Origin of the sequence: Enterobacter cloacae complex sp. Mu1197, from assembly GCF_040059225.1 — a bacterium.
GTDB lineage: Bacteria > Pseudomonadota > Gammaproteobacteria > Enterobacterales > Enterobacteriaceae > Enterobacter > Enterobacter quasiroggenkampii.
Genome location: NZ_CP157375.1, coordinates 3,894,825 through 4,009,783 on the forward strand (window position 1 = coordinate 3,894,825; position 114,959 = coordinate 4,009,783).

The window sequence follows — 114,959 nt, forward strand, 5'->3', positions numbered from 1 at the left end:
TTTGCGCTGTACACCGGGCTGCCGGAATCGGTGATTCGCCCGCAGATCGACGAGGCGCTGGCCCAGGGATATCTCACGGAATGTGATGATTGCTGGCAGATCACCGAGCACGGCAAACTGTTCCTCAATTCCCTTCTTGAGCTGTTCCTCGCCGAAGATTCCTGAAGGCTGATTCAGGATTTTGCATCCCGTTCTGCCGGCTGAGGGAAAGGCTGGCAGAGTGTGGGGATGGATATTACGCGTTCATATGCAAAACAGCTCAGACGCGAGCTGACAACGGAAGAAAGGCGGCTTTGGTATCTACTGCGCAGCCGCCGTTTCGAAAATTATAAATTTCGCCGACAGCATCCGGTAGGAAACTACATACTGGATTTCGCCTGCTGCGAAGCACGTCTGGCAGTTGAGCTGGATGGCGGACAGCATGATGAAAATCAGGAATACGATCGTCAAAGGACGTTGTGGTTAAACCAAAAGGCCTGGCACGTTATTCGATTCTGGAACAACGAACTTTGGAATAATGAAGAGGCTGTGTTGGAAAACATCCTTGAGACACTGCAAATGCTGCAACCCTCACCCCGGCCCTCTCCCTGAAAGGGAGAGGGAGCAAATCATCCCCTCGCCCCTTTGGGGAGAGGGTTAGGGTGAGGGGCCCAGCGCGCAGAGATCTTACTTCAGCGTCCCCACCAGCGCCTTCCGGCTGTCTTCCAGCGACACCACGCGTTTACACACGTCTTTGCCGAACTGCTGGAAATCATCTTCCTGGTTTTTCCACTCGTTCTGAATGGAGGTTTGCAGGCCGCCCAGACTGCCCAGCACGCCCTGCAGCGGGTTACCGCCGCCTTTCAGCACCGCTTTGGCCCCCATCTCGTTGATGCTGTCCTGCAGGATGCCGCCCATCGCCTGGCTCACCAGTTGCTGCCCGTCGGCACGGACCTGATCAATCGCCTTGTAGTGGAACGTCAGGCCGTCGGAGCGCGTCTCGATAATCCGGTTCATCTGTTCTTTAAGCTGCTTGTCCAGCTTCGTCAGGCGGGTGCGCATGTTACTGCTCTCCCCCACCTCTTTGGTGATGATCTTATCCAGCGCCACGCGGCTCTTTTCGACGCGCGTCAGGGCACCTTCATTAATCCACGGCAGCGCGGTACGCAATTCGGACTGGTAGTCTTTCGCCTGCTCGCGCTGTGCGGCAGTCAGGTTGTACTGCTTGCCGTTATAGGTGACGTTCCCTTCTGGCGTAATCACCAGATTGCCGTTCTCGCCTTTGACCTGCACGGTTTGCGGGCTTAACACCACGTCATCACGCGGGGTGACGCTACATTGATAATCCGCATGGGCGGTGAATCCGGTTGCCATCAAAGCAACAGCCAGCAACGTTTTGCGCATCTTAAACACTCCCTCAGACAAAACGGGCCAGCTAATGCTGGCCCCTTACTGCTTAATTAGTCCCACCAAACGTCGAAAAGTTCGCTGACGCGGACATCTTCGAGCTTGTGGTCTTCAAGCCATTTACGGACCAGAGCCTGATGTTCTTCGGTGCATTTACCCACTTCCTGGGTGCAGATCAGACCTTCCCAGGCCAGATAGCCGCTACCGTCGAAGGCCAGTTTGTTTGGCTCGATCACCTCGTTGATGAACGCATCCACGTCCTGATCGATCTGCTCAACGCTGGTGCCTTCCGGGAAACGCCACGCAACGGAGAAGCCCACTTCCTGGAATTCTTCGATGTGCATCTTTTTACGCAGACGACGGCTACGATTCTTTGCCATTATTTCACCCTCTCGAACATTAAGTCCCATACACCGTGACCAAGACGATGGCCACGCTGTTCAAATTTCGTTACCGGACGCGATTCTGGACGCGGTACATAGTCGTTGCTCGCAGACTGGTTTTTGTAACCGTCCAGCGACGACATCACCTCCAGCATATGTTCCGCATACGGTTCCCAGTCGGTCGCCATATGGAAGACACCGCCCAGCTTCAGCTTGCTTTTAACCAGCTCGGCAAACGGCGCCTGAACGATACGGCGTTTATTATGACGCGCTTTGTGCCACGGGTCAGGGAAAAAGAGCTGAACCATGGTTAAAGAATTGTCAGGAATCATTTTGTGCAGCACTTCCACCGCGTCGTGACACATCACGCGCAGGTTCTCAACGCCCTCTTCATGGGCCGTTGCCAGACACGCACCGACGCCCGGGGAGTGGACTTCGATACCGAGGAAGTTCTGCTCCGGGCGCGCTTTCGCCATGGTCACCAGCGAGGCGCCCATACCGAAGCCAATTTCCAGCGTGATCGGCGCGTCGCGGCCAAACAGCTCGGCAAAATCCAGAGGCTGCTCGCTGAACTCAACGCCCATCACCGGCCAGTAGTTGTCCAGCGCGTGTTGCTGACCTTTTGTCAGGCGGCCCTGACGACGGACAAAGCTGCGAATACGGCGCAGCGGGCGACCGTTTTCATCAAATTCCGGTGAAATGACGTCGTTTTTCATAAAAGAGTTGTCTGCTTGTGAGAATGTTCGGGAAACGGGCATTATCCAAAGTTAAGGCTTCTATGCAAGCATGGGAAAGATCCGGTTTACAGCAGATTGACGCTGTGCTGCAATCTGCGTCCCTGATTATGCGAATCGATGACCATGCAAGCCTCTCAATTTTCAGCCCAGGTGCTGGACTGGTACGACAAATACGGGCGTAAAACCCTGCCCTGGCAAATTGAAAAAACGCCTTACAAAGTATGGCTCTCCGAGGTGATGTTGCAACAAACGCAGGTCGCCACGGTAATCCCTTACTTCGAGCGTTTTATGGCACGCTTCCCGACAGTGACCGATCTGGCCAACGCCCCGCTGGACGAAGTGCTGCACCTGTGGACCGGTCTTGGCTATTACGCCCGCGCGCGTAACCTTCACAAAGCCGCTCAGCAGGTTGCGACGCGCCACAACGGGAAATTCCCGGAAACCTTCCACGAGGTGGCCGATCTCCCCGGCGTGGGACGCTCAACCGCAGGCGCTATTCTCTCCCTGTCTTTAGGCAAGCATTTCCCGATCCTCGACGGCAACGTAAAGCGCGTGCTGGCACGCTGCTACGCCGTCGAAGGCTGGCCGGGGAAGAAGGACGTTGAAAAACGCCTGTGGGAAATAAGTGAAGCGGTCACTCCGGCGAAAGGGGTAGAGCGTTTCAACCAGGCGATGATGGATCTCGGCGCCATGGTCTGCACGCGCTCAAAACCCAAATGCGAACTCTGCCCGGTGAGTAACCTCTGCGTGGCGTATGCCAACCATTCCTGGGCGCAGTATCCGGGCAAGAAACCCAAACAGACGCTGCCGGAGCGCACCGGCTACATGCTGCTGATGCAGCACGGTGACGAGGTCTTCCTGGCCCAGCGTCCGCCGAGCGGTCTGTGGGGTGGTCTATACTGCTTCCCACAGTTTGAAGATGAAGACTTGCTGCGTGAATGGCTTAAACAGCGTGGGATTGCTGCCGATAACCTGACGCAGCTGACCGCGTTTCGCCACACCTTCAGCCATTTTCACCTGGATATTGTGCCGATGTGGCTTCCCGTGTCCTCCTTCGCCTCGTGCATGGATGAAGGCACCGCTCTCTGGTATAACTTAGCGCAACCGCCATCAGTCGGGCTGGCGGCTCCCGTGGAGCGCCTGTTACAGCAATTACGTGCTGGTGCAATGGTTTAGCATCAGTCAAAAAAGAGGAATGAGTATGGCCAGAACGATTTTTTGTACTTTCCTGCAGCGTGACGCTGAAGGCCAGGATTTCCAGCTTTATCCGGGCGAGCTGGGTAAACGCATCTACAATGAAATCTCCAAAGAAGCCTGGGGACAGTGGCAGAAAAAGCAGACCATGCTGATCAACGAGAAGAAACTCAGCATGATGAACCCGGAACACCGCAAGCTGCTGGAGCAGGAGATGGTGAGCTTCCTGTTCGAAGGTAAAGACGTGCACATCGAAGGCTATACGCCACCGGAAAAATAATATCGAGCGGCTGTTGCCGGGTGACGCTACGCTTACCCGGCCTACAAAACCGTAGGCCCGTGCAAGCATAGCGCCGCCGGGCAACAGCAACGACCAGGCAAACACAACACGCACTCCCGGAATGATGAAAAAACTTTTAGCGCTAGCCCTTGTTGCGCCGTTGCTGGTCTCGTGTTCGTCAAAAAAAGGCGATGATTACAACGAGGCCTGGATCAAGGACACCAACGGTTTTGACATTTTGATGGGGCAGTTTGCCCATAACATCGAGAATATATGGGGATTTAACGAAGTTCTTATTGCCGGACCTAAGGACTACGTTAAGTACACCGACGCCTATCTGACCCGTAGCCACATCAACTTTGATGAGGGGACGATCACGATTGAGACCATCGCAGGCACGGACCCTGCGGCACGACTCCGTCAGGCGATTATCAAAACCCTGCTGATGGGTGACGATCCAGGCTCTATCGATCTTTACTCCGATGCCGACGATATCACCATCTCGAAAGAGCCGTTCCTGTACGGTCAGGTTGTCGATCAGACCGGTCAGCCGATCCGTTGGGAAGGTCGCGCCACGAAATTTGCCGACTACCTGCTGCAGACGCGCCTGAAGAGCCGCTCTAACGGTCTGAAGATTATCTACAGCGTCACCATCAACCTCGTCCCGAACCACCTCGACAAGCGTGCGCATAAGTATCTGGGCATGGTGCGTCAGGCCTCGCGTAAGTACGGCGTGGATGAGTCGCTGATCCTGGCGATTATGCAGACCGAATCCTCGTTTAACCCGTATGCGGTAAGCCGTTCCGACGCCCTGGGGCTGATGCAGGTGGTGCAGCACAGCGCCGGTAAAGACGTCTTCCGCGCGCAGGGGAAATCCGGCACGCCGAGCCGCAGCTATCTGTTCGACCCGCAGAGCAACATTGATACCGGTACCGCCTATCTGGCGATGCTGAACAATGTGTACCTCGGCGGTATCGATAACCCAACGTCGCGTCGCTATGCGGTGATCACCGCCTATAACGGCGGCGCGGGCAGCGTGCTGCGCGTCTTCTCGAATGACAAAGTGCAGGCCGCGAACATCATCAACAGCATGGCGCCGGGGGATGTTTATTCCACCCTCACCACCCGCCACCCGTCTGCGGAATCCCGCCGGTACCTGTATAAGGTGAATACGGCGCAGAAAAACTATCGTCGTCGGTGATCGACACACCTTCTCCTGCAAGGAGAAGGTGTTCTGCTTCCCCCCACCCATACGAAAATGTTATTTGCATCACAATCCAAACTGCAAATTAATGTGGATTGCATTTTTTTGCGGGAGGTAACAAAACATATCGTTGCCAACTGATAGAATTGCATCAAATAACAACCCTGAATGTTCCTATAACAACATATCTCCCGCTCACTTGTGAGGAAAGTAACATGAACCTTAAGCTGCAGCTTAAAATATTGTCGTTTCTGCAGTTCTGCCTGTGGGGTAGCTGGCTGACTACACTCGGCTCCTATATGTTTGTGACGCTCAAGTTCGATGGTGCGTCAATCGGTGCCGTATACAGCTCGCTCGGTATTGCGGCGGTCTTCATGCCGACGCTGCTGGGGATCGTGGCGGATAAATGGCTAAGCGCCAAATGGCTGTACATGCTTTGCCATCTGGTGGGCGCGGGGACGCTGTTTATGGCAGCCCAGGTGACCACGCCGGGGGCAATGTTCATGGTGATCCTGCTTAACTCGCTGGCCTATATGCCAACGCTTGGGCTGATCAACACCATCTCCTACTACCGCCTGAAGTCTGCGGATATGGATATCGTGACCGATTTCCCGCCAATCCGTATCTGGGGCACCATCGGCTTTATCATGGCGATGTGGGGCGTGAGCTTCGCGGGCTTCGAACTGAGCCATATGCAGCTCTATATCGGTGCGGCGCTCTCCGTGCTGCTGGCGATCTTCACCCTGACGCTGCCAACCATTCCGGTGTCTAACCAGCAGAAAAACCAGAGCTGGAGCACCATGCTCGGCCTGGATGCCTTCGCATTGTTCAAAAACAAACGCATGGCGATCTTCTTTATCTTCTCCATGCTGCTGGGCGCGGAGCTGCAGATCACCAACATGTTCGGCAACACCTTCCTGCACAGCTTCGATAACAACCCGCTGTTCTCCGGCAGCTTTATCGTTGAACATGCGTCGGTGATGATGTCCATCTCTCAGATCTCTGAGACGCTGTTCATCCTGACCATCCCGTTCTTCCTGAGCCGCTACGGCATCAAGAACGTCATGCTGATCAGTATCGCGGCGTGGATGTTGCGCTTCGGTCTGTTCGCCTACGGCGACCCAAGCCCGTTCGGCACCGTGCTGCTGGTGCTGTCGATGATTGTTTACGGCTGCGCCTTCGACTTCTTCAACATCTCCGGTTCGGTGTTTGTGGAAAAAGAAGTGAAGCCTGAAATCCGCGCCAGCGCGCAGGGTATGTTCCTGATGATGACCAACGGCTTCGGCTGTATTCTGGGCGGCGTGGTGAGCGGTAAAGTGGTTGAGATGTACACCACCAACGGCATCACCAACTGGCAGCCGGTGTGGCTGATCTTCGCGGCGTACTCGCTGGTGCTGTTCTTCGCGTTCATCGCGCTGTTCAAGTACAAGCACGTACGTGAACCGCACGGTGCGCAGCCGATCGCGCATTGATTGTTGTGCCCGGTGGCGCTAGCGCTTACCGGGCCTACAAAACCAGACCGTAGGCCGGGTAAGGCGAAGCCGCCACCCGGCTATTTTATTCCAGACAGCACCCACCCCACCGACAGCAAATCCGCACTGCCGCCCGGGCTCAGATTGCGTTCAATCAATGCGTTATCCATTTTAAGCAACGCCTCGCGGTCCCAGCCGTTAGCCAGCAGTTCCCGCGCGTAGCCCTGAACGTAGCGCAGCCCTTCCATGCCGCCGCGAGATACCAGATTGCTGTCCTGATTGACGGCCATCAGGCGTAACAGCAGGCCGTGAAGTGAATGTCCATTCCACTGCGCCAGCGCCTTACGCACCGTCGCAAAGCCGCTCTCCGCCTCACCGCGCGCGCCGGTTAAGCCGTACTGATGGAACTGTCGCTCGCCCGCCGTCGCCTGTCCGCTGCGTGCGGCCAGCTCCCGCGACACCAGCCCGCGGCAGATGTTACTCACCTCACAACAGAGGCTGTCTGCGGAGATATTTTTCACACGCCCGGCGGCGAAGCACAGTAAACCCAGGGAAAAAATCCCGCCCTTGTGCGTGTTCACCCCGTTCGTCGCGGCATACATGGCCTGCTCGCAGGCCAGCCCCATAGGGCGGAGAAGCCGTAGCTGTTCGCCAGCGGGTTTATCCGCATGCGCGCTGCCCAGCTCGGCAAAGCGCGAAAACCACGGCGTAATTGCCACGATGCTGCGGACAAACAGCGCGTGGTCCATATCGCGATGGGAACCGTTGTTGAGCCTGTCCACCAGCCCCGGCTTGGGCGTCAGCTCCAGCTCCTGCCACAGCGCCGCTTCAGCAAGCGCGGGCACGTCAGCCGGGCGCGGTTTAGTCGCGAGCAAACCAGTCATCGATCGTCTTCTCCACGCGGGAAACCACCTGCTCAACGGGGTGGTTACGCGAACGGGAACAGGCGTGGGCGGGCGCGTCGCAGATCAGGCAGCGCCTGAGATTCGCCCCCAGCGACTGACGCCCGACGTGGCCGTGCTGAGGGCAAATCACGTCCAGATCCCACAGCCTGCCGAGCGGGTGCGTCTGCTCCAGCTCCGCACAGTGCGCTTTGATTTCCACCGCCGGATGGGCCACGCACCAGAGGGCTTCAGGTCCGGTCGGGAGCCACAGCACCTGACGGTCCAGCACCTGCCAGCGGTTTTCCCACAGCAGCTGGTCGCACATCTGCAGCGCCACGCCCATGGTATTGCGATAGCGCAGGCTGTCCTTGATTTCCCCTGGCGTGACCAGCGTGAGGGATATCACCGGTTGTTGATAGTGCTCAAGCATGTCAGCCTGGCGCGCTGCGCGGCGCTCTTTCGCCGCCAGCAGTTCGTCAAGGCTGACACCCGTGCGGGCGGGTGTCGCTAAAGTCATACTTCCTCCTTCACCTGTCGCACGGTGTCGATCACGCTGCCGTCGCGGTAGCGGATCACCCCGACGATTTTGTCGGTAAATTCAATCGGTTTCGGGACGCCGGTCAGGGAGATCGCTCGCTCGCACAGCGCGTTGATATCCACAACCTTCAGCCCGGCTTCCATGAGTCGTTCGCGGATCTCCGGGCGCGCCGGGTTGACCGCGATGCCGTGATCGGTGACCAGCACGTCGATGCTCTCCCCCGGCGTAAGGCGCGTGGTAACGCGCTTCACCACCGTCGGAATGCGGCTGCGCAGCAGAGGGGCAACGACGATGGTCAGGTTCGCCGCGGCGGCCACGTCGCAGTGCCCGCCGGACGCGCCGCGCATCACGCCGTCGGAGCCGGTGATAACGTTGACGTTGAACTCGACGTCGATTTCCAGGGCGCTGAGGATCACCACGTCGAGCTGGTCGCAGCTTGCCGCCTTGCTGCCTGGGTTGGCGTAGACGTTAGTGGAGATCTCCACGTGATTCGGGTTGCGCGCCAGCGAGGCCGCCGCCTGACCGTCAAAGCACTGGGTATCGAGCAGCTTTTCGATGAGCCCCTTCTCGTGCAGATCCACCAGGCTGCCGGTGATGCCGCCGAGCGCAAAGCGCGCCTTCACGCCGCTGCGCTCCATCTTCTCTTCCATAAAGCGGGTGCAGGCCGTGGCCGCCGCGCCGGAGCCGGTCTGCATCGAGAAGCCCGGCTTGAAGTAGCCGGAATGCTCGATCACGTCCGCCGCATAGCGGGCGATCATCAGCTCGCGCGGGTTGCTGGTGACGCGCGCCGCGCCGACGCTGATTTTCGCCGGGTCGCCCACGCTCTCAACCTGCACGATATAGTCCACCTGGTCCTGCACCAGGCTGGCGGGCATATTCGGGAACGGCACCAGTTCTTCAGTCAGCAGCACCACCTTGCGGGCAAAGTGCGCGTCCACCATGGCGTAGCCCAGGGAGCCGCAGCACGATTTGCCGTGCGTGCCGTTGGCGTTGCCAAACTCATCGCTGCACGGCACACCGAGAAACGCCACGTCGATATTCAGCTCGCCGTCCTGGAGCAGCTTCACGCGCCCGCCGTGGGAGTGAATTTGCACCGGCTCGTCCATCAGCCCGTGGGAGATGGCGTCCGCCAGCCTGCCGCGCATGCCCGAGGTGTAAATCCGGGTGATGACGCCGCTTTCGATATGCTCGATCAGCGCGTCGTTGCAGGTCATCAGCGAGCTGGAGGCCAGCGTCAGGTTTTTGAAGCCCATCCGCGCCAGCAGCGCCACGACGGTGTTGATCACCCGGTCGCCTTCGCGAAACGCATGGTGGAAGGAGATGGTCATCCCGTCCTGCAGGCTGCAGCGCTTAACCGCCTCTTCAACAGAGGCGCAGAGCTTGCGGCTGTGCTTCGCATCGCTGTCCGCCAGCCACGGCGTGGTGCTGTGGGCGGTATCAAAGGGTTTTAAGTCCCGCAGATGGGGAAAATTCACATGAAGAAGTTCTGTCTGATTCATTGTCTTATCCTTACCGACGCACGCCGGAAGCCGCCGCGCGCTCCAGCACCACCTGCGCGTGGTTAATAATCGGTGCATCCACCATTTTGCCGTTAAGCGACACCACGCCCAGGCCGTTACGCTCGCCCTCTTCTGCCGCCTCAATCACCCTTCTGGCGTGATCCACCTCTTCCTGCGTCGGGGCGTAGGCGTTGTGCAGCAGGTCAATCTGGCGCGGGTTAATCAGCGATTTGCCGTTGAAGCCCATCTTGCGGATCAGATCGACCTCGCGCAGGAACCCGGCCTCGTCGTTAACGTCTGACCACACCACGTCGAAGGCGTCGATACCCGCCGCGCGGGCGGCGTGCAGCACGGCGCAGCGGGCGTAGAACAGCTCGGTGCCGTCGCCGCGCTCGGTCTGCATGTCCATCACATAGTCAAAGGCGGCCAGCGCAATGCCGATGAGGCGCGGAGAGCTGCGGGCAATCGCCACGGCGTTGATGACGCCAATGGCCGATTCAATCGCCGCCATCACGCGGGTGGAGCCGATCTCGCGGCCGCACGCCTGCTCGATGCGCTCGAGGTGGCCCTCCAGCTCGTAGATATCGTCCGGGGTATCGGTTTTCGGCAGACGAATCACATCCACGCCTGCCCGCACGGCGGCTTCCAGATCCAGCAGGCCAAACGGCGTGCTCAGCGGGTTAATGCGCACCACGGTTTCGATATCCTGATACATCGGGTGCTGCAGCGCGTGGAACACCAGCATGCGCGCGGTATCCTTCTCGCGTAGGGCAACGGCGTCCTCAAGGTCAAACATGATGGAGTCGGGACGGTAGATAAAGGCGGTGGAGAGCATGGCGGCGTTGGCGCCCGGCAGGAACAGCATGCTGCGGCGGAGTTTGCTCATTTCAGCGCCCCCCAGTTGATGGTCTGTTCATCGGCGGCACGCATCAGCGCGCTTTGCAGACGGGCGCGAATCACACAGTCCAGCGCCCCTTTGTCTTCAATAATGATTAATCCCTGGTGCACGTTCATGGCGCGCAATGTGTCGTTGACCACCTGGCGAATCTGCTCGCCAAACTGCTTAATCACTTCGCTGTGGATGACGATCTCCAGCTCGCCGTGAGCGGGAGCGATTTTCACCATCAGGTCGCTGGACTCCTGCGTTCCGGCCAGCGCCTCCCTTACAATTTTCATGATAAATTCCTGGTAGTTAAGCGACTTCCGCACTCGCACGATAGTGTGCTTCGAGATGCGCGAAGGTGGAGTCCGGGACAATCTCCCGGATCCGGGAAAACTGCTGTGTCTTCAGTAAGCGGCGCACTTCGGACGCTGAAATGGCGTTGCCGGTGGCCTTGATGCGCGGCATTTCCACCACCTCGATATGCGAGGCCAGCAGGTCGTGCAGCGTCTGGTTGTACTGGCGGGTGATATCGCAGAACGGCTCCGAGCCGATGAAGCGGTGCGTAATGTCGAGCGCCGGGGCGATAAAGTCCCGGAAGATCAGCACGTCAATCTCGCTCCACGCCTGCTGCACTTTGCCGGTCTCCTTCAGGAAGTAGGCCGGAAACGTGGCGCGAGAGATGATGTACTGCGAGCCTTCATGCACCACCACGTTCGGCAGATGCGCCACGCCCGCGCGTACCATCTCGAGCCGCGCGCTGAACGGGAAGAACGAGGCGTCTTCGCGCACCACGAACAGGTGCAGGGCGTCGCACTGTGCACTGAACCCCTAAACCTGGACACCATGCTTTCATTGTTGTTCTGTCAGAGTCCGGTATTCAACCGGACTCATCCCGCCCGTTTTTAAACTGATTCGTTCGGTATTGTAATAGCGAATATACCTGCCAATATCGCTTTCAAGCTCTTTCACTGAACTGTACTTTTTCCTGTAATACATCTCTACTTTCAGGTGACTGAAGAAGTTTTCCATCACTGCATTATCCAGACAGTTGCCCTTACGCGACATACTTTGTGTTATGCCTGCATCAGCCAGCATTCTGCGCCAGACAGGCGTTCTGTAAGCCCAGCCCTGATCACTGTGCAACATCGCACCTTCTTTGTTTCTGCATGCATTAAGCGCTTTTTTTAGCATCCTGCAGACCAGAGGTTGCGACTGACTGGTTGATGTTTGCCAGGCCACAATTTCATTATTGAACAGATCCTGAAGGGCCGAAAGGAACAGTTTTTGACCACCGGCACGGAACTCCGTCACGTCTGTGCACCACTTTATCCCACTGCGTTCGGCTCTGAAGTTGCGGGCAAGAAGATTATCGGAAGCCGGGCCACCACCGGCCATACAGGAACGGTATTTTCTTCGGCGCAACTGGCATGTCAGATCATACTTTTTCATCAATATACGAACCGTTTTATGGTTCAGCGTGAAGGCCTCATTACGCAGTGCCGCCGTCATTCTTCGGTAACCATAGCATTGGGCGTTTCTCTGACTGATCGTGAACATAGCACTGACAGCAGCCGCATACCGAACCGGCTCACCTGCGGGTCTGGATATCTGGTAATAATACGTGCTGCGCGCCAGCCCTGCGGCACAGAGCAGGTAAACAAGTCGGTGGTCTGCAAGCAGACTCTGTATCACTCGCGCTTTTTCTGCTGTTCCCTGAGAGTCTTTTCTTCCCTCAGGGCTTTGAGCTTTTTTAGATATGCGTTTTCCGCCCGCAGATATTCCAGCTCTCTCAGAAGTTCTGAGGGAGTCATCTCACTGAGCGGTCTGGAGTCAGGTATAAACTTTTTCTGTGACATAGCGGGCCCGGATTTGGCTGTATTAAGCGCCTGTGCGCCGCCTTTCCGGTAACGTCTTGTCCAGTCGAGAATGAGCGACTCATTTGGAATGGCAAAGCGCGCTGAAGCTTCCGCATAGCTGCACCCGTGTTCAGCAACATAACGGATTACGCGGAGCCTGAAAGCTGAAGTATAGGTCCGTGCAGGACGGTCCTCCAGCCCGGCCTTCCCCTGACGCCTGTAAGACCGTATCCAGCGGGTAAGAGGTGTTCGGCCAACACTGAACAGACGGGCTGTTTCTTTAATGCTCGACTGGCCAGTCATGTAATGCTGAACAGCCTCAAGACGGATGTGGAAGGGATATCTCATAAGGACCTCCAGATTCTATGATCTGGTGTCCTGGATATGGGGTTCAGTGCACTGCGCCGCCGCCTGCTCCACCAGATGGCGGTGGCCGAGGGTGAACGGATTGGCGTTCATCACGATGGCGCCAATCTTCTCCCCGCACTTGCGGTTCGCGCGCAGAGAACGGCAGTAGCGCGCGATCCCCTGCGGGGTGTTCTCCATCAGCACGGCGTTGTTCCCGCTCTGGGCAATCGGCCAGAAGCCGCTGCGGGCAAAACGCTCCCGGTTGCACGGACGGGTGCAGAGGAAGAGGTGAAAATGGCCGCGCTCCAGCGCCGCATGTTCCACCTCTGCCAGCAGCCGCGCGCTGAGGTTCTCGCCGCGAAGCTGCTCGTTAACCGCCACGCACTTGATGACGTTGGCGGCAAGCCCTGCGCAACCCACCAGCTGCGAGCCGGACCAGGCTTCGACGAACAGCGTGATGTCGTTGTCCAGGCCAAGGCCGCTGTCTGCCAGCAGATAACGGATCTGACTTAAGCGTTCCGGATGTTTCGCCACCAGCGTGTGGCGAAAATCGATGGGTTGCGAGTGCATGCTGCCGCCTTACTTAATGTGCTGCCGCAAGCCCGACGGCTGGCGCTTCCACAATCACGTTGCTCAGATGACCGATATGCTCGATCTCCACCTCAATGCGATCGCCCTCTTTCATAAACAGCGGCGGGTTACGCTTTTTACCCACCCCGCCTGGGGATCCAGTGATGATCACATCGCCAGGACTTAAGCGGGTGAAGGTGCTGATGTACTCGATCAGCTCCGCAACCTTGTGGATCATGCTGCTGGTGTTGTCTTCCTGCACCATGCGGCCGTTCAGCCAGGTGCGAATCGCCAGTTGGTGCGGATCGGGGATCTCATCCGCCGTCGCCATCCACGGACCAAACGCGCCGGTCTGACGCCAGTTTTTACCGGCGGTGAACCAGGTGTGCTGCCAGTCGCGGGCGGAGCCGTCCATGTAGCAGCTGTAGCCCGCCACGTGGCGCAGGGCGTCGTCGCGGCTGATGTTCTCCCCGCCTTTACCGATGATCACCGCCAGCTCGCCTTCGTAGTCGAATTCGCTGGAGTGGCGCGGCTTCAGCACCGGCTCGTTGTGGCCGGTCTGTGAATCCGGGAAGCGGACAAACAGCGTCGGGGCCGGGTTGTGCTGGTCAAACTCCTTGCGCTTGTCGGCGTAGTTCATGCCCACGCAGAGGATTTTTTCCGGCTGCTCAATCACCGGTAAGAATGTGATGGCGCTCATCGGCACGTCCACGGCATCGTTCAGGTAGCGGGTGGCCTGCGCCAGCCCGTTGCCCTGCAGCAGCGCCTTGAGGTCGCTGTAGCGGTCGCCCAGACGGCGGCCTAAATCAATCACGCCGTCGGCCTGCACGATGCCGTAGCTGCGTTTTCCCTGGTATAAAAAGCTTGCGAGTTTCATTGTTCTTTCCTGAAAACTTAAACGAGGAAGTTGCCCAGAATCAGCAGTGAGATGGAGACGTTAATCGCCCCGCCGATACGGGTAGCAATCTGGGCGAACGGCATCAGGCTCATGCGGTTGCCTGCGGTCAGGATCGCCACGTCGCCGGTACCGCCCTGGCCGCTCTGGCAGCAGGAGACGATGGCGACATCAATCGGGTGCATGCCAATCTTTTTGCCAACGAAGAACCCTGTCGCCACCAGCGCGGAGACGGTGCTGATAATCACCAGCAGGTTGGTCAGCGTGAAGGCGGCCACCAGTTCATGCCATGGGGTGATGGCCACGCCAACGGCAAAGAGAATCGGGTAGGTCACAGAGGTCTGGAAGAATTTGTACACCACCTGAGAGCCTTCCAGCAGGCGCGGAGAGGCGCCGTTGCAGAGCTTCACCAGCACCGCCATAAACAGCATGCCGACCGGCGCAGGCAGGCCAATCAGCTTGTGGCCGAGCATGCCCAGCATGTAGAGCAGCACCGCCAGCAGCGCGCCGGAGGCGATCGTGGTCACGTCCGCTTTGCCGGAGAATGCAGGCTGAGAGACGGTGGCATCGGCATTGGCGCGGTTAGGCATCAGCTGGCCTTCACCGGTCAGATGCGGGTAGCGTTTACCAAGCTGGTTCAGGCAGCCGGAGATGATGATCGCCGTCAGACCGCCGAGCATGACCATCGGCAGCACGCGACCGAGCGCCACGCCCTGGTCCATATGCAGCAGGGTGGCATAGCCGATGGAAAGCGGGATCGCCCCTTCCCCAACGCCGCCCGCCATGATTGGCAGGATGATAAAGAAGAAGATCTGGAATGGCTCAAGACCCAGCGCCAGGCCGACGCCCATCCCCACCAGCATGCCGACGATTTCGCCGCACAGCATCGGGAAGAAGATGCGCAGGAAGCCCTGAATCAGCACCGTGCGGTTCATGCTCATGATGCTGCCGACAATAATGCAGCAGATGTAGAGGTAGAGAATGTTGGTGGATTTGTAGAACTTAGTGGTGGACTCGACCACCACGTCCGGCAGCAGGCCGTAATAGACCAGCGCGGAAGGGATAAAGGTGGCGCAAATCGCCGCCGCACCGAGCTTGCCGACAATCGGCAGGCGTTTGCCAAACTCGCCGCAGGCAAAGCCGAAGAAGGCCAGCGTCGCCACCATCACCACGATATCGCTCGGCAGTTTTCCGCCCAGGCAATCAATCGCGATCAGTGCCCCCGCCAGAACGAACAGCGGCAGAGGAATAATCCCGATTTTCCAGGTATCCATAATATGCCACCAGCGCTCTTTGAGCGAAGGTCGCTGAATTTCAATCGGGTCGTGGGTAACAGAGAAAGAATCGTCAGTTGTGCTCATAATAAGCCCCTTGGTTATTTTGTGCGTTCAGCTTAGAGTCACAAAGGCTTACTTTATGTGAGGAATGGCATATTAAAAGCGAAGTTTTAATGGCAGCTATGGTTTTAATGGTTTCTTTTATTTAATGTGATTTATGCCTTATTTATGGTCGTGGTTTTTATGGTTTCTTTTCTGAATTGAACAAACAAATAACATTTATTCATGCAGCCAGATGCCACCCGTCTTTGGGATAACGCTTTTACAGCGCCCGCTGTGCAAGGGATCACAAGTTTTCGGCAAAGCGGGCGCCCGCGTGAAAAAAGATGATATATTGGCGTTCTTTGTCGCTACCTTGCGTGAGAGTTATGAAAGTCTCTTTCCAGATAAAGCTGTTTATTTCGCTGGTTGCCTTTTTCTCAGTGCTTTTTGCGTTACTGGGCGGATATTATTATGCCGATGTCGGGAAACAGCTTTATCAGGAAATGAGCACGCGCGCCAAAATACAGGCTGAAGAGATTGCACTTATTCCAACATTGCGACATGAAGTTGAACAAAAGAATATCATCGCCATCCATGATTTTATGCAGAAGATTTCTGCGCACAGTGACGCCAGCTTTATTGTGATTGGCGATAATAAGGGCCAGCATCTTTTTCACTCCGTCTTCGCCGACAGAGTGGGCACCACGCTGGTAGGCGGTGACAACGACGCCGTATTGCAGGGTAAAAGCACCACCACCATCCGCAAAGGCGGGTTGGGTATTTCGCTGCGCAGTAAGGCCCCCATCTTCAACGCTGCCGGACAGGTGGTCGGCATTGTTTCGGTCGGCTATCTCACCAGCTACCTGGACACCATTACCGTCAGTAAAGTGGTCAATATCCTGATTGCCGCCGTGCTGCTGCTGATTGCTCTCTTTATCTTCTCCTGGTTCTTTACCCGCAGTATTAAGAAGCAGATCTTCTCCCTCGAGCCGCGCGAAATCGGCCTGCTGGTGCGCCAGCAGAAGGCACTGATGGAGTCTATTTATGAAGGGGTGATTGCCATTGACGATCAAAGGCGGATTGAGGTGATCAACCAGGCGGCGCGCAAGCTGCTGAGGCTGAGCCAGCCGGCCCGCGAGCTGCGCGGGCAGCTGATAAATCAGGTGATCGATCCGGTCCCGTTCTTCGACACGCAGACGATGCTGGCGAAAGATACCCATGACGAGATTTGCCGTTTTAACGATCTGACGGTGATTGCCAGCCGGGTCCACATCATGCTTGAGGGGTCGCTACAGGGCTGGGTGATCACCTTCCGCGATCGCAACGAGATCGACTCGCTGAGCGCCCAGCTTAGCCAGGTCAAACGCTATGTCGATAACCTCCGCATAATGCGTCATGAGCAGCTAAACCGGATGACCACCCTCTCCGGCCTGCTGCACATGGGCCGCTATGAGGAGGCGATTGGCTACATTCAGGCGCAGTCTGAACACGCCCAGGAGCTGCTGGACTTTATCTCTTCGCGCTTTAGCTCCCCGACCCTGTGCGGCCTGCTGCTGGGCAAAGCCGCCCGCGCGCGGGAGAAAGGCGTCGAACTGAGTTTCGACCCGGCCTGTCGGCTGGACAGGCCGTTCCTGCCGCTGGGGGAGCAAGAGTTGATTTCGATTATTGGCAACCTGCTGGATAACGCCATCGAAGCGACACAGCGATCGCCGCTTCCCCACGCGCCGGTGGAGGTGCTGATAAAGCTCAGCGAACAGGAGCTGATCATTGAAGTGGCCGACCAGGGCGTGGGCATCAAGCCGGAGATCCGTGACCGGATCTTTGAGCGCGGCATCACCACCAAAACTCGCGGCGATCATGGGATTGGTCTGTATCTGATCGAAAGCTATGTCACACAGGCTGGCGGCGCGATAGAAGTTGCCGATAATACGCCGCGCGGCGCCATTTTCTCCCTGTTTATCCCGGCCACGGGAACCGCCCGGCAACTGGAAGACACCGACTATGCAACATGAACTTATCGACGTACTGATTGTTGAAGACGAGAACGAACTGGCGCAACTGCATGCGGAGCTGATAGGCAAACATCCGCGTCTGAGGCTGGTGGGCATTGCCTCGTCGCTGGCTGCGGCCCAGGCAGAGCTTGCAAACAAACAGCCGCAGCTGGTGCTGCTGGATAATTATCTGCCGGACGGCAAAGGGATCTCGCTGATCAATAACCCCATGCTGGCCCGCGCCAACTGCTCGGTCATTTTTATTACTGCCGCCAGCGATATGGACACCTGCAGCCAGGCGATCCGCAACGGCGCGTTCGACTACATCCTCAAGCCCGTCTCCTGGAAGCGGCTCAGCCAGTCGCTGGAGCGCTTCGTGCAGTTTGCCGAACAACAGCGGGTCTGGAAGATTGTCGACCAGCAGAACGTGGATTCGCTGTATCAGCTTCAGGCGAAAAACTACCGCCAGGACAACGGCAGCAAGGGCATTGAGGAAAATACGCTGGCGCGGGTGCAGTCGCTGTTTAACGACAAGGCAATGCACTGCTTTACCGTGGATGAGGTGGTGAGCGAGACGGGATTGAGTAAAACCACCACCCGTCGCTATCTGGAGCACTGCGTGGAGACGGGCTTTCTCAGCGTGGAGATGCTGTACGGCAAGATTGGGCATCCGAGGAGGATGTACCGGCGCGCAGAAGCCTGAAGCTGTATTGTAGGCCCGGTAAGCTTGCGCCACCGGACAAATCGCCGGGTGGCGCTAACGCTTACCCGGCCTACGTTCGGGCAAGAGTCTACATCAACACATACCCATACAGCCGCTTAATCCCGTCGGCATCCTTCTCGCTGTAAACGCCCTGCAGTTCAGGCGAGAAGCCCGGCAGCAGGTTGATGCCCTCCTCCAGCGCCAGGAAGTAACGCTGCACCGCCCCGCCCCAGACTTCACCCGGGACCACGCACAGCACGCCTGGCGGATAGGGCAGCGCTCCTTCGGCCGCAATTCGCCCTTCGGCATCCCGTATGCGAACCAGCTCCACGTCTCCGCGAATATACGCCTGATTGGCATCCTGCGGGTTCATCACCACCTCCGGCAGGCTCTCCTTGCGGAACATCGCCTTCTGCAGATCCTTGACGTCAAAGCTGACGTAGAGATCGTGCATCTCCTGGCACAGCTGGCGGAGGGTATAATCCCGGTAGCGCACCGGGTATTTCTGGAAGATCGTCGGCAGCACGTCCGCCAGCGGCGTATCGTCTTCAATATGCTGTTCAAACTGCCCCAGCATCGCCACCAGCTGCGCCAGCTTCTCGCTGCTTTCGGCAGGCGTCAGCAGGAACAGAATCGAGTTAAGGTCGCATTTCTCCGGCACGATGCCGTTTTCACGCAGGTAGTGCGCCAGAATCGTTGCCGGGATCCCGAAATCAGTGTACTCCCCCGTCTCGGCATCGATGCCCGGCGTGGTCAGCAGCAGCTTGCACGGGTCAACAAAGTACTGCTCGCTCGCATAGCCCTCAAACCCGTGCCAGTTGGCCCCCGGTTCGAAGCTGAAGAAGCGCAGCTCGCTGGCAATGGCATGCGTCGGATGATCCTGCCACGGCCGCCCCGCCACCACCGGTGGGATAAACGGTTTGATCATATGGCAGTTGGCAATGATCGCCTTGCGCGCCTCAATGCCCAGCTCGACGCACTCCGCCCACAGCCTGCGTCCGCTCTCCCCTTCATGTATTTTCGCGTTGACATCCAGTGCCGCAAATAGCGGGTAAAACGGGCTGGTGGAGGCATGCAGCATAAAGGCGTTGTTCAGCCGCTTGTGCGGGCAGAAACGCGCCTGACCACGAATGTGGTTATCCTTTTTATGGATCTGCGAGGTTTGCGAGAATCCGGCCTGTTGTTTGTGCACCGACTGGGTCACGAAAATCCCCGGATCGTTCTCGTTCAGCTCCAGCAAAAGCGGGGATGTTTCCGCCATCATCGGAATAAACTGCTCGTAGCCCACCCAGGCGGAGTCAAAGAGGATGTAGTCACAGAGATGGCCGATCTTGTCGATCACCTGACGGGCGTTGTAGATCGTCCCGTCGTAGGTGCCAAGCTGAATGATCGCCAGGCGGAACGGACGCGGCTCGTCGGCCTTCTCCGGCGCCGTCTCGCGGATCAGATCCCGCAGATACGCGTCGTCAAAGCAGTGGTCGTCAATCCCGCCAATAAAGCCAAACGGGTTACGTGCGGCCTCAAGGTAAACCGGCGTGGCACCCGCCTGGATCAGCGCCCCGTGGTGGTTAGATTTATGGTTGTTGCGGTCGAACAGCACCAGATCGCCGCGGGTGAGCAGCGCGTTGGTCACCACCTTGTTGGCCGCCGACGTCCCGTTCAGCACGAAGTAGGTTTTATCTGCGTTGAACACTTTCGCCGCGAATTTTTGCGCATGCTTGGCGGACCCTTCGTGGATCAACAGATCCCCCAACTTCACGTCGGCATTGCACATGTCGGCGCGAAATACGTTCTCACCGAAGAAATCATAGAACTGTCGCCCTGCCGGGTGTTTTTTGAAAAAGGCGCCGTGCTGGTGTCCTGGACAGGCGAAAGTGCTGTTACCCATCTCCACATACTGACTCAGGGTGTCGAAAAACGGTGGCAGCAGGTTCTCTTCGTAACGGCTGGCAGCGCTCTCCAGCTCCAGAAACTCCTGAGCTTTACCCGAGATGACCGCGGTGGCGCCGTCAGGCACCTCCGTTGGTTCCTGAGAGAAAATAAACACCGGTAGCTGAAAGCCCGTGCGTTTCAGCAATGCAAGGATGCCACTGCGACTCTCTGTCGTCGTCATGACGACGGCTGCCACATCGGTGAAATCCGTGCTGTCCAGCGTCACCTTTTCGCGGTGCGTAGACACAGTTGAGAGCAGCTCGCGGCTGACGGCGATTTTCATGGTTTTCATAAGCGCAATTACCCTCACCGAACGGTGAGACAGGGAGGAGAAAATTCGCGCAATAATGTCACCTTTTATTTTGAGGTGCAAGAAGGAATCAGTATGCACGAAACCACCCAAAGCTAAGGCCCGCGCAGCGCTGACGTGCCATAATAATGCAATATCAATGATTAAATAACAGGAGTTAACTTTGGTTATCGGGCCATTTATCAACGCAGGAGCCGTATTGCTGGGCGGCGTACTCGGCGCAGTGCTAAGCCAGCGGCTGCCGGAGCGTATTCGCACCTCCATGCCCTCAATATTCGGCCTGGCATCGTTAGGGATCGGTATTCTGTTGGTGGTCAAATGCGCCAACCTGCCGGTGATGGTGTTGGCCACCCTGCTCGGCGCGCTGATTGGCGAATTTTGCTATCTGGAAAAAGGCATTAACAGCGCGGTGAGCAAAGCCAAAAACCTGATAGCCCGACCGGGCAAGGCGAAACACGGCACGCACGAGACGTTTATTCAGAACTATGTCGCCATCATTATTCTGTTTTGCGCCAGCGGCACCGGGATTTTCGGTTCGATGCAGGAAGGGATGACGGGCGACCCGAGCATTTTGATTGCAAAAGCGTTTCTTGATTTCTTCACCGCCACTATTTTTGCCACCACGCTCGGCATTGCCGTGGCGGCGATTTGCGTCCCGATGCTGCTGATCCAGCTGGCACTGGCTACCTGCGCCACGTTAATTCTCCCGCTCACTACTCCGGCGATGATGGCAGACTTTACCGCCGTCGGCGGCCTGCTGCTGCTGGCTACCGGGCTGCGCATCTGTGGGATCAAGATGTTTGCCGTGGTGAACATGCTGCCCGCACTGCTGCTCGCCATGCCGCTCTCCGCGCTCTGGACGCACTTTTTCGCTTAAGGATGCGGCGAAATGGTGAGAGATTGCGCAGTCCGTATCGAAAACAACATTTTTCGTTGACGCCACCGGGCAGATCGGGTTTAATGCGCCCCGTTGCCCGGATAGCTCAGTCGGTAGAGCAGGGGATTGAAAATCCCCGTGTCCTTGGTTCGATTCCGAGTCCGGGCACCACTATTTAAAGAACCCGCCCTCGTGGCGGGTTTTTGCTTTCTGAGTCAACAACTTGTTGGTTTATCAGTAGTTACCCCTCTTATCTTTCCTCCGGCCCCGCTTCCCGGTGGTACAAAATGGGCATTATGATAAAGCCTACCAAAGACCGAAACGGCACCTACTATACAGTGGACACATGCCGGATTGCCCAGGGCCTCCGAAAACATCCAGTCGTGCTGCACATCCGGCCTGATTGATGGTGAAATTCCCGACAAAAACGGCTGGCTTTCCGCTGGTGTTGCCCTTTCCCTACTACAGCGGCCACTCAAGCGAGAACGGGCTTCTCATTGATGCCATTGAGCAAAAATCTGGCCTGATACTTTCGGTGATGCCCGGTGAAAGCCGTCTAGTAGGCCGAGGTGTGTAGCTGCAAAAAGCGACTTCTGCTTCAGACCCCGTAACCACATTGCTACTATATTGTGCATGCGTTGGCACGCATGGCAGTCAGAGGGAGCCGTTTATCAGTCTAAACAGACGCCGGTAAAGCAATTGAGAGGAATTACAATGGATGCAGCATTGCTTAACATGATGCAATCAGGTGGAAGAAATAAAGCCTGGGCGGAAACGATGGTGAATATGGAAGCCAGGAAACTGGTAAATACAGCCAACACTCTGTCGGCTTTTCATCTCAGCGATGGTCTGACTCGAATGAAGTTCATTCAGGAAATTCGGGACCTCATAGAACAACAGTTTACGCTAGCTCGTCAGGCTAAATCAGATAAAGAATGCATGGACTGCGTTAAAATACTTCGAGAAGAAAACTATAACCTCCTGGAACAAGCTCGTTTATTACGAACGAAGGCAGCGAAGCTTTACGCGAAAGTCGAGTTCATCCGAGAGAATAACAAAATTGTTGGGTATGTTATCTCGGCAGTTAGTGTTGTCCTGGCCGGTGCTGAAATAGCCGCAGGATTTACACTGATTGGCACGATGACCCCTCTCGGAGTTCTTGCTGGTGCGATTCTGGTTACTGACGGGGCAAACAGCATCAGTAAAGAAGTGGCTCGCTACGCAACGAACAACACTACCAGTGAAGGGCTGGTCGCGAATGCCGCGATGTCTACAGCTGAGTTTATGGGCTTTAGTCGTGAGAATGGTTTAGGTGTCTACAAATCAATCTCACTGGCCGCTAATGCGTATACCATTTTTGGCTTGTTACGGCGACCTGGTACCTGGCGACTGTTTCGTTATCTACCCACAGACTATTACCGAAAGGTGAGCACATTGAGCCGCCCGCAGCTTACAATGAAAATAGCGGGTTACGGCGTGAAAGCTAAGATTATTTTTGATCTGTTGTCCGTCAGCGACCCGTCTCAGAATTAGTCAGCATTTTACGGTAACGCCAGGATTTGTAGCCAAGTTTTGCTGGCGTTATATACCAGATAAAAGGTAGTACAATCAATAACGTGAGCGCAAGTGTCAGACTTGTATCCCTGGATGCAAGTAAAAGAGTTAAAGCCAGTATGATAAAGGCAATAATAGTTATCCACTTCATTGCCTTAAAACGATTGGCCAGATCATGAGTTACGCTATCAAACGAACCACCGTAATTCTCGATATTGTTTTTTAGCTTTTGAAGATCTCGTTTACTAAAACCTGATTTTAAAAGTGCTTCTTCGCTTGTCATTCAACTAACCGTCCCATAACTCACTGAAACATGTGACGAAGTTTAACTTAATTTGACGGATAAATCGCTACCTGTCGATATTTGTCAAATTTATATTTATATCAAATAGTTGAAGATATCTTACAGTGGCGGTGACCAGACTCTTCAATCGTGTCCATGACAACGTCCTTGTGTCGTTTTGAGCCAGAGTAAATCCAAACCCAAGGCCAGGAAGTTGTCCTCATCCAGCGTTCTCAAACCTCAGAATACCGCCCGCAATTATGCTTTTGTTCTCTCCCCAACCTAGGGATCGTTCCCACCTGTGCCCAGCAGTTTGTTTTTGAAGATAAACAAACACGCCTCGTTGAAATTCTCCGCCCCCAGCCGTTCTGAGAGCGCCGTTCGTGTGCGGTAGAGACTTTTCACCGACGTATTCAGCTCGCCTGCAATCTCCTCCATTGACATCCCTGCCCTCAGCAACCGCAACATGATCGTTTCATGCGTGCTCAGCCGTAAATTCAGCAGCCACTTCGTGGTCAGGCGCCGGCCCTTCATATTGAGCACCAGGTTAAACAGCGAGGCCATATCCGGCGCCGTCAGCGACGTATTCATAAACAGCTTCATACTGAGCAGATTCTCCTCGCGGTGGCGCATATCAAGCATAACGCAGCAGATCGTTTTTCTCGTTCTGGCCGGATGGCGTATCAGGTAATCATATAAACGGAGCGGACAACGACTATCAATCAATACAGAATATTCATCTGCACCGTTATCAAATATGTTTCTGTCAATCGAATCGAGCAGGATAATATCCGGAAAAAATATCCGCATGCCCCTGACAAGGTAGCGATCCTGAGTCACTAACACTATTGAAGTTGCCACTAACCATCCCTTTTAGATTAAAGCAAGAACGATCCTGCGAAAAGAAGACCGCCTTCGTTTTATAGCGCCGTTATATTAACGATAAATGTATTCTGGCTTTGGACATCCCTCAATACACACATTGATGAGTAAGACTTCCTGTAGACTATCATTCAATGGCTGCCATTAATTATAAATAAAAAACAATCGCAGAAAAGTCACTTCTCTAAACATTAAGAATTTTTGTCATGAAACTTCCCAAACATGCACCAGAAAGTACTTTAATTGAGGCATATAAGCGTCATTAAAAATATATACAAAACTGTCACAACAAAAATAAAACCATTATATTTCAATGTATTACAATTAAGCATTCAATTCAAAATAAACACAAAAAACGGCTCATTACAGAATTATCTCAAAACTACGCAGCCGCTTTTCAGCATATTTATCCGGCAACATATCAGGTGTACATTACCTCCTATCCAGTCTACTGAGATGAGGATCCATAATTACCTTTAAGTAAGTACCCCGTAACATCACTGCATTCAGATTTAATGTTCTCATTTATGGCCTTTTACGCTGAGCTTAAAGGCGGCCGTGTTATGCAATGGATTCATGAAAAACAAATGGCAAATAGATATGGAAAGATCACTTAGCTTCAGTACATTATTCTTTTATCGCACCCCAACATTATTGTTTCTGTTATTACTCTTTCCTGTTCTGGTTCAGGCTACGGAATCCGTTTATGAGCAACAGATTCAACAGGCGCGTAACGGTAATTACACGTCGTTTCTCGATTATCTTCAGCGTTATCAGCAGCAGCATGCCCTGACGCCTGAACACGTTGCGGACTGGTTACAGGTGGCGGCCTGGGCAGGCCATGATGACGAGGTTATTCAGGTCTGGCAGCGCTACAGCATTTATATGCCGCTGCCCGCCCGCGGCGTTGCGGCTGTCGCACAGGCCAGGCGAAATCAAAAAGCGTGGCAGCCCGCTCTGACGCTCTGGAAAGAAGCGCGCAGCCTTGCGCCGGATAACGACGATTATCGTATCGGCTATATCAAAACCCTGGCCGATGCCCGTAAAGATACGATTGCCCTGCAGGAAGCCCGACAGCTGGTGGCGGAGGATCCCTCGCAGGCGCATCTCCAGACACTGGCGTACGTCTGGCAACGCCAGGGAAAAAGCTGGGATCGGCTTTTAGCCGACACGCGCGCACTGGATATCGCGCCAGAAAATCACGCGCTTCTTCGCGAGCTGATCGACGCGCTAACGGATAACCGGGTCAATACCCCCGCGCTCCTGCTTTCACAAAAGGTGGCGCTGTCCCCCGCGGAACGTCGTCGCCTTGAGCTGAATGCCGCAGCCGAAAGCGTGCGCCTTGCAGATGTGCCAGGCAGAACAGAAAAAGAGCGCCTGCAGCTTGCGCAATCTGCGCTGAATCGTTACGACGCGCTGCTGTCTCGCTGGCAAGGCGAGCCGCAGGCGGCGGAAGACATCGTCCTTGCGCGTATCGACCGGCTCGGCGCGCTCTACGCTCATGCCGATTATCCGCGGGTCATCAGCGAATACCAGGATCTGACGGCAGCCCGGCATCCGGTGCCGGGCTGGGCAATCGGCTGGGTGATCTCCGCATATCTGCAGGAGAAAAACGCTGCCGCCGCCTTCGCGCTTCTGCAACGCTATCCGCAATACACATCTGACCCGCAGGACGAAGAGCACGCGCTTTTCTACGCCTGGCTGGATACGGGACAGTATCCGTCTGCCCGCCGGTATGCAGAGCGCCAGACCCGCAACGTTCCCTGGACCCGTTACGATTTCGGCTCCCCTACCCCTCAGCCGAACGATCGATGGCTTACCGGTCAGTCGCTCCGTTTTAACTATTTGCTGGCGACGAATGCCCTGCCGGAAGCCGAAAAGCTGGCGCGACGTCTGGCAACAACCGCGCCGGGCAATCAGGGATTGCAGATTGACTACGCCACGCTGCTTCAGGCGCGGGGTCTGCCGCGCGCGGCGGAGCAAACGCTGAAAATGGCGGAGGCGCTGGAGCCCTCGAATCTGGAGCTTGAGCAGCAGCAGGCTTACGTCGCCATGGATCTGCAGGAGTGGCGGCAGATGGATTTACTGGCCGACGACGTCGTCGCCCGCGCGCCCAACGATCGCAGCGCCAGGCGTCTGGACAGGCTCCGCACCGTCCACCATATGTCCGAGCTGCGCCTCAACGCGAGCAAGGGTTTGCACTCCGATAACCCCGTCAGCGGGACGCACGACCTCAACTGGGACGCCACGCTCTATGGCCCGCCCGTAGCGGATAACTGGCGGCTGTTTGCCGGCACCCGCTATGCAGAGGGTAATTTCGATGAAGGCAAAGGCTCCAGCCGTCACCTGTTGGGCGGTATCGAATGGCGGCCACGCGATCTCCAGCTCGAAGCCGAGCTCTCAAGCAACCGCTATCAAGGGGCGAACAAGCCGGGCGCTCGCCTCTCAACAACGTACTTTGTCACCGATAACTGGCAGGTCATCGGCAGCCTTGAGCGCCTGTCGCGCACCACGCCCCTGCGGGCATTACGCAACGGGATCAGCGCCAACCGGGGGGAAGGCGGGGTGCGCTGGTATCAAAACGAGCGTCGTGAGTACCAGTTCAACGCCGCCCTCAGCCGCTTCTCGGACCATAACCGCCGACAGGAATACACCCTCACGGGCAAGGAGCGTCTCTGGCAGACCCCGTCCCTGACGCTGGATCTCGAACCGGGGATCGCCGCCAGCAAAAACAGCCTGCGGGACACCCTCTATTACAACCCGGCGCGGGATCTCTCCGTGACGGCCGCCCTGGCCGTTGACCATGAGATGGTCCGCCATTACGACACCCTCTGGAGCCAGCAGTTCGTGGCGGGAGGCGGCCGCTACTGGCAGAAAAATCAGTCCGCTGGCGCCATCGCTCTGCTGGGTTACGGACAACGCGTTCAGTGGAACAACGTCATGGATACCGGCGTGATGCTGAACTGGGACAAGCGCCCTTACGACGGCAAACGCGAGAGCAACCTCTCCGTCACGTTTGATGCGACTTTACGCTTTTAAGGATGATGATGATGAACACACGTTTTTCCGCGAGCCTGATATTCATCGGCTGGCTCTGCCTCAGCGCGAGCGTCTGCGCACAGGCATTTTCGTTTATTGCGCCCAAAGATCGGCCGCAACTGGAGGCGAGTAAACCCTGGCCGCAGAACCAGTTCCTGGTGCTGGCCTACCACGACGTCGAAGACGATGCCGCCGATCAGCGCTACCTCTCCGTACGAACCAGCGCGCTAAACGAGCAGATAAGCTGGCTGCTGCACAACGGGTATCACGTCATCAGCGTGCAGGACATTCTCGATGCCCATGACGGAAAAAAAACGCTGCCGCCCAAAGCCGTTCTGCTCAGCTTTGACGACGGCTACAGCAGCTTTTACACCCGCGTCTGGCCACTGCTTCAGGCGTGGAACGTTCCTGCGCTGTGGGCGCCGGTGGGCAGCTGGGTGGATACGCCGGAAAATCAAAAAGTTAACTTCGGCGGTCTGATGACGCCCCGCGATCGCTTCGCGACGTGGGACATGGTGCGCGAGCTCAGCCGGTCTCCGCTGATTGAGATCGGATCGCACACCTGGGCCTCGCATTACGGCATCCCGGCTAACCCGCAGGGCAGCCGCGAACCGGCCATCGCCAACCGCTTTTATGATAAAGCGACGGGCCGCTATGAAACCGATCGGCAGTTCAACCAGCGGATCGGCGATGACGTTCGCAAAGTGACTAACAAAATTACGCAGGTAACGGGCAAGGCGCCGCGCGCCTGGGTCTGGCCCTATGGTGCCGCCAACGGCACGTCGCTCGCCATCGCCAGACAGCAGGGTTATCAGCTGGCCTTTACCCTTGAGGACGGGCTGGGGAACGTTCAGGAGCTGGGCAATATCCCTCGTCTGCTGATCGCCGGCAATCCCTCGCTCAAGGCGTTTGCCAGTACGGTCAGCCAGGTTCAGGAGCGCGAACCCGTGCGCGTCATGCACGTCGATCTCGACTACGTTTACGATCCCGATCCGGCCCAGCAAACCCAAAATATCAACAGGCTGATCCAGCGGGTCTACGACATGAAAATCAGCCATGTTTTCCTGCAGGCGTTTGCCGACCCGCAGGGCGACGGCAGGATCAAGGCGCTCTATTTTCCCAACCGCCAGCTGCCGGTCCGGGCCGATCTTTTTAATTTTGTCTCCTGGCAGCTGCAGACTCGCGCGGGCGTGAAAGTCTTCGCGTGGATGCCGGTGCTCTCGTTCGATCTCGATCCTGCCCTGCCGCGCGTGCAGCGTCGTGATCGTCAGACCGGCCGGTTAAGCGATGCCACCGAGCCCTATATCCGGCTTTCTCCGTGGAACCCGCAGGTGCGCCAGCAGGTGACGGACATCTATGAAGATCTGGCCCGCTATGCCAGCTTCAACGGGATCTTATTCCATGACGATGCGGTGCTGACCGACGTGGACGATGGCGGGCAGGACGCCGCTCAGAGCACCACGCGTCAGAAAAGCCAGCTGCTGATTGGGTTTACCCACGCCCTGAGCCTGGCGGTGAAGCACATCCGCGGCCCGCAGATAAAAACCGCCCGCAATATGTTCGCCTTACCCATTCTGCAGCCCGAAAGCGAAGCGTGGTTCGCGCAGAATCTTGACGATTTTCTGGCGGAGTATGACTGGACGGTGCCGATGGCCATGCCGCTGATGGAGTCCGTCCCGGCAGACGAGAGCGATGCCTGGCTGGCGCGTCTGGTGAAAATGGTCGCCACGCGTCCCGGCGCGCTCGATAAAACCATTTTTGAACTGCAGGCCAGGGACTGGGATCGGAAACCGCAGCGCGCCGTTTCCGACAGCCAGCTGGCACAGTGGATGCGCGTGCTCCAGCTGAACGGCGTCAAAAACTACGGTTACTACCCCGATGATTTCATCAACAACCAACCTGATATCTCACGCATCAGGCCTGTATTTTCTTCGTACTGGTACCCTGACAATGACTGATCGCATTATCGCCTTTTCCATTTTATGTCTGGTATTCGGGTTGCCGTTAGGCGTGGCCGCCCTCTTTACCGGCGAGCTGATTCTGGATTTTGTGTTCTTCTGGCCGCTGTTCATGTCCGTGCTCTGGATAACCGGCGGGCTCTATTTCTGGTTTCAGCTTGAACGCCACTGGTCGTGGGAGAAAGAGACGCCCGCCCCGACGCTCGCCGGTGAGCCGCTCATCTCCATTCTGATCCCTTGCTTCAACGAGGAACGAAATGCCCGGGAGACGATTAGCGCTGCGCTGGATCAGCGGTATGAAAATATCGAGGTTATCGCCATCAACGACGGCTCGTCTGACAACACCGCGCAGGTGCTGCAGGCGCTGGCGCAGGAGCAGCCGCGCCTGCGGGTGATTAACCTCGCGGAAAACCAGGGAAAAGCGCTGGCGCTCAAAGCCGGAGCAGCGGCGGCCCGGGGCGATCTGCTGGTCTGCATTGACGGCGACGCCCTGCTCGACCGCGATACGGCAGCGTATCTGGTGGCGCCGCTGATTCAGTATCCCCACGTCGGGGCGGTCACCGGGAATCCGCGTATTCGCACGCGCTCCACGCTGATCGGCCGCATTCAGGTAGGCGAGTTCTCATCGATTATCGGGCTCATCAAGCGGACGCAGCGGATCTATGGCCGGGTCTTTACCGTCTCGGGCGTCATCGCCGCCTTTCGCCGACAGGCGCTGGCAGATGTCGGGTACTGGAGCCCGGACATGATCACCGAAGACATCGACATCAGCTGGAAGCTGCAGCTGCGCCACTGGGATATTTTTTTCGAGCCGCGGGCGCTGTGCTGGATCCTGATGCCGGAGACGCTCAAGGGCCTGTGGAAACAGCGTCTGCGCTGGGCCCAGGGCGGCGCGGAGGTGTTTCTGGTCAACCTTCGCAGGATTGTGCGCTGGGAGCATCACCGCATGTGGCCCCTGTTTCTTGAGTATGCCCTGTCAACGCTGTGGGCCTTCGCCTACGCGATGACGGTGCTGTTATTTATTCTCAGCCATATCGCTCCTGTTCCTGCCAGGCTGACCGTGGGGAGCCTTTTTCCACCAGAGTTTACCGGGCTACTGCTGGGCGTGATGTGCCTCCTGCAGTTCCTCGTCAGTTTGTACATCGAGCGGCGCTATGAACGGAAGGTGGCCAGCTCGCTTTTCTGGGTGATCTGGTTTCCGATGGTGTACTGGATGATCGGCCTGTTCACCACCCTTGTCGCATTTCCAAAAGTCATGCTTAAACGCCAGCGCGCCCGCGCGCGCTGGATCAGTCCGGACCGGGGAAAAGGACGCATTTAATGAACGAAAATACCTTAATTCTGACCGAACATCGGCTGTTGCCACGTCTTTTCGATGCCGCGTTAACGCTGGTGGCGTGGGGAGGCTTTCTGTTTTTCCTGTATGCCCGGCTCTGGATGCAGCTCACCGAGGAGAGCGACCACCGCTGGGGCGTCATTATTGCGTCTTTTAATACGGTGTTGCTCTACCTGCTGTTTGCTGCGCTCAACGGCTGGCTGCTGATTTTGTGGTATCAGTACAATCGCCGTCGGGCCCACGTGAGGCGGCGTCAGCCGGGCTATTTTCACCAGGAGGAGCTGGCCCGCAGCTTTAATGTCTCACCGCAGATCATCTCCGAGATGAGCCAGTACAACCTTCTGACGGTCTATCATGACCAGATTGGCCGCATCATCGATCTGAAGATCAACGGGCAGGAAGAGGAAGAACAGTAACAAAAAGCCCCCGCAGGATGCCCTGCGGGGGCTTTTTTATTGCGGGTAAGAACTACTTATCTTTAACCACGATCAGCGGCTCAATATCGCTCTCTTTCTTCACCACCAGCGAGTCATCGCCGCGCAGACAGGTCCCACCGTAGTTCCCGCCCACGGTAAAGGTACAGACCTGAATGTACTTGCCGTCGACGTTTGGCAGGCACCACAGCTGCTGGTAGATGTTTTTACGGTCGACAAACTTGCCGCTGGATTTATCCAGCAGTTCGTCCTGGGCGCTAATCAGGTCGATATTACTGCCGCAGCGTCCGGCAATCGGCTTGACGGCATATCCGGTCTGCTTCAGCAGATCGTTGACCTCAAAATCGGTGTCGAGCAGGTAACGGTGATTCGGGAACAGTTGCCACAGCACCGGAAGAATCGCCTTGTTGCCGGGAATGACGGTCCACAGCGGTTCAAAGACCAGCACCTCCGGGCGCAGCAGGACGTCAATCAGGCGCACTTCGCCTTCAGGATGCCCGGTCCGGATCGGCACGGCGGCGTATTCGGTTTCGCTGACCTCGCGGATCTGCTCTATCGCCGTCTCCCACGCCCAGGTTTTCCACACGCAGTTGACGTGGCGACCTTCGTCGTCAATCAGTTGTCCGGCGGCATCCCAGCTGAGCGCCCCCAGCCCGTGGAGGATTTTGGTCTCGAACCCGGCCTGCATCAGCGAACGCTGAATAAAGAGCGCGTGATAGTCCTCTTCGACATCGTTGTCCTGCATGATGTGGACGAAAGGCCGGGCGTGGCTGTGCTTCCAGGCGCCGGTCAGTTCTTCCAGCAGGCCTTCTGCCGGGTTATGCCCGTTGCCGCGATAGCCATTTTTCACCCACTCCTCAAGGATAAGTCCGCCCTCGGTATGGCAGGAGGCGGAGTCGGCGTTGTACTCGTAGACCTTGATGCCGCGCTCATCCATACAGAAATCCATACGACCGGTGATCATATGGTGACGACGCCACTGCCAGGAGAGGCGCAGGCGCGGCCAGAGGATTTTCGGGATGTCGAAAAGCGCCAGCAGGCTGTCGTCTTTCAGCACCTTGTCCGTGGCGTGCAGGTACATCAGGTGCAGTTCGTTGGTGGCCTTGATCAGCTCCTGCTCGGCGCTTTCGGTAATGGTGAAGTACTGGCAGGGATCTTTGTTGATCACGTGACCGTTGGCGCGAATATACGCCTGCTGCAGCACGTCATTTTCGTTGAGCCACTTGCCGTCGAACTGACGTTTGTTTTTCAGCCGCGCGCCGCTGATTTTCAGCAGTTCACCGTCGATTTCCGGCTGGGGAATGCTGTGTTCCGTATCGTCGGTCTGGATCATCCAGCCGAGAATTTCCGTGTCGCTGAAGGTGTCGTGGAGGGTGTAACACCCGTTCTCCACGCTCAGGCGCAGCTCGCGCGTCCACTGCTGCCCGAGCGGCAGCGGAGAGTGAATGACGTTCTGCTCGGCAATTCGCACCTTATCGTCCAGAAGCTGGGTGATCACCGCCACGTGGCCGGTCTCGTGAAACTCGCCGCCCTTTTGCCAGATCAGCAGCGCTCCGGCGCGCGGCGCGCGTTTTGAACCGTTGGCAAAAGCCTGAAGGGGCAGAATGTTATCGTTCACCACCTGACGCAAAAAGCGCAGGGAGAAGATCTCCCACGCCATGCCGACGTCGGTAAACACAAAGCCATAGTTGAGGAACAGGAAACGGCGGGCAAACTCAACGCACTGCCACTTGTGGCCCATGTATTCGTTGCCGATGTAGCTGCGAAAATCCGCGTCTTCCGGATAGTTTCGCGGGTCCAGACTGCCGTAATTTGAAGAGTAAATCGCCACGCCACCGGGCGCATAGCCTAACAATGTCCCGAATGGCGCATCACTGCTTAACGTTCCTTTACGCATGTATCCAACCTAAAACAGGCAGGCGGCAATTTTTATAGGTTGTCGTCGTCTGCACGTTGTAATTAACCTGACAGAGGAGCGTTTATCATACACCTGCGTGGTAAATAATTCGCCTTACCCGGCCGACAAAACACAAAACCCTGTAGGTCGGGTAAGCGAAGCGCCACCCGACACGTTTAAGGCTCACATCTTAAACAACCAGCACGCCGCAATATGCCCTGGCGCGATCTCCTGCATCGCTGGCTCCTGTGTCTGGCAAACCGGCATGCTATGCGGGCAGCGGTTGCAGAACTTACAGCCCGGCAGCGCGGACGTAGGGCCGGGCATTTCGCCGCGCAGGGTGGCGTCTTCGAGGTTGCGAATGCGCGGGTCGGGCTGGGGAACCGCCGCCAGCAGCGCGCGGGTATAAGGGTGCGCCGGACGCTGATACAGCTCATTCGCCGGGGCCACCTCCACCAGCTTACCGAGGTACATCACCCCAATGCGGCTGGAGATATGACGCACCATCGAGAGATCGTGGGCGATGAACAGATAGGTCAGTCCCAGCTCCTGCTGCAGATCCTGCAGAATATTCACCACCTGCGCCTGCACCGAGACGTCCAGCGCCGAGAGCGGCTCATCGCACAGCACAAATTCAGGACGCACGGACAACGCGCGGGCAATACTGATGCGCTGGCGCTGCCCGCCGCTGAACTCATGCGGGAACCGCTCAAGGTGCTCCTGCTTCAGCCCGACTTTGTAGAGCAGCGTTTCCGTCCGTTCGCGCTGTTCTTCACGGCTGTAGCCGTGGATCTGCATCGGCTCGGCCACCAGCTGTCGTACCGTCATGCCGGGGTTAAGCGAGGAGTAAGGGTCCTGAAAAATTGCCTGCATCCGTTTACGCAGCGGCTTGAGCTCTTTTTCGCGGGCGTGGGCAATCGCCTGTCCGGCAAAGTGGATTTCGCCCGCAGTGATATCGAAGAGGCGCAGGATGGCGCGCCCGAGGGTGGATTTCCCGCAGCCGGATTCGCCCACCAGGCCAAACGTCTCGCCGGGCTGGATATCAAAGCTCACGCCATCAACCGCCTTCACGGCCGCGCCTTTACGCAGCAAACCGCCGTTAAGCGGATAGTGTTTGCGCAGATCGCGCACGCTCACTAATGGCACCTGTTGTTCACTCATGCCTGAATCTCCTTATCGGCCCATAGCCAGCAGGCGGCGCGATGGCCCTCTCCCAAGGCGTAAAAAGCGGGCTGCCGTTCACACTGGGGCATGCGTTTCGGGCAGCGTTCGGCGAAGGGACAGCCCGGCGGCGGGTTAAGCAGGCCAGGCGGCGCGCCTTCAATGGGCGATAAACGTTGATTAACCTCATCCGGGCGCGGCAGCGAGGCCAGCAGCCCCTGGGTGTAAGGATGCGCAGGGCGATAAAAAATGTCTTCCACGCTCCCCTCTTCCATTACCAGCCCGCCGTACATCACCACCATGCGGCTACAGACCTGCGCCACCACGCCGAGATCGTGGGTGATCAGCAGAATAGCGGTTTGGGTCTGCTGTTGCAGGCTTTTCAGCAGACGCAGGATCTGCGCCTGAATGGTGACGTCCAGCGCGGTGGTCGGCTCATCGGCAATAAGCAGCTTAGGGTTGCAGGAGAGCGCAATGGCGATCATCACCCGCTGGCGCATCCCGCCGCTAAACTCGTGGGGATACTGGTCGTATCGGCGCCCGGCCTCGGCAATCCCCACCTGTTCCAGCATGGCGATCGCCGCCGCTTTGGCCGCTTTTTTGGTGAGCCCTTTATTGCGCATCAGGATCTCCGCCATCTGTTTGCCGATGGTCAGCACCGGGTTCAGGGCGGTCATCGGATCCTGGAAAATCATCGCGATCTCGTTGCCGCGAATGGCGCGCATCTGCGCAGGGGTTTTCTGCGCCAGATCGTCATTCTGGAAGCGAATGCTGCCGCCGGTTATCCGTCCATTGTTCCCCAGAAGCTGAATGATCGACTTACAGGTGACGCTTTTCCCGCAGCCCGACTCGCCAACAATGCCGACAAGTTCGCCCGGCTGCACCTGAAAGCTCACGCCGCGCACCGCGTGAACCTCGCCCTCGCGGGTGCGGAAGGTGGTTTGCAGGTTCTCAAGCGCTAACAGGTTACTCATCGCGATTCGCTCCTGGCTCAAAGGCGGTGCGGAACACATCGCCCAGCACGTTAAAGCTGAACACCGTCAGCAGGATCAGAATACCGGGGAACATCGCCAGCCACGACGCTTCGCCAATATAAGACTGGGCGTTGTTGAGCATGCTTCCCCACGACGCCGCCGGTGCCTGCACGCCGAGCCCAAGGAAGCTGAGCGTCGACTCCATCAGAATGGCCGAGGCGATATTGAGCGTGGCGGCCACGATAATGGTCGGCAGCACGCCGGGAATAATGTGGCGCGCGATAATGCGCAGCGGGTTTTCCCCCGACGCGCGGGCATAAAGCACATACTCGCGCTCTTTCACCGATAAGGTTTCTGCGCGCACCAGCCGCGACATGTTCATCCACGTCAGCAGGCTGATGATCAGAATGATGTTATCCACGCCCGGCTTGAGGTAAGCATTCACCACCAGCAGCAGGAAGAAGGCCGGAATGGCCATCAGGATATCCACGGCGCGCATCATCAGGTTATCCAGCCAGCCGCCAAAATAGCCGCTTACCGTTCCCACCACCGTACCGATAAGCGTGGAAAAGAGCATGGCGAGAAAACCGACCATCAGGGAGATCTGGCCGCCATATAGCGCACGGGTGAAGTAGTCGCGTCCATACTCGTCGGTGCCGAACCAGTGTGCGGCATCCGGCGGTAACGTGCGTGCGCCGAGCGCCAGCCGATCCGGATCGTACGGACTTAACCCCGCACAGAGCGCAGCGACAACGAAAATAAAAAGCACAAACAGGGAGAACTGCGCCGGACGATTGCGGCGCAGCTGGTGACGAACCTGCTGCCAGCGTCTGCTCATCCGGGTTACCTCAGCGTACGAATGCGGGGATCGGCGAAGCGATAAAGCAGATCGGCGATCAGGTTACCGACGATCAGCATCATCGACGAGAGCATGATGATCGCCATGATCAGCGGGTAGTCCAGCGAGGCGATCGACTGGATCCCAAGCAGCCCCATCCCCGGCCACGAGAAGACGCTTTCCGTCACATAGGCCCCCACGATTAGCTCACCAAACGACAGGCCGAACAGGGTGATCACCGGCAGCAGCACGTTTTTCAGCACGTGGCGGAACAGAATGCTGGAACGCGTGGCGCCGTAAGCCAGCTGGGTCTGCACGTAGTCGGCCGAGAGCTGCGAGATGGTGTTGGAGCGGATGTAGCGCACATAACTGGAGAGGTTGTAGAACGTGAGGGCAATACACGGCAGCACGCCGTGACGCAGCACGTCCAGCGCATTATCTTCCATGCCGATGGTGCGCATCCCCATGCTGGGGAACCAGTTAAGCTGCACGGCAAAGACCGTAATGAGCAAGATGCCGAACCAGAAAATCGGCACCGAGATGCCGATATAGGCAAACAGATTAAGCACGTGATCCAGCCAGCGGTGCTTAAATGCCCCCGCCAGCAGGCCGAGCGGGATGGCCAGCACGATCGCCAGCAGCAGCGACGCGCCCATCAGCCCCAGCGTGGCCGGAATGCGCTCGCCGATCATCTCCAGCACCGGGCGGTGGTAGATCAGCGAATAGCCGAGATCGCCCTGCAGGACGTTTTTCAGCCACAGGACGTACTGCGTGACCAGGGGCTTATCCAGCCCCAGGCTCTGGCGGATACGTTCGATATCTTCCGGAGCCATACGCGGCGTAATGTACGCCGCCACCGGATCGCCAGGCGCGAGCTTGACCAGCAAAAACGCCACCAGCGAAATAAAGAACAGCATCGGCAGCAGCTGCAGCAGCCGACGCGTGAGAAGTGTGTTCACGACATGCCCTTACCAAGGCCCCGACCCGACGGCCGGGGCAATCGCTTATTTCTGATAGATTTTTGACAGATCCTGGAACAGATAGACCGGTTTCGGCTCCGCTTCCTCGGTACCGCCAAAACGCTTGTCCACCGCGACGGTCGCATTGGTATAGGCGATCGGGTAGTACGTCATGTCGTTCGCCACCGTTTGCTGAATTTGCTTGTAGATATCAGCCCGTTTCGCGGCGTCAGTTTCCACGGCGCCTTTATCCCACAGGGCATCAAACTGCGGATTTTTGTAGTGCGCGTAGTTATACGCTTCGTTGCTCATGAACAGCGATTTGTAGCCGTCCGGCTCGGAGCCCATGATGTAGCCGCCCAGGTTGAGCTCCCACGCGGTGTTGTTCATATCGAGGCTGCGCTGGGACATGGCGTTGGAATCCAGCGGCATCAGCTCTACGCTCACCCCAATGCCCTTCAGCGCCTGCTGAATATAGAGCGCCATGCTCTCCTGGGTTTTGTTGGTGTTCACATACGCCAGGCGCAGCTTGAGGTTGTCCGGCGCGCCGGAGCTCTTGAGCAGGTCTTTGGCTTTTTGCAGGTCAAACTTGTACTGCTCGACGTCATCCGTCTTGTAAAGCGTATCGGGCGTCAGGAAGGACGTTGCCGGTTTAGCATAGTCCAGCGAGGTAAACGCGGTCTGGGTCAGCTCGTCTTTGTTGATGGCGTAAGCAATGGCCTGACGCAACTCTTTGCTCTTCATCACCGGCACGTTCTGGTTGAACGTCATATAGGCCAGGCGGCCTTCCGGATAGACCACGAAGTCAAACTTACCGGTATTTTTCAGACGGTTCACATCCTGCGGATCAACCATCTTGAGGTTGATTTCACCGTTTTGCAGCGCCAGGTTGGCGGCGTTGCTGTCTTTGGCGAAACGGTAGGTGACCGAATCAAGCTTCGCTTTGCCGTTCCAGTAATCATCAAAACGAGTCAGGGCGTAATATTGTCCGGCGCGGTACTCTTTAAATTTGAACGGCCCGGAGCCGACCGGTGCATCGTTTTTGCTGCTCTTTTCCAGGTCGCCTTCACCAGCGAACACGTGCTGCGGGATCGGGTAGATCTGTACCAGCGTGCCGGTAAAGGCCGCGCTGACCTGCGGTAAGGTGAACTTAACGGTGCGGTCGTCAACCTTGCTTACCTGTACCGGCTTGCCGCCGTAGGTGAACATGCTGCGGAAGAAGCTGTGCTGTTTGGCATCCAGCAGCTTATTGAACGTAAAGACCACGTCGTCCGCCGTCAGCGGCTGTCCGTCCTGCCATTTCAGGTTGGGTTTTAACGTCAGGGTGTAGCTCAGGTTATCGGCGGAGGGCGTCAGGCTTTCCGCCAGGCCCCACTCGATCTTACCGTTGTTGAAGCTATAGAGCGGGGCATAGAGCGCCTGCATGATGGTTAACGTGGTACGGTCGCTGGCATAGAGCGGATTCATGGCTAACGGATCGCCGGAGGTCATCCCGATAATCAGCGAACCGCCCGCTTTTGGCGCGTCGCTTTTTGCCGCAGGGGGCGTATTGGTCTCTTTATTTTTCGCATCATCACAGCCCGCCAGGCCTAACGCGATCGAAACGACCACTGCCGATAACAGAAGCTTGCGCATCTCACTAACTCCTTGCCTTATAAAGTGTTTATGACTGCATCTTTTATTTATGTTGAAGCATCATATGCAGCTTTATCCATTAACGCATTAGTTATGAAAATGCGATTTTCGATTAAGCTTATGCCGGATTTGATATATATAAGCAGCAGAAGGAATAGCGGTTAATTGCTTGCGCTCACAACGTTAAACGGTTCACAAATCTCCTGCTACACTGCCTCAACACATCACAAAAAAGGCAGGCCAACATGTCAGACAACACCTATCAGCCACCCAAAGTGTGGGAATGGAAAAAGAACAACGGCGGCGCGTTCGCCAACATCAACCGCCCCATTTCCGGCGCGACCCATGAGAAAGATCTTCCTGTCGGTTCGCACCCGCTGCAGCTTTACTCGCTCGGCACACCGAACGGCCAGAAAGTGACGATCATGCTCGAAGAGCTGCTGGCGCTGGGCGTAACGGGCGCGGAGTACGACGCGTGGTTGATCCGCATCGGCGAGGGCGATCAGTTCTCCAGCGGCTTCGTTGAGGTGAACCCGAACTCGAAAATACCGGCGCTGCGTGACCACTCCACGAACCCGCCAACGCGCGTCTTTGAATCCGGCAATATTCTGCTCTATCTGGCAGAGAAATTCGGCCACTTCCTGCCGAAAGATCCGGCGGGACGCACCGAGACGCTGAACTGGCTGTTCTGGCTGCAGGGCGCGGCGCCGTTCCTCGGCGGCGGTTTTGGTCACTTCTACAACTATGCCCCGGTGAAAATCGAGTACGCGATTGACCGCTTCACCATGGAAGCCAAACGCCTGTTCGACGTGCTGGATAAACAGCTGGCGCGCGGTCGCTACGTGGCGGGTGAGGAGTACACCATCGCGGATATCGCCATCTGGCCATGGTTCGGCTGCGTGGCGCTGGGCAGCGTGTACAACGCCGCCGAGTTCCTCGATGCAGAGAAGTACACCAACGTGCAGCGCTGGGCGAAAGACGTGGCGAATCGCCATGCCGTTAAGCGCGGACGCATCGTTAACCGCACCAGCGGCGAGCTGAACGAGCAGCTCCACGAACGCCACGCGGCGAGCGACTTCGAGACCAATACGGAAGATAAGCGTCAGGGTTAATGCGCTGACAAATTGCCCGGTGGCGCTACGCTTACCGGGCCTACGATTCAGGTTTTGTAGGCCGGGTAAGCGCAGCGCCACCCGGCATTTCAGCCTCCATTTTTGGACCTTTTAGTCCATCAGGGACACGCCCCGCGCTCGATATACTAGCGATTTCCTCCTTATGGATTTCCGCTATGAAGTTCGAAGCTTTCCCTGGCGTCAGACAATTTATTTTCTGGGTCAGCAACAATGAATCCGTCATCGTACAGGGCATCATTAACCTGATTGGTGCCGTGTTTATCCTCTGCACGGGCGTTTTTATCGCGCGGATCACCAGCGCCGGGTTTAAACGTCTGCTGCTCAGCCGCAACGTCGACAAAACTATTACCCAGTTCTGTAGCGCGCTGCTGCGCTACACGATGGTGGCCTTTGCGGCCATCGCCGCACTTGGACGCATCGGGGTGGAAACATCCTCCATCATCGCCGTGATCGGTGCGGCAGGTTTGGCCATCGGTCTGGCGCTACAGGGTTCGCTGGCTAACTTTGCCGCTGGCGTGCTGCTGGTGACGCTGCGACCGATTCGCGCAGGTGAGTATGCCAGTGTTGGCGCTGTTGCCGGCACCATCGAAGAAGTGCATATTTTTTCCACCACGCTACGCACGTCAGACAACAAAGTTGTTGTAGTGCCGAATGGCAAAATCATCGCCAGCGAAATCACTAACTTCTCTCGTCAGAAAGAGCGCCGCGTAGATATCACCCTGGGCGTAGGCTATAACACCTCGATTGAACACATAAAAAGCGTGCTCAAAACCGTGGTCATGCTCGACCCACGCATTTTGCACAGCAAAGGCCACACCATCCGGTTAAGTGAGTTTGCGCCGTCATCACTCAACTTCGTGGTACGCGTATGGACGGAAAACAGACATTACTGGGATGTCTATTACGACCTGATGGAAAACATCAAAAACGCGCTGGACGCCAATCAGATCCAGATGCCGTTCCCGCAGATGGATGTGCACCTGAACGATCAGCGCATCCCGGCCCCCGCACAGGAAGTGACACATTAATGGACGCCGTAAAACCCGCGCGCGATTTGCCGCAAACGTTGTTTAGCATCCTGCTGATCCTCACCCTGCTGTGTTGCGCCATCTGGATTTTGCACCCGTTTCTGCTGAGCGTGGTGTGGGCAGGGTTGATTGTTATTGCCACCTGGCCGCTGTTTATTCTGCTGGAACGTAAAACCGGCGGACGCAGGCCACTGGCGATTACCGTGATGATGCTGTTCCTGGCCGCGACCTTTCTGTTGCCGATGATCTTCAGCGCGGGCGTACTGTCGATGCTGATGGAGCAGTTCCTGCAATGGCTGACGCAGTTTGATATGACGCACCTGCCAGCGCTCGATTTTCTGGGTCATATCCCGGTGGTTGGCGCACGTTTGCATGATAAGTGGCAGTCACTTGCCACGAGCCATGCCGACACCCTGCTTCATACCCTGAAACCCTGGGTAATAAAGTTCGCGGTGTTGCTGATGAAAGAGCTTTCCCAGTTCAGCGCCCTGTTTGTGAACGGTATTTTGATGCTGATTGCCTGCCTGGTGTTTTATCTCCACGGGAAGCGCATCGCTCGCGGGTTGCGTCAGTTCGCCTTTCGGCTGGCGCGCGAACGCGGTGAACATGCAGTGATCCTGGCGGGTAAAACCGTACAGGCCGTGGCCATGGGTGTGGTGCTGACCGCCGTTATCCAGGCGGCGTTTGCCGGGATTGGGCTTGCGCTGTGTCAGGTGCCATCCAGTGCGCTGCTCACCGGCGTTATCTTTGTGCTCTGCCTGATGCAGCTTGGCCCGGTGATCGTCATGCTGCCTGCAGTGGCCTGGCTGTTTTATTCCGGCAACCACTGGGCCGGTGGTTCGCTGCTGATCTGGACGATTATTGCCGGGTCGCTGGATAACGTGCTGAAACCGCTGTTTATCAAGCACGGAGCCGATACCTCACTGCTGCTGATCATGGCGGGCGTGATTGGCGGGATGCTGACCTGGGGCATGATTGGCCTAATGGTCGGGCCTGTATTGCTGGCAGTATCGTGGACGCTTCTCTCAGCCTGGGTGAGCGAAGCGGAGTATCAACCTACAGCAGTCACAAAGGACCTGTTATGAAATTGATTAAAACGACGCTGATTATCAGCACCCTGATTTTCTCCGCCTCTGGTATGGCAATGGACAGAGCCGCAGGTGGCGCGATTGCCGGTGCGGCGATTGGCGCGGCAACGGGTAAAGACGTGAAATCCACCGTTGGCGGCGCCGTGATTGGCGGAGGCGTTGGCGCCATGACGAAACACGGCGATACCGGTAAAGCCGCGCGCAAAGGTGGCGCAATCGGTGCTGCGGTGGGTGCAGGTGCTGCCGCCGTGACCGGTAAAAGCGTACTGAAAGGCGCGGCAGTCGGTGCCGGTGCGGGCGGTCTGGTAGGACAGGCGACGCACTGATAAAACCTCGCCGGGCGACAATGTGTTTGCCCGGCCTTCTCTCTTCCCTTCTTTAAATATCAATGGTGATCGTCATACTGATGTTCAATCACCATCCCTTCTGCCACGCTCGCCACATGACGCGCACGGGGGTGATAAACCGGTGCAGGCGCTGGCGCGGCATACACCGTCTGTGACGGTGCTGGCGCGACGGTAACCGCCTCCGGAACCGTGGTGGATGACGGGACAATTACCACTTTATATCCGCTCGGGACATCCACGGTGACGCTTTGTGCCATCGCGGAATTGACCATCGCCAGGCCTGCCATCGCGGCCAGTAAAATAAATAGCTTTTTCATTGTCGTATTATTTCCGATAAAAATAAGAAAATTAATGATGTCAGGAGAAGCTTAAGGCTATATTAATTTCAGCCATCTTTAAGGTGCAGAAAATGCCAAATATATTGTTACATTACCGAAGAAAAATAATAGCGTAGGCCGGGTAAGGCGCAGCCGCCACCCGGCAACATACGACAACTTTAGTTAATTGCGATATTCCCTTCCGGCGTATTTATCCAGCGCGGTGCTTTCAGCGTATCGGCGTAATATCCCACCAGTTCACACAGTAAATCCTCTATCACTCGGGCCATCTCCTGTGGCAGGGCGCGGCTTATCAACAGCTGGGTTAAGACCTGACAGTATTGCCCGAGCTGATCGCTCTCCGGCTCGAACGCGGGTAGCCGTGCGGGAAGATCGTTCACGGTGAAATGCGGGACTAATTGCGCCGGAATCGGCTCGTGCAGCGTGGGTTGCAGCAGCGCCAGACAGGCGGATAGACGCCCGCACAGCGCCAGCTTTTCGGTGATGTCGTCGCATTCCACCAGAGAATATGCGTACTGCTCGCAGCAGTCCGCCAGCTCGGTGAAATCGGTGGTGTGGGAGAACGGGTGGGTTAATAACGGATAAGTCTGGGTTGGGGTTGTAGCCATGGTGGCAGCCTCCTGTAATTTGCTTTTTCATCTGCCACCCGAGAGGCTAATCTCGTGGTGGCAGAACCGAGCGGAGTTAGCCTTACCGGCATTACAGGAAACCGGCGCGTCTTGCGACGCCCCCGCCCGGCCCGCCATTGAGGTGTAACCGTGCGCACGACATATTACTATGCCGCCTGTATTTTTACCCGAGAGGCTAATCCCGACGCCTGATTTTGCAGGCGCGGCAAGAAGATACTGCGATTATGGCGAGGTGACAAGGGGCATTCTCGGAAGCCGCCTCGCAAATCCGATCAGTATTTTAAGTGGGCGAAAAAAAAGCCCGATGGGATCGGGCAAAGCATAGCACCTGCAGCAACATACAAAGGGAATCATTGCAAAAGAACAACGCATCAAAAATATTTGATATCTCGTGCCTTCTGGCGTCCGTCTTGTTTTGTCTGACGTTTATCCTGGCGGCACTGACCATTGCTTTTATCATCATTAACTACACAATTCTGTTTCGTGTCGCGCGCCGACTGCCGGGTATCCTGTCGCGTATCACGTGCCGCCTGACGGCGATCCGAGTGTTCGGTGGCGTGCGCTGCAAACGCGCATAGCAAAGTCAATGCGATAATCGCAATAGTTTCTTTAACGATATTGGCAAAATGGTTCATAATGTCATCCAGGTAATAATCAATAAAAATAGATTCTCGCGTGCGCCCTTATTAAGGTAGATCAAACACACTTACAAAAAGGTTAAGCAATTAATCAATTTCAAAAGCTGAGAATCACTATTCACCCCAAATTTTCGCATGAGAATATATTTGTGTGAAAAAACAGTTCTTGGGCTAATATTCATTAACCTGGCTGTCTCTAAAGTTGTCAGCCCCCGAGAAAAGCAGGTTAATAGCTTACCCTGCTGCTTCGACAGATTCATCTTCTTGCAGAATGCACAATGTGAATCAATACGCTCAATTTTGTTTTCAACACGCTTCAGACATTCCTTTAAAACATGTAAAAGTGCGGTTTCCTTATCAAAAAACAATACATCCCTAAAACATTCCGGAAAATATTGAGCTGTCCTTAAGACTCCAACACTGTAACAAACCAATACCACACCATTTTTCTTTTGTATCCAGCGCTCGCAATCAAACAGATACTCATGACTGAATTCAAAAAAAATAACATCAGCATCATCGCTGACGACAAAATTAATATCACCGGTGTGTTTCAGAAGCAATTCTATACACAGCTTCAAACCATAAACATAATAACTATTACTGCCATTAATTGAAATATTCATTCATTTCACATATAAAAAATTACCGCAGCGATTTGCGCCAGCTGTCTGGTATCGAACAAGTCCCTGGCTGAGACTTCAGCATCCAATAACCATTCAACTGATAAATCGCGCCAGCCTTCTCCAGACTGAGTAGAATTTTGACGACTTCCGGACAGGGCAGGTTTACTCGTGCGGCTATATCACTCCCGGTCCACCTTTCTGCCGCCGACACAGCACCGAGGACCGCCTCGGACGATGACAAGTGCGTTTCTCTACTCGTCTTCCCTCCAGTTTCCCAACGGGTAACGATGGCGGGATGATCTAATTTTTCTGTTTTCATGATTCGTTCAATAGTATCCAACAGTACACCAGCAGGTTTTCCTGAAATATCGATAAATTTATAACATGAAGCGATATAAATACGATTTAAGTTAATCTCCCAGGAACATATTTGCACACTGATAATTATCTATTTATGGACAGAGTATTAAATCGTTATCTGCTGGATCGATAATGTTTTACCGAAATCATTAATAGACTGCCACTGAATAAGGCAGCGTTCTCCCTCAGTACACCAGGCCATCTTTCTCGAGCCAAAGGGGGCAACGACGCCTGCATTATTCACTGAATTGCCATTTACGGTGACGCCAAACAAGGTGACATAAAAAGGCGTAGGGTTTTTCACCGTGACACCTCCGCCATCGCGCTTCCAGCTTATATGCTGATATGCTTTTTCCGGATTACCCTGCAAATTTGCCGGCCGATAGAACAACTTCAGATGTGAGCGGATCGCAACCTGTACGGTATTGTCTGATGCTTTCTCCGTTGAAGAAGGAATGGCAGTGATCACCAGATCAAACAGCGTCTCTTTATCTTTTGCCAGCGCGCCCCCATCTGAGACCAGGCGGATTTTATTCTGTTTACCGCCGTTCAGAACAAACAACGGGGGGGTGGCAACAAAGGGAGAAACCGCGCCACGCTCCGCACCGGGAAAGGTATCGGGTTGCAGGATCTGTGTTTTCACCAGATAAGGGCGCGCATCGCTGTTCTCCAGGGTGATATTCAGCTGCGGGTTTTTCTCTTCGTAGACAAAACGGGTGCCGCCAATAGCCACCCCCGCATGACTGGCAAAACAGGGAGCCAGGAGCATCAATCCCACTAATAACGTTTTCATTATGCGTAGTTCAATAAAAAGGTGGCCGTGGCATTGGCATCTCCCGCCTTCACCGTATCACCATTCGCCATATATTCAGCGAAGAAACTCAGGTTGACTGACTGCGCTCCCGGCGTCAGCGGATAGTTAATACTCTGCGTATTGAGCGGGACGATCTGACGGTTTAAATCAAGAATGGCGATACCCATTCCTGTTGCCGCCGCACTGCCCTTATCTATTGCCAGCAGACGATTATCACGCCCGTCGACAGTGCCATTGAACGTGACGCTAACGGCAGTGGCCGCATCGCCGCATTTAACCAGTTTAATGACGAACGACTGTGCCGCCGCAGTTGCGCCTGCCTGATAAAATTGTTTGCTGGCAACATTCCCCATATCAACGGTCATATTTTGCGAGTCAGTATCAACAATGCAGGTGTTACTCTGGATCGTACCGGTGATATTGATTTGGCCGTCATGTGCCTGCGCGGCGTTTTGCCATGCCAGTGACAGAGTGGCTAACAGTGTCAGTCCTATGGTCGTAAATGTCTTTTTCATTCGTTCACCTGTCACTGATAGGTCATATCAAAATACATGACGGAATTTGCATTACCTGGCTTCACCGGCACGGCCGTGGCTTTATAGCGTAGCTGGAAATGCAGCGTATTATCACCAGCGGCCAGCGGTTGCTTAGCCGACGCGTTATTCAGAGCAACAGGGGTTCCTGCGCTATCAAGGATCTGGATTGCCACCCCACTCGCCATATCGCCAGTACCGCCGGTATCCGTTAACGCCAGCAGATCCGTATTGGATGAATCCGCTGCCGTCCCGCTGAAGGTAATGGTGCTACCCGTAATATTTGGGGAGCAATTCAGTAACTTAATATCGAAACCTTTTGCCGGGCTGACGTCACCGACTGTTTCAAAACTGTTTTGCGGGAAATCACCAATATGCACATCTGCACTTGTTGTCCCAATATCGCAGCTTTCGGCAATAATATTCCCCGACATTCTCAGGTTGGCCCAGCCTAAATCATCGGCCAGCGCGTGTCCGGAAAATAATACCAGCGGCAGAAAACTACTTAATAAATGTTGACGCATGATCGTTCCTTTTACGCAAAGTCGACGCGAATATAAGCCAGAGAGGTGAATTTTCCCTCTGTTGGGGCTTTGCCTGTTGTACTTACCGGGTAAGCTTTAAAGCTTACCGTCGCCTGGCTGTTTTCCAGTGAGAACGGGATCAGGCCGGTATTAGGTTCGATGACTTTATCGTTGCTGTCTGTAACCACCACCCCCACATCGGGGTTATCACTGGAAATTGCATCTGGGTAATTCGCATCAGGCGTGCTCTGAAAGCGAACAGTTAAATTCGCCATCGCTTCAACACCACTATTACATTGTACTTTAATCTGTTTAGTCACGGGGTTAACGCCATCGGGTTTTTCCCCTTTGCTCTTGAATTTACCAGACCAGATATTACCAAAATCGATAGTGACGATTTGTCCCGCATCGATTGTGCAATTTTGAGGTACAGTTACAGTTCCGGAGAGTGAATAATTAATTGTTGGTGCACCTTGCGCATTGCAAGTTTTATCCGTTGCAAGGCATGAATACAAGCTTGCCAGCGTATATGTAGGTAACATTACTGTTCCTATAAACGGCTTCCTGATCCTAAGATCTAAAACACCGTGCGATCCCGTAGCATTACTCCCATAGTTTAAATTCTGATTACATGTATTTGCCGCCGGCAGAGTGAATGCATTGGAAAATGGAACCGCCATTTTACCACCGGACCAATTTGGATCTTGAATCCATAAGCGCACATCAAGGTAGTCAGAATAAACAAACCAATTATCTCCACCTGCAGAGGCTAATTGTGTAGTTGTAGTCCAGTACCATTCATGATTGCCAGACGTACAAGAACAATTCTCTACATATCCAGGAAGAGACCAAGAATAAGCTGATGCAATCACTTTACCTGCAGCATTGTCGCTTGGGTTTGTCACATTAATATTACCAAGCGCTGCAGTGAGATTATTTGTACCTCCGGATGGCCCAGTGCAATTACCATTTGCCAAAACGAATTTACATGGTAGAAAAAACATGATCAAAACAAATGGCAACCCAAGCAAAATCGCTCTAACATTTGTTGTAAATTTACCAGGAAACATATTCGCCCCAAAGAAATTAAACTATTGACAAATTACTTTCGCCTTCACAATCGCCTTATTCAGGCTATCGTCCGGCAGCGTATAATTCACGGTACATTGCTGGTCTGGTTCATTTCCCCAGACGGCTTTAATTGTTCCTTTTAAGGGCAATCCCGCGAAATACACCTGCCCATCATCACCCACCATCCCCACGTTTTCCGCATCTTCGCGGGAAACCGTGGCGCCAAACGGCACCGGCTTGCCCCCTTTCACCAGCGTCAACAATGCACGCACGCCGACGTTAGCCTTAAACTTCGCGCGAACCAGTGCGCCCTGTGTCGGCACCACATCCACTACGGCGTCATCAATATCAACGTTGTTCCCCAGCGTGTTAGTGTCCAGCGCAATACGGTTGGTACGATAGGTTGTGGAGTACGGCAGCACCGCATAGCCGCGCCAGTCCGTTTTCACACCGGTACCGTTTTCTACGCTAACGCCATCAGCGCCCGGCGCAGCAATCAACACGTTGGTATCGCCCAGCGGCTGACTCAGCGTCACACCGTTTTCATGTACGACCACACCACCGTTCAGGCCATAGTTCACCTGCTGATAACCGCCGTTACCGCTGTAGTTGTAACCAACGTTGGCATTCCCGTAGGTGCCCTGATAATTCAGGCTGGCGCTGCCGCTGTTGCCGTTCCCCTTGTTGGCGTAACCTTCCTGCACGCTGTAGTTGAGGTTATTGGCCTCCAGCAACGTCCCCGTTAACCCTGCCGTCTGGCTGGTGTTGCCGTGGTTGTCAGTATTGACGTTATAGGTTGCGTAAGCGTCGTTATGTTTCTGCAGATCATCGGTACGCGTTGAAAGCCATTTACCAATCGGCAATGAGACATTAAGCGAAAACATGTGGTCGTCGTCATAACCGCCTGCCGCCTTGTTAAAGCTGTAGCTCAGGCTGTAATTCACGTCATACAGCGTGGTGTTAAAACCGGTTTGCAGCGTGGTGTCGGTATCATCCGTGTGCCAGTAACTCTGCTGTGTGCCCGTCACAAACAACGAGCCAATTTTGCCGATCTGCTGCGAAACGTTGACCTGCAACTTGCCCTTTTTGGCGTAGTAGAGATTGTAATAATCCGTCCAGTCCGGCTCATCCTCTCGCGTACCGTCCTGATACTTCACACTGTTCCCTTCCATCCCCTTATAGGTGGTCTGATCCAGGGTATAAAACCCTGAGGTGGAATAGCGATAACCCACCAGCTGGAAGTTGGTCCCCAACTGGTTCAGCGACTTGGCATACAGGAAGCGATAGGACTGCCCCTGGTGATGGCTGTCGTCCGGTAAAATACTGCTGGCTTGCGTCGCATCCAATGAGATGGCGCCCAGTTGTCCAAGGTTGAATCCCAGACCCAATGCGTAGGCCTGATAGTCACTGCTAACCTGCGTTCCACCGTAGACCGTCATCCCATGCGACAAGCCATAAATCAGCGTGCCCTGACCAAAACCAACCTCTTCCTGGTCGTCATTACTGGTACGGAATTTTCCCCCGGTAAAGGCATATTTGAGACGCCCTTCACGCTGCAAAATCGGCACGGATGAATACGGTACGGTAAAACGCTGTGCGCTGCCGTCCGTCTCCGTCACGGTCACTTCCAGGTCGCCACTGGAGGAGGTTGGGAAGAGATCGTTAATCTCAAACGCGCCAGGTGAAACATAACGCTGGTCGATCACGTAACCGTTCTGCTTAATGGTGACCTTCGCGTTGCTTTTCGCAATTCCACGAATGGTCGGCGCGAACCCTTTCAGGCTGTCCGGCAACATGTTGTCATCCGACATCAACTGCACGCCGCGGAAGCTCAGGCTGTCAAACACGTCATTCGGCGTGCTGCTTTCACCTGTGATCAATTCACCTTTCAGCGGAATGATCGTGCGCTCGGCATAGGTGCTGACGTGCTGCCAGTCGTTCTGGCTGTCACCATCGCCGCTGGTATAGTTCCAGGTCGACACATCGCGAAGGCGCCATGCCCCGTAGTTAAGGCCGCTACTCAGGTTTAAGAAGTAGTTATTCGTGGCGCTGCTATCACTGCCGCTGCTGTTAGAGCCAGTAAAGTTATAGTTCAGCAGCAGCGCTGAGATCCCCTGGTCCCACTGTTCCGGTGGGATATACCCGCGCGCACTATTGTTCATCATCGCCTGCGGGACGCTGATGTTCAGACGCTGCTGTTCAAAATCGAGCGTAGTGCTGGCATCGGCTACCAACGCAGCCAAATCCAGACAGGTATCTTCAGCGGGGGGATTTTTTACCAGCGACTGAATCGCCTGAACGTTAATTCCCAGCGCTACCAGGTTCTTTTGCGTCAGACAGGGTTGCAAACCGCTATTAGCTTTATTTTCTGGCGCGATAAATTTGACATCTTTCGTAGCCACAAACTGGTCGTTGAGATAAATATCAACACGGTATGTGCCCGGTATCTGCCCTCCGTTCTTTTCAAATTTAGAAAGATCCGCTACGGCAGAAGGATCATCAGATAAAAATGACGGGTTAAAATAGTTGTCTGCATGAACGGCAGGCACCGTCAACATTGAAAATACGACTACAGCAAGTGGCTTATATTTGAAACGTTGCATTGTTAACCCGTACATAATTTATAAAACCTGTGTGTAATTAGCTGCCACAACTCTGCTTGTCGGTCATTGCGCCATAGTCATTCATGGTCTGGAACGTAACAACACCGCTGGCGCCCTGGGTGTTGATCACTTTGTTACCTTTTGGCGGTACCATGTCGTTTTCCAGTTTTTTTCCACCAACGTGTAGCTGAACCAGCGTGACGTAATACGGTGAAGGATTGGTCACGGTCAGGTTGCTACCAGACACCTGGCAACGCAGGGTTTTTGGTGCATCAATCGCAGGCGTTGGCAGTTTTTTCGGGCGCACAAACAGCTTAATCACGCTCTGAGTCGCAATTTGTAGCGAACTACCGCCCTGCTTGCTTTTATCAGAGGAAGGAATGGCTTTGCTGTTAAGATAGAAAACCGTTTCCCGATCTTGCGGTAAGTTATCCTGCCCCACATACATTATTCGCAGGATGTTTTCTTTCTTCGGCTGAATAACGAATAAAGGAGGAGTGATAACAAAATCATTAATTTTCTTTCCTTCAGCGTCCGATACCCAGTTCTGGATCAAAAATACATCCTTGGTATCGCTATTTGTGATCGGCAACGAGACCTGTTTTTCACCTTGCGGATAAATCAGGCGTGTTGCACCCAGCGCAACGCCACCGGCATTTGCAGAGGAGATAAGACCACAAAATAAAGCAGCAGAAACCAGACCAGAAATAAACGTGCGTTTTGTGTTATTTATTACAATAGTCATAAAAGATATCCAGAAGTTAATAGCTCCGGGAATATCCCTTTGCTATTGATAAATCATCTTGAACCAAACCGTACTCGATGCATCACCAGACTGAACGTGATTAAGCGTGGAGCGATATTTGGCCGAAAAGTGTAAAACCGTTTCTCCGTCCGTTAACGGAAAATAGTTTTTCGGTTGTGTATTGGGTACCAGGAGCCGACCGGTAAAATCAAATATGCCTAGCCCGATACCCTGCGCAGCACCTGCGCCCTCTCCTGATTGAAAAACCTGAGGATCGTTAGCATCGCTGATGCCATCAAACCGTACCGCGACGGTGTTCAGCACCGTAGTATCGCAATCCTCAAGGTGGATCTGAAATGCCACCGGGTCGTACCATGTCCCCTTTGTCGGGAAATTATTGGTGCGAACCTGCCCCATTTCGACTGTTTTATTAATGTCATCGGCTTTCACACTGCACGGCGCCGCAACGACAAGGCCTCGAAATTTTACCTCTCCACCATTTATCGTGACGTTAGCAGCCTGGCTAATAACAGGTGTGCAAATAAGACCAAAAATAAGTGCTTTAATTTTATTATTTAACAGCATTGTTATCGGTTCCTGTTCCCTGAGGAAAAAGATAACGGAGGACGTTTCCCCTCCGCAGAGGGGAAACGGTATTCATCAGGAGTAATGAATTTTAAAGGTTGCGGTTGCAGCTACGTCACCAGGGGTTGCCGCACCTGCTGTCGCAACATAGTCGACAGACAGCGGGATACGTACCGTTGAGGCATCAATGGTGACAGGGGAAGATTCGTCACCAATTGCAAGAGCTTTACCATCAGGCCCAAACAGCTGCAGAGCCACATTGGTCGCGCTACCCGCACCGGCGGTGTTTGCCATCGCCCCTGTCACATCACCGTCTTCCTGAGCATTGAAAATCACCGCCGCGTTCTGGCTGACAGTTGGGTCACAATCTTTCAGATCGATATGGAAATCTTGCTTCTGGTTAGCATATGCACCCGCTTCAGCCAGTTTAACAGTACGAACCTGGTCGAGGGTTACGGTCTGGCCGTCACCATCATTGCCGGTAACGACGGAACATGCCGCGTCAACCACAGTACCTTTGAAATAAATGGTGCCACCGTTAACAGTCACATCCTGCGCCACAGCGGAACCCATAGCTGCGCTGGCCAGCACGGCAGTTACGATCATTGCAACTACATTTTTTTTCATTTCTTTGCCTTTCAAATATATTGATGAGTGAATTCAAATTCGAGAGAACATTAATATCACTGCACTAATGTTTCTGAGAGCAACTTTATCAATGGTCCTAAAAATATGGAAACACATCATTCTCCATTTTTAGATCTATTAATATTCTTTCATCATTGAGAGGCGCTTAACAAATAAAGAATGCCGTTATTCTTCAAATATGGCACTGCAATATTTTCACTTTTAAATGAAAATCATCCTTTACGTCTAATTTCTTCATAATATTACGTTTATGTGAACTGATCGTTTTCTGGCTTCTAAAAAGAAGTTTTGCAATCTGGACCCCATTTTTACCTTTCTTCATGTGCTCCAGGACTTTTGTTTCAGCGTTGGTGAAGGGGATGTGTTCTGCTATAGATGGCAGACGTTGACGAGACTGCTCAATAGACGGGCTGATATAGCGGCGCTTACACAGACTCGCTTCAACAATGTCACGCGCCTGAAAAATGTGCTCATGGATGTTGAGTAGAGAGCATGTGTAGTCACGGATCAATGGACCTATAACCTTTCCCTGATCGGCATGAACAAGCAGTAAGAGTCGATGACCATTTTCATTTGTCAGTAGCTCATACTCATCAGGCCTCATCTGCTCCAGCGATGTACATGACGTAAAATCCAGCACGGTGAGATGGGGTTTCTCATGTGTGGGGTTACCGTGACAAAGCAGACGGTAACTCCAGTCCGGGTTATGCGTTAGCATCTCGTTCAGGCTTAAGGTTATCCCGTGCAGATACGTTTGATTACATACTCCTGACCGCAGGTTAAAAATAAACATGACCTTCCCTTACATGTGTCGCGTATAGATTTTGTCAATGCTTGCCAATAGCTCAAACCATTCAGCGCTGTTTTCCAGCCCAAGTCTTTGGCAAGCATTTCGCTTGTGGGTAGAAACAGTTTTGTAACTAATGTGACGTAATGTCGCGATTTCCTTTGATTTCATACCCCGCGAGGCATCCAGTAAGATATCGAGTTCGCTTGGGGAAAGTGTTTTTATAAGTTCTTTCCCTGGAAGGTGTTGAGCAACTGGCGTCAGAAATGAGTGATTAAGCGATAGCTTTGGTAACTCCTCTGTTAAACGCTCTTCTGCCAGGACATGAAATGCCCCCAGTCCAAGCATTAACCGGAGAATCAATCTATCATCTTCAGGCACCCAAACCGCAACCTCATAGCCACGCGTTGAGAAATAGTGGATCAAACGTAACGTATTTCTGACTTCCCATCCTGAACCGGCAACACCCAAAACAATCAATGGGATATCCTTATAAGGATGGCATGTCATTTCAGTGAGGAAGTGCCCGGTAGCACACTCAACGGTGTAACCGCTCTCCTCAAAATGATTTTTAATGACGTGACGAAACAACTGTCTGGTTTCAGACAGAACAACGGTTCGGGTTTGATTAGCTGTTGGCATAAAAAGTTTTGATAAAAGTGATTTGTTCCTCTTGCAAGTTAAAACACTACGCTCTAAATGCAATTTCCATTAAGTACAAAACTGGATCCTGTTTTATATTTTATTTGCTTTTATATTTCTTCAACCCAAATGATAAATTATTGTCCATACTAAGATTTGATTTTAGACTTAGAACTACTGGATTCATTAACTTACGGTACTCACTATGAAACCTGAAGAGCATATTCTCTTTCTTATCAATGCAGTATCCCAACCATCCCGGATCCAGAGCGGACGTATACGACAGATTATCTCTTTAAATCAGTATGCTGAACCCATGAGTTTTATTCTGCACGAAGGTATTGCGGCACTCTACCGGGGAAGGGATAACATGCTTTTGTCGAACATTAAAGCCCCTTTGGTATTCGGCCTCAATTTGCTTAGCTCAACAAACAGTGACATCTATATCCAGGCACGAGGCGGTATCCGGTATGAATTACTAAAACGTACGGATTTTGCGGATGCGATACGCACAGAAAACCTCTGGGAGAACCTGGCGAACATCTATATGTTTAATGCGCAAAAATTTCTCGAACTCAACTTTACGATATCCGGCGTGCCAACCTACGAACAAGTTTGCAATAGTCTGATCGCGTTGATGAACGAGAATGACGAGTTGCGTTTAACAACGAACGCCTGTGATTACATCCAGGAGAAGACTCTGCTTTCCCGCAGTGGGATCATGAAAATGCTAAGCGATCTCAAACAGGGTGGACACATTGATGTACAACGAGGCGTCCTGATAGCAATCAATAAATTACCTGAAAAGTATTAGTCACAATCCAGGAATGGAATTTTCTTTCCTTGTCTATCAAGGAGAGGCAGCTTTATGATTTGAGTATCGTTTGTTATCGGGGCCATGCCATGATTAATTCACCCGTGCAGCAGAAGCCTGATGACAGCCTCGTTCTGCTGCTAAACCAATTATCTGTTCCCTCCCGTATCGTGGAAATCGGTAAGGGTGCACTGGTTTCACTTAACGATGGTCCTGTACAGAGTTGTTTTATGATCCACAGCGGTACGGCGATCGTTCGGCGTTCAGATAACAATCTGATCGTTGGTAACATCAATGCACCGCTAATATTTGGGTTTAATTTATATCTGGGAATTGGCGACCAAATCCATATTGAAGCTATTACTGACGTTTCTTTTGAAGTCATTCCCTGCGAGCAATTTTATAACATTATTCGCCAGCAGCAGCTTTGGGAACCTATGTTGGATGTCACTATGTACATTTCCTCGCTGCTGTTTCGTAAAAATGCCATGTTAACAGTTCGTGATTCCCCATCCATTATCTGCCACCAGCTTAGAGAACTCATAGACGAACACGAGAGTATTCGCCTCAATACAAGCGTACATGACTACATACAGCAGCGAACGCATCTCTCGCGAAGCGGAATAATGAAGCATTTATCGCTCATGCGGAAAAAAGGGTATATTGAAATGAAAAATGGGATTTTGCTTTCAATTCACGCGCTTCCGTCTCTTTCCGATACAGAGTTCACTGATTTATAAAGGAAGCCTATGATTTCAATTACTTAGTACAACATAAAATTGAAAGGCTGCAATCAGCAGCCTTATTGAGAACGTTATGCCGTCAGGCGGAACTTCTGCACCGAGCGCTGAAGATCTTCGGTCTGACGCTCCAGCGCCGCCGCCGCCGCGGAAACCTCCTCCACCAGCGAGGCGTTTTGCTGGGTAACACCGTCCATCTGGGTAATGGCAATTCCGACCTGTGAAATGCCCTTACTCTGCTCCTCTGAGGCCGAGGCTATTTGCTTCATAATGGTCGTCACTTCCGTCACGTCCCGCAAAATCGCATCCATGGTGGTGCCGGTATCGCCCACCAGCTTCGCCCCCTGCTCGACGCGGGACACGGAGTCGGTAATCAGCCCTTCAATCTCTTTTGCCGCGTTGGCGCTGCGGCTTGCCAGGTTGCGAACTTCGCCTGCGACGACGGCAAAGCCTCGGCCCTGTTCACCCGCACGCGCGGCTTCAACCGCCGCATTGAGTGCCAGAATATTGGTCTGGAAGGCAATGCTGTTAATGACGTTGGTGATTTCAGCAATTTTCTTCGAGCTTTCCGAAATACCGCTCATGGTGGTCACCACCTCTTCCACCAGCGAGCCACCGCGGCTGGCGGTGGTTGAGGCCACATCGGCCAGCTGGCTTGCCTGGCGCGCACTCTCCGCGTTCAGCTTCACCGTGGCGGTCAGCTGCTCCATGCTGGCAGCCGTCTCTTCCAGCGCCGCCGCCTGCTCTTCGGTACGGGAGGAGAGATCGTTGTTACCGCTGGAAATCTCCGTCGCGCCGCGCCAGATATTTTCACTGCCGGAGCGGATCGTGCTGACCGCTTCGCGCAGGCTGTCCTGCATGGCGCTCAGCAGCGGCACCAGTTGGCCCACGCAGTTGCGGCCGAACGGCTCGATGGGCTGGCTGAGATCGCCCTGGGCAATCTGGCGGAACTGCTGGCGAATGCGATCCAGCGGTTTAACCAGCATCGCCACCAGGTAACGGTCGGTGAAGAGCAGGATCAGCAGGCCGACGATCGTGGCGATGATAATCACCGTGCGGGTCATGCTGGTCAGGCCGTCCACCACCACGCGGGTACTGTCGAGCGACTTCGCGGCAGCATTGTTGAACTCTTCAGCCGCCGCACCGAACGCGCGGCTCAGCGGTGGGGTGACGTTGTTGGCCTGCTGACGATAGCCGTCCAGCGCGCCCTGTTTCGCCTGCTGCATTTGCGGCGTCACGCCCTGTTCGAGCAGCGCCTGCCAGGCACCGATCACCCGTGAAGAGACCTGCTCATCCATTGGGCCTGGAGAAATGGCTTTCATCTCAGCCAGCTTCTTGCCCATGTTATCCAGCGCCTGCTGGGCAGAGGCCAGATCCGGCGTGCCGCCTGCGGCTTTGACTTCCATTGCGCGGCTCAGACGGGTCACAAAGCGGAAATACTGATCGTTGCCCTGGCTGAGCACCGTCATCTGCTTGACCAGTTGGCGGTCCACCTCGTTGCCATCTGAAACGCGAGACAGGGACCAGGTGCTGTATAAGCCAACACCCGCCCACATTACACAAAAGATCCCGAGAATCGTCAGCATGACGAAACGGATCGTGAAATTACGGAGCATATTCATAAGTCTTCCTTGCCGTGAGGGTGAATTCGCCCAGAGGCGAGTCTTACCCTCGTTATCGGCAGAAACTGGCGAAGTTATACTATTTCGCGCGTAATTTTATAAAAATCTTCACTACCCTGCCGTTCGCCGGAGAAGGATAATCGCTGCGGGGTAAATCTAACTGCACAATACGTGTTTTCATATTTCAGCAGCCGTCAAAATGTAAAACAGGCAAACAGTTAATTAACCTCATGATCCGAAAGGGTTAATATCCCGGTGAATAAGAAGGTCAAAGAACCGCACGACCGGTCAAGAAACCCTTTAATTTGTATGCAAATCATTCAAAAATATTTAGCACATGAATTAATTCAAATTTATTAATTAGATTTAATTATTTAAACGTCAATTATTGCTCGATATATATCTTCAGATTTCATTACATCCTTAGCCGCTAAGAAAGTTCTTATTTTAAATAAATTCAATTAAAAAGAGCCGGACAATTTTCGACTCATCCAGAGAACTTAAAATGCGCAAATTAATGAATCGTACGTTGCTTTCGCAATGTGTCTTAGTGGCTTTAACGTCATTTGGTGCCCAGGCTGCCGTCACTCCCGCTACGCCCTGCCAGCCTGGCGTGACGTCGCAGACCTGCGGCTTATCGAAATATAAAGATAATAGTTTCTATGAAGATCCCGGCGTGACTAATGCCATTATGGCCGACGCCAACGCAAATAATATCTTTATGGATGGAAGCCGTGAATCAGGGGATACCCAATCATTAACCGTTTCTGGTACCGACATGTCCGGCCATTATATTCAGGGCAGCAACGGGGGGACGGCTAATATTACGGTGAATAACGGCGCCACCGTCGATATGATCGAAGTGGGCAATACCGGTGCGACCACCAATACGACGGTAACCATCGATGACGCCACGCTGAATGGCGAAAATGACGCCGGAAGCTACGAGGGCAAGAAAGCCTATATGATGGGTTCCGCCATTTACCTCGACCCCATGGATAAAGGTTACCACACCGTCAACGTTGAGGACGGCAGCATGCTGCACGGCAGTATTCTCAGTGCCGGAGCCGGTGCACAAAATATTGCCATCAGCAACAGCACGATGGATAAAGGTGGTATTTACGCGGGTAGCGATAAATCTGATACCAATATTACGCTGACTAACGCTTCCGTGGATGCCTCGCAGAGCGAAATCGCGCAGAACATCGACACGCTGGCGGTAAAACTGAGCGAATACAAGCCCTTCAGCGACATCAACCTGGATGCTTTTGGCGATGTCGCCATCGCGATGTACGGAACGAAGGCTGATTCGCTGGCGCTGAATAACAGCACGGTCACCGGCGACATTGGGGCCTTTAACGAAAACGGCACCACGCTGATTTCACTGACCAATAACAGCGTGGTAAATGGCAATGTGACCGTCGATGGTAACTCCGCAAATTCCGTTCTGGTGGATAACAGCACCGTGAATGGCGAGATAAATACCAGCCAGAATACGGGCAATAGCACAATTACGCTGCAGAACAACGCAACCGTCAACGGTGATATTACAACGGGTGCAGGTGATGATACGGTCGTGCTGACCAATGATTCACATGTCAATGGCAATGTTAACGGTGGTGACGGCAGCGATACTCTGTCAATGGATGCGGGCAGCTCCATATCCGGACAAATAAGCCAGTTTGAAACGGTAAATACCACCAGCGATAACAGCATTGCCATTGATAAAATTAACGATGCAACCAACTGGAGTTTGCAAAACGGTTCAACCCTGATTGCCAGCACCACCGGCAGCAATGCGCTGGTTACCATGAGCACCGACAGCTACGTGAATTTCGGTAATATTACCGGCGCAAATAACGCCGTGGTGGTGAACAGCATTACGCCGTCAGCGCAAAATCAGCAGGGGATAGTCCTGGGGACCTTCACCACGTCGGGCAGCAGTGCGCCGCAGAATTATGCAGCAGCCACGTTTACCAACGGCGACCAGACCGTGGAGAACCGTAGCGGCGCATATAACTACAACAACAGTCTGAATATTGTTGCAGCCGACAGCGTGCCTCAGGCTCAGCTGACTGCAGATAATAGCCAGAGCTGGAATATTGAATTTAACAGCCAGAAGGGCAACCTTGCGAGCGACGTTCAGGGGCTGGTAGCCGGCCTGGATGCAGCGGAACAGGCCGGGCATCAGGTAGCAGATGACATCAGCAACCACATGAACCAGGTGCATCTGGCAAACCTGCTGGGAGAACAGCAGGACGGTGCGCAGGTCTGGGGCGATTTCCTTTATCAGAACGGTAATTTCAGCAACGACGTCGACTATAAAAGCATCACTCAGGGTGCGCAGGGCGGCGTAGACTGGACGGCGCATCTGGACAACGGCGACAGCGTCACCGGCGGTATCGCGCTGGCATGGACGCGCAGCCGCGTGCAGGACACCAGCGACGGCGCGGATAGCTTCAAAGACAGCGTTTACGGTAACTACTACAGCCTGTATGGCGGCTGGCAGCAGGCGCTGAACGGCCGAACCTGGGGTCTGTTTGCTGACGGCAGCTTCAGCTACGGCGATATGCGTTACTCGTTGTCTGCCAACAACGTGACGGGCGATACCAGCGGCATGACGGAAGCGCTGCACGGCTCTACCGATGGCAGTCTGTATCTGGCGCAGGCCCGCACCGGGGTGAACGTGTTGCTGCCAGGCGAAACGCTGCTGCAACCCTACGCCACTCTTGGCTGGGATCAAACCAAAGCGAACGGCTTCTCTGACAGCGCAGTCACCTTTGCCGACAGCCAGGTCTCTTCCTGGAACGGCGGCGCGGGCGTGAGGCTCACCACCACCCTTCGCGATTTGAACAAAAACGTGAAGGTGATGCCGTGGATCGACGCGCGCTTCCAGAAAGAGTTCAGCGATAACACCGACATTCAGGCGGCGGATTATCACAATACCGCCGGTCACAACAACACCATGGGCATCTTTGGGGCAGGCATCAACGCCACCATCGCCCATAACTTCACCCTGACCACTGGCGTCTATGTCGGTACTGGTGATGTGGATAACGATGCCAGCGTACAGGCGGGGATGAGCTATAGCTTCTGATAGTCGTCTGATTGCCCGGTGACCTGCGTGTACCGGGCAGTGCAGGGCTCAATGTCTGACGCATCCCGGGGAAAATTGCTGGCAGGGAGTTCTGCCATCGCTTCTCCCCGGGATTTGTGTTTTGATAAGGACAGAATGAAAACGACGTTTCAAAAAATTATCGATAAGAAAAGGAGACATCATGTCCTGGTACCCTGCCCCTGACCGCTACGAGAATATGCAGTACCGCCACTGTGGCAAGAGCGGCCTGCGCCTGCCCGCGCTGTCGCTGGGACTGTGGCACAGCTTCGGTCACGTCCAGCCTCTTGAAACCCAGCGGGCGCTGCTGCGCAAAGCCTTCAACCTCGGCATCACCCATTTCGATCTGGCCAATAACTACGGACCTCCGGCGGGCAGCGCGGAAGAGAATTTCGGCCGCCTGCTGCGGGAGGACTTTGCCGCGTACCGCGACGAGCTGGTTATCTCCACCAAGGCCGGTTACGACATGTGGCCGGGGCCATATGGTTCGGGCGGGTCACGCAAATATCTGCTCGCCAGCCTCGATCAGAGCCTGAAGCGCCTGGGCGTCGAATACGTGGATATTTTCTATTCCCACCGCGTGGATGAAAACACGCCGATGGAAGAGACAGCCTCTGCGCTGGCACAGGCGGTGCAGAGTGGGAAAGCGCTGTATGTGGGCATTTCCTCCTACTCAACCGGGCGCACGCAAAAAATGGCCGAACTGCTGCGCGAGTGGAAGATCCCCCTGCTGATCCACCAGCCGTCCTATAACCTGCTCAACCGCTGGGTCGATAAGACCGGTTTGCTGGATGCGCTGGCAGCAAACGGGACCGGGTGTATCGCCTTTACCCCGCTGGCGCAGGGGCTGCTGACCGGAAAATACCTGAACGGTATTCCTGAAGATTCACGCATGCAGCGTGAAGGCAAGAAAGTCCGCGGTCTGAACGAAAAAATGCTGACCGAAGCCAACCTGAACAGCCTGCGTTTGCTGAGTGAGATGGCGCAGGCGCGGGGTCAGACCATGGCGCAGATGGCGTTGAGCTGGTTGCTGAAAGACGCGCGCGTGACGTCAGTGCTGATTGGCGCAAGCCGCCCGGAACAGATTGAGGAGAACGTTCGGGCGCTGGATAACCTGCACTTTACCGAGGACGAACTCAAGCGGATTGACCAGCATGTCGCGGATGGAGAGTTGAATCTGTGGCAGGCGTCGTCGGATAAATAAGGCCGCACAGAGCAGTCCCCTCTCCCCTTTGGGGAGAGGGTTAGGGTGTATTTTACTTCTTACTAATCTTATCCAGATACCCCATCACAAACGCAGACAGCACAAACGTCAGATGGATAATGACATACCACATCAGTTTGTTATCCGGCACGTTCTTCGCGTCCATAAACACGCGTAACAGGTGGATAGAAGAGATCGCCACAATAGACGCGGCCACTTTATTCTTCAGCGACGAGGCATCCATTTTGCCCAACCAGCTGAGCTTCTCTTTACGCTCGTCGATATCCAGCTGGGAGACAAAATTCTCGTAGCCGGAAAACATCACCATCACCAGCAGTCCGCCCACCAGGGTCATATCTACCAGCGACAGCAGAACCAGAATCAAATCCGCCTCGGCAATAGAAAAAATGTTCGGCAGAACGTGCAGGATTTCCTGAAAGAACTTAATCGTCAGCGCGATAAGCGCCAGCGAAAGGCCAAAATAGACGGGGGCCAGTATCCAGCGAGAGGCGTACATGGCGTTTTCAAAAAAGCGTTCCATAAAGTCCTGTTTGCAAAAGAAACCAGCGCCCAGTATATCCCAATGGCGCTGACTGTTTGCAATAACTCACCAGTCTGGTGACTCAGACGTTGTCGGGGTTAACTTCCGGACGGGCATACTCCGGCCAGACCAGCACCACCAGCTCCGGGTAGGCTTCCAGGCTGAACTCACGAAAACACTGACGCAAATTTAATACGTCCAGATCGGAATAAGAGACCTTCTCGCCGTTAAGGCAGCGTTTTTTGATATTGTCATAATATTTATACACGGCTGAATTCAGGTCGCTACAGCGACGCTGTGCCTCAAACAGTCCTGGCGTGTCATTAATTTCCGACATTTTCATGCGTTTAATTGTCGCGTGTAAAAAGTCGATATATTCATGGTTCACCCGCCAGTACCAGACAGGCGTAACGGAGTTCATCAATACAGAGAAATGGTCTTCTCCTTCCTCTTTTGTCATGAGTTCCGGCTGCGGCGGTTCACTGGCGTCTTTCGACACTTTCGTTTTATTGAACTCCTGCATCAATAAAAGCACACCAGCGGTCAGTAATAGTAATGTGATGACCGTAAAAAAGATGCTGTTCATGGGTAGGCTCCATTTTTTTTGATTTTAAATTTGCCTCATGATATTGTCAACGAATCTCACGCCTTTACCAACCCCACCCTGTTGAAATTAAAGGAAATTAAAAATGCTGCCCGACTATCTCGTCCCGGCTAAGTACCACATTACGCCTGTGGAACAGCAACCGACGGAAGCAGAAAAAGAGGTCAGTTTCACTCAGGGGAAAAGAAAGCTCTCTGATTTCGAGCCTGATATATTAATTGGTGTTTCCCGCACCGGCAAATCCCGTAATATGTTGCTGGAAGAGCACGATCGCCATATTAAAGACCGCTTATTTCGCGCCATAAAAATTGAAGCCTTCGTCCACCTGCTGAACGATCTGCAGGCCGAAGGAGAAATAGATGCCCAGAAACTAAGTCAAATATTGGCCGAAAAAACCAAAGAAATTAACGAAGCGGGCAATGAAATTTGGCTTAACTTAATTACGCGCGAAAAAAACAACCCAATTTTTTATAGCCTGGGGGAGGATTAACGTGAAGGAAGTTAAAAACAACGACGTTTATTTGACTTTAGATGATAAGAAAAGTGATGAATTTATCTTAAAGCAAAATCTCGATGCGCTGCGAAACACAAAAAATGACGAGATGACGCGTATTACCCAGGACCTGGTATCGATCCCGGCAACGCTGGTGCGGCTGAAATGGCAGAATCGCCGTGAAATTTATCCGCTACAGGTCAAAGAAGAAATTTACGGTGCCGTGATGAACGCCATCATGGAACAGCGGCCAGAGCTGAAAGAGAAGCTTCTGGGTCGCCTCGAGGCCAATTACCAGTATCTGCTTGCCAGAGAAATCGCCACTCTGCGCCTGACGCGCAAACTGTCAGACGGTGAGTACCGCACCTCAAACGTCACCTGCGTTGCGCTTGATGAGGACGCACTGGCGTCTGGCGCCAGCGCCCCTTCCGAACCGCAACGCTAATTAAATCTGAATACGGCAATCGCCTCTTTTAACTGCCCCGTCTGCTGCCGCTGCGCTTCAGCCACCTGCAGCGTTTGCGCTACGTGACGCACGTTCTCCTGCACGCTGGCATCGATGCTGGCAATACTGTCGTTCATCTGCGCAATGCTCACCCGCTGCTGCTCGCTCATCTGCGACAGCTCCTCCAGCAGAGAGCGGAGCCCTTCAATGCTCTCAATGATCGACTTCATTGTCATACCGGCCTGCTCAACCTGCTCGACGCCCTGCAGCGTGGTTGCCTGCGATGCGGTCAGCAGCTGGCGAATGTCTTTTGCAGCCCCCTCGCTGCGCTGGGCCAGCACGCGCACCTCCGAGGCAACTACCGCGAAGCCTTTGCCATGTTCCCCCGCTCTGGCAGCCTCGACCGAGGCGTTGAGCGACAGGATATTGGTCTGGAACGCAATCCCGTCGATCAGCTCCAGAATGGCGTAAATGCGCTGCGACTCCTCGCGAATGTGCTCCATCGCCGCAATCGCCTGCCGAACGTTATGGCCTCCCTGCTCCGCCACGTTACTGGTACTGAATGCCACCTCCCGAACCTGGCGGGCTTTTTCACTGGTCAGGGTGGCGACAGCCCTCAGTTGTTCCATCGCACTGGCCGCCGTCGCCAGCGAACTTGCCTGGTGATCGGTACGTTCCGACAGCGCGCTGTTGCGTTGTCCTAACGCGCGGGATGCCTCCAGCAGTTGCCCAATATTGGCGCTGACCTGCTCAAGCGTGGCGCGCATGGTGCCCAGCGTCAGGCTGAACGTGCGGGCAAAGGGAGACTCTGCGGGTGCCGCATCGACGGCCAGCGTGAGGTACCCCGGTTCGCGGTTGATCACCCCCGCCAGCCTTGCCACCTCGCTCGCCGAGCGGGCGTCCTGCTCCATACGAATCGCCAGCAGAACCAGGATCGCGGTCTGGACCACCACAAACAGCCCGTGGAAAACCACCATATGAAAGCCGGTGTGCATGAACACCACGACGCCGTACAGGTCGTTTTCCTGCAGATAGTTGAACACCAGGTGATGTAATGCGATGACCGCCGCCCCCATCACCAGCGGGCGCCAGTCTCGCCAGGCAAGGAGCGCGGAAAGCAGGACGAAAACCGAGAAATGGTATTCGGTTTCACCTTCGCCCAGATGAATCAGCAGCGCGGAAAATGCCATCAGCACAAACGCAGAGCTCAGGCGGAGTAACAACGCGCCGGGGAACACCATCGTCAGCAGCGTCGATAAACAGGCCAGAGAGGTGCCGACAATCGCCCCCTGTATGATGTTTTCGTTGATATAGCCCACGCCCAGCGAGATGGCCCACAGCGACCAGATGAGCACCAGTATTAGCCTGTCGGCGCGTCGTCGAATGGCAGAAAGCGAAAACAGATCGTTTTGAGGCGCGTGCGGATACAGCCATGTCATCGTAGCCATAGGGAGTCTCTTGCTGTGCAGGTGAAAAGATCCTTCGAAGAAGGACTGTTTTTATTATCTTTTTTTAAGCGTAGTGGGGATATTCCACGACGCCATTTCAGCAAAAGATATATTTTAATGGCGCAGCCGAATACTGATATTTACTTAACTATCAACACATTATTAACGTTGGCTTTATTGATAAAGAAATATGAAGAATGGGGATATACAGCAGAAAATAATAACGATGTTGCGTGGCAGAAAACAAAAAAGCTGGCTTTCGCCAGCTTTCGTTCTATTTTTTGGCCGCTTTCTCTTCGCCGACCAGCCCAATCTTCAGGTAACCCGCCTGATGCAGCGTGTCCATTACCTTCATCATGGTTTCATAATCCACGGTTTTATCCGCACGGAAGAAGACCGTAGTGTCTTTCTTACCGCCGGTAAGCTGATCCAGCGCCGGGATGACAGAGTCGGCCGTTACCGGGTCATTGCCAAGGAACATGGATTTATCGGCCTTCACGGACAGATAGACAGGCTTTTCCGGACGCGGCTGCGGCTGGCTGGACGAGGCCGGAAGATTCACCTTCACGTCGACCGTGGCCAGCGGCGCGGCCACCATGAAGATAATCAGCAGAACCAGCATGACGTCGATAAACGGCGTCACGTTGATCTCATGCATTTCGCCGTTATCGTCCAGATTTTCGTTTAGACGCATCGCCATAATATCAACCCACGCGCAGTTTGGACGCCGCGTGCACTGGCTTAACGGCGCTGGCATTCAGGTCGAGATCGCGACTCTGCAGCAGCAGTACCTGCGCGGCAACGTCACCGAGCGTCGCTTTGTAGCTGCCAATCATACGCGCGAAGATGTTGTAGATAACCACCGCCGGAATCGCCGCGACCAGACCAATCGCCGTCGCCAGCAGCGCTTCTGCGATACCCGGGGCCACAACCGCCAGGTTGGTGGTTTGAGTCTGCGCGATACCGATAAAGCTGTTCATGATGCCCCAGACCGTACCGAACAGACCGATAAACGGTGAGATCGCGCCGATCGTCGCCAGATAACCATTACCGCGCCCCATGTGTCGGCCAACGGCCGCCACGCGACGCTCCAGACGGAAACCGGTACGTTCTTTGATGCCTTCGTTATCTTCACTGCCCGCGGAGAGTTCCAGCTCGTTCTGTGCTTCATTCACCAGCAGGGTAGTCAGGCTTTTCGCGTGGAAGGATGAGGTCATATCTGAAGCCTGATCCAGAGAGCGGGCTTCTGCCAGTTGTTGCTGTTCCCGCTTGAGGCGACGCTTCTGCGAAAGCAGCTCGGCGCTCTTGCTGAAGAAGATAGCCCAGGTGACAACGGACGCCAGAATCAGGCCGATCATCACAATCTTAACTACGATGTCAGCATGCTGATACATGCCCCAAACGGAGAGATCCGCCTGCATCAAATTATTACCCACTCTGTATCTCCAGGACGCAAATCACAAAATCTGAACGTAATAATATCAAAACGTCGTCGAATTGATAGTAGTTCTCATTAGTATTTGCATAGTGCCGCAATTTTCGTTCACTTTCCTTGCGCTTACGCAGTAAAAATTTCTTATGCGGTTTTTTGCTAATATTTTCTGCTTATTCGATAAGCCTGCGGGTGCAGTTTTTTCCAATCGTGGTAGTCTGGACGTCCAGACGTATAAAAACAGGGTTAGCGAACATGACAACGAAGCATCTTGATACCACGCTGGTACAGGCAGGACGCAGCAAAAAATATACCCAGGGATCGGTTAACAGCGTGATTCAACGCGCCTCCTCGCTGGTGTTTGACACCGTTGAGGAGAAAAAAATCGCCACGCGCAACCGCGCAAAAGGCGGGCTGTTTTATGGCCGTCGCGGCACGCTAACCCATTTTTCTCTGCAGGAAGCGATGTGCGAGCTGGAAGGCGGCGCAGGCTGCGCGCTGTTCCCGTGCGGGGCGGCGGCGGTCGCCAATACCATTCTGGCGTTTGTGGAACAGGGCGATCACATCCTGATGACCAACACCGCCTACGAGCCCAGCCAGGACTTCTGTACCAAAATCCTCAGCAAGCTCGGCGTGACGACCGGCTGGTTCGACCCGCTGATTGGTGAAGGTATTGCCGAACTTATTCAGCCAAACACGCGCATTGTGTTCCTGGAATCACCGGGGTCGCTCACCATGGAGGTCCACGACGTGCCGGCTATCGTGAAGGCCGCGCGCAGTAAAGCGCCAGAGGCGATCGTTATGATCGACAACACCTGGGCGGCAGGCGTGCTATTCAAAGCGCTGGACTTCGACATTGATATTTCGATTCAGGCGGCGACGAAGTACCTGATTGGCCACTCTGACGGGATGATTGGCACCGCGGTCTCCAACGCGCGCTGCTGGGATCAGCTGCGTGAAAATGCCTACCTGATGGGCCAGATGGTGGATGCCGACACGGCCTACATGACCAGCCGCGGACTTCGCACGCTGGGCGTTCGCCTGCGTCAGCACCATGAAAGCAGTCTGACGGTGGCCGAATGGCTGGCGCAGCATCCGCAGGTTGAGCGCGTGAATCATCCCGCGCTACCCGGCAGTAAAGGCCATGAATTCTGGCAGCGTGACTTTACAGGCAGCAGCGGGTTGTTCTCGTTCGTGCTGAAAAAACGGCTGAATAATGACGAGCTGGCCAGCTATCTGGATAATTTTACCCTCTTCAGCATGGCCTACTCGTGGGGCGGTTTTGAATCCCTGATCCTGGCTAACCAGCCGGAACAGATTGCGGCCCTGCGCCCCGGTGGCGACGTGGACTTCAGCGGTACCCTGATTCGACTGCATATCGGTTTAGAAAATGTTGACGATCTGATTGCGGATTTAGCAGCAGGGTTCGAGCGTATCGTGTAGAGTGCTGGCTGAAAATGTACTCCCTGGACGCTTTTGTGGACACCGCAAGCGGAAAAGTCTGCATGAGTTGCGCCCGGGATCAAACCCGACGGGCGAATAAGGGAGTACAATAGCGCTATATCTGCTGTTCCACAGGAAAGTCCATGGCTGTTATTCAAGATATTATCGCGGCGCTCTGGCACCACGATTTTGCCGCGCTGGCGGATCCTCACGTCGTCGGTATCGTCTATTTCGTGATGTTCGCAACTCTGTTTCTGGAAAATGGATTACTGCCAGCCTCGTTTTTACCCGGTGACAGCCTGCTTTTACTTGCCGGGGCGTTAATCGGTAAAGGCGTCATGGACTTCACACCAACGATGGTTATCCTGACCTCCGCTGCCAGCCTGGGCTGCTGGCTGAGCTATCTGCAGGGCCGCTGGCTGGGGAACACGCGCGTCGTCAAAAGCTGGCTGGCGCAGCTGCCGCATAAATATCATCAACGCGCGACCTGCATGTTTGACCGGCACGGCCTCCTGGCGCTGCTGGCCGGACGTTTCCTCGCGTTCGTTCGCACCCTTCTGCCAACGATGGCGGGCATTTCCGGTCTGTCGAACCGCCGCTTCCAGTTCTTCAACTGGCTGAGTGCCCTGCTGTGGGTTGGCGTGGTCACAACGCTCGGCTACGCGCTGAATATGATCCCCTTCGTGAAACACCACGAAGATCAGGTGATGACCTTCCTGATGGTGCTGCCGATGTTCCTGCTGGTGGCGGGTCTGGTGGGAACCATCGCGGTGGTGATTAAGAAGAAGTACTGCAGCGCATAATTCAACAAAGCCGGGTGGCGCTATCGCTTACCCGGCCTACGTTTTTCGTCAGACTCCCTGCATCGTTCTAATACGTGACGCATCCTCTCCCGGCGTGACGCCGAAATAGCGCTTAAACTCCCGACTGAACTGCGAGGCACTTTCATAGCCCACCCGCATCGCCGCCGCGCTGGCCTTCATGCCGTCGTGGATCATCAGCATCCGCGCCTTATGCAGCCGGTAGGTTTTGAGGTACTGCAGCGGCGAGGTGCTGGTCACCGATTTAAAGTTATGGTGAAACGCCGAGACGCTCATGTTCGCTTCCGCCGCCAGCTGGTCGACGCTGAGGTTCTCCGTGTACTGGCTTTCGATACGCTTGAGCACGCGGCTTATCAGGCTGAAGTGGGTCTGTCGGCTCACCAGAGCGAGTAACGCGCCGCCGCCCGGGCCCAGCAGCACGTGGTAGAGGATCTCGCGGACGATCTGCTTGCCCAGAATGCGCGCGTCCAGCGGCCTCTCCATCACATCCAGCAGACGCTCAATGGCGCAGAGGATCTCTTCCGACAGCGTCGCCGAGTTAATCCCGCTTGAGGCCATCGAAGGCTGGAAGAGTTCATCTTCGCCAATCTCCATCAGCAGCTCCTGCAGCTGAAGGATGTCGACATTGACGCGAATACCCGCCAGCGGAACCGCCTCTGTCGCGAAGGTTTCACATTCAAAGGGTAAAGGTACCGTCAGCAGCAGATATTCATTGGTGTCGTAGCGGAACACGCGCTCGTTGATATAGCCAATTTTATGGCCCGAGAAGAGAAAAACGATGCCCGGCTGGTACATGACCGGCGTGCGCGTCCCCGGCTGCGTGCCATAGAGCAGGCGAATGTCCGGCAGCAGCTCGCTGGCACGATTTTCATTATCTATCAATCTCTTAATCTGCACAGTGAGCTGCTGGCAGATAGCCTCACGGTTCATCTTGCGTTACTCCGGGTGCGGTTTTCGACGTTGACAGTGTGCGTTGTTTTCCGCGCTTTCTCCAGCGCTCTGTAGAAATGGGCAAGACATCGGCAGGAATGTGCATTGAGGGCGTAGCCCCGGATCGCCACAATGAGCAGCATCAGGTCGCCCTCTGCGCACCACGGTTTTTCACCCACTAAAGGGAACGAGCAATGAACAACTTTAATCTCCACACCCCAACCCGCATTCTGTTTGGTAAAGACGCTATCGCTGACCTGCGCGCACAGATCCCTGCTGACGCCCGCGTGCTGATCACCTACGGTGGCGGCAGCGTGAAAAAAACCGGCGTGCTGGATCAGGTTTACAGCGCGCTGGACGGTCTGGACGTGCGTGAGTTCGGCGGCATTGAGCCAAACCCGTCCTACGAAACGCTGATGAATGCGGTAAAAATCGCCCGCGAAGAAAACATCACCTTCCTGCTGGCGGTCGGCGGCGGCTCCGTGCTGGACGGTACCAAATTCATCGCCGCTGCGGCGCACTACGCTGACGGCATCGATCCGTGGCACATTCTGGAAACCCGCGGCAGCGACATCAAAAGCGCCATCCCGATGGGATCCGTGCTGACCCTGCCAGCGACGGGTTCTGAATCCAACAAGGGCGCGGTGATCTCCCGTAAAACCACCGGTGACAAGCAGGCCTTCATGAACGAACACGTTCAGCCTGTGTTCGCCATTCTGGATCCGGTTTACACCTACACCCTGCCAGCGCGTCAGGTGGCGAACGGCGTGGTCGATGCCTTTGTACATACCGTTGAGCAGTACGTCACGTATCCGGTGAATGCCAAAATTCAGGATCGCTTCGCGGAAGGCATTCTGCTGACGCTCGTCGAAGAGGGTCCGAAAGCGCTGAAAGAGCCGGAAAACTACGACGTTCGCGCCAACGTGATGTGGGCGGCTACACAGGCGCTGAATGGCCTGATCGGCGCTGGCGTGCCGCAGGACTGGGCGACCCACATGCTGGGCCACGAGCTGACGGCGATGCACGGTCTGGATCATGCGCAAACGCTGGCCGTTGTGCTGCCTGCACTGTGGAACGAAAAACGCGACACCAAACGCGCCAAGCTGCTGCAGTACGCGGAACGCGTGTGGAACATTACCGAGGGTTCTGACGACGCGCGCATTGATGCTGCCATCGAAGCAACCCGCAGCTTCTTTGAAGGTCTTGGCGTGCCAACGCGTTTGTCTGGCTACGACCTCGACGGTAGCTCCATCCCAGCCCTGCTGGCGAAACTCGAAGAGCACGGCATGACCCATCTGGGCGAGCACGGCGACATCACGCTGGACGTCAGCCGTCGTATTTACGAGGCGGCACGCTAAGCGTTTTTGTCCCCCCGACTTTCGTTTTTTGACATTTCGTCCAGACTTAATGCACACCCCATCGCCGGAGTCTTCCTCCGGCGATGCGCACCTGAAGGAGGAAAAATGGCAAACCAAACCGTAATCAAGCTGCAGGACGGCAACGTGATGCCCCAGTTGGGGCTAGGTGTATGGAAAGCCGGTAACGACGAGGTCGTCTCCGCCATTCATAAAGCCCTGGAAGTCGGCTACCGGTCGATTGACACCGCCGCCGCGTACAAAAACGAGGACGGCGTAGGTACCGCACTGGCCAGCGCCGGTGTCCCTCGCGATGAGTTGTTCATCACCACGAAACTGTGGAATGACGATCAAAAGCGTCCCCGCGAAGCCCTGCAGGAGAGCCTGGAGAAACTCCAGCTCGATTTCGTCGACCTGTATCTGATGCACTGGCCGGTTCCGGCCATCGACCATTACGTTGATGCCTGGAAAGGGATGATTGAACTGCAGAAAGAGGGGCTGGTGAAAAGTATCGGCGTCTGTAACTTCCAGGTTCATCACCTGCAGCGGCTGATTGACGAGACGGGCGTCGCGCCCGTCATTAACCAGATCGAGCTGCACCCGCTGCTGCAGCAGCGGCAGCTTCATGCCTGGAACGCCACGCATAAAATCCAGACCGAGTCCTGGAGTCCGCTGGCGCAGGGTGGCCAGGGCGTGTTCGATCAAAAAATTATCCGCGAACTGGCGGATAAATACGGCAAAAGCCCGGCGCAAATCGTCATTCGCTGGCATCTGGACAACGGCCTGGTGGTGATCCCGAAATCGGTCACGCCATCGCGCATCGCCGAGAACTTCGACGTCTGGGATTTCCGGCTGGACAAAGATGAGCTGGGCGAGATTGCGAAGCTGGATAAGGGCATGCGGCTTGGGCCAGACCCGGATCAGTTTGGCGGATAATCGCGTAAAAAAGCCGGGTGGCGGCCTCGCCTTACCCGGCCTACGTGGCGACATAAAAAACCCCGGCTTGCCGGGGTTTTTTATTTACGCTTTGCGCTTCACAGGCTTCTTCACACTCGGATTACCGTTCGAACGCTGATGCATAATCGGCGTGTGCTTGGTCAGCGCCGGTCGCGTATTGCGGTTCTGGCGACGCGCTTCGCGCATCTCCTCCAGCGTCGGGGCCGGTACCAGGCAGTCGCGGCGCGAGCCGATCAGGTGTTTTTTACCCATCTCTTCCAGCGCCTGGCGGATCAGCGGCCAGTTTTTCGGATCGTGGTAACGCAGCAGCGCCTTGTGCAGACGACGCTGTTTGTCCCCTTTCGGCACCACCACCTCTTCACTCTTATAGCCAATCTTACTCAGCGGGTTCTTGCCGGTGTAATACATGGTCGTCGAGTTGGCGAGCGGTGACGGATAGAAGTTCTGCACCTGATCCAGGCGGAAGCGGCGCTGCTTCAGCCACAGCGCCAGGTTGACCATGTCCTCATCACGCGTGCCCGGGTGCGCTGAGATGAAGTACGGGATCAAATACTGCTCTTTGCCCGCCTGCTTCGAGTAGGTGTCGAACAGCTCTTTAAAGCGGTCGTAGCTGCCCATGCCCGGCTTCATCATCTTCGACAGCGGGCCTTCTTCGGTATGCTCCGGCGCAATCTTCAGATAGCCGCCGACGTGGTGCGTCGCCAGCTCTTTGATGTAGCGCGGATCTTCCACGGCAATGTCATAACGTACCCCGGACGCGATGAGGATCTTCTTGATGCCCTTCAGATCGCGCGCGCGTCGGTAGAGGTTAATCGTTGGCTCGTGGTTGGTATCCATGTGCTCGCAAATGCTCGGATAGACGCAGGAGAGACGGCGGCAGGTTTGCTCCGCGCGCGGCGACTTGCAGCGCAGCATATACATGTTCGCGGTTGGACCGCCAAGATCGGAAATCACGCCGGTAAAGCCCGGTACGGTGTCGCGAATGGCTTCGATCTCGTTGATGATCGACTCTTCCGAACGACTCTGAATGATGCGCCCCTCGTGCTCGGTAATGGAGCAGAAGGAGCACCCGCCGAAGCAGCCGCGCATGATGTTGATCGAGAAGCGGATCATCTCATACGCCGGGATACGGGCGTTGCCGTACGCCGGGTGCGGCACGCGCTTGTACGGCAACGCAAAGACGCTGTCCATCTCTTCGGTGGAGAGCGGGATGGCCGGCGGGTTGATCCAGATAAAGCGCTCGCCGTGCTTCTGCATCAGCGCGCGGGCGCAGCCTGGGTTGGTTTCATGGTGCAGAATACGGGACGCATGGGCGTAAAGCACCTTGTCGGCTTTCACCTTCTCATAGGAAGGCAGCAGCACGTAGGTCTTTTCCCATGGCTTCGGGCGCGGCGGCTGCACGACGATAGCCTTCGCTTCCGCTTTCTTTGGCTCTACCGGTTTGTTATCGGCACACGGCAGATCGTCGCCATACGGGTGTGGGATCGGGTCGATTTTGCCCGGCATATCGATGATGCGGGAATCCACGCCGCGCCAGCCCGGCAGCGCCTCTTTTACCATGAGCGCGGTATTGCGCACGTCGCGGATGCTGCTCACCGGCTCGCCCTGCGACAGACGGTGCGCCACTTCCACCAGCGGACGCTCGCCGTTTCCGTAAATCAGCATGTCGGCTTTGGAATCCACCAGCACCGAGCGGCGCACGGTATCAGACCAGTAATCGTAGTGCGCGGTACGGCGCAGGCTCGCCTCGATGCCGCCCAGGATCACCGGCACGTCTTTCCAGGCTTCTTTGCAGCGCTGGGTATAGACGAGGGTCGCGCGATCCGGACGTTTGCCCGCCACGTTATCCGGCGTGTAGGCGTCGTCATGACGCAGCTTACGGTCGGCGGTATAGCGGTTGATCATCGAGTCCATGTTGCCTGCGGTCACGCCGAAGAACAGGTTGGGTTTACCCAGACGCATAAAGTCGTCTTTGCTGTTCCAGTCAGGCTGGGAGATGATCCCCACGCGGAAGCCCTGCGCTTCAAGCATACGGCCACAGATGGCCATGCCGAAGCTCGGGTGGTCAACGTAGGCATCGCCCGTGACCAGAATGATGTCGCAGCTGTCCCAGCCCAGTTGGTCCATCTCTTCCCGGGACATCGGCAGGAACGGCGCCGGTCCAAAGCAGGCAGCCCAGTACTGGGGCCAGGAGAAGAGGTCACGATCCGGCTGGATCAGGGAAATTGCGCTCATAATGCTTCCGAAGAAAAAATAGACAAAAGGGCGGGGATTATACGCTGGATCATTGTGGGAAATGAAGGGGTATTATGCGGGCTGTTGCCCTCACCCCAACCCTCTCCCATAGGGAGAGGGAGAAAAGCAATTTACGGCGCCGGGTTGACCAGCATTTGTCCCACCGAACCCCTGTCCATCATCTCCAGCGTCTGGCTGTGGAACAGGAACGGGAAGTGCGGCCACGAAGGCTGGCCGTAATAAACCAGCAGTTCCACCTGGCCGTCCACCCAGACGGTATCTTTCCAGCCGCGATCTTCCGGGAACGGCATCGCGCCGTTGACGTTGCGGATCAGGAACGACACCCCTTCAATATGGAACGACTGCGGCATATCTGAACGCACCGTCCAGCGCTCCCAGGTGCCCTGCTGCGCGGTGATGTCAATGCGGTTGACGTCCCACAGCGCGCCGTTGATGCCCGGGTCGTCGCCCAGGCTGATATCGCGGCTGCGCACCGGCGAGCCGCTCATGATCTCCTGCGGCAGCAGACGCATGGGCAGGCTGTCGGTCACCAGCGGCAGCAGGCCGGTTGGGCGCAGGGTCAGCACCAGGGTGGAGACAAGTATGCTCGACGGTTCAAAGAACCCGCGAATACGGTCGACAATGCTGGCCGCTTCACCGCAGGTGACAGACACTTCATCCCCGTTGGTCATATCAATGAGAATTTCGCGACGCTCACCCGGCGCGAGCGCCAGCTGTTTGACGGACACCGGCGCCGGTAAAAAGCCCTGATCGCCGGAGATCACGTGCAGCGGACGGCCATCGCTCATCTGCAGCTGATAGCGGCGCGAGTTAGACGCGTTGAGCAGGCGCAGGCGCACCCAGCCACGGGACACTTCGACATACGGGCTCTGCGCGCCGTTAACCAGCAGCGTATCGCCGACGAAACCACCGCTGCCCGGCTCGCTGTATTCCGGCGTGCCGAAATTATCCAGACGTTTGTCCTGGATGATAATCGGGAAGTCATCCACGCCGTAGTGGTTCGGGATCGGCAGGGATTTGCTGACTTCATCTTCCACCAGCCACATGCCGGCCAGGCCGTTATAGACCTGCTGCGCCGTGCGGTTAGGCGTGTTGGCGTGATACCACAGGGTTGCCGCACTCTGGCGAATCGGCAGAACGGGCGCCCAGTCGGCGCTGGGTGACATCATTCGCGCCGCGCCGCCAATCAGCGGGCCAGGCACCTGCAGGCCGCTGATGGTCATGGCGACATTTTCAGGGGTACGGTTACTGTAGATGAGCTTAACGTCATCGCCATTCCACACGCGTATGGTCGGCCCAAGGTAACGTCCGTTAATGCCCCAGACCGGCGCACGCGTCCCCTGGGTAAAGGACCAGTGGCTGCGCTGCAGCGTCAGGAAAAGCGGCTGACCGCGACGGGATTCAATGAGTGGCGGAATAGGCAGCGGCTGTTGCTGCCCGGCGGCGCTGGCTGTCAGCGGCATCGCACCCGCACAAAGGGCGATCCCCGAAGCCTGAATAAACTGACGCCGACTGAGTGACATATAAGCTCCATCTGAAACGACTAACAACGCGGGAATTCGTTTTCCCTTCAACGCCGGTTAAATCTTACCGGCGGCTTCTCTCTCTGCGACTTCTTTGTCGAGCAGCGCAATATGCTCAGCCATCAGATCACGGCAGTGCGCGGCCAGCTCGCGCACCTGATCTTTACCGTATTTGCTGGTATCGACGGGTGGCAGCATTTCGACAATCACCAGCCCGTTATTCAGGCGGTTAAGATTAATCTTATTCGAAGTATTGGAAACGCACACAGGAATAATTGGAACACCTGCCGCAATTGCGGCATGAAACGCACCGGTTTTAAACGGCAGCAGGCCGCGGCCACGGCTGCGCGTCCCTTCCGGGAACATCCAGATTGAAATTTTGCGCTTTTTAAAATGATTCACCACTTCCGCAATGGTGCTGTGCGCTTTTGCACGGTTATTACGATCAATCAGCAGGTTACCAGTAAGCCAGTACAGCTGACCAAAAAATGGGATCCATAGCAGGCTTTTTTTGCCCACCGTCACGGTCGGTGGAAGCACGATATTAGAGGCCGTCACCATATCGTAGTTGTTCTGATGGTTGGCGATATAGATGGCGTTACCGAAATTCTCCGCCCCTTCCGGCAGACGTTTTTCAACTTTCAGACCAAACAGCGGCGCAAGGCGGCCGAACATATGGCCAAAGGTGGCGACATGCTTCGGATTACGCGGGCTGAACAGGCAGTAAATAGAGCCGAAAATACAGACCAGAATGCAGTAGATAACGGTAAGAATAAGACGAACAATATATAGCATAGCGACCTCTGAAGCCCCAACAGCTGACAATTATACTTCACCTGTGGCCAGGTAAGGACTTTATTACGAGCGCGTATTGTTAATCGCAACGCACGAATTAACAACGATTTTACGGGAAATTTTATTGAAATTCCCCCTCCGGACAGAGGGGGATATCACGACATTACTCTTCGCTGTCACCCGCAGCGCTGCGTGCAGGAGAGTCAATCTCCACGCGATCGATACGCTGCAGACCGCGCATCAGCGAGCCGCGGCGACCGCGCTCCCCCACCACCTTCTGCAGCTCTTCCGGACGAAGCTTGATTTTGCGCTTGCCGACGTGAATGGTCAGGGTGCTCTGCGGCGGCAGCAGGAAGAGGTGCGCCAGGCCATCTTCGCCTTTCGCGGCCTCCGCCGACGGGATGTTGATGATCTTGTTGCCCTTGCCTTTTGACAGCTCAGGCAGATCGCTGACCGGGAACATCAGCATACGTCCGGCGGTGGTGATCGCCAGCAGCATGTCGCTTTCGTTCTCAATCACCAGCGGAGCCATCACGTGAGCGTTGTCCGGCAGGCTAATCAGCGCCTTACCGGCACGGTTGCGGGAAACCAGATCGTTGAAGGTACAGATAAAGCCGTAGCCCGCATCAGACGCCAGCAGCAGCTTCTGGTCATCGGCTTCCATCAGCATATGGTCAACCGTCGCGCCCGGCGGCAGCGTCAGCTTACCGGTAAGCGGCTCGCCCTGCCCACGCGCGGAAGGCAGCGTGATCGGGTCAATGGCGTAGCTGCGGCCGGTGGAGTCGATAAACGCCACCGGCTGGTTGCTCTTGCCTTTCACCGCCGCTTTGAAGCTGTCGCCCGCTTTGTAGCTGAGCCCCGGCGCGTCGATATCGTGGCCTTTGGCGCTGCGCACCCAGCCGCTCTGCGACAGGACAATGGTCACCGGCTCGGACGGCTGCATGTCGTGCTCGTTCATCGCCTTCGCTTCTTCGCGCTCGTGCAGCGGAGAACGACGGTCGTCGCCAAACGCGTCGGCATCGGCCTGCAGCTCTTTCTTCAGCAGGGTGTTCATCTTGCGTTCGGACGCGAGGATCGCCTGCAGCTGATCGCGCTCTTTTTCCAGCTCGTTCTGCTCGCCGCGGATCTTCATCTCTTCCAGTTTGGCGAGATGGCGCAGCTTCAGCTCGAGGATCGCTTCGGCCTGGGTTTCGCTGATGCCAAAGCGCGACATCAGGGCGGGCTTCGGCTCGTCCTCGGTACGGATGATCTCAATCACCTCGTCGATATTGAGGAACGCCACCAGCAAACCTTCAAGGATATGCAGGCGCTTAAGCACTTTCTCGAGACGATGGTTCAGACGACGGCGTACCGTATCGCGGCGGAACGTCAGCCATTCGGTGAGGATCTCCAGCAGGTTTTTCACCGCCGGGCGTCCGTCGAGGCCGATCATGTTCAGGTTGATGCGATAGCTTTTTTCCAGATCGGTGGTGGCAAACAGGTGGTTCATCACCTGCTCCATGTCCACGCGGTTGGAGCGCGGCACGATCACCAGACGGGTCGGGTTCTCGTGGTCTGATTCATCGCGCAGGTCGTCGACCATCGGCAGCTTTTTATTGCGCATCTGGGAGGCGATCTGCTCCAGCACTTTGGCACCGGAAACCTGATGCGGCAGCGCGGTGATGACCACGGCGCCGTCTTCTTTATTCCACACCGCACGCATGCGTACGGAGCCGCGACCGTTCTGGTAGATTTTGCGGATTTCCGCGCGCGAGGTGATGATTTCGGCTTCGGTCGGGAAATCCGGACCCTGCACGATATCCAGCAGATCGTCGAGCGAGGCTTTCGGCTGCTCAATCAGGGTGATGGCGGCTTTCGCCACTTCACGCAGGTTGTGCGGCGGAATATCCGTCGCCATACCGACCGCAATCCCGGTGGTGCCATTCAGCAGGATGTTCGGCAGACGCGCAGGCAGCATCTTCGGCTCCTGCAGCGTACCGTCGAAGTTCGGTACCCAGTCAACGGTCCCCTGCCCCAGCTCGCCCAGCAGCACTTCGGCATATTTAGAGAGGCGGGATTCGGTATAACGCATCGCCGCGAAGGATTTCGGATCGTCCGGCGCCCCCCAGTTCCCCTGGCCATCCACCAGCGGGTAGCGGTAAGAGAACGGCTGGGCCATCAGCACCATCGCTTCATAACAGGCGCTGTCGCCGTGCGGATGGTATTTACCCAGTACGTCACCGACGGTACGGGCGGATTTCTTGAACTTGGCGGTGGCGTTCAGCCCCAGTTCGGACATCGCATACACGATGCGGCGCTGAACGGGCTTCAGGCCATCCCCGATAAACGGCAACGCCCTGTCCATGATGACGTACATGGAGTAGTTCAGGTAGGCGTTTTCCGTGAATTCATGTAGCGCGAGGCGCTCTGCCATATCGCTCATTACGTGTGATTCCTCAACTCAGAAACCGAAGGGTTTCAGGCAATATTGCCGCAGATACTACCCTATCTGACGAGTTGAGTCACAAAGAAAAAGGGCCGCTTATGCGGCCCTTTCCGGGTTATTTGTTCAGCTTAATGACCTGCTTCACGTCGATTTCAAAATCGTTCCACTCTTTATCGACCTTGCCCTGGATTTCCACTTTATCCTGAGGGGTGACGGTCACGCCGTTCCAGCGCTTGTGGTCAATTTCCACGTTTACCGTGCCGGTCTCATCGCGGAAGGTGTAGCGGTCATCGGACAGGCGCTGGGTGATGTTCCCGCGCAGCTTCACCCAGCTGTCGTCCTTCATCTCTTTGACCTTCACCGCGGTGGTGAGGTTGGCGTCATTATCGACAAAACCGCCTGCCTGCGTTTGGGTCTGGGTCTGTGCGGCAGACGGGCCGTTAAATCCGCCCTGCGCGGCAAAAACGGGGGCAGTGGTCATCATCATGATGGCGGCAATAGCAGCGAATTTTTTCATATTAACTCTCCCTTTAATCTGGTTTCGCAGTCCATTAAACAGGGTAATCCTTAACAACTTCTTAAGGGAAAAATTTATTTATTATTGCTGTACAGCAGGCGCTTACAGAGGGTTTACTGACGACATCAAGGAGGGAATATGCGCATTTTACTGGTAGAAGACGACACGTTAATCGGCGACGGTATCAGGGCGGGTTTAAGCAAAATGGGCTTTAGCGTGGACTGGTTTACCGACGGCAAAACCGGTCAGGCCGCGCTCGCGTCTGCGCCCTATGATGCCGTGGTGCTGGATCTGACGCTGCCGGAAATCGACGGTCTGGACATCCTGCGCGCGTGGCGCGAAAGCGGGCGCAGCGAGCCGGTATTGATCCTGACCGCGCGGGATGCGCTTAACCAGCGCGTGGAGGGGCTGCGTCTTGGCGCGGATGATTATCTCTGCAAGCCGTTCGCGCTGATTGAAGTGGGCGCCCGCCTTGAGGCGCTGGTCCGCCGCAGCCACGGCCAGACGCATAGCGAACTACGCCACGGCAAGGTTACGCTCGATCCGACCCGACTCGTCGCCACGCTGGACGGTGAACCGCTGACGCTGAAGCCGAAAGAGTTCGCGCTGCTGGAACTGCTGATGCGCAATGCAGGCCGCGTGCTCCCTCGCAAGACGATTGAGGAAAAACTGTATACCTGGGATGACGACGTCTCCAGCAACGCGGTAGAAGTCCACGTTCATCACCTGCGCCGCAAGCTTGGCAGCGAGTTTATCCGCACCGTGCACGGCATCGGCTATACCCTGGGTGACGCATGAAGCTGACGCAACGCCTGAGCCTGAAGCTGCGCCTGACGCTCCTCTTTTTAGCGCTCTCCCTGACGGCATGGTTTGCCGCCAGCCTGGTGGCCTGGCAGCAGACTACCCACAAGCTGGATAAGCTCTTCGACACGCAGCAGATGCTGTTTGCCAAACGGCTGCTGACGATGGATCTTGACGAGATCCGCGCCCCCGAACGGATGCGCGAGATCCCGAAAAAAGTGAAGCATGGCCGTCTCGATGACGACGCGCTGGCTTTCGCCATTTACGCCGTCGACGGCAAAATGCTGCTGAACGACGGCGAGAACGGGCGCGATATTCCGTACCACTATCGCCGCGACGGGTTTGCTAACGGGCAGCTCCAGGACGACAACGACGAATGGCGTTTCCTGTGGTTGACCTCACCCGACGGGAAGTACCGCGTGGTGGTCGGTCAGGAGTGGGAGTACCGCCAGGATATGGCGCTGGACGTGGTCAGCTCGCAGCTCACGCCCTGGCTGGTAGCGCTGCCCGTGATGCTGCTCTTGCTGATTCTCCTCCTGAGCCGGGAGCTGAGGCCGCTGAAAAAGCTGGCACAGACCCTGCGCTCTCGCTCGCCGGATGCGACCGAGGCGCTTGTACTTCATGGCGTCCCCACGGAAGTGCGCCCCCTGCTCGACTCGCTGAATCACCTCTTCGCGCGTACCCAGGAGATGATGACGCGCGAGCGCCGCTTTACGTCCGACGCGGCCCACGAGCTGCGCAGCCCGCTGGCGGCGCTGAAGGTGCAAACTGACGTGGCGCAGCTCTCGCAGGACGATCCGCAGGCGCGGGAAAGAGCGCTGGCGCAGCTGCATGCGGGAATCGACCGCGCTTCCCGGCTGGTGGACCAACTCCTCACGCTGTCGCGTCTGGACTCGCTGGACAACCTGGACGATGTCGAACCGATAACGCTTGCCGATTTACTGCAGTCGGCGGTGCTGGATATCTGGCATCCGGCGCAGCAGGCAGGAATTGATATTCGCCTCAACAACCATGCCCCGCAGGTCAAGCGTCAGGGACAGCCCCTGCTACTCAGCCTGCTGGTGCGCAACCTGCTGGACAATGCCATCCGCTACAGTCCGCGCGGCAGCGTGGTGGACGTTACGCTGGACGCGCGTAGCTTTAGCGTGCGCGACAACGGTCCCGGCGTTGACCCCGAGGTGCTGGCGCGCATCGGCGAGCGTTTTTATCGTCCACCGGGCCAGAACGCCACGGGCAGCGGGCTGGGACTCTCTATCGTCAGGCGCATTGCCGCGCTGCACGGAATGCGCGTCTCGCTGAGTAATGCGGCGGAAGGCGGCTTTGAGGTGAAGGTCAGCTGGTAACGGATTATTGCATCTCCAGCAAAAGACTTTGCACATTTTGCTCATTTTTCCGCTCCGTCCTCGCGCGTAGAATACCCGGCATACTCTCATCGTCGAGGACAAAAAATGAGCAACACTCTGATTATTAACGGTGCAAAAGAATTTGCGCACTCTAAAGGCCAGCTGAACGACACCCTGACCGAGGTCGCGGATGGTTTCCTGCGCGACGCCGGGCATGATGTTAAGGTCGTGCGTGCAGACAGTAACTACGACGTGAAGGCCGAAGTGCAGAACTTCCTGTGGGCTGACGTGGTGATCTGGCAGATGCCAGGCTGGTGGATGGGCGCGCCGTGGACCGTGAAAAAATACATGGACGACGTGTTCACGGAAGGTCATGGCTCGCTGTATGCCAACGATGGCCGCACCCGCTCTGACGCCTCCAAAAAATACGGTTCAGGCGGTCTAATTCAGGGCAAAAAATATATGCTGTCACTGACCTGGAACGCCCCGCTGGAAGCCTTCACCGAGAAAGATCAGTTCTTCGAAGGCGTGGGCGTGGACGGCGCGTACCTGCCGTTCCACAAGGCGAATCAGTTCCTGGGCATGGATCCGCTGCCGACCTTTATCGTCAACGACGTGATTAAAATGCCTGATGTCCCGAGCTATATCGCAGAATATCGCAAGCATCTCGCGAAAATTTTTGCTTAACTGGTAGCCTGGAATTAAAGGAGTAGTAAACATGCTTACCGTTATCGCAGAAATCCGTACTCGTCCAGGTCAACATCACCGCCAGGCGGTGCTGGATCAGTTCGCGAAAATTATCCCGACCGTACTGAAAGAAGAAGGCTGCCACGGCTACGCGCCGATGGTGGATGCCGCTACTGATGCCAGCTTCCAGGCAACCGCGCCGGACTCGATCATCATGGTTGAGCAGTGGGAAACCGTCGCGCATCTTGAAGCGCATCTGCAGACCGCGCACATGAAAGCGTGGAGCGACGCGGTGAAGGGCGACGTGCTGGAAACCCACATCCGCATCCTGGAGCAAGGGGTTTAAGTTCGTGGAATTTGCCGGGTGGCACTGCGTTTACCCGGCCTACAAAACCTGAACCGTAGGCCCGGTAAGCGCTAGCGCCACCGGGCTTTGTTGTTTTTAGCTGCTTTTCTTCCCCGGCTTTAACCCGCGATGGAGCTCGTTGATGCGCTTCATGGACTTGATGGTGCGCTGCGGCTCGGTAGAAGCGACGGACAAAATGATCATCTCCAGACAGAGCAGCACCGTGCCGTGGAGCGGGATTTTGCCCTTTTCGCCACCGCGCGGAACGTGGATCACCACGCTGGCCTCCTTACTGAAACGCGAATCAAGGGCGTTGGTCAGCAGGATGGTGGGAATGCCCAGACGTTTTGCTTCACGCAGGGTGGTTTGCCCCTCCCGGTGCGCAGATTTCTGCGCCATCATTATCAGCACATCGCCGCGCTGAAGCGCAATCAACTGCTCGGCAAGCCCTATCCCGGTACGGTTTAGCGGCGTGGCGGGTAACCCCATACGGCTGAACAGCCTGGCGGTGTACTCGGCCAGAATGCCCGAGGCGCCAATGCCAAATATGGCGACCTGCCTTGCCTGTGCCAGCAGTGAGACCGCCTGCGCCATCGCGAAGCGGTTGTGGGGCTCAGATAACACCTCGCAGGTGTGCTGATGTCCCTCCAGCACGAAATCAATGCTCGCGTTGACGTCGCTGGCGAGCGTGTTCACCGTGGTGGACATCTTTTCGCTGGAGGTGACCACCGGGCCAAACCACTGCTCCAGCGTCTGCTTGAGATCGCGCAGCCCGGCGAAACCCAGCGCCTGTATGGCGCGGACCACCGTGGCGTCCGAGGTTTTCACTACGGCAGCAATCTCCATGGCAGTTTGCTCCATCACCGCCTCGCGGTTGTCATGGATATAGCGTGCGACCTGCAGCAAACGCGGCGTCAGCTGATGCGCCCGCGCGCGAAAGCGCTCACCATAGACATCCACGCGCCCTTTCTCTTTGCGGATCACCGTGACGCCTCCGGCAGCGGACGCCCGGCAATCTGCGACTGCACCTGCGCGGCCATCAGCCCTAATGACGCGAACGAATTCGAGATTGCCTCTTCACGCGAGATCAGCACGTAGTGCCCGGTTCGGCAGGCAGTCAGGAACTGACACCAGCCCGGCATGACCGCCTCCATTGCCGCCAGCTCGTCCTGCGGTTTACCGCCCGTATCCCCGCGCCAGGTAGCGAAGACGAAATCGGCATCCAGCTCCGGCAGGCGCTCGGCGCTGACGTCAATCCGTCCCCCTTCCGGGATGGCCTCAATCAGTGGCGGGAATTTGAATCCGGCGTCGCGCAGAACGCGGCCCAGCGAGTGATAGCTGTGCATGGCGTTGATTTTCCCCTGATTGGCCTGAATCACCGACACGGTGATTTTGCGCGTGTCGATGGTCGCCTTCAGCGCCTTGATTTGCTCCTGATATCGCCGTTCCAGAATGTTTAGCCTTGCCTGCGTGCCCGTGAGCTGCGCCAGCTTGCGGTAGATTTCCGGCGCGCCGCCGTCGAGATGATCGATGCTCACCGTCGGGGCAATTTTCGCCAGCTGTTCCACCGGGGTGTTGCGGGTCGGCTCGGTAACGATCAGGTCAGGTTTTGCGGCGGCGATGGCTTCAATGTCGATATCCGCCGTGCCGATAAATTTGATATCGGAATTATCGAAGTCGACGCCGGTTAACATGCCGCTGGAGCGCAGAAAGTGGCTGCCGTCCGGCCGCGTGCGGCCATGGCTCGCCACCGGCGGCACGCCAAGTTCAATCAGCGGAATGGTGATATCCAGATCGTGTAAGGAAACAATCCGCTTCGGATGAACCGGCACAACCACCTTGCGTCCCAGATCGTCGGTAAATACCTGCGTCGGCTCCGCCGCGCTCACCGCGAACCCCACCAGCAACAGCATCGAAAACAGTACGCGCATCATAGTCCCCTAAAATCTGTCCCGACGCTGCCAGAGCAGCAGCAGGAAAAACGGTCCGCCAATCAATGAAATCACAATCCCCGCCGGCAGCTGCAGCGGGAGGAATGCCAGACGTCCGACGTTATCCGCCAGCAGCACCAGCAGCGCCCCCAGCACGGCGCTTCCCGTCAGGAGCGCGGTTTGCCCACCGCGCAGCAGCAGGCGCGCCATGTGCGGGGCAATCAGCCCCACGAAGCCAATGCTGCCCACGCAGGAGACGCAGGCCGCCGTCAGCACCACCGGAGCGAGAACCCGCAGCAGCGCCAGCCGGGTTGTGCGCACGCCAAGGCCCGTAGCGGCCTGATTGCCGAGCAACGCCACGTCCGCGGCCCGGGCGGTAAACAGCAGCAGCGCAAACGCGGGGGCGGCCCAGAGCGCGGCCAGGCCCACCAGCGTCCAGTTTGCCGCATGCAGGCTTCCCGCCAGCCACAGCATCGCCGTCTGCACGTCACGCACGTCGGCGGTGGTCATAAAGACGCCCATCGCCGCGGCAAACGCCCACGACACGCCGATGCCGATCAGGATGAACCGCGAGCGCGAGATATCGCGCGCCAGGACGATCACCAGCAGCGCGGTGAGCAGCCCACCGGCCATGCCGACCAGCGGACGCCAGGCCAGGCTCAGCGCCGGGAACTGAAAAATCAGCAGCAGTACCGCCGCGCTACAGCCCTCCTTCACGCCGATAAGCCCCGGGTCAGCCAGACCGTTGCGGGTGATGGACTGCATCGCCGCCCCCGCCATGCCGAGCATCGCGCCGCACAGCACCGCCATCAGCAGGCGCGGCAGGCGGATATCCATCACGACGTAGCGCGTCTCCGCCGTCAGACTTTCAGGCGAAAACAGCGCGCGCCCGATGGCGGAGGTTGGAATGGGCAGAGAACCGTGCGTCAGGCCAAAGCCCAGCAGGCTTAGCGCCGCCAGCGCGAAAAGCGACAGGTACGCCAGCGCTTTCGGGCGAATCAGCGCCGACAGGTGGCCAACGCGGATCGCGCGGAGTCCGGCCCGGTTCATTTGAACATCCTCGACGCCATAAAGATGAACACGGGCGCGCCGACCAGGGCCGTCATGATGCCGGTTGCCAGCTCCCAGGGGGTAAACAGCGTGCGGGCAGCGATATCCGCCAGCATCAACACCAGAGCGCCGCACAGGGCCGACAGCGGCACCATCACGCGCAAATCGACCGACACCAGACGGCGGATGAGCTGCGGCACCACAAGGCCGATAAAGCCAATCGGTCCGGCGAGGGAGACGGCCGCGCCGCAGAGCAGCGCGATGGCCAGCAGGGCAAGGAGGCGGGTTTTCAGCAGCGACACGCCAAGCCCCTGCGCCATTCTGTCGCCCAGCGCCAGCATGTTGAGCGAGGGCGACAGCCCGATAGCAAGAATAAAACCGGCTGCTGCAGCCCACAGGGCACTCTGGAGCATCTGCGCGTTGACCCCGGCGATATCACCTGCCAGCCAGGTGCGCAGAGAGAGCAGCGTCTGTTCATCCAGGATTAACACCGCGGCGGTAATCGACGAGGCAAACGCCGACATCGCCACGCCGCACAGGGTGACCTTCATCGGCGTGAGCCCGGTGCGACCGGACGAGGAGAACATCAGCACCAGCAGAAACAGCGCGGCGGCACCGGCGGCGGCAATCAGCGGGCGACCAAACGGCAGCGAAAGCCCAAGCGCGCTGGCGATCACCACCGCCAGCGCTGCCCCGGCGTTGAGCCCCAGAATATGCGGCTCGCCGAGCGGGTTGCGGATCACGGACTGCAGCAGCACGCCCGCCACGCCGAGCGCGGCGCCTGTCACCATTGCGGCGCAGAGGCGCAGCAGTCGCAGTCTGATGATGATGTTATGGTCGAAATTGCGCGGATCGAAGTGAACGAATGCCTCGACTACCGTCCGGGGAGGGATAAACCGCGCCCCGATACCGAGATGCACAATCGCGCCCAGCGCCAGCAGTAATGTAAAAATCAGGAAGGCGAGAGAAGCGCGCATCATGGCTGTTCAAGACTCTGGCGAAACGGCATAAAGAACGGTTTGCCGGTCAAGGGGTTGATGGACATATGCACGTCCACATCAAACACCGCTTTGATCAGTTCCGGCGTACAGGCGTCGCCTTCATGTAACACCCCCTCGACTTTTCCCTGGCGTAAAAAGACCAGTGAATCACCGTAGTTCACGGCAAAGTTGAGATCGTGCAGCACCACCACGACGGTACGCCCGTGCTCACGCGTCAGCGTATGCAGAAGCTCGAGGATCTCCACCTGATAGCGAAGATCGAGGTACGTCGTCGGCTCGTCAAGCAGGATATACGGCGTTTGCTGCGCCAGCGCCATGGCGATCCAGCAGCGCTGACGCTGGCCGCCGGATAAGCTTTCCACCGGCATATGGGCAAACTCTGCCGTGCCGGTCAGCCGCAGGGCCTCTTCCACCGCCCGCTCGTCCTCGTCGCTCCACTGACGCATAACGTTTTGCCAGGGAAAGCGTCCGCGCGAGACCAGATCAAAAACGGTTAACCCTTCCGGCAGCAGCGGCGACTGCGGGAGAATGCCAAGCTGACGGGCGACCGCTTTGGTGGGCTGCTCATGAATGGCTTTACCGTCCAGCAGCGCGGTTCCCCCAAGCGGCTGCAGCAGCCGCGCGATAGTGCTCAACAGCGTGGATTTTCCACAGCCGTTCGCCCCGACCAGCACCGTCATTTTCTGCTGAGGGATCGCAAGGGAGATATCATCAACGATGATTTTTTTCTGATAGCCCGCAGAGAGGTTCTCCAGAACCAGACCCGGTTTGTGTGTGTTGTGAGCCACGTGAACGCCAACGTAATGAAAAACCAACAAATAAAAATAAAACTCATTCTCTTTTGAGAGTTTGACGCCGCGCCATGTAGTAGTCAAGCGAAGAAACACCCTGAAAAAACCAGGGGTAAACCAGAGAAAAAATGAGTCCATCAAGGCTTTTAAAAACATTTATTTCAATGAGTTAGCTATCAACCCGCTGCGCTTACGTACGCGGTTAACTGCTGTAGTCGATTTTTTCTTTTTTTCATTTACTACTACATTCCTGCATGATTGAATGATTCTCAATTACATGTCCGATGCCACTTCCGGCTAACGGACAGACCGTAAAGGGCAATGACTCACACAGTTTGCCGCGAACACATTCGCGGGATATTTCGGGATAACAGATGTAATGGCTACGTTCACACCTTCACTCTCAGGGATAAAAGGGCGCGCGCTCTTTTCACTGCTGTTTATGGCGCCGCTGGTGCAGGCAGCAGACACCACCGCGGCTAAAGACGGCGAAACGCTTACCGTCATCGCCGATCCAAATACTTCGGCGGAAGCCACCAACGGCTACCAGCCGCTGAATACCTCCACCGCAACGCTGACCAACATGCCGATGCTGGATATCCCGCAGGTGGTCAATACCGTCAGCGATAACGTGCTGGAGGATCAGCACGCCACCACGCTGGATGAGGCGCTCTATAACGTCAGCAACGTGGTCCAGACCAATACCCTGGGCGGTACGCAGGATGCCTTTGTGCGCCGCGGGTTTGGCGCGAACCGCGACGGGTCAATCATGACCAACGGCCTGCGCACCGTTCTGCCGCGCAGCTTTAACGCCGCCACCGAGCGCGTGGAGGTGCTGAAAGGCCCGGCCTCAACGCTGTATGGCATTCTCGATCCGGGCGGCCTGATTAACGTCGTCACCAAACGCCCTGAGAAGACCTTCGGCGGTTCCCTTTCCGCCACCTCTTCCAGCTTTGGCGGCGGCACCGGACAGGTCGATGTGACCGGCCCGATCGACGGCACGCGCCTGGCGTATCGCCTCACGGGTGAGTATCAGGACGAAGATTACTGGCGTAATTTTGGCAACGAACGCAGCACCTTTATCGCCCCGTCGCTCACCTGGTTCGGCGACGATGCCACCGTGACCGTGCTCTATTCACATCGCGATTATAAGACGCCGTTCGATCGCGGTACGATCTTCGATCTCAACACCAAAAAGGCCGTTGATGTCGATCGCAAAACCCGCTTTGACGAACCGTTTAACATCACCGACGGGCAGTCCGACCTCGCTCAGCTCAACGCGGAATATAGCCTCAACAGCCAGTGGACCGCGAAGTTCGACTACAGCTACAGCCAGGACAAATACAGCGATAACCAGGCCCGCGTCATGGCCTACGATGCAAAAACCGGCAACCTGACCCGCCGTGTGGATGCGACCCAGGGCTCGACCCAACGCATGCACAGCACCCGCGCGGATCTGCAGGGGAATGTGGATATTGCGGGCTTTTACAATGAGATCCTGACTGGCGTGTCGTATGAGAATTACGATCTGTTGCGCACGGACATGATGCGCTGTAAAAACGTCAAGGATTTCAATATCTATCACCCGACGTATGGCAATCTCGGCAAATGCACCACCGTGTCGGCGTCCGACAGCGACCAGACGCTCAAGCAGGAAAGCTACTCTGCGTACGCGCAGGATGCCCTGTACCTGACCGATAAGTGGATCGCCGTCGCCGGGATGCGCTATCAGTATTACACCCAGTACGCGGGCAAAGGTCGTCCGTTCAACGTCAACACCGACAGCCGCGACGAACAGTGGACGCCGAAGCTGGGGCTGGTCTATAAGCTCACGCCAGCGGTCTCGCTGTTTGCCAACTACTCGCAGACGTTTATGCCGCAGTCGTCCATTGCAAGTTACATTGGCGACCTGCCGCCGGAAACGTCGAATGCTTACGAAGTGGGTGCAAAGTTCGACCTGTTCGACGGGGTTACCGCCAATATCGCGCTGTTTGATATTCACAAACGCAACGTGCTGTACAACGAAAGCGTGGGGGGTGAAACCATCGCCAAAACGGCGGGCCGCGTGCGCTCCCAGGGCGTGGAGGTGGATCTTGCCGGATCGCTGACCGAGAACACCAATATCATCGCCAGCTACGGATATACCGACGCGAAGGTGCTGGAAGACCCGGACTATGCGGGCAAACCGCTGCCGAACGTGCCGCGCCATACCGGCTCCCTGTTCCTGACCTACGACATTCATAATGCGTTTGCCGGGAATACCCTGACGCTGGGCGGCGGCGGGCACGGCGTGAGCCGCCGTTCCGCAACCAACGGTGCGGATTACTATCTGCCGGGCTATTTTGTGGCGGATGCATTTGCGGCGTATAAGATGAAGCTGCAGTATCCGGTGACGCTGCAGGTGAACGTGAAGAACCTGTTTGATAAGACCTACTACACCTCATCTATCGCCACCAACAATCTGGGTAACCAGATTGGCGACCCGCGCGAAGTGCAGTTTACGGTGAAGATGGAGTTTTGATGTCAGTGCGGGGTGTTCCCCTCACCCTAACCCTCTCCCCAAAGGGGCGAGGGGATCGATCGTAGGCCCGGTAAGCGCAGCGCCACCGGGCAAAAAAAAGCCCTGCATCGCAGGGCTTTTTCAGCATCAGGCCTCAATATCCGCCATATCGCCTTTCTCCTGCAGCCAGTTACGACGGTCTTCCGAACGTTTCTTGGCAAGGAGCATATCCATCATAGCGTTGGTCTGCTGTTCGTCTTCGTCGCTGATCGTCAGCTGCACCAGACGGCGCGTGTTCGGATCCAGCGTCGTTTCGCGCAGCTGCATCGGGTTCATCTCGCCCAGCCCTTTAAAGCGCTGCACGTTAGGTTTACCCTTCTTACGCTTCAGCTGTTCCAGCACGCCCGCTTTCTCTTCTTCCGTCAGCGCGTAGTACACCTCTTTGCCGAGGTCGATACGGTACAGCGGCGGCAGCGCCACGTGGACGTGACCGTTTTTCACCAGCGTGCGGAAGTGCTTCACAAACAGCGCGCACAGCAGCGTGGCGATGTGCAGACCATCGGAGTCCGCATCCGCGAGGATACAGATCTTGCCGTAGCGCAGCTGGCTCAGATCGTCGCTGTCCGGATCGATGCCGATCGCGACCGAGATATCGTGGACTTCCTGCGAGGCCAGCACTTCATCAGACGAGACCTCCCAGGTGTTCAGGATCTTACCCTTGAGCGGCATGATCGCCTGATATTCACGATCGCGCGCCTGCTTGGCCGACCCGCCCGCCGAGTCCCCTTCCACGAGGAACAGTTCGGTACGGTTGAGATCCTGCGCGGTACAGTCTGCCAGCTTGCCCGGCAACGCAGGGCCGCTGGTCAGCTTTTTACGCACCACTTTCTTCGCGGCACGCAGACGACGCTGGGCGCTGGAAATCGCCATTTCAGCCAGCATTTCTGCCGCCTGAACGTTCTGGTTCAGCCACAGGGTAAACGCATCTTTCACCACGCCGGAAACGAACGCCGCGCACTGGCGTGACGACAGGCGTTCTTTGGTCTGACCGGCAAACTGCGGATCCTGCATCTTCACGGAGAGTACATAAGCGCAGCGGTCCCAGATATCTTCCGCCGACAGCTTCACACCGCGCGGCAGGATATTGCGGTATTCGCAGAATTCGCGCATCGCATCCAGCAGTCCCTGACGCAGGCCGTTGACGTGGGTACCGCCGAGCATGGTGGGGATCAGGTTAACGTAGCTTTCGGTCAGCAGCTCGCCGCCTTCCGGCAGCCACAGCAGCGCCCAGTCCACCGCTTCGGTGTCGCCGGTGAAATTGCCGACGAACGGTTTTTCCGGCAGCGTCGGCAGGCCGTTTACCGCTTCGCACAGATAGTCATTAAGGCCATCTTCGTAGCGCCAGGTCTGCTCGGTGTTGTTGACGTTATCCTTAAAGGTAATTTCCACGCCCGGGCACAGCACCGCTTTGGCTTTCAGCAGGTGCGTCAGGCGGGAAACGGAAAAGCGCGGGCTGTCGAAGAAACTTTCGTCAGGCCAGAAGTGAACGCTGGTGCCGGTGTTGCGTTTGCCGCACGTCCCGACAACCTGCAGATCCTGCACCTTCTCGCCGTTTTCAAACGCGATGTTGTACACCTGACCATCGCGACGGACGTTCACTTCCACGCGTTTGGACAGGGCGTTGACGACGGAAATCCCCACGCCGTGCAGGCCGCCGGAGAACTGGTAGTTTTTGTTGGAGAACTTACCGCCCGCATGCAGACGACAGAGGATCAGCTCAACGGCCGGGACGCCCTCTTCCGGGTGGATATCCACCGGCATGCCGCGCCCGTCGTCAATGACTTCCAGCGACTGATCGGCGTGCAGGATGACGTCAACGCGTTTGGCATGGCCCGCCAGCGCTTCGTCCACACTGTTATCAATAACTTCCTGGCCCAGATGGTTTGGGCGCGTCGTATCGGTGTACATCCCCGGGCGGCGGCGAACCGGCTCAAGCCCGGTGAGGACCTCAATGGCATCAGCGTTATAGGTTTGCGTCATGATTTAAACTAGCAATTCGCATTGATTGTCAGTGGCTGTGCAGTCCAAGAAAATCGACAATCTGGGTGAAATGATTCTCAAAGCCCGTGAAAGCATGGTTTCCGCCCTCTTCTATAGTCTGGCGGCAGGAGGCGTAATACGCCACTGCCTGGCGGTAATCCAGCACTTCATCTCCCGTCTGCTGCAGCAGCCAGATGAGATCCGGCGCCTCGAGCGGGTCGACCTGCATAACTTTGAGATCGTAAATATGGCGTGACTCTAGCACATATTGCTGGCCGGTGTAGGGGTTCTCGTTTTCGCCAAGAAAGTCCCGCAGCAGCTCAAATGGCCGTACCGCCGGATTAACCACCACGGCGGGCAGCATAAAGCATTGCGAGAGCCAGGTGGCGTAATACCCGCCCAGCGATGAACCGACCACACCGAAGGTTTCGCCGCCGTGCGCAAGCACAATGGATTCCAGCATCTCCGCGGCTTCTGCCGGGTAAGGCGGCAGCTGAGGGATAATCATCTCAACGTCGGGGTGATGCTCGCTCAGCCACTGGCGAAACTGTGTCGCTTTTGCGGAGCGCGGCGAGCTGTTGAATCCGTGCAGATAAAGGAGCGTAGACATCAATAGCCTTCTGAAGCGGTGTCCGGGCGGAATTGTGCGCCGGTCAAACGGCAGACTTCCGTGGTCAGCGTGCCGTCGGCATGCAGTTCCAGCCAGCGCCAGCCTGGCGCGATGGTATCCAGCGTAAAGTTGGCGCAGTGCGGCTTAAACTGAACGCAGGTCGACGGTGTCGCCAGCATGCGGCGCCCGTTCCAGTCGAGATCCTGCTCCTGGTGAATATGCCCGCACAGCAGATTTTTCACCCGCGGGAACTTCGCCAGCACGCGATCCAGCGCCGCGGAGTTGCGCAGACTGTGCTGATCGAGCCAGCTGCAGCCCGCCGGCAGAGGATGATGATGAAGCAACAGCAGCGTGTGACGTTCAGGTTCAGCAGCCAGTTTGGTCTCCAGCCAGTCGAGCTGAAACTCGCTTAACTCACCGTGCGGGACGCCAAACACCTGGCTGTCCAACAGTAGGATCTGCCACTGGTCACCCGCAAAAACACATTTCGCCGGAGAAATCCCCGCATCCTGAAGAGAACTGTACATGGCGGGCTGGAAATCGTGGTTGCCTGGCAGCCAGACGCAGGGCACGCTAAAGCTCGCGATGCCTTCAGCAAAATGCTGGTAGGCCGCGGAAGATTGATCCTGCGCCAGATCGCCCGTTGCGACAATCAGATCGCATGCACGGTTTTCAGCGTGAATGGCGCTCAGTACCGCCTGATAACTCTCCCAGGTGTTCACCCCCAGCAGCGTTTCATGCTTTTCGGCAAAAAGGTGGGTATCGGTGATTTGTAATATCCTGACTGGTGCCCCACCAGCAACAGTCAGGTTCAACAGGCTTTCCAAATGGTGTCCTTAGGTAGGTTTATGACGCTAACAAACCGGAATCGCCATTGCTCCATGTGCTAAACAATATCTTAGCCAGTCGGCTAAAAACTGGTTAATTTGATGCTTTTCGTCGCGTTGATGCAACTTTTTATTCGGGTAATCATACCGCGCCTTGAAGCGAAAGATCTGCTGGCTTGAACACACTTCAGCGACCATCGCGTCGTGATAGAGGCGTACCGTCATCGACGGCAGGCTCCAGTAGCTAATGCTGGGAGCCGTTTGCTCAATTTCCACCAGCGTAGTGTAGCGCGTTGATTCTGTTATCGTTAATCGATACTGCGCATTGCTCACCTGATAGCTTACCGTTTCGCCGGGTGCGTCGTTTCTCGGCAGCAGGCGGCGCAATTGTGCGAAATTGGTTTCGCACAGGCGCATCATTTCTGGGAAGTCAGGCGTATAGCGCTTCATTTTTTCCACTCGTTTCGTAATGTCTGATAATGCAGCTGCAGCCATTGCAGGGCGATGACAGACGCTGCGTTGTCGATTTTCCCCTCTTCTACCCACTGGTAAGCCTGTTCCCGGCTTACCACATGAACCCGAATATCTTCGTTTTCATCAGCCAGACCGTGAATGCCTTCTGCGGTCGTGGCGTCCACTTCGCCCACCATTATGGATAAGCGTTCGCTGGTGCCTCCCGGGCTTGCCAGATAGCTCAGCACCGGTTTGGTACGGCCGACCACCAGCCCCGCCTCTTCCAGCGCCTCGCGCCGGGCGACGTCCTCAACCGACTCGCCTTCTTCGATCATCCCGGCCACCATCTCCAGCAGCCACGGGCTCTCACTGACGTCATAAGCGGCGATGCGGATCTGCTCCACCAGCACAACTTCGTCACGCACTGGGTCAAAGGGTAGCAAGACTGCCGCATGCCCGCGCTCAAAAATTTCGCGTCTGATTTCGCCGCTCATTTCCCCGTTAAACAGGCGATGCCTGAAACGGTAAAGATCCATTGAAAAAAAACCGCTATAAAGCGTTTCTCGTGCAATAATTTCTACATCGTTTTTGGCGAAAGTCACGGGCAACTTATCTGGTTTTTGCATGAGTCGAGTCCTGGTAGCAATGGTGATGAAATTGTGAATTTCAAGGCTGTTTGGCTGCCGTTTGTAAGGCTATATGGTAGATTGGTGCAAATTACCGCCAGATGGCACGTAACGCCAACCTTTTGGTGTGGATGATTCTGTTAGAATCGGCAATTATTTTTTAATTAGATCAGCGCTAATACTGCTTCACAACAAGGAATGCAAATGAAGAAATTGCTCCCCATCCTTATCGGCCTGAGCCTGACGGGCTTCAGTGCAATGAGCCAGGCGGAAAACCTGTTACAGGTCTACCAGCAGGCACGTCTGGGCAACCCTGATTTACGTAAATCAGCGGCCGATCGTGATGCTGCGTTTGAAAAGATTAACGAAGCGCGTAGCCCCTTGCTGCCACAGTTAGGGTTAGGTGCAGATTATACCTACAGCAACGGTTTCCGCGACGCTAACGGCGTAAACTCCAATGCTACCAGCGCCTCACTGCAATTAACACAGACGCTGTTTGATATGTCCAAATGGCGTGCCCTGACCCTGCAGGAAAAAAGCGCAGGCATCCAGGATGTGACCTATCAGACCGACCAGCAAACGCTGATCCTGAACACAGCCACGGCGTACTTCAACGTGCTGAGCGCCATTGACGCGCTCTCCTACACCGAAGCGCAGAAACAGGCCATTTACCGCCAGTTAGATCAAACCACCCAGCGCTTCAACGTGGGTCTGGTGGCGATCACCGACGTGCAGAACGCCCGTTCACAGTACGACACCGTGCTGGCCAACGAAGTGACCGCGCGTAACAACCTCGACAACGCGCTGGAATCCCTGCGTCAGGTTACCGGGAATTACTATCCTGAGCTGGCCTCCCTGAACGTCGACAGCTTCAAAACGGATAAGCCGCAGGCCGTTAACGCCCTGCTGAAAGAGGCGGAAAACCGCAACCTGACGTTGCTGCAGGCGCGTCTGAGCCAGGACCTGGCCCGCGAGCAAATTCGTCAGGCGCAGGACGGCCATCTGCCAACCCTGAGCCTGAGCGCCTCTACCGGCATCTCTGACACCACCTACAGCGGCTCTAAAACCAACTCTGCCCAGTATGACGACAGCAATATGGGTCAGAATAAGGTGGGCCTGAGCTTCTCCCTGCCGCTGTATCAGGGCGGTCAGGTCAACTCCCAGGTGAAACAGGCGCAGTACAACTTTGTTGGCGCGAGCGAGCAGCTGGAAAGCGCCCACCGCAACGTGGTGCAGACCGTACGTTCATCCTTCAACAACGTGAACGCCTCAATCAGCAGCATCAACGCCTATAAACAGGCCGTTGTGTCTGCACAAAGCTCCCTGGACGCGATGGAAGCCGGTTACTCCGTCGGTACCCGTACTATCGTTGACGTGCTCGACGCGACCACCACGCTGTACAACGCGAAACAGCAGCTCTCCAGCGCGCGTTATCAGTATCTGATTAACCAGCTGAACATTAAGCAGGCTCTGGGTACGCTGAACGAGCAAGACCTGCAGATGCTGAACAGCGCACTGGGCAAGCCGGTCTCCACCTCTCCTGACAGCGTTGCGCCGGAGAACCCGGAGCAGGTTGCCGCGGTTGATAACTTCAACGCTAACGGCACGACCCCTGCTGCACAGCCTGCTGCCGCGCGCACTACCGCGCCTGCCAGCAAGAGCAATAATCCGTTCCGTAACTAAGCATTGCCCGATGGCGCTTCGCTTATCGGGCCTACTGAATCGTAGGCCGGGTAAGCGCAGCGCCACCCGGCGCAAAATCACATCCGAACGTAAGCCAACGTAAAGATCCCCCTGATTCCGCCCCTCTTCGCTTCATTTTCAACCACTCATCCTCTATCCTGAGCGTTATTACCACTGGGTCCTGGAAGACAAATATGAAACGGACAAAAACGATCAATCACGCGTCGTTCCGCAAGAGCTGGAACGCACGTCACCTCACCCCTGTTGCGCTGGCGGTTACCGCTGTCTTTATGCTGGCAGGCTGTGAAAAAAACGATGAAACGGTTTCGCTGTATCAAAACGCGGACGACTGCTCTGCCGCCACCGGTAAAGCGGCCGAATGTAAAACGGCCTACACCAGCGCGCTGAAAGAAGCGGAACGCACCGCGCCGAAATATGCCTCACGCGAAGACTGCGTAGCGGAGTTTGGTGAAGGTCAATGCCAGCAGGCACCGGCTCAGGCCAGCACTGCGCCAGAAAATCAGGCGCAGGCGCAGTCCAGCGGCAGCTTCTGGATGCCGCTGATGGCCGGTTACATGATGGGTCGTCTGATGGGCGGCGGTGCAGGCTACCAGCAGCAGCCGCTGTTTAGCTCGAAAAACCCGGCCAGCCCGGCTTACGGTCAATATACCGATGCCAGCGGCAAAGGCTACGGCGCAGCCACCCCTGGCCGCACCGTGACGGTACCGAAAACGGCGATGGCGCCGAAGCCTGCGACCACCAGCACCATCACCCGCGGCGGGTTCGGTGAGTCTGTGGCGAAACAGACCAGCATGCAGCGCAGCGCGACAGGCACCTCTTCTACTCGCTCAATGGGCGGCTGATCATGGAACGAGTCAGTATTACCGAGCGTCCGGACTGGCGCGAAAAAGCCACCGAGTACGGCTTTAACTTCCACACCATGTACGGCGAGCCGTACTGGTGTGAAGACGCTTACTACAAGCTCACGCTGGCCCAGGTTGAGAAGCTGGAAGAGGTAACGGCCGAGCTGCACCAGATGTGCCTCAAGGTGGTGGAAAAGGTCATCGACAGCGACGAGCTGATGGCCAAGTTCCGCATTCCAAAGCACACCTGGAGCTTTGTCCGCCAGTCGTGGAAAACGAATCAACCTTCGCTTTACTCTCGCCTGGATCTGGCGTGGGACGGCAAAGGCGAGCCTAAGCTGCTGGAAAACAACGCCGATACCCCAACGTCCCTGTACGAGGCGGCGTTCTTCCAGTGGATCTGGCTGGAAGACCAGGCCAATGCTGGCAACCTGCCGGAAGGCAGCGACCAGTTCAACAGCCTGCAGGAGAAGCTGATCGAGCGCTTCGCCGAGCTACGCGAGCAGTTTGGCTTTAACCTGCTGCATCTCGCCTGCTGCCGCGACACGGAAGAAGACCGTGGCACGGTTCAGTATCTGCAGGATTGCGCCGCCGAAGCGGAGGTGGCGACCGAGTTCCTCTATATCGAGGATATCGGCCTGGGTGAAAAAGGTCAGTTCACGGACATGCAGGATCAGGTGATCAGCAACCTGTTCAAGCTCTACCCGTGGGAATACATGCTGCGCGAGATGTTCTCCACCAAGCTGGAAGACGCGGGCGTACGCTGGCTGGAACCGGCCTGGAAAAGCATTATCTCCAACAAGGCCCTGCTGCCGATGCTGTGGGAGATGTTCCCGAATCACCCGAACCTGCTGCCTGCGTACTTTGCGGAAGATAATTACCCGCAGATGGAGAAATACGTCGTTAAGCCGATTTTCTCCCGCGAAGGCGCGAACGTGTCGATTATCGAAAACGGTAAAACGCTGGAAGCGGTTGAAGGGCCGTACGGCGAAGAAGGGATGATCGTCCAGGCGTTCTATCAACTGCCGAAGTTTGGCGACAGCTATACGCTGATTGGCAGCTGGCTGATCAACGATCTGCCAGCCGGAATTGGCATTCGCGAAGATCGCGCGCTGATCACGCAGGATCTGTCACGGTTCTATCCGCATATTTTTGTGGAGTAAGATCTGCCGGGTGGCGGCTTCGCCTGACCCGGCCTACGGTTTTGTAGGCCCGGTAAGCGTAGCGCCACCGGGCATGTTTTCACCCCACCTGCACCGACAGCATACTCAGGCTTCCCATCTCAATCCCGTCGACCGGGATCGTAACCGGCTCCTGACCGTCCCACGCGCCAAGCACGTACAGCAGCGGCAGGAAATGCTCCGGCGTCGGGTTAGAGAGCGAACCGCCCTCATGATCCAGATAGTTAACCAGCGGATGTGCCTCAGCCGGACCTTGCCAGGTCAGGTTCGCTTTAACGTAGTCGTTAAACGCGGTCGCCCACGGGTAAGGCGTATTCTCACCGTGCCAGCGCGCCGTACGCAGGTTGTGCACCACGTTGCCGCTTGCCACCAGCATGATGCCTTCATCACGAAGCGTTGCCAGCTTACGGCCCATCTCCAGATGCCAGGCAACCGGTTTGGTGCTGTCGATGCTCAGCTGCACCATCGGGATATCCGCATCAGGATACATTTTAATCAACACGCCCCACGAGCCGTGGTCAAAACCCCAGGCTTCTTTATCCAGCCCAACCGGAACAGGCGCCAGCAGTTCCACCAGTCTTTGTGCCAGCTCAGGCGAGCCGGGGGCCGGATAGTGCGTGTCATACAGCGCCTGCGGGAAGCCGCCAAAATCATGAATGGTCTTTGGCGCCTCCATGGCGGTCACGCCCGTGCCGCGGGTGAACCAGTGCGCGGATACCACCACAATCGCTTTTGGACGCGGCAGCGTCTCGCCCAGGCTACGCCATGCGCGGGTATAGACGTTGTCTTCCAGAACGTTCATTGGGCTGCCGTGGCCTAAAAACAGGGCTGGCATACGGGAAGAAGTCATGATGATATCCTTACAGAAAGTGTCAATTTAATGGTGCTACATTACGCGCAATCCGGCAAAGATGAACGCAGATAAGCGTGAAGATCATCATCAGGAAATTTGAATGTAAGGAATGTGTAAAGCCGGGGCTGGCCCCTCGCTTTGCCAGAAATGAATCATTTATATTAATGAGAATCATTATCATAAGGAGCAATGCATGTCAGTCCCTCTGATCCTGACCATACTGGCGGGCGCCGCGACGTTCATCGGCGCGATCCTCGGCGTGCTTGGTCAAAAGCCATCAAACCGCGTGCTGGCCTTCTCGCTGGGCTTTGCTGCCGGGATCATGCTGCTCATCTCCCTGATGGAGATGCTCCCTGCGGCGCTGGGCACGGAAGGCATGTCTCCGCTGCTGGGCTACGGCATGTTTGTCGTTGGCCTGCTGGGATACTTCGCGCTCGACCGCATGTTGCCCCACGCGCACCCTCAGGACTTAATGCAAAAAAACGTAACGCCCGCGCCGCGCAACATTAAGCGCACCGCCATTTTGCTGACGCTCGGCATAAGCCTGCACAACTTTCCGGAAGGCGTGGCGACGTATGTCACCGCCAGCAGCAACCTGGAAATGGGCCTCGGCATCGCCCTGGCGGTGGCGTTGCACAATATTCCTGAAGGACTCGCGGTGGCCGGTCCGGTCTATGCCGCTACGGGCTCAAAGCGCACGGCAATCTTCTGGGCCGGGATCTCCGGCATGGCGGAAATTCTCGGCGGCGTGCTGGCCTGGCTCATCCTCGGTAGCCTGGTTTCGCCGGTCGTCATGGCTGCCATTATGGCCGCGGTTGCGGGGATTATGGTTGCGCTGTCGGTAGACGAGCTGATGCCGCTGGCGAAAGAGATCGATCCAAACAACAACCCAAGCTATGGCGTCCTGTGCGGGATGTCGGTGATGGGGCTAAGTCTGGTCTTACTTCAGGCCGCAGGCATTGGCTGACGTGATAGGAGTATTCTGAATACCGGGGCGTATATTATTAGTTAAAAGAATGAACTTTTACGTAATATACGCCTTAACGCCTTTATTATAAAAAAATCAAGTTTTTTATTGAACATTCTTGTCTGGAATAACATTAAACAGTTTATCCGGCATTCTAATTTACACTTCTTGAAATTCATCCACTTACAATAAGCCGTATTTATATTTTAATTATATCTACAATGATTTTTAAGCGTGATTAATCGCATTGCCCCGCCGAAGATCGATATACTTTCCTGGCAATATTCTGATTAATATTCAGGATATGAATTCAACTGAAAAAGGATATTTTCATGTTTACAGGAAAAAAAGCGCTTTTAGCCGTGGCAATGGCCACGCTTATTTCTGGCTCGGCATTGGCTGCAGAACAAGGCTCAGGCAAGATCAAATTCAAAGGGGTAGTGATTGACGCGCCGTGCAGCATTGCTCCTGATAGCGTTGATAAAGAAGTCGATCTGGGTGAAATTACGACTGCTGTTATTAATGCCAATAAAAAATCGTCTCCCGTTGCGGTAGATATCAACCTGGAAAACTGCCAGCTGGACGATCCAGGCGATGAAACCGATACCCCAATCACCAAAGTTGACGTCACGTTCACCAGCTCCGCTACGGATACAACGGATACCAGCCTGATGACCAACACGTATGCCAGCGGCGCGCAGAACGTGGGCGTCCGCCTGCTGGATAATGCGGAAGCGAACATCACCCTGGGTAGCGCCAGTGAAGTTACCCTGCTGGCAGGCTCCGCCACCCAGACGCTGCACTTTAAGGCGCAGATGGAAGTACTGAGCGGCAAAACGGCAACGCCGGGTCAGGTTGAAGCCACCGCAAACTATGTGCTGGCATATAAATAATTCGAATTTACCTCGTTATCTACCGACTGGCTCGTTATGCCAGTCGGCATTTTATATTTACCTTGAGCAACAGGATGATGAAACATAAATCAACATGCATAGTCATCATTACCGCCCTGTTAATGACGAAAGTCGCCTCTGGTACCGAATTTAATATTAATGCCATCGATAAAGATCAGCGCAACAGCGTCGATTTAACACAGTTTAAAGATCGCGCCTCCGTCGTCCCCGGTCGTTATTTTGTTACGGTTTCAATTAATGACACCCCCTTAACAAACGGCTGGCAGTTAACGTGGAAAAAAGTGAATGATGCAGTTCAGGTCTGTATTCCCGCCGAACTGGCCGACACGTTCGGCCTGCAGGATAAAATACGGGAATCGCTCACTGAAAAAGAGGGCTGTATAGACTTCGCCCCGCTGCCGGACATTCATTTTACCTTTGAACAAGCAAGCCAGACGCTAAACGTGTCCATTCCCCAGGCGTGGCTGCAGTACCGTTCTGCCGACTGGATGCCCCCGTCAACCTGGGATAACGGCGTGGCGGGCGTCCTGCTGGACTACAATCTTTTTGCCAGCCACTACCAGCCCAACAGTGGCAGCAGTTCAGATAATGCCAACACTTACGGCACGGCGGGCGCGAACGTCGGCGCCTGGCGGCTGCGCAGCGATTATCAATACAACCAGACGCACGCGGACGGCGGTTCAGAGCATAACGGGCGCTTCTCGCGCGTTTATATGTTCCGCCCCCTCCCCACCATGGGCGCAAAGCTGACGCTCGGGGAGACGGATTTCCAGTCGTCGATTTTCGATGCCTTCACCTACACCGGCGCGTCGCTTATCAGCGATGAGCGCATGCTGCCGTGGTCTCTGCGCGGCTATGCGCCACAAATCTCCGGCATTGCCCAAACCAACGCGACGGTCACCGTAAGCCTCGCCGACAGGGTCATCTATCAAACAAAAGTCCCGCCGGGCCCGTTCATCATTCAGGATCTCAACCAGTCGGTGCAGGGCACGCTCGACGTGAAGGTGACGGAAGAAGATGGCCGGGTGAGTACGTTCCAGGTCTCCGCCGAATCCGTTCCCTTCCTGACGCGTCAGGGCCAGGTTCGCTACAAGCTGGCGGCAGGCAAGCCGCGAAAGGACGCATCGCATGACGTTGAGGACAGTACCTTCATGAGCGGCGAGTTTTCCTGGGGCATGCTGTCGCAAACCTCGCTCTATGGCGGAACGCTGGCCGATGGTGACCACTACCGCGCCCTGGCCGCCGGGCTGGGACAAAACATGGCGTATCTGGGCGCGCTCTCGTTTGATATCACCCGGGCCACCAGCCAGCTGCCGGGCGCGGATCCGCAGACGGGCTACAGCTACCGTTTTAACTACAGTAAACGGTTCGACACCACCGGTAGCCAGCTTACGCTGGCGAGCTACCGCTACTCGGACCGTCAGTTCCTGAGCTATGCGCGCTATCTGGATAACGACAACAGCGACAGCCAGACGGAAAAACAGACCCTGAGCGTCACCGCCAGTCAATACCTATCGGCCCTCTCGCTAAACCTTTATCTGAGCATGCTGCGCCAAACCTGGTGGGACGACTCGCCTTCCACGACCGGCAGCGTCACCGCAGGCTATAACTTCGACCTTGGCCGCTGGAAAAACCTTGGCCTGACCCTGTCGCTGAGCAGAACCCATTACGAAGAAGATGATGAAGAGGACGATAACCAGTTTTATCTCTCGCTGAGCGTGCCGCTCGATCCTGACCATCGCCTGAACTACGACCTGCGCAACGGCGACAGCCTGAGCCAGAGCGTCTCCTGGTACGATACCTCTGACCGGAACAATACCTGGGGCGTCTCTGCTGGCACCGAGAGCGAAAAAGCCGATGCAGGCGCACAGGTTAGCGGAAACTATCAGCACTATTCTTCGCTGGGGGATCTCAACGTCTCGGGCAGCTATAAGGCGAATGAGTACAACTCAATGAGCGCCAGCTGGAACGGATCGTTTACCGGGACGGCGAAAGGGTTTGCCCTGCACCGTCGCAGCTACGGCAATGAGCCACGCGTCATGGTCAGCACTGACGGCGTGGGCCATATCCCGCTGAACGTATCGCATGACGAAACCAACGCGTCGGGTATTGGCGTTCTGCCGTCGTTTTCCAGCTATACCCCGGCCAGCGTGCGGGTCAACATGAACAATTTGCCTGACGGCGTTGACGTCGATACGCGGGTGGTCACCTCCACCTGGACAGAAGGCGCCATCGGCTATCGTCAAATCGCGACCCGAGCCGGTAACGATATTGCCGGCATTTTGCGAACGCCTTCCGGGACACCGCCGCTCGGCGCCCTGGTCCGCCTGCAGGATAACGGCCTGCAGGTCGGCATGGTCGCCGAGGAGGGCCGCGTCTGGCTGGGCGCCGTCCAGCCTGAGCAACAGTTCCTGGTCACGTGGGGAGACAACCAACAGTGTCGCTTCTCGTTACCTTCTCACCTTGAAAACAGTATGCAGCTCATGCTGCCTTGCCAGTAAGAAACCATGATGAAACTCACCCCACTCAAGGCCCTGAGCCTGATGTTGCTCGGCACCGCACTGAACGCGCATGCCGCCATTAACCTGGACCGCACGCGGATCGTTTTTCCCGAAGGGGACAAGGCAAGCAGCCTGAAAGTCGATAACCAGAGCAAAACCTTACCCTACCTGGCGCTTTCCTGGATTGAAGACGAAAACGGGCGCAAAGAGGACAGCCACTTCATGGCGCTGCCGCCCATTCAGCGTATTGAAGCGGGCGCGTCATCGCAGGTCAGAATTGTGAAGCAGGCGGCGGTTGGGCAGTTGCCGAAGGACAGAGAGTCGCTGTTTTACTACAACCTGCGCGAAGTTCCGCCAAAAAGCGGCGCCAGCGAGGCGCGCAGCGTTATGCAGGTGGCCATGCAGAGCCGCATTAAGCTGTTCTGGCGGCCAAAAGCCATCACCAAAAAGCCGGGTGATCAAAGCGAAATGCGCATGGAAATTACCGCCACCACAACGGGGCTCAGAGTGCATAACCCCACGCCCTATTACATCACCCTCGCGTGGCTGAGTAAAAATGCGAAAACCCAGCTTCCGGGCTTCGACAGCCTGATGATTGCTCCGTTTGCCACGGCGTCCACCTCTACCGGCGACTACCACGGGAGCTACTACAGCGTGGGTTACATTGATGATTACGGCGCGCTGAAAAAAGTGGACGTTACCTGTGCGGGTAAGGCGCCATGCCAGCTCAGCGAGCGGAAGGGTCAAAACAATGCGCAAGCTCGTTAATTGTCTGTTTTTGCTGCTGTTCGCCCTTCTTCCCGTCAGAGAGGCGCTGGCGCTTGACTGCTATCTCGGCGTTTCCGGCGGGCCCGTCGAGGAGACAAAAACGATCTCCCCTTTTGCCATTCCCAGCAACGCGCAGGTGGGGGAAAAGATATGGGAATCTGACGATATCAAAGTCCCTGTGACCTGCGACCATAACACCACCAGTAATTTTGAAAAAGAGGACATCTACGCCTGGGTTAACCCCTACCCGTCGGCATCCGATCCCTACTACGAGCTCGGCGTAACCTATGAAGGGATTGACTACGATGCGACGGGGCAACCCAACGGGGTTGATACCTCCCAGTGCCTTGATAACAAACAGATCACTATCTATACCCCCGCCCAAATCCAGCAAATGGGCTGGGAGAACCGCATCTGTTCCGGCAATGCGAACGACATTCACACCTCACGCACGTTCATCGTGCGCTTTCGTCTGTACGTCAGAATCAAGGTCATGCCGCCGCACGGCTACGTCAGCACGCTCGGGGACTATATCGTGGTGCAGTTCGACGGCAAGGGCGGCGTCAACCAGATGTCCGACGCGAAAAACCTGAAGTATCATATTAATGGCCTGAACAATATCACCGTGCTGGACTGCGGGGCGACCTTCAGCATCTATCCGGAAAATCAGGAGATTGATTTTGGTACGTTCAGCGCTCGCGACATAATGAATCAGGGAAAGCGAACGCGCACGTTCTCGGTCAGAACGACCAAGATACAGGACGCCGAGTGTTCCGATGGGTTTAAAATGGATTCGTCGTTCTATACGAACGAGACGCTGAGCGAAGAAGATACCGCCCTGCTCATCGGTAACGGCCTGAAATTACGCATCCTGAACGGAACGCAGCCCTACACCTTTAACCGATACGATGAGTATGCCGATTTTACCGGCAGTACGTTGCAGTACGAACAGACCTATACCGCTGAGCTGACGCCGGTGCCGGGAAAAGCGATCCAGTCCGGACCGTTTGAAACCGTGGTGCTGTTCAAAATTAACTACCACTAAACGTAAAAAAGCCGGGTTTCCCCGGCTTTTTCACATCAGCAGTTTCAGCTGGCTTTGCGCTCGTGCGCCTGGCGGTACTCGACCAGATCTTCAATCGTGACCACCGGCATGTTGTGCAGACGCGCAAAGGTGATGCACTCCGGCGCGCGCGCCATGGTGCCGTCATCGTTGGTCAGTTCACACAGCACGCCCGCAGGTTTGAAGCCCGCCAGCGTCACCAGATCGATGGTCGCTTCGGTGTGGCCGCCACGGGTCAGGACGCCGCCCGCCTGCGCGCGCAGTGGGAAGACGTGGCCTGGACGATGCAGATCGGAGGGCTTCGCATCATCAGCAATGGCGGCACGTACGGTGGTCAGACGGTCAGCCGCAGACACACCAGTGGTCACGCCATGCGCCGCTTCAATGGTCACGGTAAATCCGGTACCAAAGGCGCTGGTGTTGTTTTCGACCATCATCGGCAGCTCGAGCTGCTTACGACGATCTTCGGTAATACACAGGCATACGATGCCGCTGCCGTGACGGATGGTCAGCGCCATCTGTTCAACGGTCATGTTTTCGGCGGCGAAAATCATGTCGCCTTCGTTTTCACGGTTTTCATCGTCAAGCACCATCACACCGCGGCCTTCGCGCAGTGCATCCAGTGCATGTTCAACACGTTGAGTTGAAGTGCCAAAAGAGGAAAGTAGCGTCTGATTCATGGTAAAAAAACCTCATTAACATTATGGTTACCAGAATCAGGGCAGTCTTAGGAGCGCCGTATAAGCGGCAAAAAGATAACGTGAGCGGGCCCATGCCCGACTGGATCGTTACTCTCTCCCATCCGGACTCTAACCGTCGGCCCCGGAATTACACCGGATCTGCTGACCTTTGAGAATTCACCCAAAGCGCTCGCGGGCTTTCAGCGTTAAGCTGATTTACCGCCGGTGGGGAATTTCGCCCCGCCCTGAGAATAAGCGAGATAACTATAACGCTATTGATTATCCTGGGCAATGCATAAGCATCAAACAATTTTGTTTACCCCGGGCATGACGCGCTACAATGGACACTGACACCTTTCCATCAAGGGAAACGACAATGATTGACCCGAAGAAAATTGAGCAAATTGCGCGTCAGGTTCATGAATCCATGCCGAAAGGCATTCGTGAATTTGGTGATGACGTTGAGAAGAAAATCCGCCAGACGCTGCAGGCGCAGTTGGTTCGCCTTGATCTAGTCAGCCGCGAAGAGTTTGACGTGCAGACACAGGTTCTGCTGCGCACCCGCGAGAAGCTGGCACTGCTGGAACAGCGTCTGACCGAGCTGGAAAACCGCAATGCGCCGGAAGAAGTGAAGCCGGCACCGGCTATTCCACCGGTGGACGACCAGGAGTAAGTGCGGCCTGTTGTGCCCGGTGGCGGCTACGCCTTACCGGGCCTACATGAACGCGTAGGTCGGGTAAGGCGCAGCCGCCACCCGACATAAAAAAACGGGCCAACAGGCCCGTTTTTTACTGACTGTCTTTCTGGATCTTCTTGATGATGTTGGTGGTGGAACACCCGTCCTCAAAGTTGAGCACCATCACCTCGCCGCCGTTGGCCCAGACCTCTTCGCTGCCTGCGATTTGCTCCGGCTTGTAATCCCCGCCTTTCACCAGCAGGTCCGGCAGAATACCGGCAATCAGGCGCTGCGGCGTGTCTTCTTCAAACGACACCACCCAGTCCACGGCTTCCAGCGCGCCGAGCACGATCATACGCTGCTCCAGCGGGTTCACCGGACGGGTTTCCCCCTTCAGACGTTTGGTCGACGCATCGCTGTTCACTGCCACAATCAGACGATCGCCCAGCTTGCGCGCATTCGCCAGATAAGAGACATGGCCCGCGTGCAGAATGTCGAACACACCGTTGGTCATTACCACTTTCTCACCGCGCTTGCGCGCGGCGGCGACGGCCACTTTAAGCTCGTCTTCGGTCATCACACCGAAACCGGTGTCAGCACGGCCGCGCACCGCGTTTTCCAGCTCGATTGGGGACACGGTTGAGGTACCGAGTTTACCGACGACCACACCCGCCGCGGCGTTAGCGAAGTAGCACGCCTCTTCCAGGGAGTTACCCGCGGCCAGCGTCGCCGCCAGCACGCCGATCACCGTATCACCGGCACCGGTCACGTCGTACACTTCCTGCGCCTGGGTTGGCATATGCAGCGGCGCCTTGCCCGGCTGCAGCAGCGTCATCCCCTGCTCGGAGCGGGTCACCAGCAGCGCAGAGAGCTCGAAGTCAGCAATGATCTTCATGCCACGCTCAACCAGCTCTTCCTCGGTTTTGCATTTGCCCGCCACCGCTTCAAACTCGGAGAGGTTTGGCGTCAGCAGGGTTGCGCCGCGATAGCGCTCAAAGTCGGTGCCTTTCGGGTCGATCAGCACCGGTACGCTGGCCTTACGCGCCAGCTGGATCATCGTCTGCACGCTGGCCAGCGCGCCTTTCGCGTAGTCGGACAGCACCAGCGCGCCGATATTGCCCAACGCCTGGTTAATGCGCTCGTGCAGCGGCTCGGGATCAACGCCTTCGAACCCTTCTTCAAAGTCGAGGCGGATCAGCTGCTGGTTGCGTGACAGCACGCGCAGCTTGGTGATGGTTGGGTGGGTCGGAACAGAAACGAAGTCGCACTTCACGTTCACGTCCGCCAGCGACTTGCTCAGCGCGCGCGCCGCATCGTCGATACCGGTCAGGCCAACCAGACGCGAGTGCGCGCCCAGAGAGGCTATGTTCATCGCCACGTTTGCCGCGCCGCCGGGACGCTCTTCAATGGTGTCGACCTTAACCACCGGTACCGGTGCTTCCGGAGAGATGCGGCTGGTCGGTCCATACCAGTAGCGATCCAGCATCACATCCCCAACAACCATTACTCCAGCACGTTCAAACTCTGGCAGTGTTACTTTCATTCCTGACTCCAGAAAGATTCACAATTTGCGCGCGATAATATCACACTTGATTTGTTACGCACGGTTCCACCAGCCACTTCTGCCAGCTGGCCGTTACCTGAGCGCGTTCTGCGACAAAACAGTCCAGCGCCACGTGGCCCGGCTGCTCCTGCAGCGCCAGGTGGTGAAGCTCGTCGCGCAGCGTCGTGTAGGCGCGGGTTAAGGCCTGCGCCTCCTGCTCGTCCATGATGTCGTTTTGTGCCAGCAGTTCCAGAATGCGCACGTTATCGGACCAGCGGGTCAGCTTCGGCTTGTCGTGCGCGTGGAGCAGCACCAGATACTGGGTAATGAACTCAATATCGGTAATCCCGCCCTCGTCGGCTTTGATATCAAAGCGATCGCGGTGTTTATTACCCAGGTGTGCGCGCATTTTCTCGCGCATCTCGCGCACTTCGGTCTGCAGCGTACTGCCCTCGCGCGGGGTGGTCATGACGTCCTTACGAATGGCATCGAACTGCGTTTTGAGCTGCGGATCGCCATACACCACGCGGGCGCGCACCAGCGCCTGATGCTCCCACGTCCAGGCTTCATTCTTCTGGTAATCGGCGAAGGATTCCGTTGAGGTGACCAGCATGCCCGCCGCGCCGGACGGACGCAGGCGCGCATCGACTTCATACAAAATGCCCGACGAGGTGCGGGTGCTGAACAGGTGCATAATGCGCTGGGCCAGGCGCAGATAGAACTGACGCCCGTCAATCTCGCGCTCGCCGTCGGTCATCACGTCAACCGGGCAGTCGTGCAGGAAGATTAAATCCAGATCGGAGCTGTATCCCAGCTCCCAGCCGCCGAGCTTGCCGTAACCGACCACGGCAAACCCTCGTCCCTCGCGGTCAGCAAGGTGCTTCGGCTGGCCATAGCGGGCCACCATCTGCACCCACGCCTGCTGCACGACCGCGTCGATGATCGCCTCCGCGAGCCAGGTTAAGTGATCGCTCACTTTCATCACCGGCAGCGTTCCGGCGATGTCCGCCGCCGCCACACGCAACATCTGAGCCTGCTTAAACTGGCGCAGCGCCTCCAGCTGCTGCTCTTCGTCCTCTTCCGGCACGCGCAGCAGATACTGACGCAGCTCGTCACGGTAGGCATCCGTCGCCGTGGGTTGATACAGGGTATTCGGGTCGAGCAGTTCATCCAGCAGCAGCGGATAGCGCGCCAGCTTGTTGGCCACCATCGGGGAGGCGGCGCAGAGCGTAATCAGGTGCTTGAGTGCCCCCGGAAACTCGCTCAAAAGCTCCAGATACGTGGTGCGCGTGATGATCCCGCTCAGCAGCGGCATCATGCGCGACAGCGGCACCGGCGCATCCGCCCGCGAGCAGACCTCGCTCAGCAGGTGCGGCATCAGGTGATCCAGCACCTGTCGACCGCGCGGGCCGATGGCGCGCTTGTTCAGCTCAAGACGGAAATCGGCAATCAGCGCCACCACGCGATGGCGAGCGTCGTCGGTTAAATGCGTCAGCACCGGCGTGGTGTCATCTTCCTGGAGCGCGTCCTGCCACAGCTCGCGCCAGTGCTCGGAAAGCGCATCGTCCTGCGATTCACTTTCATCATCACCAATCAGTTCGTTAAAGATGCGGCGCACGCCTGCCATGTGGGCATCGAGCCGTTCGGTCAGCGTTGACCAGTCATCCACGCGCATCCCCCAGGCCAGACGCGCCCGGTTAAGGTCATCCCCCGGCAGGGTCTGGGTCTGTTCGTCGTTGATGCTTTGCAGCAGGTTTTCCAGACGACGCAGGAACAGATAGGCCTCGCGCAGGGTTTGCGCGTCGCCGTCCGGCAGCAGGTGAAGCTGCTCGATGGCGCTCAGCGTCGGGAGCAGCGAGCGGGATTGTAGCGACGGCTCGCGCCCGCCGCGAATCAGCTGGAAGACCTGGACGATAAATTCGATTTCGCGAATACCACCCGCGCCAAGCTTGATGTTGTCCTTCAGCCCACGACGGCGAACCTCACGGGCAATCATCCCTTTCATATTGCGCAGGGACTGGATGACGCTGAAGTCGATATAGCGACGGAACACGAACGGGCGCAGCATGGCACGCAGCTCGTTGGCGTAGGCGTCATCGCTGTCGCCCATGATCCGCGCTTTGACCATCGCATAACGCTCCCAGTCGCGCCCCTGCTCCTGGTAGTAATCCTCCAGCGCGGCAAAGCTCAGCACCAGCGGGCCGCTGTCGCCAAACGGACGCAGGCGCATGTCCACACGGTAAACAAAGCCGTCCTGCGTAGGCTGATCCAGCGCCTTAATCAGACGCTGACCGAGACGGGTAAAGAACTGGGCGTTGTCCAGCTCGCGACGGCCGCCGCGCGTGGAGCCGTTCTCAGGCCAGGCGAAAATCAGGTCAATATCGGAGGAAAAGTTCAGCTCGCAACCACCCAGCTTGCCCATCCCCAGAATCAACAGCGGCTGAGGAACCCCTTCCTCGCTGCACGGCGTGCCCCACTCTTTACAGCAGGCGGCGTAGAGCCAGTCGCGCGCGGCGACAATCAACGTCTGCGCCAGCTCGCTTAACTGCTGCAACGTACTCTCTTCACTCACCAGTTCCAGCGCCTGCGCCCAGGCAATGCGCACCATCACATGACGGCGGAACTGACGCAGGACGCGCATCAGCGTCGCCTCATCCGCGACGTCTTCAAGCGCGGCCTGCAGCCAGCCGGCATAGTGCCGCCACTCGTCCGCCTGCGGCGGTGCGTTCTCAAACTCAGCCAGCCAGTCCGGGTAGACGGCGATGCTTTCCTGCACAAAATCACTGAAGGCGAGCACGCTTTTCGCCTGCTCGCTTAACGATGACGCCGGTAATGACTCAGGCAGACGTTCGCAAACGGTCTGCCACTGCTGCTGTAACGGTGAAGAAAGCGGCATTCTAGGGGTTCCTTGCCAGAGTTAACGTTTTCCGCTGTGCAGCCAGTACGGCTCCTGCGAAATGGCCTCATTACGGAAATGCTCAATTTCAATATGCTGACGGGTTTCGATGGCATGCTTCAGCCCCTGCCAGTTTTCCAGCCACGCCTGCGCCTGTGGCCCGTCGTAGGCACCGGAAAGGAGCAGCATGCTGTCGATGTTGCGCGAAAGACGGGGAAGCTGATCGCCATACTTATCGCCGAGCGGATACGCAAAGGTGCTCTTCAGTTCAGCGGCATGGCGGGAAAGATGAATGTCCGCGAAACGCTTAAAGTTTTCCGCGATTTTGGCCTCGGCTTTCGCATCCAGGAAGGCGCGCCAGCCGCGCGTGACCAGAAACTCGGTCAGCGCCAGTTTTGCCGAAGCGGCTTGCGGGCTGTAAATCGCCGTTTGCGCCGAGACGTCCGAGAGCATCAGCGTTTCGGTTTGCGTCAGCAGATCACGTAAGTGAGCGCTCGCTTTGCGAGGAACGATACCGCCGAACAGCGCAAGGGTATGGCGCACCAGGGCAATCGCCGCGAGAACGTGAGATTTAGCGTTTTTCACATTTCGCACCCACAGCTCTTCGTGGTACTGCCACTGCGAAAGCGCCAGCTCCAGCGCGGCTTCCAGCCCCTGCTCAACGCTGGCTTTCGGCGCAACGCGCAAAATGGTCGTCTCTTTCAGGACGCGCGGCGCATTTCCGGCCGCCAGATGGTAACCCCGCGCGGCTTTACTCAGGCTTCCCTGACGCAGTCCGGACTGACTCACCAGCCTGCGCGCCAGCTTCAGCACGTCATTCGCGTCCCCTTCCAGCAGTTCAAGCTCCAGTTCACAAATGGGTTCCTGGAACTCTCCCGTCTTCACCTCACCGAGATCGAGAGCGATTTCGATGCGGCTTTTACCTTCCGTCACCAGCCATTTCTCGCGCCAGAAATCGGTGCTGAACAGCGGCTGCACCTGTTCTGCCAGCGTGGCAGGCAGCTCGCCTTCCGGCCAGACGTCCGCCGGGAAGCGTTCGAGCTCAAGTTCTGGCTGACTGATGTCGATATTGTATTCCGGACGCTGATGTAACCCGCCGACCACGCGGCCGGCAATTTTCATCGTCATCTCGTAGCGCCCGCTCGCGCCACGGATGCGCAGCCCCATATCGTGGCGGCGCAGCCAGTTGTCCGGCGTTTCGTAATAGATATTAAGCAGTTGTACCGGTGCATGGTGTTCGCCGGAGAGCGTATGCAGATGCTGGCGGAGTGCGTCAACGCTGTCTTTTTCGACGATAAATTTTAATTCGATTTCCTGAGCCATAGCCTTGTACTTTTGCGGGCGTCACAGACGCGTCAATGAGGGCGAACTTCCTCGCCATTTGTTTGTCAGTACATAGTATTTTGCGCCAAATTGCCATGCAATGAGCAATTTGTCGGGCGTAAATGTCCAGAGTCGTGACACAGATGATTCTGATTGCTGACGAATGCTTTGCGTAGAGACACTGTTGCCACTACTATCGTTCCACTATTTATGAAAATAACGACTAATGATGCTTAAATTACGCCTGATTGGACTTACTTTACTCGCTTTTAGCGCCGCAACAGCCGTGCACGCTGAAGAGAAGCGTTACGTTTCTGACGAACTGAACACCTGGGTACGCAGTGGCCCCGGAGATAATTATCGCCTCGTGGGCACGGTCAATGCCGGCGAGGAAGTCACCCTGTTACAGACCAACGCGGACACCAACTACGGTCAGGTTCGCGACAGTTCTGGCCGTACGTCCTGGATCCCGCTGAAAGAGCTGAGCACCGTGCCAAGCCTGCGCACCCGCGTGCCGGATCTGGAAAATCAGGTGAAAACCCTGACCGACAAGCTGAACAACATCGACGGAACCTGGAACCAGCGTACCGCCGAAATGCAGCAGAAAGTGGCGCAGAGCGACGGTGTGATTAACGGGCTGAAAGAAGAGAACCAGAAGCTGAAAAACGAGCTGATTGTCGCGCAGAAGAAAGTGAATGCCGCCAACCTGCAGCTCGATGACAAACAGCGCACCATCATCATGCAGTGGTTTATGTATGGCGGCGGCGTGCTGGGCGTCGGTCTGGTGCTGGGTCTGGTTCTGCCGCACCTGATCCCAAGCCGTAAGCGTAAAGATCGCTGGATGAACTAATTCGTCTTCTCTGCCAGACTTACGTATCATTCTGGAAAAGAGAAAACGGGAGTGTCAGGCGTGAAGAGTTATCTGGTCGGTGGTGCGGTTCGTGATGCGTTGTTAGGTCTGCCGGTCAAAGATAAAGACTGGGTGGTGGTGGGCGCCACCCCGGAAGAGATGCTCGACGCGGGCTACCAGCAGGTAGGCCGCGATTTTCCCGTGTTCCTGCACCCGAAAAGCCGCGAAGAGTATGCCCTGGCGCGTACCGAGCGGAAATCAGGTTCGGGCTATACGGGCTTCACCTGTTATGCCGCGCCTGACGTCACGCTGGAGGAAGATCTCCTGCGTCGCGATCTGACCATTAACGCGCTGGCGCAGGACGAGCACGGCCAGATTGTTGACGCTTATGGCGGCCAGGACGATCTGCGCAACCGTCTTTTACGCCACGTCTCCCCGGCGTTTTCTGAAGATCCGCTCCGCGTGCTGCGCGTGGCGCGTTTTGCCGCGCGTTACGCCCATCTCAGCTTCCGTATTGCCGATGAGACAATGGCGCTGATGACCGCCATGACCGAGGCGGGCGAGCTTGAACACCTGACGCCAGAGCGCGTCTGGAAAGAGACGGAGAATGCCCTCACCACGCGTAACCCGCAGGTCTTTTTCCAGGTCCTGCGCGACTGCGGCGCGCTGAAGGTGCTGTTCCCGGAAATAGACGCGCTGTTTGGCGTCCCGGCTCCGGCGAAATGGCACCCGGAAATTGATACCGGCGTGCACACGCTGATGACCCTGAGCATGGCGGCCATGCTCAGCCCTGACGTGGACGTGCGTTTTTCCACCCTGTGCCACGATCTGGGCAAAGGCTTGACGCCAAAAGAGCTCTGGCCTCGGCATCACGGGCACGGTCCGGCCGGGGTGAAGCTGGTCGAGGGGCTGTGCCAGCGTCTGCGCGTGCCGAACGAAATCCGCGATCTGGCGAAACTGGTGGCCGAATTCCACGATCTGATCCACACCTTCCCCATCCTGAAACCGGCCACCATCGTTAAGCTTTTCGATAACATCGACGCCTGGCGCAAACCCCAGCGCGTGGAGCAAATCGCGCTGACCAGCGAAGCTGACGTGCGCGGGCGTACCGGGTTTGAAGCGTGCGACTACCCGCAGGGACGTTTACTGCGTAAAGCCTGGGAGGTAGCGAAAGCGGTGCCGACGAAGGACGTCGTCGAGGCGGGATTCAAAGGACCGGAAATTCGCGAAGAACTCACGAAACGGCGAATTCAGGCGGTCTCTGACTGGAAGGAAAAGCATTGCCCTCAGCCGAAAGACTGAGGGCGGTTGGTCATCAGAAAAAGACCACGTACACGGCAGCCGCGACGATAAAGCGGTAGATCGCGAACGGAATGAACGAGATACGCTTAATCAGCTGCAGGAAGGTTTTGATGGCAATCAGCGCCACGATAAACGCGGTGATGAAGCCAACGGCGAACATGGGAATGTCGCCCGTGGTGAGGAAACCGATGCTTTTATAGAGGTCAAGCGCGGTGGCACCCATCATCATCGGCACCGCCAGCAGGAAAGAGAACTCTGACGCGGCGTAACGGCTTACGCCCATCAGCATCCCGCCGGAGATGGTTGCGCCTGAACGTGAGAAGCCCGGCCACAGCGCCAGACACTGGAAGCAGCCAATGATAAACGCCTGACGATACGTCATATCGTCCAGCCCTTCCGCGCGCGGCGTTTTTGGCTTCAGCACTTCCGCGGCGATCAGCAGGAAGCCGCCCACCACCAGCGCGTACATCACGTTAATCGGGTTAAACAGCGATTTGATGGCGTCGTGGAAAACCAGCCCCAGCACCACTGCCGGGACCATCCCAAGCAGAATATGGATCAGCGACAGGCGGCCTTTACTCATCCCTTCGTGCTGCGGCGGACGGCCAAAATGGATACCGATCAGGCCAAACAGACGGCGCCAGAACATCACCACCACCGCCAGAATCGAACCCAGCTGGATAACCACTTCGAACGTTTTGGCGGTATCGCCTTCAAAGCCCAGCAGATGGCCAACGATAATCATATGGCCGGTACTGGAAACCGGTAAAAACTCCGTCAATCCTTCGACCACACCCAGTATTGCCGCCACCAGCAGCGAGTGCATATCGCTCATCTATAAACCCCTAAAAAAATATAAAAAAAACGGTCGCCCCAACGGCTACCGTGAAAGATACAGCTATAAGACAGATATAACCTAAAAGGGTTTAGCTATTATGACGTTAAATCTTGCCTTTCAGATTTGTGCCACGCTCGATGATGACGCCAACGTTGGCGGCGCGCGCCACCGCGCCAGGCTTGCTCAGCTTGATGCGCACCCACGGTGAGTTGAATTTTTTCA

At 56.0% G+C, this 114,959-nt stretch carries 108 protein-coding genes, 1 tRNA gene, 2 pseudogenes and 1 riboswitch (2 of these 112 cut by a window edge); of the genes and pseudogenes, 45 read left to right on the forward strand and 66 right to left on the reverse strand.

Going from position 1 to position 114,959, the window contains the following annotated elements; all coding sequences use genetic code 11:
- On the forward strand, positions 1-165 hold the end of the coding sequence (hemW, locus tag ABFV38_RS18215) for a radical SAM family heme chaperone HemW (protein WP_348957707.1). It extends 978 nt beyond the left edge of the window; only the last 165 of its 1,143 coding nucleotides appear in the window; the start codon falls outside the window, past its left edge; the stop codon is at positions 163-165.
- Between the two features lie 63 nt (positions 166-228).
- A complete protein-coding gene (locus ABFV38_RS18220; RefSeq protein ID WP_348957708.1) occupies positions 229-591 on the forward strand; it encodes an endonuclease domain-containing protein in 363 nt (120 codons plus the stop codon).
- Positions 592-666: 75 nt separating this feature from the next.
- On the opposite strand, the gene ABFV38_RS18225 is transcribed toward ABFV38_RS18220, so the two are convergent.
- Genes ABFV38_RS18225 through trmB form a run of 3 tightly spaced genes read right to left on the reverse strand, consistent with a single transcriptional unit; the run spans position 667 to position 2,485 of the window.
- Positions 667-1,383, reverse strand: coding sequence for a DUF2884 domain-containing protein (locus ABFV38_RS18225; protein ID WP_348957710.1), 717 nt, complete (start codon positions 1,381-1,383; stop codon positions 667-669).
- A 56-nt stretch (positions 1,384-1,439) separates the two neighbouring features.
- The gene (locus ABFV38_RS18230; protein ID WP_003862421.1) at positions 1,440-1,766 is read right to left on the reverse strand and encodes a YggL family protein; all 327 of its coding nucleotides are present in this window, start codon (positions 1,764-1,766) and stop codon (positions 1,440-1,442) included.
- Positions 1,766-2,485, reverse strand: coding sequence for a tRNA (guanosine(46)-N7)-methyltransferase TrmB (gene trmB / locus ABFV38_RS18235; RefSeq protein ID WP_048224819.1), 720 nt, complete (start codon positions 2,483-2,485; stop codon positions 1,766-1,768). Before trmB ends, ABFV38_RS18230 begins: the two co-directional genes overlap by 1 nt.
- A 144-nt stretch (positions 2,486-2,629) precedes the next feature.
- Between trmB and mutY the strand changes: the two genes are divergently transcribed.
- The 4 genes from mutY (at position 2,630) to ABFV38_RS18255 (ending at position 6,656) form a co-directional block, all read left to right on the forward strand.
- Positions 2,630-3,682 carry an A/G-specific adenine glycosylase gene (gene mutY, locus ABFV38_RS18240; protein ID WP_348957711.1) on the forward strand — a complete coding sequence of 351 codons (1,053 nt, stop codon included), beginning with the start codon at positions 2,630-2,632 and terminating at the stop codon, positions 3,680-3,682.
- Positions 3,683-3,707: 25 nt separating this feature from the next.
- Complete coding sequence (locus ABFV38_RS18245; RefSeq protein WP_008499765.1) at positions 3,708-3,980, forward strand: oxidative damage protection protein; 273 nt, start codon at positions 3,708-3,710, stop codon at positions 3,978-3,980.
- Positions 3,981-4,104: 124 nt separating this feature from the next.
- A complete protein-coding gene (gene mltC, locus ABFV38_RS18250) occupies positions 4,105-5,181 on the forward strand; it encodes a membrane-bound lytic murein transglycosylase MltC (RefSeq protein ID WP_014885201.1) in 1,077 nt (358 codons plus the stop codon).
- A 218-nt stretch (positions 5,182-5,399) separates the two neighbouring features.
- Positions 5,400-6,656, forward strand: a complete 1,257-nt coding sequence (locus ABFV38_RS18255) for a nucleoside permease (RefSeq protein ID WP_008499767.1) — start codon at positions 5,400-5,402, stop codon at positions 6,654-6,656.
- Positions 6,657-6,736: 80 nt separating this feature from the next.
- Here ABFV38_RS18255 and citG read toward each other — a convergent pair whose 3' ends face one another.
- The 10 genes and pseudogenes from citG to ABFV38_RS18305 all read right to left on the reverse strand — a co-directional run bounded on the left by citG (position 6,737) and on the right by ABFV38_RS18305 (position 15,490).
- Positions 6,737-7,540, reverse strand: a complete 804-nt coding sequence (citG, locus tag ABFV38_RS18260) for a triphosphoribosyl-dephospho-CoA synthase CitG (RefSeq protein WP_348957712.1) — start codon at positions 7,538-7,540, stop codon at positions 6,737-6,739.
- On the reverse strand, positions 7,518-8,057 hold the full coding sequence (gene citX, locus ABFV38_RS18265; RefSeq protein ID WP_348957713.1) for a citrate lyase holo-[acyl-carrier protein] synthase: 540 nt from the start codon (positions 8,055-8,057) through the stop codon (positions 7,518-7,520). Before citX ends, citG begins: the two co-directional genes overlap by 23 nt.
- Positions 8,054-9,577 (reverse strand): citrate lyase subunit alpha, encoded by a 1,524-nt coding sequence (citF, locus tag ABFV38_RS18270; RefSeq protein ID WP_348957714.1) that lies wholly within the window; start codon positions 9,575-9,577, stop codon positions 8,054-8,056. The genes citX and citF overlap by 4 nt, the downstream gene beginning before the upstream one ends.
- 10 nt (positions 9,578-9,587) lie before the next feature.
- The gene (gene citE / locus ABFV38_RS18275) at positions 9,588-10,463 is read right to left on the reverse strand and encodes a citrate (pro-3S)-lyase subunit beta (protein WP_023344877.1); all 876 of its coding nucleotides are present in this window, start codon (positions 10,461-10,463) and stop codon (positions 9,588-9,590) included.
- Complete coding sequence (citD, locus tag ABFV38_RS18280) at positions 10,460-10,753, reverse strand: citrate lyase acyl carrier protein (protein WP_090418625.1); 294 nt, start codon at positions 10,751-10,753, stop codon at positions 10,460-10,462. Before citD ends, citE begins: the two co-directional genes overlap by 4 nt.
- A gap of 16 nt (positions 10,754-10,769) precedes the next feature.
- Positions 10,770-11,282 (reverse strand): annotated as a pseudogene (locus ABFV38_RS18285) ([citrate (pro-3S)-lyase] ligase); the annotation flags it as partial.
- 27 nt (positions 11,283-11,309) lie between these two features.
- A protein-coding gene (locus ABFV38_RS18290; RefSeq protein WP_348957715.1) for an IS3 family transposase occupies positions 11,310-12,664 on the reverse strand; the annotation gives its coding sequence in 2 pieces (ribosomal slippage) (positions 11,310-12,214 and positions 12,214-12,664; 1,356 coding nt in all).
- 48 nt (positions 12,665-12,712) lie between these two features.
- Positions 12,713-13,234 (reverse strand): annotated as a pseudogene (locus ABFV38_RS18295) (GNAT family N-acetyltransferase); the annotation flags it as partial.
- A gap of 13 nt (positions 13,235-13,247) precedes the next feature.
- Positions 13,248-14,111, reverse strand: coding sequence for a fumarylacetoacetate hydrolase family protein (locus tag ABFV38_RS18300; protein WP_045134818.1), 864 nt, complete (start codon positions 14,109-14,111; stop codon positions 13,248-13,250).
- Between the two features lie 17 nt (positions 14,112-14,128).
- The gene (locus ABFV38_RS18305) at positions 14,129-15,490 is read right to left on the reverse strand and encodes a 2-hydroxycarboxylate transporter family protein (protein ID WP_021242090.1); all 1,362 of its coding nucleotides are present in this window, start codon (positions 15,488-15,490) and stop codon (positions 14,129-14,131) included.
- A gap of 344 nt (positions 15,491-15,834) precedes the next feature.
- Here ABFV38_RS18305 and ABFV38_RS18310 point away from each other — a divergent pair, with 344 nt between their 5' ends.
- Both ABFV38_RS18310 and ABFV38_RS18315 read left to right on the forward strand, forming a co-directional pair.
- On the forward strand, positions 15,835-17,460 hold the full coding sequence (locus ABFV38_RS18310; protein ID WP_348957716.1) for a sensor histidine kinase: 1,626 nt from the start codon (positions 15,835-15,837) through the stop codon (positions 17,458-17,460).
- On the forward strand, positions 17,450-18,142 hold the full coding sequence (locus ABFV38_RS18315; protein WP_126534055.1) for a response regulator: 693 nt from the start codon (positions 17,450-17,452) through the stop codon (positions 18,140-18,142). Before ABFV38_RS18310 ends, ABFV38_RS18315 begins: the two co-directional genes overlap by 11 nt.
- 88 nt (positions 18,143-18,230) lie before the next feature.
- Here ABFV38_RS18315 and ABFV38_RS18320 read toward each other — a convergent pair whose 3' ends face one another.
- Complete coding sequence (locus ABFV38_RS18320; protein ID WP_348957717.1) at positions 18,231-20,366, reverse strand: ornithine decarboxylase; 2,136 nt, start codon at positions 20,364-20,366, stop codon at positions 18,231-18,233.
- Positions 20,367-20,547: 181 nt separating this feature from the next.
- On the opposite strand from ABFV38_RS18320, the gene ABFV38_RS18325 reads away from it, so the two are divergent.
- From ABFV38_RS18325 to ABFV38_RS18335, 3 genes are all read left to right on the forward strand, one after another.
- Positions 20,548-21,261 carry a DUF554 domain-containing protein gene (locus ABFV38_RS18325; RefSeq protein WP_032653359.1) on the forward strand — a complete coding sequence of 238 codons (714 nt, stop codon included), beginning with the start codon at positions 20,548-20,550 and terminating at the stop codon, positions 21,259-21,261.
- A gap of 95 nt (positions 21,262-21,356) precedes the next feature.
- Positions 21,357-21,432: transfer RNA gene (locus tag ABFV38_RS18330), tRNA-Phe, on the forward strand.
- A 543-nt stretch (positions 21,433-21,975) separates the two neighbouring features.
- A complete protein-coding gene (locus tag ABFV38_RS18335) occupies positions 21,976-22,794 on the forward strand; it encodes a DUF4225 domain-containing protein (protein ID WP_023326053.1) in 819 nt (272 codons plus the stop codon).
- Here ABFV38_RS18335 and ABFV38_RS18340 read toward each other — a convergent pair.
- Together ABFV38_RS18340 and ABFV38_RS18345 are read right to left on the reverse strand one after the other, a co-directional pair.
- A complete protein-coding gene (locus ABFV38_RS18340) occupies positions 22,772-23,098 on the reverse strand; it encodes a hypothetical protein (protein ID WP_039265473.1) in 327 nt (108 codons plus the stop codon). The two genes, ABFV38_RS18335 and ABFV38_RS18340, sit on opposite strands and share 23 nt — an antisense overlap.
- 282 nt (positions 23,099-23,380) lie before the next feature.
- On the reverse strand, positions 23,381-23,908 hold the full coding sequence (locus ABFV38_RS18345) for a LuxR C-terminal-related transcriptional regulator (protein WP_343666497.1): 528 nt from the start codon (positions 23,906-23,908) through the stop codon (positions 23,381-23,383).
- Between the two features lie 672 nt (positions 23,909-24,580).
- On the opposite strand from ABFV38_RS18345, the gene pgaA reads away from it, so the two are divergent.
- Genes pgaA through pgaD form a run of 4 tightly spaced genes read left to right on the forward strand, consistent with a single transcriptional unit; the run spans position 24,581 to position 30,729 of the window.
- Positions 24,581-27,019 (forward strand): poly-beta-1,6 N-acetyl-D-glucosamine export porin PgaA, encoded by a 2,439-nt coding sequence (gene pgaA, locus ABFV38_RS18350; protein WP_348957718.1) that lies wholly within the window; start codon positions 24,581-24,583, stop codon positions 27,017-27,019.
- Positions 27,020-27,027: 8 nt separating this feature from the next.
- Positions 27,028-28,977 (forward strand): poly-beta-1,6-N-acetyl-D-glucosamine N-deacetylase PgaB, encoded by a 1,950-nt coding sequence (pgaB, locus tag ABFV38_RS18355; protein ID WP_348957719.1) that lies wholly within the window; start codon positions 27,028-27,030, stop codon positions 28,975-28,977.
- Positions 28,970-30,298 carry a poly-beta-1,6-N-acetyl-D-glucosamine synthase gene (pgaC, locus tag ABFV38_RS18360; RefSeq protein ID WP_348957720.1) on the forward strand — a complete coding sequence of 443 codons (1,329 nt, stop codon included), beginning with the start codon at positions 28,970-28,972 and terminating at the stop codon, positions 30,296-30,298. Before pgaB ends, pgaC begins: the two co-directional genes overlap by 8 nt.
- Complete coding sequence (gene pgaD, locus ABFV38_RS18365; protein ID WP_126534059.1) at positions 30,298-30,729, forward strand: poly-beta-1,6-N-acetyl-D-glucosamine biosynthesis protein PgaD; 432 nt, start codon at positions 30,298-30,300, stop codon at positions 30,727-30,729. Before pgaC ends, pgaD begins: the two co-directional genes overlap by 1 nt.
- A 52-nt stretch (positions 30,730-30,781) precedes the next feature.
- On the opposite strand, the gene gss is transcribed toward pgaD, so the two are convergent.
- The 6 genes from gss to ABFV38_RS18395 form a co-directional block, all read right to left on the reverse strand.
- Entirely contained in the window at positions 30,782-32,644 is a 1,863-nt protein-coding gene (gss, locus tag ABFV38_RS18370) for a bifunctional glutathionylspermidine amidase/synthase (protein ID WP_348957721.1), read from the reverse strand.
- A gap of 183 nt (positions 32,645-32,827) precedes the next feature.
- Positions 32,828-33,805, reverse strand: coding sequence for an ABC transporter ATP-binding protein (locus ABFV38_RS18375; protein ID WP_348957722.1), 978 nt, complete (start codon positions 33,803-33,805; stop codon positions 32,828-32,830).
- Entirely contained in the window at positions 33,802-34,779 is a 978-nt protein-coding gene (locus tag ABFV38_RS18380) for an ABC transporter ATP-binding protein (protein WP_348957723.1), read from the reverse strand. The genes ABFV38_RS18375 and ABFV38_RS18380 overlap by 4 nt, the downstream gene beginning before the upstream one ends.
- Positions 34,772-35,617 carry an ABC transporter permease gene (locus ABFV38_RS18385; RefSeq protein ID WP_348957724.1) on the reverse strand — a complete coding sequence of 282 codons (846 nt, stop codon included), beginning with the start codon at positions 35,615-35,617 and terminating at the stop codon, positions 34,772-34,774. Before ABFV38_RS18385 ends, ABFV38_RS18380 begins: the two co-directional genes overlap by 8 nt.
- Before the next feature lie 5 nt (positions 35,618-35,622).
- Positions 35,623-36,576 carry an ABC transporter permease gene (locus ABFV38_RS18390; RefSeq protein ID WP_080347320.1) on the reverse strand — a complete coding sequence of 318 codons (954 nt, stop codon included), beginning with the start codon at positions 36,574-36,576 and terminating at the stop codon, positions 35,623-35,625.
- Between the two features lie 45 nt (positions 36,577-36,621).
- Complete coding sequence (locus ABFV38_RS18395) at positions 36,622-38,211, reverse strand: ABC transporter substrate-binding protein (RefSeq protein ID WP_348957725.1); 1,590 nt, start codon at positions 38,209-38,211, stop codon at positions 36,622-36,624.
- A 245-nt stretch (positions 38,212-38,456) separates the two neighbouring features.
- Between ABFV38_RS18395 and yghU the strand changes: the two genes are divergently transcribed.
- From yghU to ABFV38_RS18415, 4 genes are all read left to right on the forward strand, one after another.
- Positions 38,457-39,323 carry a glutathione-dependent disulfide-bond oxidoreductase gene (yghU, locus tag ABFV38_RS18400; RefSeq protein ID WP_262765035.1) on the forward strand — a complete coding sequence of 289 codons (867 nt, stop codon included), beginning with the start codon at positions 38,457-38,459 and terminating at the stop codon, positions 39,321-39,323.
- 176 nt (positions 39,324-39,499) lie between these two features.
- Positions 39,500-40,372 carry a small-conductance mechanosensitive channel MscS gene (gene mscS / locus ABFV38_RS18405; RefSeq protein ID WP_348957726.1) on the forward strand — a complete coding sequence of 291 codons (873 nt, stop codon included), beginning with the start codon at positions 39,500-39,502 and terminating at the stop codon, positions 40,370-40,372.
- The gene (ydiK, locus tag ABFV38_RS18410) at positions 40,372-41,457 is read left to right on the forward strand and encodes an AI-2E family transporter YdiK (protein ID WP_348957727.1); all 1,086 of its coding nucleotides are present in this window, start codon (positions 40,372-40,374) and stop codon (positions 41,455-41,457) included. Before mscS ends, ydiK begins: the two co-directional genes overlap by 1 nt.
- Positions 41,454-41,786 (forward strand): glycine zipper family protein, encoded by a 333-nt coding sequence (locus ABFV38_RS18415; protein WP_348957728.1) that lies wholly within the window; start codon positions 41,454-41,456, stop codon positions 41,784-41,786. Before ydiK ends, ABFV38_RS18415 begins: the two co-directional genes overlap by 4 nt.
- Positions 41,787-41,845: 59 nt before the next feature.
- Here the strand turns inward: ABFV38_RS18415 and ABFV38_RS18420 are convergent, their stop codons facing one another.
- From ABFV38_RS18420 to ABFV38_RS18490, 15 genes are all read right to left on the reverse strand, one after another.
- A complete protein-coding gene (locus ABFV38_RS18420; RefSeq protein ID WP_348957729.1) occupies positions 41,846-42,124 on the reverse strand; it encodes a hypothetical protein in 279 nt (92 codons plus the stop codon).
- Between the two features lie 179 nt (positions 42,125-42,303).
- Positions 42,304-42,753, reverse strand: a complete 450-nt coding sequence (locus ABFV38_RS18425) for a hypothetical protein (protein WP_348957731.1) — start codon at positions 42,751-42,753, stop codon at positions 42,304-42,306.
- 392 nt (positions 42,754-43,145) lie between these two features.
- Entirely contained in the window at positions 43,146-43,409 is a 264-nt protein-coding gene (locus ABFV38_RS18430) for a hypothetical protein (protein ID WP_348957732.1), read from the reverse strand.
- 71 nt (positions 43,410-43,480) lie between these two features.
- Positions 43,481-44,038 (reverse strand): LuxR C-terminal-related transcriptional regulator, encoded by a 558-nt coding sequence (locus ABFV38_RS18435; RefSeq protein ID WP_348957733.1) that lies wholly within the window; start codon positions 44,036-44,038, stop codon positions 43,481-43,483.
- 19 nt (positions 44,039-44,057) lie between these two features.
- On the reverse strand, positions 44,058-44,378 hold the full coding sequence (locus ABFV38_RS18440) for a hypothetical protein (protein WP_348957734.1): 321 nt from the start codon (positions 44,376-44,378) through the stop codon (positions 44,058-44,060).
- A gap of 126 nt (positions 44,379-44,504) precedes the next feature.
- Complete coding sequence (locus ABFV38_RS18445; RefSeq protein ID WP_348957735.1) at positions 44,505-45,191, reverse strand: fimbria/pilus periplasmic chaperone; 687 nt, start codon at positions 45,189-45,191, stop codon at positions 44,505-44,507.
- Complete coding sequence (locus ABFV38_RS18450) at positions 45,191-45,727, reverse strand: fimbrial protein (protein WP_348957736.1); 537 nt, start codon at positions 45,725-45,727, stop codon at positions 45,191-45,193. Before ABFV38_RS18450 ends, ABFV38_RS18445 begins: the two co-directional genes overlap by 1 nt.
- Before the next feature lie 11 nt (positions 45,728-45,738).
- Positions 45,739-46,269, reverse strand: coding sequence for a fimbrial protein (locus ABFV38_RS18455; RefSeq protein WP_348957737.1), 531 nt, complete (start codon positions 46,267-46,269; stop codon positions 45,739-45,741).
- 11 nt (positions 46,270-46,280) lie between these two features.
- Positions 46,281-47,339 carry a fimbrial protein gene (locus ABFV38_RS18460; protein WP_348957738.1) on the reverse strand — a complete coding sequence of 353 codons (1,059 nt, stop codon included), beginning with the start codon at positions 47,337-47,339 and terminating at the stop codon, positions 46,281-46,283.
- Positions 47,340-47,360: 21 nt separating this feature from the next.
- The gene (locus ABFV38_RS18465) at positions 47,361-49,958 is read right to left on the reverse strand and encodes a fimbrial biogenesis usher protein (RefSeq protein WP_348957739.1); all 2,598 of its coding nucleotides are present in this window, start codon (positions 49,956-49,958) and stop codon (positions 47,361-47,363) included.
- A 22-nt stretch (positions 49,959-49,980) separates the two neighbouring features.
- A complete protein-coding gene (locus ABFV38_RS18470; protein ID WP_348957740.1) occupies positions 49,981-50,688 on the reverse strand; it encodes a fimbria/pilus periplasmic chaperone in 708 nt (235 codons plus the stop codon).
- A gap of 42 nt (positions 50,689-50,730) precedes the next feature.
- Positions 50,731-51,273 carry a fimbrial protein gene (locus tag ABFV38_RS18475; RefSeq protein WP_348957741.1) on the reverse strand — a complete coding sequence of 181 codons (543 nt, stop codon included), beginning with the start codon at positions 51,271-51,273 and terminating at the stop codon, positions 50,731-50,733.
- A gap of 75 nt (positions 51,274-51,348) precedes the next feature.
- A complete protein-coding gene (locus ABFV38_RS18480; RefSeq protein ID WP_348957743.1) occupies positions 51,349-51,900 on the reverse strand; it encodes a fimbrial protein in 552 nt (183 codons plus the stop codon).
- 193 nt (positions 51,901-52,093) lie between these two features.
- On the reverse strand, positions 52,094-52,714 hold the full coding sequence (locus tag ABFV38_RS18485) for a LuxR C-terminal-related transcriptional regulator (RefSeq protein ID WP_348957744.1): 621 nt from the start codon (positions 52,712-52,714) through the stop codon (positions 52,094-52,096).
- A 9-nt stretch (positions 52,715-52,723) separates the two neighbouring features.
- Entirely contained in the window at positions 52,724-53,350 is a 627-nt protein-coding gene (locus ABFV38_RS18490; RefSeq protein ID WP_348957745.1) for a helix-turn-helix transcriptional regulator, read from the reverse strand.
- A 205-nt stretch (positions 53,351-53,555) separates the two neighbouring features.
- Between ABFV38_RS18490 and ABFV38_RS18495 the strand changes: the two genes are divergently transcribed.
- A complete protein-coding gene (locus tag ABFV38_RS18495) occupies positions 53,556-54,164 on the forward strand; it encodes a helix-turn-helix domain-containing protein (protein WP_348957746.1) in 609 nt (202 codons plus the stop codon).
- Positions 54,165-54,253: 89 nt separating this feature from the next.
- On the forward strand, positions 54,254-54,904 hold the full coding sequence (locus ABFV38_RS18500; RefSeq protein WP_348957747.1) for a helix-turn-helix domain-containing protein: 651 nt from the start codon (positions 54,254-54,256) through the stop codon (positions 54,902-54,904).
- Between the two features lie 74 nt (positions 54,905-54,978).
- On the opposite strand, the gene ABFV38_RS18505 is transcribed toward ABFV38_RS18500, so the two are convergent.
- The gene (locus ABFV38_RS18505; RefSeq protein ID WP_348957748.1) at positions 54,979-56,526 is read right to left on the reverse strand and encodes a methyl-accepting chemotaxis protein; all 1,548 of its coding nucleotides are present in this window, start codon (positions 56,524-56,526) and stop codon (positions 54,979-54,981) included.
- Between the two features lie 550 nt (positions 56,527-57,076).
- On the opposite strand from ABFV38_RS18505, the gene ABFV38_RS18510 reads away from it, so the two are divergent.
- Both ABFV38_RS18510 and ABFV38_RS18515 read left to right on the forward strand, forming a co-directional pair.
- Positions 57,077-59,623: an autotransporter domain-containing protein gene (locus tag ABFV38_RS18510; protein WP_348957750.1), complete on the forward strand. Its 2,547-nt coding sequence runs from the start codon at positions 57,077-57,079 to the stop codon at positions 59,621-59,623.
- Positions 59,624-59,804: 181 nt separating this feature from the next.
- Positions 59,805-60,845, forward strand: a complete 1,041-nt coding sequence (locus tag ABFV38_RS18515; RefSeq protein WP_348957752.1) for an aldo/keto reductase — start codon at positions 59,805-59,807, stop codon at positions 60,843-60,845.
- Positions 60,846-60,897: 52 nt separating this feature from the next.
- On the opposite strand, the gene ABFV38_RS18520 is transcribed toward ABFV38_RS18515, so the two are convergent.
- A complete protein-coding gene (locus tag ABFV38_RS18520) occupies positions 60,898-61,386 on the reverse strand; it encodes a TIGR00645 family protein (protein ID WP_008499805.1) in 489 nt (162 codons plus the stop codon).
- Positions 61,387-61,468: 82 nt separating this feature from the next.
- Complete coding sequence (locus tag ABFV38_RS18525; RefSeq protein WP_045909961.1) at positions 61,469-61,972, reverse strand: hypothetical protein; 504 nt, start codon at positions 61,970-61,972, stop codon at positions 61,469-61,471.
- A gap of 103 nt (positions 61,973-62,075) precedes the next feature.
- Between ABFV38_RS18525 and ABFV38_RS18530 the strand changes: the two genes are divergently transcribed.
- Positions 62,076-62,480 carry a hypothetical protein gene (locus ABFV38_RS18530; protein WP_008499807.1) on the forward strand — a complete coding sequence of 135 codons (405 nt, stop codon included), beginning with the start codon at positions 62,076-62,078 and terminating at the stop codon, positions 62,478-62,480.
- A gap of 1 nt (position 62,481) precedes the next feature.
- Entirely contained in the window at positions 62,482-62,928 is a 447-nt protein-coding gene (locus ABFV38_RS18535) for a hypothetical protein (RefSeq protein ID WP_045909962.1), read from the forward strand.
- Here the strand turns inward: ABFV38_RS18535 and ABFV38_RS18540 are convergent.
- The 3 genes from ABFV38_RS18540 to exbB all read right to left on the reverse strand — a co-directional run bounded on the left by ABFV38_RS18540 (position 62,925) and on the right by exbB (position 65,812).
- Positions 62,925-64,376, reverse strand: a complete 1,452-nt coding sequence (locus tag ABFV38_RS18540) for a methyl-accepting chemotaxis protein (protein ID WP_348957753.1) — start codon at positions 64,374-64,376, stop codon at positions 62,925-62,927. The two genes, ABFV38_RS18535 and ABFV38_RS18540, sit on opposite strands and share 4 nt — an antisense overlap.
- Before the next feature lie 274 nt (positions 64,377-64,650).
- Positions 64,651-65,076 (reverse strand): TonB system transport protein ExbD, encoded by a 426-nt coding sequence (gene exbD, locus ABFV38_RS18545; protein WP_045909964.1) that lies wholly within the window; start codon positions 65,074-65,076, stop codon positions 64,651-64,653.
- Between the two features lie 4 nt (positions 65,077-65,080).
- The gene (gene exbB / locus ABFV38_RS18550; RefSeq protein ID WP_021242115.1) at positions 65,081-65,812 is read right to left on the reverse strand and encodes a tol-pal system-associated acyl-CoA thioesterase; all 732 of its coding nucleotides are present in this window, start codon (positions 65,810-65,812) and stop codon (positions 65,081-65,083) included.
- A 251-nt stretch (positions 65,813-66,063) separates the two neighbouring features.
- Between exbB and metC the strand changes: the two genes are divergently transcribed.
- Together metC and yghB are read left to right on the forward strand one after the other, a co-directional pair.
- Positions 66,064-67,251: a cystathionine beta-lyase gene (gene metC / locus ABFV38_RS18555; protein ID WP_348957755.1), complete on the forward strand. Its 1,188-nt coding sequence runs from the start codon at positions 66,064-66,066 to the stop codon at positions 67,249-67,251.
- Positions 67,252-67,394: 143 nt separating this feature from the next.
- Positions 67,395-68,054, forward strand: a complete 660-nt coding sequence (yghB, locus tag ABFV38_RS18560) for a DedA family general envelope maintenance protein YghB (RefSeq protein WP_024906512.1) — start codon at positions 67,395-67,397, stop codon at positions 68,052-68,054.
- Between the two features lie 48 nt (positions 68,055-68,102).
- Here the strand turns inward: yghB and ABFV38_RS18565 are convergent, their stop codons facing one another.
- Positions 68,103-69,002, reverse strand: a complete 900-nt coding sequence (locus ABFV38_RS18565; RefSeq protein ID WP_045909966.1) for an AraC family transcriptional regulator — start codon at positions 69,000-69,002, stop codon at positions 68,103-68,105.
- A gap of 194 nt (positions 69,003-69,196) precedes the next feature.
- Here ABFV38_RS18565 and yqhD point away from each other — a divergent pair, with 194 nt between their 5' ends.
- Positions 69,197-70,360, forward strand: coding sequence for an alcohol dehydrogenase (yqhD, locus tag ABFV38_RS18570; protein ID WP_348957757.1), 1,164 nt, complete (start codon positions 69,197-69,199; stop codon positions 70,358-70,360).
- A 105-nt stretch (positions 70,361-70,465) separates the two neighbouring features.
- Positions 70,466-71,293 carry a 2,5-didehydrogluconate reductase DkgA gene (dkgA, locus tag ABFV38_RS18575; RefSeq protein WP_048029017.1) on the forward strand — a complete coding sequence of 276 codons (828 nt, stop codon included), beginning with the start codon at positions 70,466-70,468 and terminating at the stop codon, positions 71,291-71,293.
- Between the two features lie 84 nt (positions 71,294-71,377).
- Here the strand turns inward: dkgA and ABFV38_RS18580 are convergent, their stop codons facing one another.
- From ABFV38_RS18580 to ABFV38_RS18600, 5 genes are all read right to left on the reverse strand, one after another.
- On the reverse strand, positions 71,378-73,549 hold the full coding sequence (locus ABFV38_RS18580; protein ID WP_348957759.1) for a YgiQ family radical SAM protein: 2,172 nt from the start codon (positions 73,547-73,549) through the stop codon (positions 71,378-71,380).
- A gap of 131 nt (positions 73,550-73,680) precedes the next feature.
- Positions 73,681-75,093: a cell division protein FtsP gene (gene ftsP, locus ABFV38_RS18585; RefSeq protein ID WP_045909971.1), complete on the reverse strand. Its 1,413-nt coding sequence runs from the start codon at positions 75,091-75,093 to the stop codon at positions 73,681-73,683.
- A gap of 57 nt (positions 75,094-75,150) precedes the next feature.
- Positions 75,151-75,888, reverse strand: a complete 738-nt coding sequence (gene plsC / locus ABFV38_RS18590) for a 1-acylglycerol-3-phosphate O-acyltransferase (protein ID WP_024906505.1) — start codon at positions 75,886-75,888, stop codon at positions 75,151-75,153.
- A 163-nt stretch (positions 75,889-76,051) separates the two neighbouring features.
- Positions 76,052-78,310, reverse strand: coding sequence for a DNA topoisomerase IV subunit A (parC, locus tag ABFV38_RS18595; protein ID WP_045909972.1), 2,259 nt, complete (start codon positions 78,308-78,310; stop codon positions 76,052-76,054).
- Positions 78,311-78,428: 118 nt separating this feature from the next.
- Positions 78,429-78,830 (reverse strand): NirD/YgiW/YdeI family stress tolerance protein, encoded by a 402-nt coding sequence (locus ABFV38_RS18600; RefSeq protein WP_023344926.1) that lies wholly within the window; start codon positions 78,828-78,830, stop codon positions 78,429-78,431.
- A gap of 138 nt (positions 78,831-78,968) precedes the next feature.
- Here ABFV38_RS18600 and qseB point away from each other — a divergent pair, with 138 nt between their 5' ends.
- From qseB to ABFV38_RS18620, 4 genes are all read left to right on the forward strand, one after another.
- The gene (gene qseB / locus ABFV38_RS18605) at positions 78,969-79,628 is read left to right on the forward strand and encodes a quorum sensing response regulator transcription factor QseB (RefSeq protein ID WP_023326078.1); all 660 of its coding nucleotides are present in this window, start codon (positions 78,969-78,971) and stop codon (positions 79,626-79,628) included.
- The gene (gene qseC / locus ABFV38_RS18610; RefSeq protein WP_262778813.1) at positions 79,625-80,974 is read left to right on the forward strand and encodes a quorum sensing histidine kinase QseC; all 1,350 of its coding nucleotides are present in this window, start codon (positions 79,625-79,627) and stop codon (positions 80,972-80,974) included. The genes qseB and qseC overlap by 4 nt, the downstream gene beginning before the upstream one ends.
- Positions 80,975-81,079: 105 nt before the next feature.
- Complete coding sequence (locus tag ABFV38_RS18615) at positions 81,080-81,661, forward strand: NAD(P)H-dependent oxidoreductase (RefSeq protein ID WP_348957762.1); 582 nt, start codon at positions 81,080-81,082, stop codon at positions 81,659-81,661.
- A gap of 31 nt (positions 81,662-81,692) precedes the next feature.
- Positions 81,693-82,007 (forward strand): putative quinol monooxygenase, encoded by a 315-nt coding sequence (locus ABFV38_RS18620; RefSeq protein WP_008502984.1) that lies wholly within the window; start codon positions 81,693-81,695, stop codon positions 82,005-82,007.
- 96 nt (positions 82,008-82,103) lie between these two features.
- On the opposite strand, the gene ABFV38_RS18625 is transcribed toward ABFV38_RS18620, so the two are convergent.
- Genes ABFV38_RS18625 through ABFV38_RS18645 form a run of 5 tightly spaced genes read right to left on the reverse strand, consistent with a single transcriptional unit; the run spans position 82,104 to position 86,777 of the window.
- Complete coding sequence (locus ABFV38_RS18625; RefSeq protein ID WP_348957764.1) at positions 82,104-82,991, reverse strand: MurR/RpiR family transcriptional regulator; 888 nt, start codon at positions 82,989-82,991, stop codon at positions 82,104-82,106.
- Positions 82,988-83,938 carry an iron-siderophore ABC transporter substrate-binding protein gene (locus ABFV38_RS18630; RefSeq protein ID WP_063622595.1) on the reverse strand — a complete coding sequence of 317 codons (951 nt, stop codon included), beginning with the start codon at positions 83,936-83,938 and terminating at the stop codon, positions 82,988-82,990. The genes ABFV38_RS18625 and ABFV38_RS18630 overlap by 4 nt, the downstream gene beginning before the upstream one ends.
- 9 nt (positions 83,939-83,947) lie before the next feature.
- The gene (locus ABFV38_RS18635; protein ID WP_348957766.1) at positions 83,948-84,988 is read right to left on the reverse strand and encodes an iron ABC transporter permease; all 1,041 of its coding nucleotides are present in this window, start codon (positions 84,986-84,988) and stop codon (positions 83,948-83,950) included.
- Positions 84,985-85,968 carry an iron ABC transporter permease gene (locus tag ABFV38_RS18640; RefSeq protein ID WP_348957768.1) on the reverse strand — a complete coding sequence of 328 codons (984 nt, stop codon included), beginning with the start codon at positions 85,966-85,968 and terminating at the stop codon, positions 84,985-84,987. The genes ABFV38_RS18635 and ABFV38_RS18640 overlap by 4 nt, the downstream gene beginning before the upstream one ends.
- Positions 85,965-86,777, reverse strand: coding sequence for an ABC transporter ATP-binding protein (locus ABFV38_RS18645; RefSeq protein ID WP_348957770.1), 813 nt, complete (start codon positions 86,775-86,777; stop codon positions 85,965-85,967). The genes ABFV38_RS18640 and ABFV38_RS18645 overlap by 4 nt, the downstream gene beginning before the upstream one ends.
- Positions 86,778-87,159: 382 nt before the next feature.
- Here ABFV38_RS18645 and ABFV38_RS18650 point away from each other — a divergent pair, with 382 nt between their 5' ends.
- Positions 87,160-89,301: a TonB-dependent siderophore receptor gene (locus tag ABFV38_RS18650; protein WP_348957771.1), complete on the forward strand. Its 2,142-nt coding sequence runs from the start codon at positions 87,160-87,162 to the stop codon at positions 89,299-89,301.
- 126 nt (positions 89,302-89,427) lie between these two features.
- On the opposite strand, the gene parE is transcribed toward ABFV38_RS18650, so the two are convergent.
- Genes parE through nudF form a run of 5 tightly spaced genes read right to left on the reverse strand, consistent with a single transcriptional unit; the run spans position 89,428 to position 93,836 of the window.
- Positions 89,428-91,320, reverse strand: a complete 1,893-nt coding sequence (parE, locus tag ABFV38_RS18655) for a DNA topoisomerase IV subunit B (RefSeq protein ID WP_032650257.1) — start codon at positions 91,318-91,320, stop codon at positions 89,428-89,430.
- Between the two features lie 28 nt (positions 91,321-91,348).
- The gene (gene yqiA, locus ABFV38_RS18660; RefSeq protein ID WP_008502976.1) at positions 91,349-91,930 is read right to left on the reverse strand and encodes an esterase YqiA; all 582 of its coding nucleotides are present in this window, start codon (positions 91,928-91,930) and stop codon (positions 91,349-91,351) included.
- A complete protein-coding gene (gene cpdA / locus ABFV38_RS18665) occupies positions 91,930-92,757 on the reverse strand; it encodes a 3',5'-cyclic-AMP phosphodiesterase (RefSeq protein WP_045909978.1) in 828 nt (275 codons plus the stop codon). The genes yqiA and cpdA overlap by 1 nt, the downstream gene beginning before the upstream one ends.
- Positions 92,758-92,784: 27 nt before the next feature.
- Positions 92,785-93,207, reverse strand: coding sequence for a DUF1249 family protein (locus ABFV38_RS18670; RefSeq protein ID WP_003862516.1), 423 nt, complete (start codon positions 93,205-93,207; stop codon positions 92,785-92,787).
- On the reverse strand, positions 93,204-93,836 hold the full coding sequence (gene nudF, locus ABFV38_RS18675; RefSeq protein WP_024906492.1) for an ADP-ribose diphosphatase: 633 nt from the start codon (positions 93,834-93,836) through the stop codon (positions 93,204-93,206). Before nudF ends, ABFV38_RS18670 begins: the two co-directional genes overlap by 4 nt.
- A 204-nt stretch (positions 93,837-94,040) precedes the next feature.
- On the opposite strand from nudF, the gene tolC reads away from it, so the two are divergent.
- From tolC to ABFV38_RS18690, 3 genes are all read left to right on the forward strand, one after another.
- On the forward strand, positions 94,041-95,519 hold the full coding sequence (tolC, locus tag ABFV38_RS18680; protein ID WP_045909979.1) for an outer membrane channel protein TolC: 1,479 nt from the start codon (positions 94,041-94,043) through the stop codon (positions 95,517-95,519).
- Between the two features lie 194 nt (positions 95,520-95,713).
- Complete coding sequence (locus ABFV38_RS18685) at positions 95,714-96,382, forward strand: DUF1190 family protein (RefSeq protein ID WP_223580518.1); 669 nt, start codon at positions 95,714-95,716, stop codon at positions 96,380-96,382.
- Between the two features lie 2 nt (positions 96,383-96,384).
- Positions 96,385-97,545, forward strand: coding sequence for a glutathionylspermidine synthase family protein (locus ABFV38_RS18690; protein ID WP_262789989.1), 1,161 nt, complete (start codon positions 96,385-96,387; stop codon positions 97,543-97,545).
- 79 nt (positions 97,546-97,624) lie between these two features.
- On the opposite strand, the gene ygiD is transcribed toward ABFV38_RS18690, so the two are convergent.
- Complete coding sequence (ygiD, locus tag ABFV38_RS18695; protein WP_348957775.1) at positions 97,625-98,413, reverse strand: 4,5-DOPA dioxygenase extradiol; 789 nt, start codon at positions 98,411-98,413, stop codon at positions 97,625-97,627.
- A 196-nt stretch (positions 98,414-98,609) separates the two neighbouring features.
- Between ygiD and zupT the strand changes: the two genes are divergently transcribed.
- The 5 genes from zupT (at position 98,610) to ABFV38_RS18720 (ending at position 104,611) form a co-directional block, all read left to right on the forward strand.
- Positions 98,610-99,383: a zinc transporter ZupT gene (gene zupT / locus ABFV38_RS18700; RefSeq protein ID WP_032653443.1), complete on the forward strand. Its 774-nt coding sequence runs from the start codon at positions 98,610-98,612 to the stop codon at positions 99,381-99,383.
- 332 nt (positions 99,384-99,715) lie between these two features.
- Positions 99,716-100,276, forward strand: coding sequence for a fimbrial protein (locus ABFV38_RS18705; RefSeq protein ID WP_045909983.1), 561 nt, complete (start codon positions 99,716-99,718; stop codon positions 100,274-100,276).
- Positions 100,277-100,350: 74 nt separating this feature from the next.
- Positions 100,351-102,798, forward strand: coding sequence for a fimbria/pilus outer membrane usher protein (locus ABFV38_RS18710; protein ID WP_348957776.1), 2,448 nt, complete (start codon positions 100,351-100,353; stop codon positions 102,796-102,798).
- A gap of 9 nt (positions 102,799-102,807) precedes the next feature.
- A complete protein-coding gene (locus ABFV38_RS18715) occupies positions 102,808-103,566 on the forward strand; it encodes a molecular chaperone (protein WP_348959434.1) in 759 nt (252 codons plus the stop codon).
- Positions 103,550-104,611, forward strand: a complete 1,062-nt coding sequence (locus ABFV38_RS18720) for a type 1 fimbrial protein (RefSeq protein ID WP_348957777.1) — start codon at positions 103,550-103,552, stop codon at positions 104,609-104,611. The genes ABFV38_RS18715 and ABFV38_RS18720 overlap by 17 nt, the downstream gene beginning before the upstream one ends.
- A 44-nt stretch (positions 104,612-104,655) precedes the next feature.
- Here ABFV38_RS18720 and ribB read toward each other — a convergent pair whose 3' ends face one another.
- On the reverse strand, positions 104,656-105,309 hold the full coding sequence (gene ribB, locus ABFV38_RS18725; protein ID WP_028017147.1) for a 3,4-dihydroxy-2-butanone-4-phosphate synthase: 654 nt from the start codon (positions 105,307-105,309) through the stop codon (positions 104,656-104,658).
- A gap of 106 nt (positions 105,310-105,415) precedes the next feature.
- Positions 105,416-105,566: riboswitch (FMN riboswitch) on the reverse strand.
- A gap of 119 nt (positions 105,567-105,685) precedes the next feature.
- On the opposite strand from ribB, the gene ubiK reads away from it, so the two are divergent.
- Entirely contained in the window at positions 105,686-105,982 is a 297-nt protein-coding gene (ubiK, locus tag ABFV38_RS18730) for a ubiquinone biosynthesis accessory factor UbiK (RefSeq protein ID WP_014071796.1), read from the forward strand.
- A 115-nt stretch (positions 105,983-106,097) separates the two neighbouring features.
- Here the strand turns inward: ubiK and hldE are convergent, their stop codons facing one another.
- The 3 genes from hldE to ABFV38_RS18745 are packed head-to-tail and all read right to left on the reverse strand — an operon-like array spanning position 106,098 to position 111,747.
- Entirely contained in the window at positions 106,098-107,528 is a 1,431-nt protein-coding gene (hldE, locus tag ABFV38_RS18735; protein ID WP_003862540.1) for a bifunctional D-glycero-beta-D-manno-heptose-7-phosphate kinase/D-glycero-beta-D-manno-heptose 1-phosphate adenylyltransferase HldE, read from the reverse strand.
- A gap of 40 nt (positions 107,529-107,568) precedes the next feature.
- Positions 107,569-110,424, reverse strand: a complete 2,856-nt coding sequence (gene glnE, locus ABFV38_RS18740) for a bifunctional [glutamate--ammonia ligase]-adenylyl-L-tyrosine phosphorylase/[glutamate--ammonia-ligase] adenylyltransferase (protein ID WP_348957780.1) — start codon at positions 110,422-110,424, stop codon at positions 107,569-107,571.
- Between the two features lie 21 nt (positions 110,425-110,445).
- A complete protein-coding gene (locus ABFV38_RS18745; RefSeq protein WP_262780096.1) occupies positions 110,446-111,747 on the reverse strand; it encodes an inorganic triphosphatase in 1,302 nt (433 codons plus the stop codon).
- A gap of 229 nt (positions 111,748-111,976) precedes the next feature.
- Here ABFV38_RS18745 and ABFV38_RS18750 point away from each other — a divergent pair, with 229 nt between their 5' ends.
- Entirely contained in the window at positions 111,977-112,597 is a 621-nt protein-coding gene (locus ABFV38_RS18750) for a TIGR04211 family SH3 domain-containing protein (protein WP_025912514.1), read from the forward strand.
- A 60-nt stretch (positions 112,598-112,657) separates the two neighbouring features.
- Positions 112,658-113,899 carry a multifunctional CCA addition/repair protein gene (locus ABFV38_RS18755; protein WP_045910159.1) on the forward strand — a complete coding sequence of 414 codons (1,242 nt, stop codon included), beginning with the start codon at positions 112,658-112,660 and terminating at the stop codon, positions 113,897-113,899.
- 13 nt (positions 113,900-113,912) lie between these two features.
- On the opposite strand, the gene bacA is transcribed toward ABFV38_RS18755, so the two are convergent.
- Together bacA and folB are read right to left on the reverse strand one after the other, a co-directional pair.
- Entirely contained in the window at positions 113,913-114,734 is an 822-nt protein-coding gene (gene bacA / locus ABFV38_RS18760) for an undecaprenyl-diphosphate phosphatase (RefSeq protein WP_023617357.1), read from the reverse strand.
- Between the two features lie 106 nt (positions 114,735-114,840).
- Positions 114,841-114,959, reverse strand: partial view of a bifunctional dihydroneopterin aldolase/7,8-dihydroneopterin epimerase gene (gene folB, locus ABFV38_RS18765; protein WP_023309215.1) — the 3' end only. It continues 250 nt past the right edge of the window; 119 of the gene's 369 nt are visible here — the last part of the coding sequence; the start codon falls outside the window, past its right edge; the stop codon is at positions 114,841-114,843.

Coding starts and splice junctions, on each gene's coding strand:
- ABFV38_RS18220 (WP_348957708.1), top strand. CDS start 229: ATGGATATTACGCGTTCATATGCAAAACAGCTCAGACGCGAGCTGACA.
- ABFV38_RS18225 (WP_348957710.1), bottom strand. CDS start 1,383: ATGCGCAAAACGTTGCTGGCTGTTGCTTTGATGGCAACCGGATTCACC.
- ABFV38_RS18230 (WP_003862421.1), bottom strand. CDS start 1,766: ATGGCAAAGAATCGTAGCCGTCGTCTGCGTAAAAAGATGCACATCGAA.
- trmB (WP_048224819.1), bottom strand. CDS start 2,485: ATGAAAAACGACGTCATTTCACCGGAATTTGATGAAAACGGTCGCCCG.
- mutY (WP_348957711.1), top strand. CDS start 2,630: ATGCAAGCCTCTCAATTTTCAGCCCAGGTGCTGGACTGGTACGACAAA.
- ABFV38_RS18245 (WP_008499765.1), top strand. CDS start 3,708: ATGGCCAGAACGATTTTTTGTACTTTCCTGCAGCGTGACGCTGAAGGC.
- mltC (WP_014885201.1), top strand. CDS start 4,105: ATGAAAAAACTTTTAGCGCTAGCCCTTGTTGCGCCGTTGCTGGTCTCG.
- ABFV38_RS18255 (WP_008499767.1), top strand. CDS start 5,400: ATGAACCTTAAGCTGCAGCTTAAAATATTGTCGTTTCTGCAGTTCTGC.
- citG (WP_348957712.1), bottom strand. CDS start 7,540: ATGACTGGTTTGCTCGCGACTAAACCGCGCCCGGCTGACGTGCCCGCG.
- citX (WP_348957713.1), bottom strand. CDS start 8,057: ATGACTTTAGCGACACCCGCCCGCACGGGTGTCAGCCTTGACGAACTG.
- citF (WP_348957714.1), bottom strand. CDS start 9,577: ATGAATCAGACAGAACTTCTTCATGTGAATTTTCCCCATCTGCGGGAC.
- citE (WP_023344877.1), bottom strand. CDS start 10,463: ATGAGCAAACTCCGCCGCAGCATGCTGTTCCTGCCGGGCGCCAACGCC.
- citD (WP_090418625.1), bottom strand. CDS start 10,753: ATGAAAATTGTAAGGGAGGCGCTGGCCGGAACGCAGGAGTCCAGCGAC.
- ABFV38_RS18300 (WP_045134818.1), bottom strand. CDS start 14,111: ATGAAACTCGCAAGCTTTTTATACCAGGGAAAACGCAGCTACGGCATC.
- ABFV38_RS18305 (WP_021242090.1), bottom strand. CDS start 15,490: ATGAGCACAACTGACGATTCTTTCTCTGTTACCCACGACCCGATTGAA.
- ABFV38_RS18310 (WP_348957716.1), top strand. CDS start 15,835: ATGAAAGTCTCTTTCCAGATAAAGCTGTTTATTTCGCTGGTTGCCTTT.
- ABFV38_RS18315 (WP_126534055.1), top strand. CDS start 17,450: ATGCAACATGAACTTATCGACGTACTGATTGTTGAAGACGAGAACGAA.
- ABFV38_RS18320 (WP_348957717.1), bottom strand. CDS start 20,366: ATGAAAACCATGAAAATCGCCGTCAGCCGCGAGCTGCTCTCAACTGTG.
- ABFV38_RS18335 (WP_023326053.1), top strand. CDS start 21,976: ATGGATGCAGCATTGCTTAACATGATGCAATCAGGTGGAAGAAATAAA.
- ABFV38_RS18340 (WP_039265473.1), bottom strand. CDS start 23,098: ATGACAAGCGAAGAAGCACTTTTAAAATCAGGTTTTAGTAAACGAGAT.
- ABFV38_RS18345 (WP_343666497.1), bottom strand. CDS start 23,908: ATGCGGATATTTTTTCCGGATATTATCCTGCTCGATTCGATTGACAGA.
- pgaA (WP_348957718.1), top strand. CDS start 24,581: ATGGAAAGATCACTTAGCTTCAGTACATTATTCTTTTATCGCACCCCA.
- pgaB (WP_348957719.1), top strand. CDS start 27,028: ATGATGAACACACGTTTTTCCGCGAGCCTGATATTCATCGGCTGGCTC.
- pgaC (WP_348957720.1), top strand. CDS start 28,970: ATGACTGATCGCATTATCGCCTTTTCCATTTTATGTCTGGTATTCGGG.
- pgaD (WP_126534059.1), top strand. CDS start 30,298: ATGAACGAAAATACCTTAATTCTGACCGAACATCGGCTGTTGCCACGT.
- gss (WP_348957721.1), bottom strand. CDS start 32,644: ATGCGTAAAGGAACGTTAAGCAGTGATGCGCCATTCGGGACATTGTTA.
- ABFV38_RS18375 (WP_348957722.1), bottom strand. CDS start 33,805: ATGAGTGAACAACAGGTGCCATTAGTGAGCGTGCGCGATCTGCGCAAA.
- ABFV38_RS18380 (WP_348957723.1), bottom strand. CDS start 34,779: ATGAGTAACCTGTTAGCGCTTGAGAACCTGCAAACCACCTTCCGCACC.
- ABFV38_RS18385 (WP_348957724.1), bottom strand. CDS start 35,617: ATGAGCAGACGCTGGCAGCAGGTTCGTCACCAGCTGCGCCGCAATCGT.
- ABFV38_RS18395 (WP_348957725.1), bottom strand. CDS start 38,211: ATGCGCAAGCTTCTGTTATCGGCAGTGGTCGTTTCGATCGCGTTAGGC.
- yghU (WP_262765035.1), top strand. CDS start 38,457: ATGTCAGACAACACCTATCAGCCACCCAAAGTGTGGGAATGGAAAAAG.
- mscS (WP_348957726.1), top strand. CDS start 39,500: ATGAAGTTCGAAGCTTTCCCTGGCGTCAGACAATTTATTTTCTGGGTC.
- ydiK (WP_348957727.1), top strand. CDS start 40,372: ATGGACGCCGTAAAACCCGCGCGCGATTTGCCGCAAACGTTGTTTAGC.
- ABFV38_RS18415 (WP_348957728.1), top strand. CDS start 41,454: ATGAAATTGATTAAAACGACGCTGATTATCAGCACCCTGATTTTCTCC.
- ABFV38_RS18420 (WP_348957729.1), bottom strand. CDS start 42,124: ATGAAAAAGCTATTTATTTTACTGGCCGCGATGGCAGGCCTGGCGATG.
- ABFV38_RS18425 (WP_348957731.1), bottom strand. CDS start 42,753: ATGGCTACAACCCCAACCCAGACTTATCCGTTATTAACCCACCCGTTC.
- ABFV38_RS18430 (WP_348957732.1), bottom strand. CDS start 43,409: ATGAACCATTTTGCCAATATCGTTAAAGAAACTATTGCGATTATCGCA.
- ABFV38_RS18435 (WP_348957733.1), bottom strand. CDS start 44,038: ATGAATATTTCAATTAATGGCAGTAATAGTTATTATGTTTATGGTTTG.
- ABFV38_RS18445 (WP_348957735.1), bottom strand. CDS start 45,191: ATGAAAACGTTATTAGTGGGATTGATGCTCCTGGCTCCCTGTTTTGCC.
- ABFV38_RS18450 (WP_348957736.1), bottom strand. CDS start 45,727: ATGAAAAAGACATTTACGACCATAGGACTGACACTGTTAGCCACTCTG.
- ABFV38_RS18455 (WP_348957737.1), bottom strand. CDS start 46,269: ATGCGTCAACATTTATTAAGTAGTTTTCTGCCGCTGGTATTATTTTCC.
- ABFV38_RS18460 (WP_348957738.1), bottom strand. CDS start 47,339: ATGTTTCCTGGTAAATTTACAACAAATGTTAGAGCGATTTTGCTTGGG.
- ABFV38_RS18465 (WP_348957739.1), bottom strand. CDS start 49,958: ATGTACGGGTTAACAATGCAACGTTTCAAATATAAGCCACTTGCTGTA.
- ABFV38_RS18470 (WP_348957740.1), bottom strand. CDS start 50,688: ATGACTATTGTAATAAATAACACAAAACGCACGTTTATTTCTGGTCTG.
- ABFV38_RS18475 (WP_348957741.1), bottom strand. CDS start 51,273: ATGCTGTTAAATAATAAAATTAAAGCACTTATTTTTGGTCTTATTTGC.
- ABFV38_RS18480 (WP_348957743.1), bottom strand. CDS start 51,900: ATGAAAAAAAATGTAGTTGCAATGATCGTAACTGCCGTGCTGGCCAGC.
- ABFV38_RS18485 (WP_348957744.1), bottom strand. CDS start 52,714: ATGTTTATTTTTAACCTGCGGTCAGGAGTATGTAATCAAACGTATCTG.
- ABFV38_RS18490 (WP_348957745.1), bottom strand. CDS start 53,350: ATGCCAACAGCTAATCAAACCCGAACCGTTGTTCTGTCTGAAACCAGA.
- ABFV38_RS18495 (WP_348957746.1), top strand. CDS start 53,556: ATGAAACCTGAAGAGCATATTCTCTTTCTTATCAATGCAGTATCCCAA.
- ABFV38_RS18500 (WP_348957747.1), top strand. CDS start 54,254: ATGATTAATTCACCCGTGCAGCAGAAGCCTGATGACAGCCTCGTTCTG.
- ABFV38_RS18505 (WP_348957748.1), bottom strand. CDS start 56,526: ATGAATATGCTCCGTAATTTCACGATCCGTTTCGTCATGCTGACGATT.
- ABFV38_RS18515 (WP_348957752.1), top strand. CDS start 59,805: ATGTCCTGGTACCCTGCCCCTGACCGCTACGAGAATATGCAGTACCGC.
- ABFV38_RS18520 (WP_008499805.1), bottom strand. CDS start 61,386: ATGGAACGCTTTTTTGAAAACGCCATGTACGCCTCTCGCTGGATACTG.
- ABFV38_RS18525 (WP_045909961.1), bottom strand. CDS start 61,972: ATGAACAGCATCTTTTTTACGGTCATCACATTACTATTACTGACCGCT.
- ABFV38_RS18530 (WP_008499807.1), top strand. CDS start 62,076: ATGCTGCCCGACTATCTCGTCCCGGCTAAGTACCACATTACGCCTGTG.
- ABFV38_RS18540 (WP_348957753.1), bottom strand. CDS start 64,376: ATGGCTACGATGACATGGCTGTATCCGCACGCGCCTCAAAACGATCTG.
- exbD (WP_045909964.1), bottom strand. CDS start 65,076: ATGGCGATGCGTCTAAACGAAAATCTGGACGATAACGGCGAAATGCAT.
- metC (WP_348957755.1), top strand. CDS start 66,064: ATGACAACGAAGCATCTTGATACCACGCTGGTACAGGCAGGACGCAGC.
- yghB (WP_024906512.1), top strand. CDS start 67,395: ATGGCTGTTATTCAAGATATTATCGCGGCGCTCTGGCACCACGATTTT.
- ABFV38_RS18565 (WP_045909966.1), bottom strand. CDS start 69,002: ATGAACCGTGAGGCTATCTGCCAGCAGCTCACTGTGCAGATTAAGAGA.
- yqhD (WP_348957757.1), top strand. CDS start 69,197: ATGAACAACTTTAATCTCCACACCCCAACCCGCATTCTGTTTGGTAAA.
- dkgA (WP_048029017.1), top strand. CDS start 70,466: ATGGCAAACCAAACCGTAATCAAGCTGCAGGACGGCAACGTGATGCCC.
- ABFV38_RS18580 (WP_348957759.1), bottom strand. CDS start 73,549: ATGAGCGCAATTTCCCTGATCCAGCCGGATCGTGACCTCTTCTCCTGG.
- ftsP (WP_045909971.1), bottom strand. CDS start 75,093: ATGTCACTCAGTCGGCGTCAGTTTATTCAGGCTTCGGGGATCGCCCTT.
- plsC (WP_024906505.1), bottom strand. CDS start 75,888: ATGCTATATATTGTTCGTCTTATTCTTACCGTTATCTACTGCATTCTG.
- parC (WP_045909972.1), bottom strand. CDS start 78,310: ATGAGCGATATGGCAGAGCGCCTCGCGCTACATGAATTCACGGAAAAC.
- ABFV38_RS18600 (WP_023344926.1), bottom strand. CDS start 78,830: ATGAAAAAATTCGCTGCTATTGCCGCCATCATGATGATGACCACTGCC.
- qseB (WP_023326078.1), top strand. CDS start 78,969: ATGCGCATTTTACTGGTAGAAGACGACACGTTAATCGGCGACGGTATC.
- qseC (WP_262778813.1), top strand. CDS start 79,625: ATGAAGCTGACGCAACGCCTGAGCCTGAAGCTGCGCCTGACGCTCCTC.
- ABFV38_RS18615 (WP_348957762.1), top strand. CDS start 81,080: ATGAGCAACACTCTGATTATTAACGGTGCAAAAGAATTTGCGCACTCT.
- ABFV38_RS18620 (WP_008502984.1), top strand. CDS start 81,693: ATGCTTACCGTTATCGCAGAAATCCGTACTCGTCCAGGTCAACATCAC.
- ABFV38_RS18630 (WP_063622595.1), bottom strand. CDS start 83,938: ATGCGCGTACTGTTTTCGATGCTGTTGCTGGTGGGGTTCGCGGTGAGC.
- ABFV38_RS18635 (WP_348957766.1), bottom strand. CDS start 84,988: ATGAACCGGGCCGGACTCCGCGCGATCCGCGTTGGCCACCTGTCGGCG.
- ABFV38_RS18640 (WP_348957768.1), bottom strand. CDS start 85,968: ATGATGCGCGCTTCTCTCGCCTTCCTGATTTTTACATTACTGCTGGCG.
- ABFV38_RS18650 (WP_348957771.1), top strand. CDS start 87,160: ATGGCTACGTTCACACCTTCACTCTCAGGGATAAAAGGGCGCGCGCTC.
- parE (WP_032650257.1), bottom strand. CDS start 91,320: ATGACGCAAACCTATAACGCTGATGCCATTGAGGTCCTCACCGGGCTT.
- yqiA (WP_008502976.1), bottom strand. CDS start 91,930: ATGTCTACGCTCCTTTATCTGCACGGATTCAACAGCTCGCCGCGCTCC.
- ABFV38_RS18670 (WP_003862516.1), bottom strand. CDS start 93,207: ATGAAGCGCTATACGCCTGACTTCCCAGAAATGATGCGCCTGTGCGAA.
- nudF (WP_024906492.1), bottom strand. CDS start 93,836: ATGCAAAAACCAGATAAGTTGCCCGTGACTTTCGCCAAAAACGATGTA.
- tolC (WP_045909979.1), top strand. CDS start 94,041: ATGAAGAAATTGCTCCCCATCCTTATCGGCCTGAGCCTGACGGGCTTC.
- ABFV38_RS18685 (WP_223580518.1), top strand. CDS start 95,714: ATGAAACGGACAAAAACGATCAATCACGCGTCGTTCCGCAAGAGCTGG.
- ABFV38_RS18690 (WP_262789989.1), top strand. CDS start 96,385: ATGGAACGAGTCAGTATTACCGAGCGTCCGGACTGGCGCGAAAAAGCC.
- ygiD (WP_348957775.1), bottom strand. CDS start 98,413: ATGACTTCTTCCCGTATGCCAGCCCTGTTTTTAGGCCACGGCAGCCCA.
- zupT (WP_032653443.1), top strand. CDS start 98,610: ATGTCAGTCCCTCTGATCCTGACCATACTGGCGGGCGCCGCGACGTTC.
- ABFV38_RS18705 (WP_045909983.1), top strand. CDS start 99,716: ATGTTTACAGGAAAAAAAGCGCTTTTAGCCGTGGCAATGGCCACGCTT.
- ABFV38_RS18710 (WP_348957776.1), top strand. CDS start 100,351: ATGATGAAACATAAATCAACATGCATAGTCATCATTACCGCCCTGTTA.
- ABFV38_RS18715 (WP_348959434.1), top strand. CDS start 102,808: ATGAAACTCACCCCACTCAAGGCCCTGAGCCTGATGTTGCTCGGCACC.
- ABFV38_RS18720 (WP_348957777.1), top strand. CDS start 103,550: ATGCGCAAGCTCGTTAATTGTCTGTTTTTGCTGCTGTTCGCCCTTCTT.
- ribB (WP_028017147.1), bottom strand. CDS start 105,309: ATGAATCAGACGCTACTTTCCTCTTTTGGCACTTCAACTCAACGTGTT.
- ubiK (WP_014071796.1), top strand. CDS start 105,686: ATGATTGACCCGAAGAAAATTGAGCAAATTGCGCGTCAGGTTCATGAA.
- hldE (WP_003862540.1), bottom strand. CDS start 107,528: ATGAAAGTAACACTGCCAGAGTTTGAACGTGCTGGAGTAATGGTTGTT.
- glnE (WP_348957780.1), bottom strand. CDS start 110,424: ATGCCGCTTTCTTCACCGTTACAGCAGCAGTGGCAGACCGTTTGCGAA.
- ABFV38_RS18745 (WP_262780096.1), bottom strand. CDS start 111,747: ATGGCTCAGGAAATCGAATTAAAATTTATCGTCGAAAAAGACAGCGTT.
- ABFV38_RS18750 (WP_025912514.1), top strand. CDS start 111,977: ATGCTTAAATTACGCCTGATTGGACTTACTTTACTCGCTTTTAGCGCC.
- bacA (WP_023617357.1), bottom strand. CDS start 114,734: ATGAGCGATATGCACTCGCTGCTGGTGGCGGCAATACTGGGTGTGGTC.